We start from the raw sequence: 112,099 nt of genomic DNA on the forward strand, positions 1-112,099 counted from the left end.
GCTGTGCCATTTCGTACAGCAGCTGGCCTTCGCGGCTGGGCACCAGGCGCCGCCCACTGCGCTCGAACAACGGCACCCCCAGCTCGCGTTCCAGCGCCTGCAACTGCAGGCTGATCGCCGGCTGGCTGACGAAAAGTGCCTCAGCCGCCCGTGAGACCGAGCCCAGGCGCACGGTCTGGCAGAACGCGCGCAGCGGCTTCAGCCGGTCGGATTTGTAGGAAAAACGCGGACTTGGCGGGGGGCGTGTGGTCATCGCGTCACAAGTATTAGCACAATTTATGTAGAACATTGCAAAAACTGTTTTGCCAAATACTCGGACCCAGCGGCACCGTGGAGGCGTTCCCCCACCGCTGGAGTCTCCCCATGTCCGCCGTCGCTTCCGCTGTTCCCACCACCGCCGCCAGCAAGGCCACCCCCGGTATCGCCCTGGCGACCCGCGTGGCCGGCCAGGACACCCTGCTGCCGGCGCCGCTGCTGGCCCTGCTGGTGTCGCTGCACCGCGCGGTGGAACCGGGCCGGCAGGCACGGCTGCAGGCGCGCCGCGAGCGCCAGGCGTTCTTCGACCAGGGCGGCCTGCCGGACTTCCGCACGGACACCACCGCGATCCGCAGCGGCGACTGGCGCGTTGCGCCGCTGCCGGCCGCGCTGCAGGACCGCCGCGTCGAGATCACCGGCCCGACCGACCCCAAGATGGTCATCAACGCGCTGAACTCCGGCGCCAAGGTGTTCATGGCCGACTTCGAGGATTCGACCTCGCCGACCTGGCGCAACCTGCTGGCCGGGCAGCAGTCGCTGGCCGCCGCGGTGCGTGGCGATCTCGAATACACCGCACCCAATGGAAAGCACTACGCCCTGCGCCCGTACGACGAGCAGGCGGTGCTGATCGTGCGACCGCGTGGCTGGCACCTGGACGAGAAGCACGTGCGCATCGATGGCCAGTTCATCGCAGGCGGCTTGTTCGACGCGGCGGTGTTCGCCTTCCACAACGCCCGCACCCTGCAGGCGAAGGATCGTGGCCCGTACTTCTACCTGCCCAAGCTGCAGAGCATGGAAGAAGCGGCGCTGTGGGAGACCGCGCTGTCGCACATCGAAGGCATGCTCGGCCTGCCGCACGGCCAGATCAAGGTGACCGTGCTGATCGAAACGTTGCCGGCAGTGTTCGAGATGGACGAGATCCTGCATGCGCTGCGTGACCGCATCGTCGGCCTGAACTGCGGCCGCTGGGATTACATTTTCTCGTACCTGAAGACCTTCCGCCGCCACGCCGACCGCGTGCTGCCCGAGCGCGGCCAGGTGACCATGACCCAGCCGTTCCTGAAGGCGTATTCGGAGCTGCTGATCCAGACCTGCCATCGCCGCGGAGCGCATGCGATGGGCGGCATGGCCGCGCAGATTCCGATCAACAACGATGCCGCCGCCAACGAGCAGGCGATGGCCCGCGTGCGCGCCGACAAGCTGCGTGAAGTCAGCGCTGGCCACGACGGTACCTGGGTCGCGCACCCGGCGCTGATTCCGGTGGCGATGGCGATCTTCGACGAGCACATGCCCGGTGCGAACCAGCACAGCGTGCTGCGCCAGGATGTGCGCGTCGGCCGCGACGAACTGATTGCGCGGCCGCCGGGCACCATCACCCGCGCCGGTTTCGAAGGCAACGTGGAAGTCTGCGTGCGCTACCTGGCGGCGTGGCTGGATGGCAACGGCTGCGTGCCGATCCATCACCTGATGGAGGATGCGGCCACCGCCGAGATCAGCCGCAGCCAGCTGTGGCAGTGGCTGCATACGCCGGGCCAGCAGCTGGACGACGGCACCGCCATCGACCTGGCCCTGCTGGATACCACGCTGGCGCAGCTGCCCGCACGGCTGGGTGACACTGCCGCGCTGCCCGGTGGCGCGCGCATCGGCGAGGCCATCGCCCTGCTCGGCGAACTGAGCCGCAGCAATGAACTGACCGATTTCCTGACCTTGCCGGCCTACGCGCGCATCGACTGACCGACTGCCCGCAAACCCGCCGTTTCCCTCCCCGCTGCACGCACGAACCGAACTGGAGAAAGACATGAGCAAGCTGCCCACTGCCGAACAGATCCAGCACGACTGGGATACCAACCCGCGTTGGGAAGGCATCCAGCGCAACTACAGCGCCGCCGACGTGGTGCGCCTGCGCGGCACCGTCCACATCGAGCATTCGCTGGCCCGCCTGGGGGCGGAGAAGCTGTGGGCGTCACTGCATGAGCGCGAGTTCGTCAACGCGCTGGGTGCATTGACCGGCAACCAGGCCATGCAGCAGGTCAAGGCGGGCCTGAAGGCGATCTACCTGTCCGGCTGGCAGGTGGCGGCCGACGCCAACCTGGCCGGCCAGATGTATCCGGACCAGTCGCTGTACCCGGCCGATTCGGTGCCGGCGGTGGTCAAGCGCATCAACAACACGCTGCTGCGCGCCGACCAGCTGCACCACGCCGAAGGCAAGGACGAGATCGATTTCCTGCAGCCGATCGTCGCCGATGCGGAGGCCGGTTTCGGCGGCGTGCTCAATGCGTTCGAACTGATGAAGGCGATGATCGAAGCCGGTGCCGCTGGCGTGCACTTCGAAGACCAGCTGGCTTCGGTGAAGAAGTGTGGCCACATGGGTGGCAAGGTGCTGGTGCCGACCCGCGAGGCGATCGAGAAGCTCAACGCCGCGCGCCTGGCCGCCGACGTGCTGGGCGTGCCGACCCTGCTGGTGGCGCGTACCGATGCCGAAGCCGCGGATCTGCTGACCAGCGACATCGACGGCAATGACCGGCCGTTCACCACCGGCGAGCGCACTGTCGAGGGCTTCTACAAGACCCGCAATGGCCTGGACCAGGCGATCAGCCGTGGCCTGGCCTACGCGCCCTACGCCGACCTGGTGTGGTGCGAAACCGGCAAGCCGGACCTGGAATTCGCTCGGAAATTCGCCGAGGCGATCCATGCGAAGTTCCCGGGCAAGCTGCTGGCCTACAACTGCTCGCCCAGCTTCAACTGGAAGAAGAACCTGGACGACGCCACCATTGCCAAGTTCCAGCGCGAACTGGGCAGCTACGGCTACAAGTTCCAGTTCATCACGCTGGCCGGTTTCCACGCCTTGAACTACGGCATGTTCAACCTGGCCCACGGCTACGCACGCCGCCAGATGAGCGCGTTCGTGGAATTGCAGGAAGCCGAGTTCGAAGCGGCCGAGCGCGGCTTCACTGCAGTCAAGCACCAGCGCGAGGTCGGTACCGGCTACTTCGACGCCGTGACCCAGGCGATCCAGCAGGGCCAGTCGTCGACCACCGCGCTGACCGGCTCGACCGAGGAAGAGCAGTTCCACGGCGGCCGCAGCGAACGCGCGGCGTGATGCGGTAGTGCCGGCCAGCGGCCGGCACCACCGGGCCTCAGAGCGATCAGGGTGGCCAGGGAAGGGCCAGACAACGCCGGCCGGTCGGGGGACCTGCCGGCGTTGTTGTATCGATGCAAGGGTGCAGCGCGCGGGCAGCGTCAATCAGGCGCACCCCTGGTCCCGGCAACTTGGCCGGAACCCTGTGAAACCCGGCATCGGATTGATCCAGCAGGAGTTTTGCCCGGACACCGGTGACCAGAATGGGCCACCACCGATCTTCACATCAATCAAGATCGGTTGAAGGCTCAAAATGAGATAGGGCGCACACTTTAAAGCGGTGCTATGCTCCGCGGCTCACCAGGGGACGCTGGCGGCGGGTGCAGGGAATGACCGGCAGGGGTGCGGCCGAGAACAGTGATGTGACGACAGGTATCGCCCGGGTGGCGATGGCCGAGATCGTGCACGCTCTGTTGTCCGATGCCGAGGTGGCATTGTTCGCCAGATTCGCCCGCGCATGCAAGCTCCGTGCCGGGCAGTGGCTGTTCCAGCGCGGCCACCGCGGCGAGCGCATGTATGTGATCCTCGAAGGCCAGATCGAACTGGACTTCGGCGAGGACCTGGTGATCAAGACGCTCGGGCAGCACGAGTTCTTCGGCGAACTGGGCCTGCTGGTCGGCGATCACCTGCGCAGCGCCAGCGCGCGCGCGCTGGTCGACTGCGATGTGCTGGAGCTGGGCCCGGCCGATTTCCACCGGCTGGTCGAATCCGATCCCGGCCTGGTGGCCTACTTCCTGCGCCGCACGATCATGCGCGTGCTGACCAACGAACAGGCACTGATCAGACAGCTGCGCCGGCGCAACCACGATCTGGAAACCGCGCTGGACAACCTGTACATCACCACCCACCAGTTGACCCACACCCGCGAGCTGGTGCGTACCGATGAACTGACCGGGCTGCACAACCGCCGTGGCCTCACCCTGTACCTGCAGGAGTGCCGCGAACATGCCGAGGGACCGCCGCAGGCGCTGCTGCTGATCGACTGCGACCGCTTCAAGCAGATCAACGACCGCCACGGCCACCAGGCCGGCGACCGCGTGCTGCAGAGCATGGGCAACATCCTGCGCTCGATGGCCGGCGAGCAGGACCTGGCCTGCCGGCTCGGCGGCGATGAGTTCTGCCTGATCCTGCGCCGTGGCAACCACGAGATCGTGCAGCACGCTGCCGAGTTCATCCTCAGCGCGGTGCACGGCCTGCTCGAGCGCAGCCACGGCACGCCGCATGTAAGCCTGGTCAGCATCGGAGCCAGCCTGCTGGCCGCCGACGCGGACTGGAGCGAGTGGTATGCCAGCGCCGACCGGGCGCTGTACCAGGCCAAGCGTGACGGCGGCAACTGCCTGCGCTGGGTGGATGATCCGGACGACCAATAGGGAGATGCAGGCGATGAATGGCGACAACGGAACGTCAGCCCCGCATAGCCCACAGCTACGCGCCCTGCTGTTCACCGATCTGTGTGATTCGCTGCAGCTGGTCGAGCGGATCGGTGACGTGGCGGCGGCGAGCCTGTTCCAGGAGCACGACCGCCTGGTGCTGGTGCTGCAGCACCGCTGGAATGGCCAGCTGATCGATCGCTCCGACGGCCTGTTCATGCTGTTCGAGCGCACCATCGATGCACTGGGCTTCGCCCTGGACTACCAGCGTGAGCTGCACGCGCTGGGCCAGCAGCGCGCGATTGAGCTGCGCGCGCGCGCCGGCCTGCACGTGGGCGACGTGCTGACCTGGGACAACAGCCCCGAGGCGGTGCGCGCAGGCGCCAAGTCGATGGAAGTGGAGGGCCTGGCCAAGCCGATGGCGGCGCGCCTGATGATGCTGGCCCGCCCCGGCCAGATCCTGCTGTCGGCGGTAGCCGAATCACTGACCCGCCGTGCCACCGATGCACTGGGCGAGCGCGGCACGCGCCTGCTGTGGAAGTCGCACGGGCGCTGGCGCTTCAAGGGCGTGCCGGTAGTGCAGGAAGTGATCGAAGTGGGCGAGATCGGTTCGGCACCGTTGCGCATGCCGCGCGCCAATGCCAAGGCGCGCCGCGACCTGCCGCTGTGGCGGCAGCCGCTGGTGCTGGCCGCCGAAGGCCTGGTGCTGGCGGTGGCGATGCTCGGCGGCTGGCTGCTGCTGCGGCCGGAACCGGCGATTGCGTTCGCTGAGCGCGACTGGGTGGTGCTCGGCGATGTCGACAACCTCACCGGCGATCCGATCTTCGATGACTCGATGCGGCACGCGATCCGCATCGCGCTGGAGCAGTCGCGCTACGTGAACGTGCTGTCGGAGGGCAAGATCCGCGAAAGCCTGGAGATGGCGCGGCTCTCGGGCGATACCCGGTTGAACCGCGATACCGCCGTCGACGTGGCGGTGCGCGAAGGCGCGCGCGCCGTGCTGTTGCCGACCGTGCGGCAGAAGATCGGTGGCTATGAGCTGGCCATCGATGTTGCTGCGCCGGGCAGCGGGCAGGTGATCCAGACGTTCACTGCCACCGCGGATCGATCCGATCAGATGGTGTTCGCGGTGGACGATGTGGTCGGGCGCCTGCGGCGTGGACTGGGCGAGTCGGTGGCAAGCCTGGAACAGTCGTTGCCGTTGCCGCGGGCATCGACCCAGGACCTGCGCGCACTGCGTGCATTCGCCCTGGCCGAGAGTGCACTGGGCCAGCGTCGCTTCGAGGAGGCACGCAACCTCTACCAGGCTGCGATCGATATCGATCCTGGCTTTGCCCTGGCCTACATGGGCGTGGCCAAGCTGCATGCGCGCGTCGAGGAAGGGCGGCGTGCGCGCGAAGCCATGCAGCATGCGCTGGACCTGCAGGATCGCCTGCCACCACGCGAGCGGCTGTACCTGAAGGCCTGGATGGCCGAGCTGGAGCCGGGCGGCTGGGCGCTGGAGCAATGGCGCACGCTGGCCAAGGTCTACCCGGATTCGTTCGCGGGGCTGTCCAACACGTCCTGGTACCTGCTGCAGGCCAACCAGTTCAGCGAGGCCGAGCCCTATGCGCGAGCGGCCGCAGTGCCGCAGGACCCCTTGCGCCTGTATCCGCTGGTCCATCTGGTGCGGATACAGATTGCTGCCAACCAACCGCAGCGTGCCGCCGAAACGTTGGCCCAGGCGCAGATCCTGCGCGGCCGTGATGACGCCGATGAGACCGGCGTGGATGTGCTGGTGGCGCAGGGACAGTACGCCAAGGCAGCAAAGCTGTTGCCGCAGATCCACGCCAGCGATGCCCTGCAGCAGCGGATGAAGCTGCGTGCACAGCTGCTGCTGGCGGCCGCGCAGCGCGACTGCGCGGCGATGCAGCGGGCGATACGCGAAGATGCACCGGCGCCGACGCTGATCGACCTCCAGGTACAGCAGCGCCTGCAGCACGCCAGCGTGGCGGCTCTGTGCCCGAGTGCTGACGGTGCCGAGCTGCAGGCCATTGCGGCGCTGCTGCAGCCGATGCTGCAGGAGCGCGATGATCCCATGCTGCATGCCCGTGGCCTGCAGTGGCTGGCGCTGGTCCACCTGGCCCAGCGCCAGGGCCAGTTCGAACTGGCCAGGCGTTGGCTGGACGAGCAGCGGCCCCTGCTGGGCGGCCTGCGCAGCCCGGTCGCGGACCGCTGGTTGCGCATCGTAAGCGCCATGGATGAGCTGCAGATGCAGCGGCCCGAGGCTGCCCGTACCCTGATCGAGCCGATGCTCGATGGCAGCGAGCCGGTGCAGGCGCACGTCGTGCTGCTGCTCGCGCTGCGCGCGCAGGGCGATGAAGCCGCCGTGCGTCGTCAGCAGGCGTGGCTGGCCCAGCATCGCGGCCAGGCCATTGCCGAGGTCACTGCTCTGCAGGTGTGGCAACCGCTGAACGTGTATGACGTCGCCACGTGGGCTACGCCGGCCACGGCCGGCGCGCCCTGATGGCGGGTCAGCCGTCGATGCGCTCGCCGACCTTGCCGGCTTCGAAGCAGAACACCACGGTCATGGCCGCCACCGACCCGGATAGGTGGGCCTGCAGCCCGTCACGCACCTGGCTCAGTTCCTCGACCGAGGCCAGGGTGCCGATCTTCATGCAGTCGTTCTCGCCGATGGCAGCGTCCAGGCCGATCGAGGCCAGGGCCCTGGCCGGCGCAGCGGTGAAGTGGCTGCGGAATTCTTCGCTGCCGATCAGGTGGTCCAGCAGGGTGCTGGCGTCTGCGGCGGAAAGGCGGGGATGGGTGCTCATGGGGATCGTCCGTAGGTGGAGTTTCTCGTATCGGCCGCGACAGCCTGCCATTGAGGGCCGCGCGTTGCACGTCGCTAAAGTTGGCCGCGCTGCGGTCGTTGCTGCTATGCCGGTTGTGCGGCAGAAGGAAGGAAACCCATGCGCCTGCGCCGCTGCGCCAGCCTGATGTTCGAGCCCCGCGAGGCGGTCACCCTGGACCTGCGCGCGATGCTGGCCGGCCATGCCGAGATGGACAGCCAGATCAGCTGGGTGGCGCTGGCCGCCCATCTGGACCAGCCGCTGCCGGTGGATGCCGAGGAGCGCCAGCTGCTGGGCGAACTCAGCGCGCACCGCTGGAGCGAACCGCCCGCCGATGCCTCTCCGGCCATGCTGGCCCGCCTGGTCGAGCAGGGCCTGCTGCTGACCGACCCGCCGAGCGAGGCGGGGCACCAGATGCGCGACGAGGCGCTACGCCGCAGCCAGTGGTGGCCGCTGGCCGCGCTGGCCCATCGCCATGCGCGCTGGCAGGCCGTGGACAGCGTGGAGGACATGCGTCGGCAGGGGTTGGACACCGCTGCCGGCCTGCGCCAGCGCCTGGGGCCGCCACCGCCGGTGGTGCAGCCCATGCGGGGCGACTACCAGCCGCTGCCGCGCAGCGAAGAGGCCGCGTTCGATGCACTGCTGGCGCGTCGCACCACCTGCCGCAATTTCGACCCGGAACGCGCGCTGCCGCTGCCGCTGCTGGCCCAGGTGCTGCAGCGCACGCTGATGGCCCACGCGGTGCAGAAGGTCGAGCGCGATACCGAGTTCCTGAAGAAGAACGTGCCTTCCGGTGGCGGCCTGCATCCCACCGAGGGCTTCCTGCTGGTGCAGAACGTGGAAGGACTGGTACCGGGCCTGTACCACTACCACCCGGTGCAGCACGCGGTGCTGCCGCTGCCCTCGCCACCGTCGCAGGCACTGCCGGCGCTGGCGCGGCGGATGCTGTCCGGGCAGGCGTGGTTCGCCGATGCGCCGGCGCTGCTGGTGCTGGCGCCGCGCTATGACCGCTGCTTCTGGAAGTACCGCAACCACGCCAAGGCGCACCGTGCGGTGACGCTGGATGTCGGCCACATCTCGCAGCTGCTGTACCTGTGCGCGACCGAGCGCGGCCTGGCGGCCTTCGTCACCGCAGCCATCAACGACGCTGATGTCGATCGTGCCTTCGGATTCGATGGCATCGGCCAGAGCGCGATGGCCATCTGTGGCCTGGGCTGGCGCAGTGCCACGCTGGACACGGCCGAATTCGATCCCGCTGGTCGGGTGACGGTGGGCGACGACCGCTGAGCGGCCGCCGCCCCGGCGTTCACGCCGCTTCGAAGTCCACCAGCACCGCACCATCGCCGACCTGGTCACCGGCCTTGGCGCGGTAGCCCTTGACCGTGCCATCGGCCGGCGCCTGCAGGGTGTGCTCCATCTTCATTGCCTCCAGCACCACCAGCGGCGTACCGCGCTTGACCTCGGTGCCGGCCGCGACCAGCGTGGCCACGATCCTGCCCGGCATCGGCGCCAGCAGGCTGCCGGCGTCGGCCACGGCGTGGTCCGATTCACCCACCGGATCGTGCAGGGTGAAGCGGTGCTGGCCGTCGGCGCCGAACAGGTACAGCTGGTCACCGTCGCGCAGCAGCTGCAGCGACCAGCGGCGCTCGCCCAGCTGCACCGTCAGGCCGTGCACATCGGCCGTGCCGATCACCAGCATCGGTGCTGCGTCATCGCACTGCACGCGCCAGCCATCGGCCTGCGCCCATACCTTCAGCGTGTGCCTGCGTTCGCCCTGCTGCAGCGGCAACACGCGCGGCGCGGACGCGCCGAGCCGCCAGCCATCCTGTGCCTGCCACGGCGAATGCGGGTCGTGCGCATCGCTGCCGGCGTGCGCGGTGCTGGCCACAGCGGCCACCGCGGCCAGCAGCCACAGCGCGTCGTCGCTGTCGCCCACCGCACTCAACGCGGCCTGTTCGCGTTCGATCAGCGCGGTATCCAGCCTGGCATGCGCGAACGAATCGGTGTTCACCAGCCGGCGCAGGAAGCCGGCATTGGTGGTCACGCCCACCACCTGGCAGTCGGCCAGGGCCTGGCTCATGCGGCGCAGCGCGGCGTCGCGGTCCACGTCCCAGACGATCAGCTTGGCGATCATCGGATCGTAGTACGGCGTGATGCTGTCGCCTTCCTCGACGCCGGTATCCACGCGCACATGGGCCGACGGGATCGGCAGGCGCAGGCGGCGCAGGGTGCCGGTGGAGGGCAGGAAGCCACGGTCGGCATCTTCGGCGTACAGGCGCGCTTCGATGGCGTGACCGTGGATGGCCAGCTGGTCCTGGCGCAACGGCAGCGGCAGGCCCGAGGCCACGCGCAGCTGCCACTCCACCAGGTCGGTGCCGGTGATGTATTCGGTCACCGGGTGCTCGACCTGCAGGCGGGTATTCATTTCCATGAAGTAGAAATCGCCATCCGGGCCGGCGATGAACTCCACCGTGCCGGCACCGACGTAGCCCACCGCACGCGCGGCGTCGACCGCGGCCTTGCCCATCGCAGCACGACGTTCGGGACTCATGCCCGGTGCGGGTGCTTCTTCCAGTACCTTCTGGTGGCGGCGCTGCACCGAGCAGTCGCGCTCGAACAGATAGACCGCCTCACCGTGGCTGTCGCCGAACACCTGGATCTCGATATGGCGCGGGCGCTCGACGTACTTCTCGACCAGCACGTGGTCGTTGCCGAACGCCGAGGCCGCCTCGCGCTGGCAGCTGGCCAGCGCATCGACGAAGTCCTCGCTGCGCTCGACCTTGCGCATGCCCTTGCCACCGCCACCGGCGCTGGCCTTGATCAGCACCGGGTAGCCGATGCCATCGGCCTGCGCGCGCAGGAAGTCCGGCGCCTGCTGGTCACCGTGGTAGCCCGGCGTCAGCGGTACACCGGCCTTGGCCATCAGCGCCTTGGCCGCGCTCTTGTCGCCCATCGCGCGGATGGCGCTGGCCGGCGGCCCGATGAAGGTGATGCCGGCGGCGGCGCAGGCATCGGCGAAGTCGGCATTCTCGGACAGGAAGCCATACCCGGGGTGGATCGCCTGCGCGCCGGTCAGGCGTGCGGCGTCGAGCAGGGCATCGCCGCGCAGGTAGCTCTCACGCGCGGCGGCCGGGCCGATGTGGATGGCTTCGTCGGCCAGGCGCACGTGGCGTGCGTTGCGGTCGGCATCGGAATACACCGCCACGGTGGCGATGCCGAGGCGACGGCAGGTGGCGATGACGCGGCAGGCGATCTCGCCGCGGTTGGCGATCAGGACTTTGGTGAACATGGCAACAGGCTCGGTCATGGCACGGGTTACATGCGGAACACGCCGAAGCGCGTCTGCTGCGGGGCGGCGTTGAGGCTGGCCGACAGCGCCAGGGCCAGCACCCGGCGGGTGTCGGCCGGATCGATCACACCGTCATCCCACAGGCGCGCGCTGGCGTAGTACGGATGGCCCTGCTGTTCGAACTGCTCGCGGATCGGCGCCTTGAACGCATCCTCTTCCGCTGCCGGCCATTGGCCGCCCTTGGCTTCGATGCCATCGCGCTTGACCGTGGCCAGCACGCTGGCGGCCTGTTCGCCGCCCATCACGCCGATGCGTGCGTTCGGCCACATCCACAGGAAGTTCGGCGAGTAGGCGCGGCCGCACATGCCGTAGTTGCCGGCGCCGAACGAACCACCGATCACCACGGTGAACTTGGGCACCTTGGCGCAGGCCACCGCCATCACCAGCTTGGCCCCGTCCTTGGCGATGCCGCCCTGTTCGTACTTGCGGCCGACCATGAAGCCGGTGATGTTCTGCAGGAACACCAGCGGGATGTTGCGCTGGGTGCACAGCTCGATGAAGTGCGCGCCCTTCAGCGCCGACTCGGAGAACAGGATGCCGTTGTTGGCGATGATGCCGATCGGGTAGCCGTTCAGATGGGCGAAGCCGGTGACCAGGGTTGCGCCGTAGCGTGGCTTGAACTCATCGAAGCGCGAGCCATCGACCAGTCGCGCGATGACCTCGCGCACGTCGTAGGGCTTGCGCGTGTCGGCCGGGATCACGCCATACAGGTCGTGCGCCGGCAGCAGTGGTTCCTCGCTGGGCTGCACCGCCATCGCCGGTTCCGGCTTGCGCCAGTTCAGCTGGGCGATGATCGCGCGCACCCGTGCCAAGGCCTGCAGATCGTTGTCGGCCATGTGGTCGGCCACGCCGGAAATGCGCGTGTGCACATCGGCGCCGCCCAGTTCCTCGGCCGTCACCACTTCACCGGTCGCCGCCTTCACCAGCGGTGGGCCGCCGAGGAAGATGGTGCCCTGCTCGCGCACGATCACGGTCTCGTCGCTCATCGCCGGCACGTAGGCGCCACCGGCGGTGCAGCTGCCCATCACGCAGGCGATCTGCGGAATGCCCTGCGCCGACAGGTTGGCCTGGTTGTAGAAGATGCGGCCGAAATGGTCGCGGTCGGGGAAGACTTCGTCCTGCAGTGGCAGGAACGCGCCACCGGAATCGACCAGGTAAATGCACGGCAGGTGGTTCTGTTCGGCGATCTCCTGCGCGCGCAGGTGCTTCTTCACCGTCATCGGGTAGTAGGTGCCGCCCTTGACCGTGGCGTCGTTGGCCACGATCACGCATTCCACCCCGCTCACCCGGCCGATGCCGGCTACCACGCCGGCGGCGGGCACGGCGTCTTCATACATGCCATGCGCGGCCAGCGGCGCGATTTCCAGGAAGGCGCTGCCGGGGTCGAGCAGGGCGTCGATGCGGTCGCGCACCAGCAGCTTGCCGCGTGCGGTGTGCTTGGCACGCGCGGCGTCGCTGCCGCCCAGCGCGGTGCGGGCGAGGGTGGCATGCAGGTCATCGACCACGGCCTGCATCACCGCGCGGTTGCTTTCAAACGTTTCGCTGCCCGGTTGCAGCTGGCTGTTCAGGACGGTCATCGCGGTGGCCTTACAGGGTGCGCTGGAACAGTTCGCGGCCGATCAGCATGCGGCGGATCTCCGAGGTGCCGGCGCCGATTTCATACAGCTTGGCATCGCGCCACAAGCGGCCGGTCGGGTATTCGTTGATGTAGCCATTGCCACCGAGGATCTGGATCGCCTGGCCGGTCAGCCAGGTGGCCTTCTCGGCGGCGTACAGGATCGCACCCGCCGCGTCCTGGCGGGTGGTGCGGCCCTGGTCGCAGGCGCGCGCCACGGCATAGACATAGGCGCGGCACGCGCCCAGGCCCACGTACATGTCTGCGATCTTGGCCTGGATCAGCTGGAAGCTGCCGATCGGTTCGCCGAACTGGTGGCGCTCGTGCACATAGGGCATGACCACGTCCATGGCCGCGGCCATCAGGCCCAGCGGGCCACCGGACAGCACCACGCGTTCGTAGTCCAGGCCGGACATCAGCACGCGCACGCCACCGCCGACCTGGCCCAGCACGTTCTCTTCGGGAATCTCGCAGTCCTGGAACACCAGCTCGCAGGTGGGCGAAGAGCGCATGCCCAGCTTGTCCAGCTTCTGCGCAGTGGAGAAGCCCTTCATGCCCTTCTCGACCAGGAACGCGGTGATGCCCTTGGCACCCGCTTCCATGTCGGTCTTGGCGTAGACCACCAGCACGTCGGCGTCCGGGCCGTTGGTGATCCACATCTTGTTGCCGTTGAGTACGTAGCGGTCGCCGCGCTTGTCGGCGCGCAGCTTCATCGAGACCACGTCCGAACCGGCACCCGGTTCGCTCATCGCCAGCGCGCCGACCAGGCTGCCATTGCACAGGCCGGGCAGGAAGCGCTGCTTCTGTTCTTCGTTGCCGTTCTTGCGCAGCTGGTTCACGCACAGGTTGGAGTGCGCGCCATAGGACAGGCCGATGCCGCCGGAGGCACGCGAAATTTCTTCCATCGCCACCACGTGGGCCAGGTAGCCCATGCCGGTGCCGCCGTATGCTTCTTCCACGGTGAGGCCGAGCAGGCCCTGCTCGCCCAGCTTCGGCCACAGGGCCAGCGGGAACTGGTTGCTGGCATCGGCCTCGGCGGCCAGCGGGGCGACCTCGGCGGCGGCAAAATGGGCCACGCTCTGGCGCAGCAGGTCGATGTCTTCGCCAAGATCGAAGTTCAGGGATGGCACGTGCATTGTGGTGGCTCCACGGCGGGATGGCAGGAAATGGACGCACCCGGCGGGGGAGCGGGCGGCGGTGTACAGGACCGCCACCCGCACGGGCGATGGGCCCAGCGTAGCGGGGTTCGGGTAAGAAGTGAATACGAATTCAAAAATTGAAACTAGAATCAGAACATGGCCTATAAACGCTCTGCATTGATGGAAGAACGCCTGGCGGGCGCCCGTGAACGGATCCTGCTGGCCACCCGCGAGCTGGTCGCCACCGGCGGCTGGCGCAACGCCCCGGTGACCGCCGTGGCGACCCAGGCGGGGGTGTCCACCGGCCTGATCTATCGCCATTTCCCGTCCAAGGCCGAGCTGTTCGTGGAGGTGCTCAACGCCGCGGTGGCCCACGAGGTCGCGATCATGGAGCGCATCGCCAGCGGCCCGGAGGTGGCCAGCGAGCGCCTGCGGCTGGCGATCACCGCCTTTGTCCGCCGCGCCCTGGCCGGGCCGGGGCTGGCGCACGCCTTCATCGTTGAACCGGTCGATCCGGACGTGGAAGCCGAGCGCATGCGCGGTCGGCGCGCGTTCGGCGACGTATTCCTGCGGCTGGTGGAGGAGGGCGTGGCAGCCGGTGAACTGCCGGTGCAGGACGCGCATGTGGCCGCCGCCTGCCTGGTCGGTGCCTTCACCGAAGCGATGGTCGGCCCGACCGCGCCCAGCCGCGAAGCGCACCGCGACGAAGACGCGCTGGTGGATGCGATCTGCAGCTTCTGCCTGCGCGCGATCGGCGCCCCCGCAAAACGGTAGCGCCGGGCCATGCCCGGCGGCTGTTGCCATGCTCGACTGCTGTTGCCGCGCTTCGCGCTCGCCGGGCGTGGCCCGGCGCTACCCGCATGCGGCCGTGGCCGCATGCTGCGCCGCACCAGCAGTGACGCCTGTTGTCGCACGCAAGGCGCGTTCTATACTCGGTCCATCACGCAGTCGCTCAGCCGTGGTCCAACGACTATCAGCCAGGGGTAACGAAGAGTGCGGAATTACGATCTGGAGTTCCTGAAACGCTTCTCCATGGTGATCGCGCTGCTGGCGACCATCACCCTCGGCCTCATCCTCCTTGCCGCCTACATCCACACCCGGATTCCGCCCGAGGTGTCGCCGACCGCGGCCAAACGCACCGAACAGCGCATCTCGCCCACCGGCGCGGTCTATGCCGGCAGCACCGGCGCCGCCGCGCAGGCCGCCGCCAAGGCCGCCGCGCTGGCCAAGGCGGCCTCGCAGGTGGCTTACGGCGGCACCAAGGATGGCAAGGTGATCTTCGACAACCTGTGCACCGCCTGCCACACCACCGGCGTGGGCATGGCACCGACGCTGGACCATTCGCACTGGGACAAGCGCATCGCGCAGGGCAAGGACACCCTCTACAAGCACGCCATCGAGGGCTATACCGGCCCGGATGGCGGCATCATGCCGCCCAAGGGCGGCAACCCGGCCCTGACCGAAGAACAGATTCACGCCACCGTGGACTGGATGCTGGGTAACCTGAAATAGCCGAGCGTGCCGGCCGCTGGCCGGCAACCACGCATCGCACGAAGGTCATGGGGTTGCCGGCCAGCGGCCGGCACTACCCGGCTTTGCCCGCCGAGGCCTGATCACCCATATGCGCCCGCTGCGCAGGTGGGGTTTCGCATTTCAGGGTTAGTCTGTGCGCCCTCTTCCAAGGAATCGCCCGTCGATGCGCCGCCGCTCCCTCGCCCTTGCCCTGTCCCTGCTGCTGCCGGCCGGCGCTTTTGCCCAGGCCCTGCCACAGGCCGCACCGGTCGTGACCACCCCCGCCGCGCGCAGCAGCGCCACGGTGGTGCTGACCGCCGCGCCGGCCGACTGGCGCGCGCTGGATGGCCAGCGCGTGCGCATCGCGGCACCGCTGACCCTGGCCGGTACCGATGGCCTGGAGCGCTTCGGCCAGCTCACCGTGGCCTTCGATGGCCGCCTCTGGCAGCCGACCGAAGTGGCCGCGCCGGGTACCGCCGGCTACGAGCAGGTGATGGCAGACAACCAGCGCCGCCGCCTGCTGCTGGACGACGGCAGCGATGCCCGCGACCCGGCCAGCGTGGCCTACCTGCCGGGCAACCCGGTGCTGCGCACCGGCATGCAGCTGCGCAATGTGGAAGGTGTCGTGCACGTGGATGCACAGGGCCGTCCGCGCCTGCAGGTGGATGGCGCGTTGACCCTTCCCGAGCCGCAGCGCCCGGCGGTACCCCAGGTGCCCGGCAGCCTGCATATCGCTGCGTTCAACCTGGAGAATTTCTTCAATGGCGACGGTCAGGGCGGCGGCTTCCCGACCCTGCGCGGTGCGCGCACGCCGGATGAGCACAAGGCGCAGGTAGCCAAGCTGGTCACTACGGTCAATGCGCTGGGCGCTGATGTCGCCGCGCTGATGGAGCTGGAAAACGATGGCTATGGCCCGCAGTCGGCCATCGCCGAACTGGTCAGCGCCCTCAACGCCGGTCTTGCCGCCGACAAGCAGTGGGCCTTCGTCGATGCCGGCGAGGGGCCGGGCAGCAACCCGATCCGGGTTGGCATCATCTATCGCAGGAGCGCGTTCAAGCCGCTGGGCAAGCCGTTGACCAGAATCGACGGTCCGTTCGCCGAACACAGCCGCGCACCGCTGGCGCAGGCCTTCCAGGGCAAGGGCGCACCCTTCATGGTGGTCGCCAACCATTTCAAGTCCAAGGGCTGCCGTGATGCCAGCGGCGGCGATGCCGACCGCAACGATGGCCAGGGTTGCTGGAACGCCACCCGGGTGGAATCGGCAAAGCAGTTGAACCAGTGGGTGCAGGCCGAAGCTGGCCGCCTGAAGGTGAAGGACGTGGTGCTGCTGGGCGATTTCAACGCCTACGCGATGGAAGACCCGATCCGCACCCTGCATGACCTGGGCTGGCAGGACGCGTTCAAGGTCGCCAAGGTCGAGCATCCCTACAGCTACGTCTACAACGGCTATACCGGCCGCCTCGACCACGCGCTGCTCAGCCCGGGCATGGCCCAGCGCCTGCGCGGTGCCGCCGAATGGCACAGCAACGCCGACGAACAGGACGCCAGCGGCTACCAGGGCCGCAACGTGCAGGGCCCGTGGCGCAGCTCCGACCACGACCCGCTGCTGCTGGGCTTCGATAAATAACCCAGCGGTTGGGCATCCGCTTGGGTGTGGGCGCGTACATGGGGCGGCACTGATCCTGCTGTTGTTTTTGACCTTTCAGTCCGCCTTCAAGCGAGCCGAGCATCGCAGGTGAATCAGGGGCGAAGAGGCGCCGATGTCTGAGCGTAGCGAGTTCGGCGCCGTCCCCTGGTTCACCGAGAAGCGCAGGGTACCGGTGCACAGCACCGGCTCGCGGCTGGCGGCGCGTTTCTTTTGGTTACTTTTCTTTTCGCGCGAAAAGAAAAGTGACATCCCACCGTGGGCGCGGAAATGGCCCGCCGCAACCAATGCTCACCCCCAGGCGATCAAGCCGATCGCCAGCACCGCCAGCGCCAGCCCGGCGCGGTTCCACCGGGTGGTGGCCTCGCCGAAGGCGAACACGCCCACCAGCGCGCCCAGCACCACCACACCGATGTTCATGCCGGCGAACACGGTGGCCGGGCTGTCCGGCATTGCCTGGTGCGCATGCACATAGAACAGGATGTTGCCGCCATTGAGCAGGCCCAGCAGCGCGCCCGCGCCGAGGTTGCGCCATGCCAACCGGCTGCGGCCACTGACATGCCGCCACAGCTGCAACACCAGCATCAGCACGAAGGCCACGCTGAAGCTGGCCAGCACCGCCGCCATCGAGGGCGTGCCGGACAGCGCCACCTGCTTGAGCAGCACGTCGACCACCGCGAACCCGGCCCAGACGCCCAGCAGCCAGCCCCATCCACCCGGTGAGGACGCCACCGCCGGTCCGCGCGGGCGCAGGCTGATCGCCACCATCGCCAGCAGGCCCAGGCCGAGCCCGGCCAGCTTCCACAACGTGGCGGTCTGGCCGAAGAACAGGAACGCGGCGGCCAATGACAGCAGCAGCGACAAGCGCTGCGCCACGTCGCTGCGGACGATGCCGGCCACCGCCACCGCGCGGCCCAGCACCAGGAAGATCGACGGCAGCACCACCGCCAGCGCCAGCAAAGACAGCCACGGGGCATGCGGCGCGCGCAGCGCATCCAGCGGTGGCTGCAGCGCCACGGCGGTGAGCGTTGCCGCCACCAGATAGTTCCAGGTGACCATCTGCGCAACATCCAGCTGGCGGCGTCCGGCCACCTTCAACAACACCGAAACCAGCACACTGCAGATCACGGCCAGGGACAGGTAGAGCATGGGGCGGGCACAGGGCAGGGGCGGGGGACGGTATCATGGTGCCATGCACAAGCCTTCGTTCCCCGTCGCCCCCGGCGAAACCGCCTGCCTCGAACTGGACGGCCCGGCCGGTCCGCTGGAAGTGGTCGTCGACCTGCCCAAGGCCGATGTGCCGATGCAGCCGATCGTGGCCATCGTCTGCCATCCGCTGTCTACCGAGGGCGGCACCCTGCACAACAAGGTGGTCACCATGACCGCCACCACCCTGCGCGAGCTGGGCATCGCCACGGTGCGCTTCAATTTCCGCAGCGTGGGTGGTTCGGCCGGCACCTTCGATGGCGGCGTGGGAGAGCAGGACGACCTGAAGGCCGTCGCCGCCTGGGTGCGCAGCCAGCGGCCCGACGACCGCCTGTGGCTGGCCGGTTTCAGCTTCGGTTCGTTCGTTTCGTTGAAGGCCGCTGCTGCGCTGCAGCCGGAAGCGCTGATCTCGATCGCGCCGCCGGCCGGCCGCTGGGATTTCGATGGCATCGCGCCGCCGGCCCGCTGGCTGGTGATCCAGGGCGAGCAGGACGAGATCGTCGATCCGCAGGCCGTCTACCAGTGGCTGGACACGCTGGACGTCCCGCATGAGCTGGTGCGCATGCCCGAGACCAGCCACTTCTTCCACCGCAAGCTGATCGACCTGCGCGGCGCGCTGACCCACGGCGTGAAGCATTGGCTGGGCGCGGCGGCATGAGTGCAACCGAGTTGACCCCGTCGCAGCGGTACGCGGAAGGGGTTGCCCGTGGTGACTGGCAGAACGACCCGGCCCAGCACGCTGCGCTGGCCGAGCTGGACCGCATCCACCTGGGCCTGGTCGACAGCGCCGAAGACGGCTGGCTGGACCGCCTGTCCTCGTTCTGGAAGAAGCCCGAGCCGGTCAAGGGCCTGTACTTCTGGGGCGGCGTCGGCCGTGGCAAGACCTTCCTGGTCGACCTGTTCTACGACGGCCTGCCGATCAAGCAGAAGTACCGCACGCATTTCCACCGCTTCATGCGCAGCGTCCACGAGCGCCTGCGCGAGCACCAGGGGCAGAGCGACCCGCTGGCAAAGATCGCCCAGGAGTGGCGCAGCAATCTGCGGGTGCTGGTGCTGGACGAGTTCTTCGTCACCGACATCGGCGATGCGATGCTGCTGGCACGCCTGCTGGAACGTCTGTTCGCCGAAGGCGTGACCCTGGTCACCACCTCCAACACCGCGGTGGAGAACCTGTACCTCAACGGCTTGCAGCGCGAGAGCTTCCTACCGGCCATCGGCCTGCTGCAGCGCTTCTGCGTCGAGCTGTACGCCGAGGGCACCGAGGACTACCGGATGCGCGCGCTGACCCGCTCGCCGGTGTACCGCGCGCCGTTGGCCACCGACAGTGATGAGTGGCTGGCCACGCGCTGGAACGAACTGAGCGGCGGCCAGCCGGCCAAGCCCGGCAACATCGAGATCGAAGGCCGCAAGATCCCGGTGCGCGGCCGTGGCAAGAGCATCGCCTGGTTCGATTTCGCCGCGTTGTGCGAAGGCCCGCGTGGCCCTTCGGACTACATCGAGATCGCGCACGAGTTCAACACCGTGCTGCTGGGCGGTATTCCGGCCTTCGACCGTTTGAACGAAGATGCCGCGCGGCGCTTCGTCAACCTGATCGACGAACTGTACGACCGCCACGTCAACCTGGTCTGCACCGCCAGCACCTCGCCGATCGAGCTGTACACCGGCCAGCGCCTGCAGGGCGCGTTCGAGCGCACCGCCTCGCGCCTGATCGAGATGCAGAGCGCCGAGTACCTGGGCACCCCGCACCGGGCGTGAGGGCGGTTTCCTGTAGAGCCGAGCCCATGCTCGGCTGCTTCTGCAGGGTGCGCCGAAAGGCAGCCGAGCATAGGCTCGGCTCTACCTGACGTGCCAGGTCCGGAATGATTCAACTGCGCGCTGGGAAGTGCCTGTACAAGTAAAGGTGATTCGTGAGCCAGGAAATCAACAAGCACGTTGCGCGAGCCATCGTTGAGCTTGCCATCTTTCTCGAGTTTTCGGCGGATGATGTATTGGATCCAGATGCTGCCGTGCAGGGGCTCGAACGATTGGCTTCGACATTGCAAATGATGGACTTGGAGTCCAGATCATCTTTGTGCGTGCAGTTTGAAAGCATCGCAATGGAGTACTCAGGTGAGCAGGCCCGGTTTGCTGAAGGCTTGGGCGAAGCGCTGGGGTTGATCGAAGCGTAGTCTGCCCATGTGTAGAAGCCCCAGATTCTGCTGGCATCGGGTAGTCAGGAATTTCGTGTTCGCGCAGAACATGAGTAAGAGTCGCGTTCGAGCGCACCGCCTCGCGCCTGATCGAGATGCAGAGCGCCGAATACCTGGGTACCCCGCACCGGGCGTGAGCGCGGTTTCCTGTAGCCGAGCCAATGCTCGGCTGCTTCTGCAGGGTGCCCCGAAGGGCAGCCGAGCGTGGGCTCGGCTCTACAACAGCACAGCGCGGTTACCGGGTCGGCGCCACGGCGTTCCCGCGCGGCCGCTCATCCGGACCGGCCGACACATGCAGGCCCGAGCCATCGCCGCGCTCCACTCGCACACTCTCGCCGCGCTCCAGCAGCCGCAGCGGCTGTCCCTGGTAGCGCACTTCCAGCGCGTCGTGGGTGTCGGCCAGCGACTGCACCAGCGGGCAAAGCGCCATCGCCTTGGCTTCCAGCTGCTGGCTGCGTGCTTCCATGCGGCGGTCGACTTCGGCATCGAGGCGATCGGCGCGGCGCTCCATGGCCCCGGCGCGGCCGGTGAACACCTGCCACAGCACGCTGCGCGTCATCGACCCGGCCATCGTCTCGGCCATCTGGTCGATATGCGCGTCGAAGCCGTCGCCGAACGTCTGCTGCTCCCAGTAGCCTCGGCCCAGGCTGGCGTCGATCCAGGTCTGCATCTCGCCGCGCATCGCGCGCATCTGGCGGTTGCGGGCCTTGCCGGTGATGGCTTCGAAGGCAGCGTCCAGCGCATCGAAGGTGACCCCGGAGACTTCATGGGCCAGTGCGGTGGCCGCTGGCATCAGTTGGCGGGCACCGGCTTCCATCTGCCGCAGGCGTGCGGCGTCGGCGGCATTGACCGTCACCATTGCGCCATCCAGGCTCAGCTCACCGTCGTGGAACACCACTTCATGCGGCGCCTGCGGGCCATGCCGCAGCCAGATACCGCCGCTGTCCACCAGCACGTCGTAGTCGGTATGGATGCCGCACTGGTCCGAACGCAGGTCCGGCCCCTCGGCGGCCAGCGCCGGGGCGGTGGACAGCATGGCCAGCAGGGCCAGGGCGGGCAACCGCAGGTGCATCGGACCATCCTTTTCAAGGAAGCGAGCGGCCAGCATCCGTTGCCAGCGGGCGGGCGTCACCGGCCGGAAGTCACCCGTCCACCGGATTCCCACCGGCTGCCCACCACCTATCCACAGGGTTGTCCCTAGCCAGTTTCATCACTGTCATGTGAAGCTGTCATTGTTCCGTTTCTGCGGCGCGTTGTACCACCGCAATGTCGCTTTCGGGCTTGACTGCGCAGCCCGTTCCGGCAGGTCGGAAGCGTCTGATCCGGGCGCCGATGGCACGATCCTTGCGGCGCAAGGGATTGCCGAATTTCACTACATTTGGCGTTGACGGACCCCATTACCCCCACTATCTTGTGGCCGTCGGTCGCAGCAACCCCAATTCCAGGGGTTGCCCGGGGTACCCATCCGAGATCGTCAACGGTAGTGGCAGGCGCAGGGTCTCATCCCCTGCGACGCCGTCCTGCCAACCTGGGCTGTCATGTCCCGGGCTGCGTCACCCGATGCATCGAGCACCCCCAATCACGCCAAGAGGACACACGCCGTGAGCACCGAATCCAGCGCCACCATCGAGAAGGAAAGCGAATTCCTGTTGACGTCGCCGCCGACGGCCAACGCGATGAGTGTGACCAAGCGCAATGGGACCACCGAACTGGTGGACCTGAACAAGATCGTGCGTGCGGTGCAGCGTTCCTCCGAAGGCCTGCACGCCGTCGATCCGATGCGCGTGGCCACCCGTACCATTTCCGGCCTGTACAACGGCGCCACCACCCGCGAGCTGGATGAACTGTCCATCCGCACCGCCGCCCTGCTGATCGGTGAAGAGCCCGAGTACGGCCGCCTGGCTGCGCGCCTGCTGGCCAACTACATCGCCAAGGAAGTCTCGGGCCAGGAAATCTACGCCTTCTCGCAGTCGGTCAGCCGTGGCCATGAAGTCGGCCTGATCAACGACCGCCTGCTGAACTTCGTGCAGACCAATGCACGCAAGCTCAACGACGCCATCGACGGCGCGCTGGACCTGAACTTCGATTACTTCGGCCTGCGTACCCTGTACGACCGTTACCTGCTGCGCCACCCGCACACCCGCAAGGTGATCGAGACCCCGCAGCAGTTCTTCCTGCGCATCGCCAGCGCGCTGAGCGAGGACGTGTCCGAGACCCTGGCGCTGTACAAGCGCATGGGCAACCTGGACTACCTGCCGTCCAGCCCGACCCTGTTCAATTCCGGCACCACCCACGAGCAGCTGTCCTCGTGCTTCCTGCTGGACTCGCCGCAGGACTCGCTGGAGTCGATCTATTCCAAGTACGGCGACATCGCCCAGCTGTCGAAGTTCTCCGGCGGCATCGGCGTCAGCTACACCCGCGTGCGTTCGCGTGGTTCGCTAATCAAGTCGACCAACGGCCACTCCAACGGCATCGTGCCGTGGCTGAAGACCATGGATTCGTCGGTGGCCGCGGTGAACCAGGGCGGCAAGCGCAAGGGCGCGGCCTGCGTGTACCTGGAAACCTGGCACGCCGACATCGAGGACTTCCTCGAACTGCGCGACAACACCGGTGACGAAGCCCGCCGTGCGCACAACCTGAACCTGGCCAACTGGGTGCCGGACCTGTTCATGAAGCGCGTCGAAGCCGACCAGGAATGGTCGCTGTTCGATCCGCGCGTCGTGCCGGAGTTCACCGACCTGTTCGGCGAAGCCTTCGAGCAGGCCTACCTGCAGGCCGAAGCCCAGGGCAAGGCCAACCGCACCATCTCCGCGCGCAAGCTGTATGCCCGCATGATGCGTACGCTGGCCGAGACCGGCAACGGCTGGATGACCTTCAAGGACAAGTGCAACCGCGCCAGCAACCAGACCCTGCGCGCCGGCAACGTGATCCATCTGTCGAACCTGTGCACCGAAATCCTGGAAGTCACTTCCAACGATGAAACCGCGGTGTGCAACCTGGGTTCGATCAACCTGGGCAACCACTTCGACGAGCACAACGAGTTCGACTTCGAGAAGCTGGCTGAGACCGTGCGCCTGGCCGTGCGCCAGCTCGACCGTGTCATCGACCTGAACTTCTACCCGATCGAAACCGCCCGCCGCGCCAACCTGCGCTGGCGTCCGGTCGGCCTGGGCTGCATGGGCCTGCAGGACGTGTTCTTCCGCAAGCGCCTGCCGTTCGACAGCGCCGAAGCCCGCGCCCTGTCGAAGAAGATTGCCGAAGCGATCTACTTCCACGCGCTGGAAACCTCCTGCGAACTGGCCCAGGAACGCGGCAAGCACCCGTCGTTCAACGACACCCGCGCCGCCGGTGGCGAACTGCAGTTCGACGCCTGGAACGTGGTGCCGGAAGACGCCGAGCGCTGGGATGCCCTGCGTGCCCGCATCAAGGAACACGGCCTGCGCAACTCGCTGATGATCGCGATCGCGCCGACCGCGACCATCGCCTCGATCGCCGGCTGCTACGAGTGCGTCGAGCCGCAGGTGTCCAACCTGTTCAAGCGCGAGACCCTGTCCGGTGACTTCCTGCAGGTCAACCGCTACCTGGTCAACGAGCTGAAGAAGCTGGGCCTGTGGACGCCGGAAATGCGCGATGCCATCAAGCTGGCCGAAGGCTCCATCGCGGGCGTGGCACAGATTCCGGAAACGCTGCGCGAGGTCTACCGCACCGCGTGGGAGCTGCCGATGCGTTCGCTGATCGACATGGCCGCCGAGCGTGGCGCCTTCATCGACCAGTCGGCCTCGCTCAACCTGTTCATGGAAAGCCCGAACATCGGCGCGATGTCCTCCATGTACATGTACGCCTGGAAGCAGGGCATCAAGACCACCTACTACCTGCGTTCGCGCCCGGCCACCAAGATCGCCAAGACCACGGTCAGCGCTGCGGCCCCGGCCAAGGTGTTCAGCCCGGACGAAGCCATCGCCTGCTCGCTGGAAAACCCGGAAGCCTGCGAGGCCTGCCAGTAAGAGCGGCACCGCCGCGCGGTAGTGCCGGCCGCTGGCCGGCAACCCCGGCCAACGATCATCACCCACGGTAGCGCCGGGCCATGCCCGGCGGCTCACCCAGGAATTCAAGGAAACACCCATGGCCGACAAGCCCAAGCAGATGCTGCTCGATCCCGGTTTTGAACTGACCCTGCGCCCGATGCGCTACCCGCAGTTCTATGACATGTACCGGAATGCGATCAAGAACACCTGGACGGTGGAAGAGATCAACTTCCAGATCGACATCACCGACCTGCACAGCAAGATGTCGCCGGGTGAGCGTCACCTGATCCACCGCTTGGTCGCGTTCTTCGCCACCGGCGACTCGATCGTGTCCAACAACCTGGTGCTGAATCTGTACCAGCACTTGAATGCGCCCGAAGCGCGCATGTACCTGTCGCGCCAGCTGTATGAAGAAGCGCTGCACGTGCAGTTCTACCTGACCCTGCTCGACAACTACCTGCCGGATCCGGAAGAGCGCGTCAAAGCCTTCGCCGCGGTGGAGAACATCGACTCGATCAAGAAGAAGGCCGATTTCTGCTTCAAGTGGATCGACTCGATCCAGGACCTGAAGCGCATCGAGACCCGTGCCGAGCGCCGCCAGTTCCTGCTCAACCAGATCTGCTTCGCCGCCTGCATCGAAGGCCTGTTCTTCTTCGCCGCCTTCGCCTACGTGTACTACTTCCGTTCGCGCGGCCTGCTGCCGGGCCTGGCCTCGGGCACCAACTGGGTGTTCCGCGACGAGAGCGCGCACATGGAGTTCGCGTTCGAGTCGGTGCGCGTGGTGCGTGAGGAAGAGCCGGACCTGTTCGACGACGAGATGAAGCAGCAGGTCTACGACATGCTGGCCGAAGCCATCGAATGCGAAGTGCAGTTCGCCGAGGACGTGCTGTCCGGCGGCGTGGCTGGTATCTCGACCCGCGACATGCGCCAGTACCTGCAGCACTGCGCCGACCAGCACTTCGCCAAGCTGGGCATGGAAAAGAAGTACAACGTGCGCAACCCGCTGCCGTTCATGGAACTGCAGGACGTGCAGGAGCTGACCAACTTCTTCGAACGCCGCGTCTCGGCCTACCAGGTCGGCGTGCAGGGCGAAGTCGCCTTCGACATGAACTTCTGATCGAAGCGGTCAGATCTGTCGCAAGGAAGAACCCCGGCCAATGCCGGGGTTTTTCGTTTCTGCAGCGTCGAGCCATGCTCGGCTGCTCGACTCTACAAAGAGTGGTTACCGCCGCCCTTCCACCGCCATGCGCACTGCCAGCCCGGCCAGCACCGTGCCCATCAGCCAGCGCTGCACCACCTGCCAGGTCGGGCGCGCGGCCAGGAAGCCGGCGATGCTGCCAGCCATCACCGCGATCACCGCGTTGACGCTCACGCTGACCACGATCTGGGTGAAGCCGAGTACCAGCGACTGCATCAGCACGCTGCCATGGCCCTCCGGGTGCAGGAACTGCGGCAGCAGCGACAGGTACATCACCGCGATCTTCGGGTTCAGCAGGTTGGTCAGAAAACCCATCGCGAACAGTTTGCGTGGGCCATCCGGGGGCAGGTCGCGTACCGCGAACGGCGAGCGGCCACCGGGCTTGAGCGCCTGCCAGGCCAGGTACAGCAGGTACAGCGCGCCGCCGATGCGCAGCGCGTCGTAGGCGAACGGCACGGTCATCAGCAGGGCAGTGATGCCCAGTGCCGCGCACAGCATGTAGAACACGAAGCCCAGCGCCACCCCGCCCAGTGAGATCAGGCCGGCACGGCGGCCCTGGCAGATCGAGCGCGAGACCAGGTAGATCATGTTCGGCCCGGGCGTGAGCACCATGCCCAGCGAGATGAGGGCAAAGGCCAACAGGTCTGAGGTCGCGGGCATGGGCGGTCCTGGCAGGGGGCGTGGCGCAGTGTAGCGCCGCCTGCACGGGGCCTGGCTTAAAATTGCCGGACCCCACACCGAAGCCCCCCATGACCCCGATCCCCGAGACCGTGCCACCCACCGAAGTGCGCATGGCCGAAATCGTCTTCCCCAACCACACCAACCACCTGGGCACCCTGTTCGGTGGCCAGGCATTGGCATGGATGGACAAGGCCGCCTTCCTGGCCGCCGCCCGCTATTCGCGCCGCACCGTGGTGACCGCGCGCAGCGACCAGGTCGACTTCAAGCTGCCGATCCGCATCGGCCAGATGGTGGAAACCATCGGCCGCATCGTCGAAGTCGGCCGCAGCTCGATGAAGGTCGAGGTCGAACTGGTCGCCGAAGACCTGCACAGCGGCGAGCGCAAGCTGTGCACCCGCGGCCACTTCGTGATGATCGCGCTGGACGAGGAAGGCCACCCGATCGCGGTGCCGCCGCTGCCGGCTGCCTGAGCCCGTCGGCTGAACCGGCGCTTGCGGGGGCGCTTGCGCGCCCCCATCTGGCAGCCATGACCCCGCTGCTGACCGACTTCATCGACCGCGCCCAGCGCCTGTTCGTGCTGACCGGCGCGGGTTGCAGTACCGCCTCGGGCATTCCCGATTACCGCGATACCGACGGCCAGTGGAAACGCACGCCGCCGGTGACCTACCAGGCCTTCATGGGCGAGGCGGCCACCCGCCAGCGCTACTGGGCGCGCAGCCTGCTGGGCTGGCCGCGCTTCGGCCTGGCCCGGCCCAACGGTACCCACCAGGCCCTGGCCGCCCTGGAAAGCTGCGGCAAGCTACAGGTGCTGCTGACCCAGAATGTGGACGGCCTGCACCAGCGTGCCGGCAGCCACAACGTGATCGACCTGCATGGCCGCCTGGATCGGGTGCGCTGCATGGGCTGCGAGTGCCGCAGCGGCCGCGAGGAGTTCCAGCAGCGCCTGCTGGATGCCAACCCTGGCTGGGATGCATTGGAGGCCGGCATCGCCCCTGATGGCGATGCCGACCTGGAGACCGATTTCTCGAGCTTCGCGGTGCCTGATTGCGCCCGCTGCGGCGGCCTGTTGAAGCCGGACGTGGTGTTCTTCGGCGAAAACGTGCCGCGCGAACGCGTGGCGGCGGTGCACGATCACCTGCAGCAGGCCGACGCCGTGCTGGTGGTGGGCTCGTCGCTGATGGTCTATTCCGGCTTCCGCTTCGTGCAGGCCGCGGCCAGGGCAGGGTTGCCGGTGGCGGCACTGAACCGTGGCCGCACCCGCGCCGACGACCTGCTGCAGTTCAAGGACGAGCGCGATTGCGCTGAAGCGCTGGCGGAGTGGGCTTCGCGTTGAGCCGAGCGTGGGCTGCAGCAGGCCGCGCGAAACAGCGATCCATCCAGACGGTTGATCCGGGAGCCGCGCAGCGGTGCAATACGCACCCCCTACGTCGTTCATCACCGTCTTGAGCCAGCTGTTTTCGCCGATCTCGTTCGGCCCCCTGACCCTGTCCAACCGCATCGTCATCGCGCCGATGTGCCAGTACTCCGCCGAAGACGGCCGCGCCAGCGACTGGCACGCCATGCACCTGGGCAACCTGACGCAGTCCGGCGCCGGCCTGTTGATCCTGGAAGCCACCGCGGTCGAGCCGCGCGGCCGCATCAGCTGGGCCGACCTGGGCCTGTGGGATGACGGCACCGAGGCGGCGCTGGCGCAGGTGCTGGCCAGCGTCCGCCGCTGGTCGCCGATGCCGCTGGGCATCCAGCTGGGCCATGCCGGCCGCAAGGCCTCGGTGAACCGCCCATGGGACGGCGGTGGCCAGTTGCCGGCCGACGATGCGCGTGGCTGGGCCACCGTGGCACCGTCGCCGCTGCCGTTCCATGCCGCCGATCCGGCACCGCAGGCGCTGGACGAAGCCGGCATCGCCGAGGTCATCGCCGCCTTCGCCGCCAGTGCGGTGCGCGCCGAGCGCCTGGGCTTCGAGCTGATCGAGCTGCATGCCGCGCACGGTTACCTGCTGCACCAGTTCCTGTCGCCGCTGAGCAACCGCCGCACCGACGGCTATGGCGGGTCACTGCCGAACCGCCTGCGCCTGCTGGTGGAGGTGTTCGACGCGGTGCGTGCGGCGGTGTCCGACAAGGTCGCCGTGGGCGTGCGCATTTCTGCCAGTGACTGGGTTGAGGGTGGCTGGGACCTGGTGCAGAGCGAGGCGCTGGCGCAGGTGATGGACGCGCGCGGCTGCAACTTCCTGCACGTTTCCAGTGGTGGCCTGGACGAGCGCCAGAAGATCACCGTCGGCCCGGGTTACCAGGTGCCGTTCGCGGCAGCGATCAAGGCCAAGGTGCGCATGCCGGTGATCGCCGTGGGCATGATCACCGAACCGGAGCAGGCCGAATCGATCCTGCGCCATCGCCATGCCGATGCGGTGGCCCTGGCGCGCGGCATCCTCTACGACCCGCGCTGGCCGTGGCATGCCGCCGCCGCACTGCGCGACAGCGTGCAACCGGCGCCGCAGTACCTGCGCTGTGAGCCCCGCGATGCGCGCGGCGTGTTCAAGGTGCGTTGACGCAGCTTACGAGCGTAATGCCAAGGTCCAGACCGTCGGCGATCTGTACGACGGCGAGTTGCGGCATAACCTGTCGCAACGAACTAGGAATGATTGCGGATACTACTTTATGTGAATGACACCTCATTGCGCTGGGTGCGGACATTGCAACGTTGAGCTGCACACACGGGTGTGCAGCCAATGGAGAAACGCAATGAAACCCATGATGCTGGTGGTTCTGCTCTCGGCTGTCTCTCTGTCCGTATCAATGCCTGCCTCTGCAGGTGACAACGTGGCGAATGTCTCCGGGGCGGAGAATGTCTCGCTCATGCACGCCCCTGTGAACTCGCGGGCGCGGCTTGATCTTCACATGATCGAGCTCTCTCCCGAATCCCCACTGATGTTGCTTTCACCCCTTGCGCGCAAGCAGTTTGTCGATTCGCTGGTGTTTGGAGATCGGGGACTGGCCAGCTTCAGCTACGAGCCCATCGTCTCCGAACTGAGTGCAGGTGAAGCCTATCGGCTCCTGTCACTCTTCGGGGCACAGCGCGCAATTGTGCACATCCCGGGATTGCGGCAGGAGTCGGAAGCGGATCATGTGGTCGTGCAGTCGGCCAATCCAAACCCGGTATTCGAGGATTATCCGGGCTACGCCTGTTCAGGGCGTGCGACCTGTTCAACCTCCATGAGCAGCATCTGCATGTCGAGTTGCTGATCGCATGATTGGTCGCATGCTGCTTTGGTGTTTGCTGCTGCCCACAAGTACGTGGGCAGCAACTCCAGTAGACGCTCAACTGCGTGAAATGGACCGGGAGATGTTGGCCGCTGGCGTTTCAGACCGAGTCGAGAAGCTGGTGGATGCCTATTCGTCATGGGAGTCTTCCAGATCATCAGGGGATGGTTGCGGCAGTTTGAGCGATCTGGACCTTGAGGCCGCGTTCCGCGCCAGCTTCTACATCTCAATGTACGTTGGAGACGAGGAGTGGCTTGGCAAAGTCCGATGCATTCATGCAGAACTGGTGCGGAGAGGTACTGTCACAGAGACAACGCACAGGAAAATGCACGCGGTCCTCGTGCAGGTTCGACATTTTGCCGAGGCCAATGAGCTGCGTGAGATGGCGTCGTTGCGCGTCGATGAACTTCCCGGGATTGAGCGGAACACGCCTGGCCAGCAGGGCGTTCTCCACCCTCTTGCGGGTGGGAAGCTGGAATGGCGGCGATGGACGTACAGGGAGGGATTGGAGGTGGTCGCCTATGTCAGCCCGGCATGCGCTCCCTCGCGACGCGCGATGCACGTGATCATGAACGATCCAGAATGGACATGGATTCGATCCAGCGTGCGCTTTGTCGTGCGTCGATCTCCTGCATGGCCGCAGCCGGGTGTCGGCGAGTGGAACAGAAGCAATCCCTCTCATCCCATGTTGCTCCAGGCGGGGCCCGAGGGCTGGAAAGAACTGGATGTCCATGAAACTCCGGTATTCCATGTCTTAAGGAATGGGCTGCGCCTGCAGACCCTGACAGGATGGGCAGAGGCCAGTGCTGGCCTGATGAGACTGAAGGCGGACTTCTGACCGGGGGAAGAACCACTGCTCTTCCCGGTGTGTACCCCTATCGCGACCGATACCCGCCTGTCACACCCGCCAGGCCGGCGCCATGCCGGCCTGCAGGTGCTCGAACAGCGCGCGGATCTTGGCGGTGAAATCGCGGCGGTCGCTGACGCAGAAATAAACCTCCATCGGCTCCGGGCGCCAGGCCGTGTCGGCGCCGAACACCGCCCGCAGGCGACCATCGCGCAGGTAGGGCTCGGCCACGAACGCAGCCAGCCGGGTGATGCCGGCACCGGTCGCGGCCAGCGTTGCCAGTGCATCGATGTCATCGCAGACCATGCTCGGCGGCAGCGCAGCGTCCACGCGCTGGCCGTCCTTCAGCAGGCCCCAGCGCAGCGGCCGGCCATCGGTGGGGAAGCGGTGCAGCAGCCCGCGATGGCTGCCCAGTTCAGCGGGTTCCTGCGGCGTGCCATGGGCCTTCAGGTAGGCCGGCGAGGCGCAGAACACGAACGGTACGCGCGCCAGCTGCCGTGCGACCACACCGTCCTCCAGCTGCGCGCCGATGCGGATGCTGGCATCCACCGCCTCTGGACCATGCTGCACGGCGCGGTCGGTCAGGCGCAGCTCCAGCTGCAGTTGCGGGTAACGCTGCTGCAGCGAAGGCAGCAACGGCGCCAGCACGTGGCGGCCGAACGCGCTGCTGCTGGCGATGCGCAGCGGCCCAGCCGGTTCGATGTCACCGGCGGTGACCATCGCCTGCGCGCGCGCCAGGTCGGCTTCGATATGGCGCACCTGCGCCAGGTACAGCGCGCCGGCCTCGCTGAGCGCCAGCTGGCGCGTGCTGCGGTTCAGCAACCGTACGCCCAGATGCGCCTCCAGCCGGTTGATGTTCTGGCCGACGGCGGTGGCGCTGATGCCAAGGATGCGGGCCGCGGCGGCAATGCTGCCGGTCTCTGCGGTGCGGGTGAAGCTGCGGATCAGTTGCAACAGGTTCATGACCGACCAGCTTGCCATGGAGAAACCCAAGTATCGCTTGGGACTGAACCAAGCAGGTCGGTTGCATCGGTGACCATCGATCCATCAGGCAGGGCGCTGCCCTACACTCGGGCGATGCGCCCCGATTCCATTCTTACCCTGTCCTGCCCCGACCGCACCGGCATCGTCTACCGCGTGTCCGGCCTGCTGTTCGACCACGGCTGCAACATCCTCGACGCCCAGCAGTTCGGCGACGAGGAGAGTGGCCGTTTCTTCCTGCGCGTGCATTTCGACCGTGACGCCGGCCTCCCGCTGGAGACCGTGCATGCCGCGATGGCCACGCTGGCCGAAGGCTTCGGCATGGACTGGCAGCTGCATGATGGCCGGCGCCGCGCGCGGCTGCTGGTGCTGGTCAGCAAGCAGGGGCACTGCCTCAACGACCTGCTGTTCCGTGCCCACAGTGGGCAGCTGAAGGTCGACATTGCGGCGGTGGCGTCCAACCACGCCGACTTCGCGCCATTGGCCGCGTCCTACCAGGTGCCGTTCCATCACCTGCCGGTGACCGCCGATACGCGTGCGGTGCAGGAACAACAGATCATCGACCTGGTCGAGCGCGAACGCATCGACCTGGTGGTGCTGGCGCGCTACATGCAGATCCTGTCACCCACGTTGTGCCGCGCGCTGGCCGGCCGTGCGATCAACATCCACCACAGCTTCCTGCCCAGCTTCAAGGGCGCACAGCCGTACCACCAGGCGCACGCGCGCGGGGTCAAGATCATCGGTGCCACCGCGCACTACGTCACCGAGGATCTGGACGAAGGCCCGATCATCGAACAGGACGTGGCCCGCGTGGACCACGCGATGGCACCGCGCGAGCTGGTGCGGCTGGGCAGCGATACCGAATCGCTGGTGCTGGCACGCGCCGTGCGCCGCCATGTGGAGCACCGCATCCTGCTCAACGGGCACCGCACGGTGGTGTTCCGGTAATCGCCCATCCCGCGTCCGCCGGGCATGGCCCGGCGCTACCACGGGTGCCATCCGGTAGTGCCGGCCGCTGGCCGGCAACTGCAGAGATCCCGAGGTTGCCGGCCAGCGGCCGGCACTACCGAATCCTGATTTCATCCAATGAAAAGCCTCCGGTTCGGCCGTCCCGCGATCTGTAGGGGGGCGTAGTTTGGGGGCTGGATGAATCGATTGTGTTGTCGTGGGCAGGAGCGCGCAAGCGGCATAAGCGACGTGCGCGGTAGCGCCGGGCCATGCCCGGCGGTCACGCCTCAGGCGATCGCGATCCCCGCCTTGCCCAGCGCCTCGCGCACCATCGCGTCGTTGGCGTCGGTCACCGGCTTGGTCAGCTCCCACAGGAACTTCACCCGGAAGCCGGACTTCACTGCGTCCTGCGCGCTCCACAGCACGCAGTAATCGCGGGCCAGGCCGCATACGTGCACTTCGCGGATGCGGCGCTCGTGCAGCCAGCCGGCCAGGCCGGTGGCCGGGCGCTCGCCATCGGGGCCGTGGTTCTCGCGGAAAGCGCTGTACGAATCCACCTGTTGGCGCGTGCCCTTGCGCAGGATCAGGTCGGCCGTGGTCCAGTCCACGCCCGGGTGCAGGGCGGCACCGGCGCTGCCCTGCACGCAGTGGTCGGGCCACAGGGTCTGCGGCTGCGCGTGCAGCAGGATGGTCTCGAACGGACGCTGGCCCGGGTGCTGGCTGGCGAACGAGGCATGGTCCGCCGGGTGCCAGTCCTGGGTCGCCACCACCGTGCGGTAGCGGCGCTGCGCCAACAGTCCGGCAATGGGGGCCACCAGCGCATCGCCGTGGTCGCAGGCCAGGGCGCCCCCGGGCATGAAGTCCGGCTGCAGGTCGATCACCAGCAGGGCGACATCGGCGGGCAGGGCGGTCATGGCAGTTCCGGTACAACAGAAGGGGCGACCAGCGTGGCCGCCCCATGCGCACACGTCAATCGCCCTGCGGCGTCCCAGCGTCCTGTCCGTAGTACAGCAGGCCGATCCTGATGCGCTCGCGGCCGTTCTCGCGGCGGTGGCGGTTGGCATCGCGCAGCGAGTACACGCAGCCGCAGTATTCCTGCTGGTAGAACTGCTCGCGCTTGCTGATCTCGATCATGCGGCTGGCACCGCCGCCCTTGCGCCAGTTGTAGTCCCAGTACTGCAGGCCTTCATAGCGCGAGGCGGCACGGATGCCGCAGTCGTTGATCTGCGCCATGTTCTTCCAGCGCGAGATGCCCAGCGACGAACTGATGGTGTCGTAGCCGTGTTCGTGCGCGTACAGCGCGGTGCGTTCGAAACGCATGTCGAAGCACATCGTGCAGCGGATGCCGCGCTCGGGTTCGTTCTCCATGCCGCGTGCGCGGCTGAACCAGTTGTCGGTGTCGTAGTCGCAATCGATGAACGGAATGCCGTGCTGCTCGGCGAAGCGGATGTTCTCCTGCTTGCGCAGCTCGTACTCTTTCACCGGGTGGATGTTCGGGTTGTAGAAGAAGATCGCGTAGTCGATCCCGGAGGCGGTGATCGCTTCCATCACTTCGCCGGAACAGGGCGCGCAGCATGAATGCAGCAGCAGGCGCTTGCCGTCGGCGGGCAGGGTCAGGGTGGGGCGTTGGAACTCGGTCATCGTCGGGTGCGTCAGGGCGTGGAAGCGGGCTGGCCGGATACCGTGAACAGGACGCGCGCGGCCACACCGCCTGCGCGCGCAGGACGACGACGGCCCCGGCACCCTCCCCGCGGAGAGTCCAGGTCGAATCAGGGGACGGTCGTGTCCCCCGGCCGGGGCCGGTATTCGGGCTGATGGACACGGGCCGCAGCCCACCTACTACCCGCCGCTTCCCAGGCATGCGCCCAGTGCTGTTGGCAGGATTCGTTTCCATTCACCGCTACGGGGCAGCTCCGGAATGGGCGCGCGAAGCGCCTTCACCGGATTCCCGTTCAAATCCCTGCCCGCGCCGGAGCGATGGGAGGGATACCTTCGGCGTGTGCACGGTGGACCTGTTGGTGGCGCGGGTCAAGAGCGCAGGGGTCAGAGCCCGCTGCGCTGCAACCGGATCCGACCCTGGAAACGCCTTCAATGCCCCGCCGCCGCCCGGGCCCGGATGTCCTCCATCCGCTGGTCGTGCAGCAGGCGGCCGTTCTCCCACACGGTCACCATCGCGTCCTTGAAGCCGGTCGGCAGCGTTTCGTCACCGCTGGGAGGCAACGCCACCGTGTGCAGGCTGCCGTCATCCAGACGCCGCAGCAGGCGCATGCGGCCGCGCTTGCTGGTCTTGCCGGCGTCGGTGACCGGGTCCTTGTAGACGTCAATCCATTCGCCATCCACCCGTGCGGCCGAACACTTCAGCGCGAACTTCTGGGTATCGCGGTCCAGCCGCTGCAGCAGCGCACCGCCCATGCCGAAGGCCACGTTGTCGGCGGCGTAGCCGTCGTCGGTGATGCACTGCAGGATGGCGCGGATCGTGTCCGGATTGATGCCATCGCCCTGGATCACCCGCACGTGGTTGAGCACACGGTAGCCCTTGCCGTTGAGGCTGTGGCCGAAGGCTTCATCCAGCCGGCGCAGGCTTTCGGCCACCACCTCCACCGGGTCGCCCGAGTCGGGGCGGATGACCAGGGTGGCGCCCGAGGCGATCACCTCATCACGCAGCGTCGTGCCCCAGTGCTCGCTGATCGCGCGGTAGATGTCATAGCTGTCCGATACCACCGCCACGATCGCACCGGGCTTGCCGAACTGGCGCAGCATGTTGCGGTAGGCGTCCACCTCGCGCTCGCGGCCCCAGCTGGTGATGGTGCTGTGCTCGGCGGCGGGGATCGAATAACCGGCCATTGGCGCGTGATAGTGCGCGCGCGTCAGGCACAGGGCCGATACGGTATCGGTGCCGAGGAAGCTGACCAGATGCGCGGCACCGCCCAGCGCCGCCGATTCCAGGCTCGATACACCGCGGGCGCCGAAGTCGTGCAGCTTGAACGGCAGCTGCCCCTGCGGATCGTCGCTGGTCTGCTGCAGGAATGCGGCAATGGTCTGCCGTGCGTGCCAGCTGATGGTGGCCACGGTGACCGGGTACCACACGCGCAGCAGCAGGGTTTCCAGGTAGGACGGCACCCAGAACGCGGCCGGATCGGTCGATTCAATGGTCATCAGTGCCTGGTGGGTGGGCACCACGCTGCCCTCGGGCACGGCGCGGATGCGCACCGGCAGGTGGCCGCCAAGCCGGTCGACGATATCGCGCCAGCCGGCCTCGTTGAACGGCTCGCCATGGGCGGCGAATACCGCGGCAGCGTCGTCGATGTCGGCGTGGGAGACCGGCCGTGCCAGGGCGTCCTTGAGGATCGCCTGCAGGCCGAAGAACACCGTGCGATCGTGCAGGCCGCCACGTGATTCCACGTAGAAGAACGTGGCATCGGTACCCGGCGGGTACTGCAGCCAATGACTGGCCTTGTAGCTGTCGGTGTTGAGGAGAAGATTATCGAGGTAGTGCATGACGGAAGCTCCTTCGCGTCGAGTGACACCGGCGGTCTATCCGCCAGTGGGAAGGCCGGGCAGGTCAGCCGCGGCCGAGGAAATACTCCAGGATGTGCAGGTGGTCTTCGAACAGCTGCGGGCCCATGTCCAACGCTTCACTCACCGGTATCCAGCGCGCCTTGTCGGCGTCGTCGCCACCGCGCACCGGCGGCAGGTCACCGGCCGGAAACTCGAAGTGGAACCCGTGGGTGATGGTGCGACCACGCTGGCTGCGGTCGGGGTGGTCGAACACCTGCTGGCCCTTCAGCGACCCCTTCAACACCGGCAGCGGAATCTTCAGCCGGGTTTCTTCGCGCAGTTCGCGCAGGCAGCTGTCGAGCAGGCTCTGTTCCTGGCCGACGAAGCCGCCGGGCAGCGCCCACAGCCCCCTGCCGGGTTCCGAGCGACGTCGTACCAGCAGCACGTGGCCCGAATGCACCACCACCGCATCGGTGGTGACGAAGGTGGGCGCGTACGGCGCATCCTTCCAGGCGGCCTTGTACTGTTCGATGAAGCGGTACTCGGCCACCAGCTGGCCATAGGCAGGCGCGCTTTTGCGGAACGCTTCGAGCATGTCGTACACCGGCGCCGGCACATTGCCACGCAGCATCAGCAGCGCGCCGTGGAAGTCGACGTCGCCGGCCTCGAACAGGTAACGCCGCAGCTCGGTGGCCGACAGGGTGGCGGTGTGCTGCACGTCCACCAGCGGCCACTGCGGGAACTCGCGCAGGTAGTAGCTGGAGGCGTCCTTGTCCATGCCGATCAGGCCCACCCTGGCATCGGCGGCGGCACCGTCGTTGCGCAGGGCCTCGGCCACCTGGCGCTGCACGTTGGCGATCCACTGCGCTTCGTTGTACAGGTGGTCGCGAAGCGGGCGGATCAGCAGGCGGTCGGTGTGGCCATCGAGGGCGGCCTGGATCATCACGGCGCGTTCGGCCACGGTCCAGGGATTGCGCAGGCTGCGGGGGGTATCGGCAGAGCCGACCAGGAAGATCAGCTTGCGGGCCCGGCTCAGGGCCAGGCGGGCAACGGCGGCGTGGCCGTTGTGGAAGGGCTCGAATCGCCCGATGAAGACGAGATAGTCGAATTCCATGAGAATCCCTCATGTCGTTGTGGCAGCCGCGGGTCTGTCCCTTGGCTTGCTGCAGATGCTACGCCGATGGTGGGGCGGGTCAAGCCTGCAGGCATGCCTTCGGCTGAACATCGAAGATTCCTGCCGGGACCGCGCTGCTGTTCTCAGGCCCTGAGAAGCCTCTGCGCCATACTGGCACCCACGCGGCGGACGGCATGCTCGGGGGCAAGACAGTGGCGGACAAGTACTGCGATCTGGTCATGAAAGGCGGCATCACCAGCGGCATCGTGTACCCCAATGCGGTACTGGCGCTGGCGCGAGAGTATCGCTTCAAGAGCATCGGCGGCACCTCGGCTGGTGCCATCGCTGCGGCGGTGGCGGCTGCGGCGGCGTGCGGTGATCGCCGCCAGCAGGCGGGCGAACACCTGCCCGGCGATGCCGGCTACGGTGGGCTGTCGGCGGTGTCGGCGCAGCTGTCGCGGCGCGGCTTCATCTACAGCCTGTTCCAGCCGGCACGGGGGGCGCGCGCGGCCTACCGGTTGCTGGTGGTGCTGACCGGTAATGCCGGCCTGCCGCACAAACTGCTGTGCCTGGCCGTTGCGGTGTTCGAGATCGCACCGCTGGAAGTGCTGGTGTCGCTGGCGCTGCTGCTCGGCCTGGGCTGGTGGGGCGGTGGCTGGAGCGGCGTGGCCGCCACGCTGCTGCCATCACTGCTTTGCGCGTACGGTGCGGGTGTGGCCGGTGCCGCGCTGCGCGTAGCGCGGGTGGCGCGGCGCAACCTGCTGGGCCTGTGCAGCGGCCTCGGCCGCGATGCGCGCACGCCGGCGTTGACCGAGTGGCTGCATGAGTGCCTGCAGCAGTTGTCCGGCAAGCCGCTGGATGCACCGCTGACCTTCGCCGACCTGCACGATGCGCCGCGCTATGCCGGTGAACCGGACAGCCCGCATGCGATCAGCCTGCAGATGATCACCACCTGCGTGTCGCACAACGAGCCGCGCACGCTGCCGCTCGGCGGTGCGCAGTTCTGGTTCCTGCGCGAGGAGTTCGAGCAGCTGTTCCCCGCCAGCGTGGTGCAGTGGCTGGTGAAGCAGGCCGGCCCGCCGCTGGAGGTGGAAGGACGGCAGTACTACCACCTGCCACAGGGCCCGAAGCTGCCGGTGCTGGTGGCCACGCGCATGAGCCTGAGCTTCCCGCTGCTGATCAGCGCGGTGCCGCTGCATGAGCCCTCGCGCCGCGAACGCCGCTGCGAACCGACCGCGCCTGCGGCCGACCAGGAGCACAACGTGGCCGACAGCATGGAAGGGCTGACCAGTGCCGGGCAGACCTGCGGCCCGGTGATCACCGCGTTCCGCATCTGCTGGTTCTCCGATGGTGGCATCAGCAGCAACTTCCCGATCCACCTGTTCGACGCCGCCCTCCCGCGCTGGCCGACGTTCGCGATCAATCTGGTCTACCCGCAGCATGCCGAAGACGTGAGCCACGGCAGCGATGGGCGACAGGCGCTGGAACATGCCGTGTTCCTGCCCACCGAGAACCGCCACGGCTGGCAGCGCACCTACCAGTCGATTGCCACGCCGCTGGCCGCGGCGGAGCTGGGTCGTTTCCTGTTCGCGGTGGTGGCGACCATGCAGAACTGGCGCGACCTGCTGCAGGCGCGTGCGCCGGGCTACCGCGACCGCATCGTGCACGTCAGCCTGCAGGGCGACGAGGGCGGCATGAACCTGGACATGCCGCAGGAGGTGCTGACCCGCATCGCCGACAAGGGCAGCCTGGCCGGTGCGCGCTTCTGTTCGTTCTCGTTCGAGAACCACTACTGGATCCGCTGGCGCAACCTGGCCTCGGCCTACCAGCGCTACACGCTGGAAGTGGCGCGCACCGATGATTCGGCGCAGCAGGTGCTGGCCTACCGCGCAGCGTACTCGATGGTTGCCAGTGGCCAGCCGACGCCGCCGTCGTACAAGCTGGGTTCGGAAGACAAGCGTCTGGCCTCGCAGCAGCTGTGGGGCTTGATGGTCGAGCAGGGACGTACCTGGGAAGACCTCGGCCCGGACCTTACTGACGGCGCACCGCGTCCGTTGCCGCAGATGAAGGTCACGCCGATCTACTGACCCGGTAGTAGATCCACGCCATGCGTGGATGGAACCCCATCGAGATCGAATATTTCGAACATTCATCGAAGAGCATCCACGCATGGCGTGGATCTACCGTGTCGACCAAGGTCGACACCTACCAGGGCAATACGTCGTTCCGACAGATGGCATGAACCTGTCGAAGGCGGGGTGGTGTCGGATTGCGGGGTGTCCGCGGCATGGATGCCGCGGCCAAGCCCCCAGGGACGGGTTCACGGCGTCCCCGCAATCCGACACCGCCCCGCCATCCCACGGAATGCCAGCTGTTGCTGTTGCTGTTGCTGTTGCTTCGGCTTCGGCAGGCGCAGGGCGCAGCCCTGCCGAAGCCTCTACCGCCCCGGCAACTGCGCGAACGCACGCTGCATACAGTCCTCGCGCGGGCACACCCGGCACCCGGGGCCGATCGATACCGAATTGCCCGGGCTCTGCACATCCAGCCCCAGTGAATACACCAGCCGCTCGGCATGCTGCAGATCGCAGCCCAGCGCTACCGCGAAGGTCTTGCGTGGCTGGCCATGGCCGACCGGACCGCTGCTGACCTGCCGTGCCAGCCAGAAATGGCGGCGCCCATCGGGCATGCGCGCGGTCTGGGTGAGGATGCGGCCGGGCTGGTTGAACGCCTCGTAGACGATCCACAGCGGGCACGAACCGCCCACCTGTGAGAAATGGAAATCGGTGGCCGAATGGCGCTTGGACACATTGCCGGCGCGGTCCACGCGGATGAAGAAGAACGGCAGCCCGGGCGCGCTGCGCCGCGCCAGCGTGCTCAGCCGATGGCAGACCGCTTCGAAGCCGACGCCGAACTGATGCGCCAGCAGTTCGATGTCGTAACTGCTGGTTTCGGCCGCACGCAGGAAGCGCATGTACGGCATCACCAGCGCGCCGGCGAAATAGTTGGAAAGACCGATCCGCGCCTGCGCGATGCGCGCGTCATCGGTGAACCCGGCGCGCGCCACCACCGCATCGATCTGCGGCAGGTACCCGCGAAGGGCCAGTTCGGCCGCCATCTGGAACGCCTGCTGGCCGGGCTCCAGGTAATCGGGCAGCCACAGCCGCCGCGAACTGGCATCGTATTGCCGCTTCTCGCGCCCGGCCTGCAGTGCGGCCACTTCCACCAGCACGCCATGGCGGTCGGCCAGCAGCTGGCGCAGCCGCGGTGCCACATGCCCGGGCGACAACCCCCATTCGGCGAACAGCTTCTCGGCCAGCTCGTCCAGCTCGGGAATGTGGTTGTGCATGCGGTTGAAGAATTCGCGCACCTGGTCGCCGACCGGCAGGGTGCTGCCGGCGCCGGGCTCGCCCAGCTGGAATTCCAGTGCGGCGGCATGCTCGCGCAGCGCCAGGTGGCGGCGATGCAGGTCCAGCAGGGCGCGGCTGACCTGCGGCAGGTTGCCGGCCAGCGCGCGCAGTTCGGTCGCGCTGACCTCGGCCAGGCCCAGGTCGCGCAGGGTTTCACCCAACGCTTCCTGCAGCGCGGCGGGCTCATCGTCGTCGAACAGGGAGGAAACATCGCCCAACACCTCGCCCAGCTTCTTCTGCACGGCCGGCGTGAGCGGGCGCTTGTTGCGCTCGATCTGGTTCAGGTAGCTGGCCGACAGCCCCAGCGCCCGTGCCAAGTCGGCCTGGCTGTAGCCGCGCTGCTCGCGCAGCCGCAGCAGGCGCAGGCCAAGTTGTCGCTGGGGGGCTGAATAATTCACAGAATTAACATGAATCGTCTGGCGTGTTGGCCAGATTAAGCGGATTCAGCCCGGAAATCGAGGTTGGTGCTGTGAATAATGCCAAGCATCTTTCGCACCCTGTGGGATTGTCGTCATGACTGTTGCAGCGCCCCGTATCCGCATGCTGATCGATGGCCAGTTCGTTGAATCGGCCACCTCCCACTGGCAGGACGTGATCAATCCGGCCACCCAGGACGTGCTGGCCAAGGTGCCGTTCGCCACCACCGGCGAAGTGGACGCCGCTGTCGCCGCCGCCAAGGAAGCCTTCAAGACCTGGCGCAAGACCCCGATCGGCACCCGGGCGCGCATCTTCCTGAAGTACCAGCAGCTGATCCGCGAGAACATGAGCGAGCTGGCGCACATCCTCACCGCCGAACAGGGCAAGACCCTGCCGGACGCCGAAGGCGATGTATTCCGTGGCCTGGAAGTGGTCGAGCACGCCGCCGCCATCGGCAACCTGCAGCTGGGCGAGCTGGCCAACAACGTGGCCAATGGCGTGGACACCTACACGATCATGCAGCCGCTGGGCGTGTGCGCCGGCATCACCCCGTTCAACTTCCCGGCGATGATCCCGCTGTGGATGTTCCCGATGGCGATTGCAACGGGCAACACCTTCATCCTCAAGCCGTCCGAGCAGGACCCGATGGTCACCATGCGCCTGGTCGAACTGGCGTTGGAAGCCGGTATTCCGAAGGGCGTGCTGAACGTCGTCCACGGCGGCGAGGAAGTGGTCAACGCGATCTGCGACCACCCGGACATCAAGGCGGTGTCGTTCGTCGGTTCCACCCGCGTCGGCACCCACGTGTACAACCGTGCCTCGCTGGCCGGCAAGCGCGTGCAGTGCATGATGGGCGCCAAGAACCACGCCGTGGTGCTGCCGGACGCCAACAAGGAGCAGACCCTCAACGCGATGGTCGGTGCCGCCTTCGGTGCCGCGGGCCAGCGCTGCATGGCTGCCTCCACCCTGGTGCTGGTCGGTGAAGCACGCAACTGGGTGCAGGACCTGGTCACCAAGGCCAAGACCCTGAAGGTCAGCGGCGGCACCGTGGCCGGCACCGATGTGGGCCCGGTCATTTCCTGCAGCGCCCGCGAGCGCGTGGAAGGCCTGATCGCCTCGGGCGTGGAGCAGGGCGCCAAGCTGGTGCTCGATGGCCGCAAGCCGCAGGTCGATGGTTTCGAGAAGGGCAACTTCGTCGGCCCGACCATCTTTGCCGGTGTCACCACCGACATGCGCATCTACCAGGAAGAAATCTTCGGGCCGGTGCTGGTCATCCTCGAAGCAGAGACGCTGGAAGAAGCCATCGCGATGGTCAACAGCAACCCGAACGGCAACGGCACCGCACTGTTCACCCAGTCCGGCGCCGCCGCGCGCAAGTTCCAGGAAGACATCGACGTCGGCCAGGTCGGCATCAACGTGCCGATCCCGGTGCCGGTGCCGCTGTTCTCGTTCACCGGTTCGCGCGCCTCCAAGCTGGGCGATCTGGGCCCGTACGGCAAGCAGGTGGTGCTGTTCTACACCCAGACCAAGACGGTCACCGCGCGCTGGTTCGATGACGAGACGCTCAGCCATGGCGTCAACACCACGATCAGCCTGAAGTAACGGCAGGAGCAGCCATGAGCCACTCGATGACGACGGAACTGGAAGAAGCGCAGCAGGCGTACCGCGAGGCGGCGCGCGACTTCGCACAGGCCGAACTGGCGCCGCACGCCGCGCGATGGGATGCGGAGGGCATCTTTCCGCGCGAGGCGATCGCCAAGGCCGGTGAACTGGGCTTCTGCGGTCTGTACATGGACCCGGAAGTGGGCGGCAGCGGCCTGAGCCGACTGGACGCCGCCGTCGTCATCGAGGAGCTCGCCAGCGTCGATCCGTCGACGGCGGCGTACATCAGCATCCACAACATGGCCTCGTGGATGGTGTCCAAGTGGGGCCAGCCGGCACTGCGCGATGCGTGGGGCACCGACCTGTCTTCGGGCAGCAAGCTGGCTTCGTACTGCCTGACCGAACCGGGTGCAGGTTCCGATGCGGCCTCGCTGAAGACCACCGCCGTGCGCGACGGTGACTTCTATGTGCTGAACGGCTCGAAGGCCTTCATTTCCGGCGCCGGTGCCACCGAGCTGCTGGTGGTGATGGCGCGTACCGGTGGTGCCGGTGCCGGCGGTGTCAGCGCCATTGCGGTGCCGGCGGACCTGCCGGGCATCAGCTTCGGCCGCAAGGAAGAGAAGATGGGCTGGAACAGCCAGCCTACCCGTGGCATCACCTTCGAAAACGTCCGCGTGCCGGTCAGCCACCTTCTGGGAGAGGAAGGTGGCGGCTTCAAGCTGGCGATGAAGGGGCTGGACGGCGGCCGCATCAACATTGCCGCCTGCTCGCTGGGTGCGGCGCAGGGCGCGCTGGATGCCGCGCGCCGCTACATGGGCGAGCGCCGCCAGTTCGGCAAGGCGCTGGCCGAGTTCCAGGCACTGCAGTTCAAGCTGGCCGACATGGTCACCCAGCTGGTGGCTGCACGGCAGATGGTGCACACCGCGGCGCGCAAGCTCGATGCCGGTGCCAGCGATGCCAACGTGTGGTGCGCGATGGCCAAGCGCTTCGCCACCGATGCCGGTTTCAACGTCTGCAACGAAGCACTGCAGATCCACGGTGGCTACGGCTACATCCGCGAATACCCGATCGAGCGCCTGCTGCGTGACTGCCGCGTGCACCAGATCCTGGAAGGCACCAACGAGATCATGCGGGTGATCGTTGCCCGTCACCTGCTCAACACCGAAGAGGAACTGCGATGAAGGATTGGCGTACCCAGGAGCACGTGGGCCTGAAGGTGGAGGTGGATGGCCACACCGCCGTGGTCACCCTGAACAACCCGCCGGCGCATACCTGGACCGTGCACAGCCTGTCGGCGCTGCGCGACCTGGTGGGCGCGCTCAACGCAGACCGCGACATCTACGCGCTGGTGATCACCGGTGACGGCGAGAAATTCTTCTCCGCCGGTGCCGACCTCAACCAGTTCGCCTCCGGCGACAAGGCCGCTGCACGTGAAGCCGCGCGCCGCTTCGGTGAAGCCTTCGAGGCCCTGTCCGGTTTCCGTGGCGTGTCGATCGCCGCGATCAACGGCTATGCCATGGGCGGTGGCCTGGAATGCGCGCTGGCCTGTGACCTGCGCATCATCGAAGACCATGCCCAGGTCGCGTTGCCAGAGGCCACCGTCGGCCTGCTGCCGTGCGCCGGTGGTACCCAGAACCTGCCGCGCCTGGTCGGCGAGGGTTGGGCCAAGCGCATGATCCTGCTGGGCGAGCGCATCAATGCCGAGACCGCACTGCGCATTGGCCTGGCCGAAGAAAAGGTCGGCAAGGGCGAAGCCAAGGCGCTGGCACTGGAATGGGCGAAGAAGGCCGGCAAGCAGAGCCCGACCAGCATCGCCGCCTGCAAGACCCTGGTGCAGGCCACCCGCACCGGCACCCACGCCTCGGCGCTGGTGGCCGAGCGCGAAGCCTTCGTCGACCTGTTCGACACCGCCGACCAGGTCGAGGGCGTGACCGCCTTCCTGGAAAAGCGCGCCGCGCAGTGGAAGAACGCATGAGCACCGACACCGCTGCCGACGAAGCACCGGTGCTGTTCGAAGAGCGCGTGGCCGGCAACGGCACGCGCATCGGCATCGCCACGCTCAATGCGCCGCGTACGCTCAACGGTTTCTCGCTGCCGATGGCGCACCTGCTGCTGAAGCAGTTGAATGCCTGGGCCGACGACGATGGCATCGCCATGGTGGTGCTGCAGGGCGCCGGCGAAAAGGCGTTCTGCGCCGGCGGTGACCTGCACAGCCTGTACAAGAGCATGGTCGCCTTCCGCGAGGCCGGCCGCCGCGACATCCGCGAGAACGACTACGCGGCCGAGTTCTTCGACGTCGAGTACCGCGTCGATTACCTCATCCACACCTACGCCAAGCCCATCCTGTGCTGGGGCCACGGCATCGTGATGGGCGGCGGCATCGGCCTGATGTCCGGCGCCAGCCACCGCGTGGTCAGTGAGCGCTCCAAGCTGGCCTTCCCGGAAATCACCGTCGGCCTGTTCCCCGATGTGGGTGGCAGCTGGCTGTTGCCGCGTGTGCCGGGCAAGGGCGGCCTGTTCCTGGCGCTGACCGGCGCGCTGCTCAATCCGGGCGATGCAATCTACGCCGGCCTGGCCGACGTGCATGTGGCCGAAGAACGCCGCAGCGCGGTGTTCGATGCACTGCTGCAGGTGGCCTGGTCGGGCGATGCCGCGCACAACCACGAGCGGCTCAGCCATCTGCTGCAATCGCATGCCAGCGATGCCGCGACCGGTCCGTTGCTGGCCAACGCGGCGCAGGTCGATGCGCTGTGCGAAGGCGATGACCTTGAAGCGATCGTCGCGCGCATCGCCGGTCTGCAGACCGACGATGCTTGGTTGCAGGCGGCACAGAAGACTCTCGCCGCCGGTGCATCGGGTTCGGCACGGTTGTCGTACGAGCTGCAGCGCCGCAGTGCCGGCCAGGATCTGGCCGCGATCTATCGACTGGAGTACATCGTCGCCCTGCATTGCGCCGCCCACGGTGATTTCGCCGAAGGCATCCGCGCGTTGCTGATCGACAAGGACCGCAATCCGCAGTGGAACCCGGCCACCCTGGCCGAGGCCACCGGCGCGTGGGCCGACACCTTCTTCGCTTCCCCCTGGGCCGATGCCGCGCATCCGCTGGCCGACCTGGGCACTCCCCTTGTTGAAAGGAGCCTTGCATGAGCCACATTGCATTCATCGGGTTGGGCAACATGGGTGGCCCGATGGCCGCCAACCTGGTCAAGAACGGCCACAGCGTGCGCGTGTTCGATCTGGTTCCGGCCGCGGTGCAGGCTGCCGTCGATGCCGGTGCCAGCGCGGCCGCATCGGCGCGCGAAACCCTGGCCGATGCCGAGGTGGTGATCTCGATGCTGCCGGCCAGCCGCCACGTCGAAGGCGTGTACCTGGGCGACGACGGCATCCTCGCCGCGATCCCGACCGGTGCGCTGGTCATCGACTGCAGCACGATCGCCCCGGCCAGCGCCCGCAAGGTCTCTGAGGCCGCCGCCGCGCGTGGCCTGCAGATGATCGACGCGCCGGTATCCGGCGGTACCGCCGGCGCCCAGGCAGGCACCCTGACCTTCATCGTTGGTGGCGAGGAGGACGCGCTGGAGCGCGCTCGCCCGGTGCTGCAGGCAATGGGCAAGAACATCTTCCACGTGGGCGCCAGCGGTGCCGGCCAGGTGGCCAAGCTGTGCAACAACATGGCGCTGGGCGTGATCATGGCCGTCACCGGCGAAGCCATCGCACTCGGCGTGGCGCACGGGCTGGACCCGAAGGTGCTGTCGCAGATGATGGCGGTCAGCACCGGCCGCAGCTGGGCCACCGAAGTGTGCAACCCGTGGCCGGGCGTGCTGGAAAACGCCCCGGCTTCGCGCGGCTACAGCGGCGGTTTCGGCAGTGATCTGATGCTGAAGGACATGGGCCTGGCGGTGGAAGCGGCGATGAGTGTCGGCGCTTCGATTCCGCTGGGCGAAGTGGCCCGGAACCTGTACTCGATGAATCACCAGGCCGGCCGCGGCAAGCTGGATTTCTCCAGCGTCGTGCAGCTCATCACGAGCGAGAAGTGACCTGGTAGCGCCGGCCGCTGGCCGGCAACCTCATGCCCCCGTGCGGGACAACGAAGGTGGGATGGGCGGATGTTCGGTTTCGACCGGCATCCGCCCATTTTTTTCTGCAGTGGTAGTGCCGGCCGCTGGCCGGCATCACCGCATCAGGCAACGATCAGCGTCACGTCGATGTTGCCGCGGGTGGCATTCGAGTACGGGCACACGATGTGCGCCTTCTGCACCAGCTCTTCCACCTGCTCGCGCGGCACGCCCGGCACGTTGATGGTCAGCTCGGCTTCGATGCCGAAACCGGTCGGGATCTGGCCGATGCCGACCTTGCCGGTGACAGTGGTGTCGGCCGGCAGCGCGACCTTGGCCTGGCCGGCCACGAACTTCAGCGCACCCAGGAAGCAGGCCGAGTAGCCAGCGGCGAACAGCTGTTCCGGGTTGGTGCCCGGGCCGCCGGCGCCACCCAGCTCGCGCGGGGTCGACAGCTGGATATCCAGCACGTTGTCGGACGAGACGGAACGGCCTTCACGGCCGCCGGTAGAGGTGGCCTGGGCGGTATACAGAACCTTTTCGATGGACATCGTGATGCTCCTGGTCAGTGGGTGGGTATTGCGTTGGAGCCTACTTTGCCTGGTTTCTGCGTACGTTGGGTTGCAATGCGTCCGAAAAACTTGATTGATCGTCCTGCCAGCCTAGATCGTCCACTCACGGTCGGTGGTGAACATGATGGTCAGCCAGCGGTCCGGCGAGGCCTCGCCCAGCGCATCGCCGATCTCGTCGCGCAGCAGGTCCCATTCCACCAAGGGCCGCGGCGGGTCGTTTTCCGGCACCACGAAGAACAGCTCGATCTGCTCGCCACGCCCCACCTGCGCCACGTAGCTGCGATGCTCGACGAAGCCATGCTTGGCCACGATCGCGTGTGCCACCGTGTCCACATGCGCCTGCAGTTCCGGCGGGGTGACCAGCAGGATGCCGGCCAGCGCACGGCGCACGGTGCCCAGCGGGGCGATCATCACCAGCACGCAGACGAAGGCGAGGATCGCCGGGTCGATGTAGGGCCCGACCCAGGCCAGCGAGGTGCCGCGCACCAGCACACCGCCGAGGAAGGCCAGCAGGTAGCAGGCCGACATGCTGGCGGCGATCACCCAGTTCTTCGCGTCCAGCGCGATGAACTCCGAACCGATGCGGCGGTTGGCACGCAGCACGAACCAGGCCAGCGCACCTTCGCCGACGATCGACAACCCGGCGAAGGCGATGGCCGGACCGAGCGCGATGTGGCGGCCACCGGACATCAGTGCATCCACCGCATTGACCAGTGCATACAGCGCCGCGCCGATCATCAATGTGCCGCTCACCCCCAGCACGATCGGCTCCAGGTGCCAGAAGCCCATGGTGAAGCGCTGGTTGAGCCGCGACTGCAGCGCATCGCTGCTGGTGGATAGAGCGATCAGCCGCGCGACCAGCAATGACAGCCAGGTCATCACCACATCGATCAGGCCGTAGATGCCATCGAAGATGATCAGCGAGGAATTGGCCAGCAGGCCGAACACCACCGCTGCCGCGGCCAGCAGCAGTGAGCCTGCGATGGACAGGCGCAGCACGCCTTGTTCGGTACGCGCATCGAAGAAGCGTTCGGGGGTGGCAGGCATGCGGGAATCCAGCGGGAAATGGGCTGCGGGAGCAGCGCGTTGCCATTCTATCCAGCCTGCAGCATGCCGCCGTGACCGCAGCCGTACAGCGCCTGGGAAAGTCACCGGACTGGTAACCGTTTGCGGATTGACGGGTGCACACCCGAAGCGTATCGTTTGTACCACGATGACATAGAAGCCTCCGGTGATCCCGGGGGCTTCTTTCGTTTACGCCATCGCGCGCTGCGATGCCATCGCCACCGGCCCTGACGTTCCTGTCGCGACCGTTCTGTTTTCCGCCCCGATCCTGCTTTTCCCGCGCCGTCCTGCTGACCGCGTGGGGCGCCGCCGTGCGCGCAGGTCGGGGCACTCCACATCCATCAACGAAGGAGGATTCGATGCCCCTGCTGACCCTTGAGCAGTGCCGCGCGCACTGCCGTATCGACGGCGACTTTGACGACACCATCCTGGGTGACCTGCTGGCAGCAGCCAGCGACGCGGCCGCAGCCTACCTGGGCCGCGAACTGTACGCCGACCAGACCGGGCTGGACCAGGCACTGGACCAGCTGCCGCAGGACATGGCGGCGGCGGTGACCGGGCATGAAGCCGCGGTTGCCGCCGCCAATGCCGAGACCAATGCGGCCAAGGCCAAGGCCATGCGGGATGTGGCCGATCGCCGCCTGGCCGTGGCGACCGCGCGCAGTGCACGCCTGCTGCTGGGCATGCCCGCCAACGACAGCATCCGTGCAGCGGTGCGCCTGCTGCTGGGCCACCTGTACGCCCACCGCGAAGCCGTGGTTGTCTCTGCGCAGATGCTTGACGACCACGCAGGTACTGCCGCCATTGCAATGGAGCTGCCGTTCGGCGTGGCCGCACTGCTCGATCCGTACCGACCGGCCGCAACGCCATGAACGCCGGCCACTTCAATCGCCGCATCCGCATCGAGCGCCAGAACGGCCAGCTCGATGCCTGGGGGCAGCCGCTGGACGCGTGGCAGCCGGTGGCCGAACTGTGGGCCGCCATCACCGCCGATGCAGCCGACAGCATGCAGCGGCTGACGCTGGAAAGCCGCCTGCCGGCAACGATCCGGCGCCAGCGGTTCCATGTCCGTCTGGGGTCCGCACGACAGGCCGGTATCCACGTCGGCATGCGCATCGTGCATGACGGTCGCGTTTTCAACATCACCGGCGTTGCTCCCGACTTCAGCCGGCGCCAGAGCACGGTGCTGTTCACCGAACAGTCGTCAGGCACTGCCTGAGCGACGCCAACCAGGACACCGCGATGAGTTACGAAGCACAGCTGCACGCGCTGCTGGCCCCGCTGCTGCAGGGCCGGCTGTATCCCGACGTCCCACCGGAACCGGTCATCTACCCGTGTGCCGTCTACCAGCAGATGGGTGGACAGTCCGTGTGGTTCAACGAAGGTTCCACTCCCGAACAGAAGCACGCTCGCGTGCAGCTGACCGTCTGGGCAGACAGTCGTGCCCAGGCCAACACCCTGATCCGGGAGATTGAGGATCAGGTCTGCGCAGGACTGCCGACCGCCGAGTCGTTCGGCGCTGCAATCGGCGTGCACGAGCCGGCACTGCACAAGTACGGCGCGCGGCTCGATTTCGGCCTGTGGTACGTCGACCTGTAAACCGCATCACCCGCGCAACACCCCAGCCCGGCAACCGCCGGGCTTTTTTTTCATCCAACGAGGAAATACACCATGGCACTCAAGCTTCCCAAGGGCACCCAGTTCGGTTTCGCACCGGTCGTCTCCACCGCGATCGCCACCACCGCGATCTCCAAGGCTGCGCCGGCACTGGCCAGCGTTGCCGCCAACAGCGTCGACACCGGCGATGTGGTGGTCATCGAACTGCCGGGCTGGCCGGCCCTGAACAACCGCGCCACCCGCGCCGGTGCTGAAGCCACCGGCAGCGTTGAACTGCTGGGCATCGACACCACCGACACCGTGCTGTTCCCGGGCACCAGCGGCGCCGGCGTGCTGCGCAAGGCCGGCGCCTTCGTCGACCTGGACCAGCAGGGCGACCCGACCACCGCCGGTGGCGAGCAGCAGTACTGGAGCGGCACCCTGCTGGAGGACCCGACCGGCCGCCAGGTGCAGATGCCGACTTTCAAGAACGCCAAGACCATTACCCTGCCGCTGTTCTACGACCCGAAGAAGCCGTGGTATTCGGCGCTGAAGAACGTTGATGCCAAGGGCGAACCGGTGATCCTGCGGGCAAAGCTGGTCGGGGGCGACGTGCTGTACTGGTACGGCTACCTGAGCTACAACGGCGACCCGACCATGGCCGCCAACACCCCGATGGGCACCACCGCGACCTTCACTGCGCTGGCCGATTCCATCCTGGTCGAGGGCGCCTGATGTTCCAGGTAAAGGCGCCGGAAAGCTTCAAGAGCACCCTGACCATCGTCGGTCACGGTCGCGAGCAGAAGCTCAACCTGACCTACCGGCACCTGTCGGTAGCCGACTACGCCGGCCTGCTGGAGCGGTTGGCCGAGGAGGAGCTGAGCGTGGCCCAGGCGATCCTGGACATCGTGGTGGAGTGGGATGCCGATGTGGCGCTGGATACCGCCGGCGTCGAGCTGGCCCTGCAGCAGCAAGCCGGCCTGGATGGCGCCATCATCGGTGGCTACACCCAGGCGCTGCAGGTCGCGCGCAAGGGAAACTGATCGAGGCGGTGGGGGCCCTGTACTGGCGGGCCCCCACCGAGGCCGAGCTGCAGCAGCTCGGTCTGAAGGCACGGCATTTCCCGCCACCGCAGGTCACGCTGTGGCCGGAGTGCGTACTTCCCATCGAGGTTTTCTCACGGGTTTCCACCCAGTGGCGCGTTGGCGCAGGTGGCCCGATCGGGCTGGATTACAACGTGGTCTACCGGGAACTGGAGCGCGAAGCGCTCGCACCAGACAAACGCGATGAGGTGATGGCGGGAATCCGCATCATCGAGCGTGCGGCGCTGGACCACATGCAGCAGCACTAAGCCGCCATCGACACCGGTCGATGGCTCCATCATGGCTCCGCCACTGCGCGGGGCCTTTCTTCATGTCAGGAGAATTTCATGAGCGATTCAACGCTCAGTGACTCGGCTGCCGCTGTCAAAGTCAGCGCGATCGTGGCCTCCGCCGCTCAAGCGGCAACGCAGGGTGTGAGCCAGCTCGCCAATGCTGCACAGCAGCTGCCCGTCCAGCTCACCCAGGCCACTGTACTGCACCAGGCACTGAACACTGTCATGAGCAGCAGTGTTTCCATGATGAACACACTGGTGCAGCAACTGACCGCCACGGCAATGAAAGCGGCTGCCACGCAGGCAGCGATCGAGAGCCGACAGGAAAACCCTCTGGGCACCGGTGCGCTGGGTGTCGCACCGTTTGCTTCGATCAACGTACCCGACTTCGTTGAAAAGCAGCGGAAGTACGGTAGTGGAATGCTCAACGGCGTGCCCCTGCTTCCGCCCGAGAAGAAAGAAACAACTGAGAAAGAAGACAAGAAGACGGGCTTTGCCGGTGCAGGAAAAGGCGTGGAGGCCGCCTTTGACAGCTATCTCAGCAAGGCTGAAGACACTGCGACAACGACGAAGGCGGCCTTCGACAAGGCTTTCGCCGGCGCCGAAACAGCGCTCTACAAGTTCGTGACTACAGGAAAGTCCGGCTTTCGCGAGCTCACCAAGGCCATCATCGCCGATCTCGAACGCATCGCTCTTCAGCAGGCGATCGTATGGGGGGTGAAAACCATTGCCAGCTTCTTTGGTGGCGCCAGCGCAGCGCCCAGTTCCAGCTTCGCAAGCGGCTTCGGCAACAACACCGGCTGGCTGAGCAGCGGCAACATGACGCCCAATGCGCTTGGCGGCGTCTACGCATCGCCCAGCTTGTCGGCCTATTCCGGCGGCATCTACAACACCCCGCAGCTGTTCGCCTTCGCCAAGGGTGCCGGCGTATTCGGCGAAGCGGGACCGGAAGCGATCATGCCGCTGCAGCGCGGACCGGACGGCCGCCTGGGTGTGGCCGCGCACGGTGGCGGCGGTGGCGGCGGAGTGGGTGTAAGCATCCGCATCGACAACAACGGTGGCAAGGAAGTCACCACCAACGAAAGCATGCTGCAGCAGTTCGGCAACGAGATCGGCCAGTTCGTGGAACGCAAGTACCGCGAACTGCAGAGTCGTGACCTGAAGGCAGGTGGTGTGCTCAGCAGGAGTGCCATGTAATGACCGATACCTTCACCTGGCCGGCAACCAGCCAGAGCACCGGGACCACCACCGCCGCCGTGAAGCGCGCGAAGTTCGGTGATGGCTATGCGCAGGCCGCCGCTGATGGCCTGAACGCCACCTCGCGCAGTTACCAGCTGCAGTTCGTAGGCAACCGCAGGACGATCAACGAAATCGTTGCTTTCCTGGATGGTCATGCCGGCCGCAGCTTCCTGTGGAAGGGGCCACTGGGGCAGGGGCTGTACATGTGTGACTCCTACACCGACAGCCATCTCGGTGGACAGGTCTCGACCATCACCGCCACGTTCGAGCAGACCTTCCAGGCGTAGGCATGAGCATGGATCTTCAACGGATCGACCTGGATACCATCCAGCCCAACGGAAAGCGTGGAGAGACCCAACGGCCCGCCTTCACCAAGATCAACCAGAACTTTCAGGATGTTGCGTTGGCGCTGGAGGGAATCCCCGGTGCCATCGCAGACTCTGTCTCGGGAAAGAACCGCTTGATCAACGGGAATTTCGACTTCTGGCAGCGTGGGGACAACTTCACCGCTGCTGCGGCCTACTGTGCGGACAGATTCTTTGCACAGCAGGGAGGGATGGATGGCGCAGGCATATTCAAATCACCCGTTGCTCCGGGCGATGCGAACTTCCCGAAAAGCCTGTTCACGTTGGCCGCCAATTGCAACGGGAACCACAACGCTGCCGGACACCATTTCCTGTTCGAGCAGCGTGTGGAAAGTGTGCGGACCTTTGCCGCATCAGAGAGCACGCTATCCTTCCTGGTCTACAACGCAGGCACTGCAGGGAGAAAGATCGCAGTCGAATTCCTGCAGCGCTTCGGAACAGGCGGAAGCCCCACTGTCACGGGGATACAGCCGGAAGTGTTTACGCTCGCACAGGGCCTGAACCGGATCAGCAAGACCGTCAGTCTTCCTTCCATCTACGGTAAGACGCTTGGCAGTGGCGATGATTCGGTCATCTGTGCGGTATGGCTCTCGGCAGGCAGTGACTTCAATGCGCGCACAGGAGGGCTCGGCGCGCAGGCAGGCCAGTTGTACTTCGGCGAAATGCAGTGGGAAGCCGGCGCACGCGCGACCCGCTTCGAGTGGAGATCACCGGCCCACGAGCTTGCGCTGTGTCAGCGCTACTACCAGAAGTCCTTCCCTGTTACAGAAGTTCCCAACAGCAGGAGCAGCTCCGCCGTGCACCGGAACGCAGTGGCCTTCAACAGTGGCACCTGCCGCGTTGTCGCAGAGTTCAAAGGCACGATGCGCAGCACGCCACAGCTGCAGTTCCACGCAGGCGGGGAAGGTGGTGACATCGGATCGCCGAGCTTCTGGAGGTACTACGACGCCGCTGGCGGAACATGGCGCGCGGGAACCCTGACCAATGTAGTCATGGCAACGAGCCAGGCGTTCATGGCGGACGTGGGTGGAGCAGGTTTCCTGGTAAGCGGCTCTGTTCTGCTGGCAGGCCACTACACCGCCGATGCCGAACTCTGAGTGCATTCCTACATCTGCGGGACCGGTCGGGAAGCCGTGAGACCCGCCCGTTGACGGAATGAAAGTACTCGAACTCCGATCGGCCGCCCCCGATTCACCTCGTTCAAGGAGCCACTAATGGCAAGAAAGATCATCGACCTCGATTCCGTTCAACCGAACGGAAAGCGGGGTGAAACACAGCGCCCGGCGTTCACCAAGATCAACGAGAATTTCGCCGAGGTCTACGACGCCTTGACCGATGTCGCGAAGATTCCGGAGACCGTGGGGAATGCCATCACCGAGCGCGTTCCGGGAAGGAATCTGCTTATCAATGGTGGCCTTCAGTTCTGGCAACGTCGCACGTCCGGTCGCGTTGGCCAGGGATCAGGTACGCTGGGTGCGGAGACATTCTTCGCCGACCGCTTCACGAACTCGGCGCTGGTCTGCAACCACGATGTGCAGCGTGTAGCTTACGACGGGCAGGCTGGATTTCCGGAAGATACCCGGTCGATTCTGGTCTGCACCGTATCCGAGGCCATCGCCAGAAGTGGCGCCTGGATGGGGCAGAAGATCGAGGGCGTCCGCAGTGCAAGTGGAGACATCACGATCTCGGTGTGGGCGAACTCTGATGCGCCAGGTCGCAGTGTGGGCGTGCGTGTCATCCAGGATTTCGGGACAGGTGGCTCACCCTCGCCGCAGGTGACAGTGGAAGCCGGCGTGCTCAAGCTGGAGGCGACCGCCAAGCGCCACAGCATCACGGTGAAGCTGCCGAGTACCCGGGGCAAGGTGCTTGGCAGCAATGGCAACGACCATCTCTACGTGGTGTTCGACCTGTGCGGTACCGGCCAGGGGGGCGAGCTGGTGGCGCAGAACGGATCGTTCGGCTTCACACAGTTCCAGGTCGAAGCCGGGCGCGCAGCGACGCGCTTTGAGTGGCGACCGCCGGGCGTGGAACTGGCGTTGTGCCAGCGCTACTACGAGAAGAGCTACAACCTCGACATCGTGCCCAATACCGCGCACAACGAAGGGCGCGAAGCCTTCTCGATCAACTCACCGGGAGTGGCGCACTACCAGAGTGTGCGATTCCATGCACCGAAGCGTACCCATCCTTACGTGATGATCATCTCGGCCGACAACATCCAGCAGGACGGACATATCGCGGAAGACAACATCTCCCGCGTTCCCTGCCTGGTCAACTATGCCTCGCCTTCCGGCTACGAAGTGAGCTGGACCAACAATCCAGGTCGCTGGGGCGGGTGGTGGCATTGGTGGGCCGATGCCGAGCTGTGATGGCGCGTGCCCGGGACTTACAGGACGACAGCAATGACGAGAAAAATCATCGACCTCGATTCCGTTCAACCGAACGGAATGCGGGGTGAAACCCAGCGCCCGGCGTTCACCAAGATCAACGACAACTTCGCCGAAGTGTATGGGGCGCTGGATGGCGTGACCGCGATCGGGAAGCGTGTGGATTCACTGGAAAGCGCTTTGCAGAGCGTGGTTCCAGGCAGGAACCGCCTGATCAACGGCAACTTCGATTTCTGGCAGCGGGGCACCACCGGCACCACCCAGGGGGGAGAGATCTATGTAGCCGATCGCTGGACCGTGGCAGCGCTGGGCTGCACGCATACCGTCAATCGCGGCGGCAATCTGCCAGCTGGCGGTGCCGCTCCGGAATCGCGCCGTTTCCTCAACAGCGTTGTCTCCAAGACCAGTGCAGGTAGCAGCGCCTACGTCGCACAGAAGGTCGAGAGCGCGGCGACGCTGTCCGACGGCGACGTGACGGTTTCCGGCTTCGCCTATGGCCCGCCAGGAAAACGCATCGGCGTTCGTCTCATCCAGCACTTTGGCACCGGTGGTTCGCCGTCCGCCGCAGTCAGCGTGGAGCTGGGAACCGTAGCGGTCACCGCCACGTCCTGGACCTATTTCCAGCTCAGTGCGCGACTGCCATCGGTGAAGGGGAAGACGCTGGGCAGCAATGCCGACAGCGATTTCCTGTGGCTGGTGGTGGATCTGTGCGCGGATGCCTATGGCGGTGTCATCTCCGGGCAGAACGGAGAGTTCGGTATTGCGATGATGCAGCTGGAGCGCGGCAACCGGGCAACGGCATTCGACCTGCGCCCGCTGGCCCACGAGCTGCAGCTGTGCCAGCGCTACTACGAAAAGTCCTATGACAATGACGTCGTTCCTGGAACTCCGACCAACAGCGGTCGTTACAGTTGGGGCAACTCGGCTGCGAGCGGCGCAACCAGCTACCTGTCGGTGCCATTCAAGACGTGCAAGCGAGTGACGCCGGTGATTGTCGTCAGGCCCAACAACAATGTGGTCGAGCCCGGATATGTCAATCAGGACGACAGCAGCCGAACGCCCGCATCGGTTCCCACGATCGCGACGAACGTCTTCGAAGTGGCCTGGGGCAATTCTCCCGGGCGTTGGGGTGGCTGGTTCCACTGGACGGCGGATGCAGAGATTTACTGAGTATCAGGTATGGCGTTCCGCCGTCTTTTTCAGGCGTGGCAACGACCTGTCCCTGGGCTTTGCTGATTCGGAATGGAAGGCTAAATGAGCAGAAAGATAATCGACCTCGATACCGTTCAGGCGAACGGTAAGCGGGGTGAAACACAGCGCCCGGCATTCACCAAGATCAACGACAACTTCGCCGAAGTGTATGGCGGGTTGGATGCCGTGCAGACTGCGGTGGATGGGTTGGATGGCCGAATGACTGGCCGCAACTGCCTGATCAACGGCGACTTCCGCCTTTGGCAGCGTGGTGCAGTGTTTCCTGCATCCGTGGGCACTCGCTACATCGCTGACCGCTGGCAAGCCAATGCCACCGGCACCAAGCTGGCCGTCACACGCGAGGATGTGCCTGCAGGCGGCGGCCAGGGAGGGCGCCTGCTGGCCGGATCACGCCACCTGCTCCGGCTGGATGTGCAGAGCGTGGCCAGTGCCGGCAATATGGCACTGGTCCAACAGCGTATCGAGGACGTCCGGACCCTGGCCGGGCGCACTGTGACCATCAGCTTCAAGGCACGCGCCTCGGTGGATGACTTCCGCATCGGGGTGGAGCTGCAGCAGTCTTACGGAACGGGCGGGTCCACCGCGCGCGACAGCATCGGCGCCTCGGTCGTACTCGATACCCTGTGGCGATGGCACCAGGTCACCGTGGATGTTCCCGGCCTTGCCGGCAGGACGCTGGGCCCGGACAGCTACCTGCAACTGAGCTTCTGGCTGGATGCCGGTGCCGATTTCGGCGGGCGGGCGTTCGCCGCCGGGCAGAAGAGCGGCAGCGTGCAACTGGCCGAAGTGCAGATCGAAGAAGGCGACACCGCCACCGACTTCGATCGCCGGCCTGAAGCACTGGAGCTGTTGCTGTGCCAGCGCTACTACGAGACGTTGGATGTGAACCGGATCCTGGGCATCACCTACACCGCCAACGGTGACACGCGCGCGTGCATTCCGTTCAAGGTACGCAAGCGCGTGGCGCCCAGGGTCACCTCGCCCTCTGCCGCGCTCAACCTGGTCGGCTTCGGCTCCGAAGGTAGCCTCATCAACTTCAACGGTGGCGATCCGGGCTGGCAGTCCACCGTGGACGCGGCCGTGCTGTCCACGATGTCCAACAACATGCAGCAGTGGGGTGCGGTGGTGGTGTGGTCGACCACCTCACAGGTGCTGGTGCAGGCCGATGCGGAGCTCTGAGCCATGACAATCACGCCTCCGCAGGCGTCAAAGCACGCCTGCTTCACGACCACTACGTCGCTGCGCCCGGGCCACCACGTCATCGTACCGCGCGGCCAGGAGCGGTATCCCGTACCACCCCCTCTTCCCATTGCCGCACAGGAGCACACCCCATGATCACCGCCGATGCCCAGCAGCTTGAGCCGGGTGGCCGCATCACCGTCTACGAGCTCGACGCCAGCAGTTTCGGCGCCGACAAGCTGTTCTTCCACGCACACCTGCAGAGCGGCCTCGTCTGGTGGCAGGGCCAGGAATATGGCCCCTGGCCGATCGAGGCCAGCGGCTTCGAACGTACCAGCGACCAGCCACCGAATCCGCGCCTGCGCGTGAGCAACATCGATGGCCGCATCACCGCCATGTGCCTGTTGTTCGACGACCTGGTCGGGGCCCGCATCATCCGCCGGCAGACGCTGGCCAAGTACCTGGATGCCGCCAACTTCGAGGAAGGCAATCCCAGCGCGGATCCTGCCGAGCATTTCCCCGACGAAGTCTGGTTCATCGAGCGCAAGATCGGCGAAGACAAGCAGATGGTCGAGTTCGAGCTGACCACCGCGATCGATCTCAATGGCCAGCAGTTGCCGGGCAGGCAGATCATCGCCGGCATGTGTGGCTGGCTGGTGCGTGGCGGCTATCGCGGCGCGTACTGCGGCTACAACGGTCCGGCGGTGGCCGACAGCGACGACGTCGCTACCGACGACCCGGCACGTGATCAATGCGGTGGCCGGGTACGCAGCTGCAAGCTGCGCTTCGGCCAGGACAAGCCGCTGCCCTATGGCGGCTTCCCCGCCGCGGGTCTGTTGCGCTCCTGATCGATCCCTTCCCGATTCCACTTTCCAGGCCCGCCCGCGCGGGCCTTTTTCATGGGTGAAACATGCAACCGACAACCCTGCAGGCCATCCAGGCGCACGCCGTGGCCGAGTACCCGCGCGAATGCTGCGGGCTGATCGTGGCCGTTGAAGGCCACGAACGCTATCTTCCTTGCCGCAACGTGGCCGCCATGCCCAGCGAGCATTTCCGTCTGCCGGCCGAGGACTATGCCGTGGCCGAGGACAAGGGCGAGGTGCTGGCCCTGGTGCACAGCCACCCCGATGCCGCCGCGACGCCGTCCGACGCCGATCGGGTCATGTGCGAGCGCAGCGGGCTGACCTGGCACATCGTCAGCGTCGGCCAGGTAACCGGCGAGCCACCGCTGTGCGGTGATCTGCAGACCCTGCATCCCTCTGGCTACATGGCACCGTTGGTCGGTCGTCAGTTCGCCCATGGTGTGCTGGACTGCTACAGCCTGGTCCGCGATTTCCACGCACGCGAACTGGGCATCCGGCTGTCCGAGTACGAACGCCAGGATGACTGGTGGAGCCATGGCCAGGACCTGTACAGCCTTGAACGGCTGCACGCCGAGGGCTTCGACCTGATCGAGGGCGAACCGCAGCGGGGCGACATGATCCTGATGCAGATCCGCTCGCCGGTTACCAACCACGCAGGCATCTACCTCGGCGACGGGCAGATGCTGCATCACCTGCATGGCCGCCTGTCCGAGACCGTGCCCTACGGCGGCATGTGGGCCGAGCGCACCCGTTGCATCGTCCGCCATCGCGAGGTGCGCCATGACTGACCGTCTTCGTACGATCCGCCTGTACGGCAAGCTGGGTGCCCGCTTCGGGCGCAGGTTCCGGCTGGCGGTGAACAGCCCGGCCGAGGCCGTGCATGCGCTATGCACGATGCTGCCGGGGTTCCAGCAGTACCTGATGGGTGCCAAAGCCAAGGGCATGGAATTTGCCGTGTTCAATGGCCGGCAGAACCTGTCGCGGGATCAGCTGCACGATCCGCCAGGGCAGGATGACATCCGCATCGCGCCGGTGATGGTGGGTAGCAAGCGAGGAGGCGTGCTGCAGACGATCATGGGCGTTGTACTGATTGTCATCGGAGCGGTCATGAATGCGTACGCACCAGGGAGTGGCGCGGGAGTCATGACGTCGGGCATTGGCATGGTCGCTGGCGGGGTCGTGCAGATGCTCTCCCCCCAGCCAAAAGGCCTGGGCGCCAAAGACACACCCGAAAACGCGCCCAGCTACAGCATGAACGGCACCGTCAACACGCAGGCGCAGGGCAACCCCGTACCGGTCGCTTATGGCGGCCATGACAGCAAGGGCATGTTCATCGGCTCGGCCGTGATCAGCGGCGGCATCCTGGCGGAGGACCAGTTTTGAACCAGATCACTCATTCCACGCCGCGCACGCGCGGTGCAGCCGCGCCCGTACTGGTGGGCGCCAAGAAGGGCGCGAGCAACGCCCGAACCCCGGTCGAAACCGCCGACAGCCTGCACTCGATGGCGGTGGCCCGCATCATCGACCTCGCCAGCGAAGGCGAGATCCGCGGCCTGGTCGCCGGCAAGCAGTCGATCTACCTGGACCAGGTGCCGATCGAGAATCCGGACGGCACGCTGAACTTCTCCGGCGTGGACGTGCAGACGCGTTCCGGCACCCAGGACCAGGAGCACATCAGCGGCTTCCCGTCCATCGAGAACGAAGTCGGTGTCAATGTCGAGCTGCGCAGCGATGCGCCGGTGGTACGCACCGTATCCGGTGCCGACCTGTCGGCCGTCCGTATCCGCTTCGCGGTGCCGGCGTTGCAGAAAACCAACACCGAGAACGGTGACACCGAAGGCTACCGGATCATGTATGCGGTGGATCTTTCCACCGATGGTGGCCCGTTCAGCACGGTGCTGACCGATGCCTTCAGTGGCAAGACCACCAGCCAGTACGAGCGCAGCCGCCGCATCGATCTGCCTGCCGGCAGCCAGTGGCAGGTGCGCATCCGCCGGCTGACCGCCAACGCCAACAGCAGCACCATCGCCGATACCATCAACGTGCTGTCGATGACCGAGATCATCGATGCCAAGCTGCGCTATCCGAACTGTGCGCTGGCGGCGGTGCAGGTCGACGCCAGCCAATTCCAGAACATCCCCACCCGGTCCTACCAGCTGTGGGGGCGCATCGTGCGCATCCCCTCCAACTACGATCCGCTCAGCCGTCTCTACAGCGGCGTGTGGGACGGTACCTTCAAGAGCGGGTGGACCAACAACCCGGCCTGGGTGTTCTTCGACATCGTCACCAACGATCGCTTCGGCCTGGGTCATCGTGTTCCGCTGGACTGGGTGGACAAGTGGCGGCTGTACCAGATCGCGCGCTACTGCGATGAACTGGTCAGCGATGGCCAGGGCGGCAAGGAGCCGCGCTTCACCTGCAGCCTGTATCTGCAGACCCGCGCCGAGGCCTATCGCGTGCTGCAGGACATCGCCACCATGTTCCGCGGCATCAGCTTCTATGCGGCGGGGCAGGTGATGGCCTCGGCCGACATGCCCAAGGACCCGGTGCTGACCTACAGCCAGGCCAACGTCATCGAAGGCCGCTTCCACTATGCCGGCAGCAGCCGCACGGCGCGGCACACGGTGGCCCTGGTGTCGTGGATCGATCCGGATGACTTCGGCCGGCAGAAGGTCGAAGTGGTACAGCACCTGCCCGGCGTGGCCCGCTACGGCATCAACCAGACCGAAGTGACGGCGGTGGGCTGCCACTCGCGTTCGCAGGCGCAGCGCGTGGGCAACCACATTCTGCATACCGAGATGCTGGAAACGGAAACCATCAGCTTCTCGGTGGGCCTGGACGCGCTGGGCTGCATGCCTGGTGACGTGATCCAGGTGGCCGACCCGAACCGCGCCGGCCGCCGCAATGCGGGACGCATCCGCAGTGCGGGTACGCGCAGCCTGGTGCTGGATCGCGTGCCGGAACAGGTCGCTGCCGGTGACACCCTGCGCGCCACCCTGCCCAGCGGGCAGACCGAAGCACGCACGGTGCAGTCGGTGGACGGCGAGACAGTCACGGTCACCGCGCCGTGGTCGGCGGTGCCGGTGGCGCAGTCGGTCTGGGCGCTGGAATCGCCTGAGCTGGCCCTGCAGCACTATCGCGTGCTGTCGGTCAGCGAAGGCGAGGATCTGACCTATCAGATCACCGCGCTCAAGCACGTGCCGGGCAAGTACGCCGCCATCGACGACGGCACGCGCCTGGAGCAGCCGCCGATCAGCATCATTCCGCCCAGCGTGCAGCCGGCACCGGCCAACGTGCGGATGGCCTCGCATGTGGTGGTGGACCAGGGCATCGCCACCTCCGTGCTCACCATCGAGTGGGATGCCGCAGACAAGGCGATCGGCTATGACGTGGAATGGCGCCGTGGTGATCTCAACTGGGTCCGCGCCGGTCGCGTCGGGACGCAGAGCCTGGAGGTGCGGGGCGTTTACGCGGGCGAGTATCTGGCCCGGGTACGCGCGGTCAATGCGCTGGGCGCGGTATCGCAGCCGACGCTCAGTGTGCTCACCACCATTGAAGGCAAGACGACGCCGCCGCCGGCATTGACCTCGCTGACCGCGCGCAGCCGCGTGTTCGGCATCGAGCTGGCCTGGCAGTTCCCGGCAGGCGCCACGGATACCGAGCGCACGGAGCTCTGGTACAGCACCAGCCCGGATCGCTCGGCCGCCATCAAGCTCGGCGACTTCGCCTATCCACAGTCGCGGCACCAGATGAATGGTCTCGCAGCTGGCGCACGCTTCTGGTTCTGGGGGCGCCTGGTTGATCGCAGCGGCAACGTGGGTCCGTGGCATCCGGTGGAGGCGGGTGTTCTGGGCGAGTCCAGCAGCAACCCATCGGACTACGATGCCTATTTCGCCGGCCGCATCAACGAAAGCGCGCTGGGCCAACAGCTGAAGGGCAAGATCGAGCGCGTCACCGAAGTGCTGCCGCTGGTCTGGGATGCCGCGGCAACCTACACCCCGGGCCAGACCGTCATCCACGATGGCCGGATCTGGAGCTGGCAGGGCACTGCCGCAGGCAATGAAACGCCGCCGGGCAGCCACTGGAAGAACATCGGCGACGCCGTCGCCGAGGCGGGCGCCATCGTCGGCCGTGTTGATCAGCTGGAACTGGACGTTACCGACGTCGATGGCAAGGTGGCCGCGCAGGGGCAGAAGGTCGATGGCCTGTTCGCGCAGGTCAGCGACCACACCGCCGGTGAGGAGGACTACAACGTCGGCGAGAACGACGTCAGCGCCGGTGCCATCACCGTCTACAGCGTGATGGCCGAGAAGGACGCGGCACTGGCCAGGCGTGTGGACACGGTCGAAGCCTCCATCGAGGGTGTTCCAGGCAAGATCGAAGGGGTCAGTGCCGCGGTCCAGCAGGTCTCGCAGGCCGTGGTGAACCTGGATGGCAAGGTCAGCGCAACCTATACGGTCAAGGCGCAGATCAGCAGTGCCGGGCAGATCTACATGGCCGGCATGGGTCTGGGCGTGGAGCAGCAGCCGGATGGCAGCTACCAGAGCCAGATCCTGATGCAGGCCGATCGCTTCGCGCTGTTCAACACCAACAGTGGCCAAGTCAGCGCGCCCTTCGTGGTGCAGGGCGGGCAGACCTTCATCAGCCAGGCACTGATCGGCAACGGCTGGATCCAGAACGCGATGATCGGCGATGTGATCCAGTCCAACGCGGTCGGTGCCGGCGGGCAGCCTCGCTGGAGGCTCGACAAGAACGGCACGCTGACGATGAACGGCCCCGAGAACGGCGGCCGCCTGACCATCAATGACAGTGTCATCCACGTTTACGACAGCAACGGCCGCGTCCGCGTCCGCATGGGGATCTGGTAATGGCAACCGGTATGCAGATATTCGGCCCGGACGGGCAGATGTGGTTCGACACCAATGATCGTGCCGGCAAGGTGATGGGTGAGATGCACGTCAGCACCCGAGACAGCATCTATGTGGGCATGGCGGGCATGGGGCAGCCATTCGCGATCCTGCCAAGCACCTTATGGGACAGCTGGCAGGACATGAATGGGAACCAGTTCTCCGCGCCAAACATGGCATCCATGTCCTTCAACAAACCAGGCGCCGCCGAAGGCGACTACCTCACACTCAACTTCACGTTCATGACGACGACCAACCCCAACGCCTATGTCTTCTACGGGAGTTTCTGATGACCGTCGGCCTTGAAGTCACCAACGACAGCGGTATCCCCGTTCTGGTCAACGCACGCGCCCTTGCCTTCTTCGCGGCAGGCAAGGGGGTGGAGACCATCGGTAGCAACACTTCGCCGTTGGGCCAGAACGGTTCGGTCGGCCTGCCGGCGCAGAGCGTGCCCTACCTGGTGTTCATCCGCTGCAATGGCGGCTCCACGCGGATCTCCACCGGCACTGCAGGTTTCAGCTGGAACATGGCCCAGGGCACCACCAGTTTTGAATGGTGGGCATGGGGACATGCGGTTCCCAGCAACAACACCGGCATGCAGGTCTACAACGCCGACGGTTCGCTGCAGTGGGACATGAGCAGCCGTCCACTGCGCATGGCGGGCCTGGTCGATAAGACCGGTGCCCGGCCACCACTCCCCAGCGAGATGTCCAACGAGAACATCCTCACCGGTGACCTGATCAACGGCCCAGGCGAAAATCTTGCCTACCTGCTGTCAGACATCGGTCTCTGCCACGATGTCTACGCGATGCCCAGCGGCAACCCCACCATCCGTACCAACATGCGCTATGCGGCAGCCATCAGTACGCCGAATGCATCGCAGATGCGTGTCAACTTCACCCGGCAAGCTGCCAATCGCCAGCGTTCCCTCAGTGGAGCGTCCTACCAGACGTTCGCTTCGCGCCTGCCAAGCTTCGTCCTTGCGGCTTACACCTACTGAGTGGGGGTTGCCGGCCCGGGCGGCCATTTGAGCCGCCCGGGCCCTTCCCGTAGACTGCGCCCCTCCTACGCTCCTCGACGACGCACTGCAGTGATCACGCCACCCTGACCCTTGCCGCACATCGGCAGCCGGCCCGCCCGGCTCAGGAACCCGTGTCTTTCCACTGCAGCGCCATGCGGCCACGCCCGCGTGCGCGCGGAGTTTTCCCATGCAAACGTCCTACCCCCTGCGCCAGCAATGGCTCGGCAACATCCGTGGTGATCTGTTGTCCGGCATGGTCGTCGCCCTGGCCCTGATTCCCGAGGCCATCGCCTTCTCGCTCATCGCCGGCGTCGACCCCAAGGTCGGCCTGTATGCCGCGTTCTCCATTGCGGTGGTCACCGCCATCGCCGGTGGCCGCCCCGGCATGATCTCCGCCGCCACCGGCGCGATGGCACTGGTGATGGTCGACCTGGTCAAGGACCACGGCCTTCAGTACCTGTTCGCCGCCAGCATCCTGGCTGGCCTGCTGCAGGTGCTGGCCGGCGTGTTCAAGCTTGGCTCGCTGATGCGCTTCGTTTCGCGCTCGGTCATCACCGGCTTCGTCAACGCGTTGGCGATCCTGATCTTCCTGGCGCAGATGCCGGAACTGATCGGCCGTGGTCCCACGGTCTACGTGCTGTGTGCCGCCGCCCTGGCGATCATCTACCTGCTGCCGCGCCTCACCCGTGCGGTGCCGTCACCGCTGGTGGCGATCGTGGTGCTTACAGCCGTGGTGATCGGTTTCGATGTGGACGTGCGCAGTGTTGGCGACATGGGCCAGCTGCCCGACAGCCTGCCGCAGTTCCTCATCCCCGATGTGCCGCTCACCTGGGAGACCCTGCGCATCCTGCTGCCGGTGTCGGCCACGCTGGCCGTGGTCGGCCTGCTCGAATCGATGATGACCCTGCAGATCGTCGAGGACATCACCGAAACGCCCAGCGAGCGCAACCGCGAATGCGTCGGCCAGGGCGTGGCCAACACGGTCACCGGTTTTCTCGGCGGCATGGCCGGCTGCGCGATGATTGGGCAGTCGGTCATCAACGTGACGTCCGGTGGCCGCGGCCGCCTGTCCTGCCTGGTGGCGGGCGTGCTGCTGCTGGTGCTGGTGGTGTACGGCAGCGACCTGGTGCGGCAGATCCCGATGGCCGCGCTGGTGGCGGTGATGATCATGGTCAGCATCGGCACGTTCAGCTGGCGCTCGCTGCGCGACCTGCGCACGCACCCGCGCAGCTCTTCGGCCGTGATGCTGCTGACCGTGGTGGTCACCGTGGCCACCCACGACCTGGCCAAGGGCGTGCTCAGTGGCGTGCTGCTGTCGGCGCTGTTCTTCGCGCGCAAGGTCGGCCGCATGTTGGATGTGCAGCGCGAAGATGCCGGAGACACGCAGGCCTACCGCGTACGTGGGCAGGTGTTCTTTGCCTCGGCCGGCCAGCTGGGCGCCGCGTTCGACTACCAGCATGTGGCACCAAAGGTGCAGATCGACCTGCGTGACGCCCACCTGTGGGACCTCACTGCGGTGGCCGCGCTGGAACGCGCTCAGGAAAAGCTGGCCGCGCATGGGGCGGAGGTGACGGTGGTGGGCCTGAATGCGGCCAGCCGTACGTTGATCGAACAGGTGGGTGGGCGCGGCGGCGGGCACTGAGGTTCCAGCGTCCGCGTCTGAGACGGCGTGCACGCATTCTGAATCCAGTCAGGCAGTTGAAACCGGCGCTGTCGTAGCATTGCCCGCGTGATGGGGGTCGATGGACGGCCCCTCCCTGCCGGCACCCGCTGGCGGCACGCAAGGGAGAAACAGGCAATGCAGGCAATGGACGCGCTTGGGCGCAACGAGCGGGTCGGCGTCGGCCGTGGGTGTTGGAAGGTGCTGGCCCTGTGCCTGGCGCTCACCGCATGCCAGGCGCCTTCTTCCCAGGCATCGACCGAAACGGCGGCCCCCGCGTCGATTGCTGCGGCATCGCCGGCAGCCCCTTCCGGCCCGGCATCGGCAGATTCCCCCCACTACCCGGATGCGTCCTATACCGAGGGTCGCCTGCGCCCCGCCTATGGCTGGTGTGTGGATGGGGTGGAAGATGCCGGCAAGCTCCAGGCCTGCGGCAAGGACGAACTCGCCTACCAGGAAGCGCGCCTCGAAGCGGCGACCAGCAAGGCGCTGGCCGGGCTCGACGGCGCTGCCCGGACGGCATTCCAGGCCACCCAGGCGAGCTGGCGCAGCGATACAGACCGTTATTGCCGCGATGTCCCCAACGGCACCGTGCAGCAGCTGCAGGGCGCGCAGGAATGCCGCCTGTACCGTGTTGCCAACCGTGCCGACCAGCTGCTGGCGCAGAGCGCGCCGCCGGATACCTCGTATACCCAGGCAGCGCTGCGTCCGGAATACACCCGTTGCGTGCAGGACGCCCGCGGCATGGACGACCAGCTGGAAGCCTGCGATACGGCCGAGCTCGCCCACCACAAGGCGCTGCTGGAAGCACAGGTCGCGCGACTGATGGATGGTCCCGACGGCCCGGCCAAGGACCGCTGGATGGACGAGCAGGCCAACTGGGTTGCAGACACGGACAAACACTGCAGCCAGGTCACTGACAGCGTGGGCCCGGCGTTGGATGCACAGTCGTGCCTCATCAATCGTTACGCCAACCGTGCGGTGGAACTGCAGAAGGGCGTGTTGGCGCGATGATGAGCCTCGATGCCGGCATTGCAGGGGGCCTCGACGCCGATCCGAAAGCCCGTCTGCAGGCAGGGCAGCGGAATTGACTGCGGTCAAGCCTTCAAGATGTCCTTGAAACGGCAGTTTCGTTGAGATTCGTGAGCATTGGGCATCATGTGAGCGACCTCAACATACGAATTCGCGAACGCGATCGCGAGGACGTTGCGCCGTGCAGAATGCAGTTGGTACAAGGTGCACACATTCTGAATCCAGTCAGGCATCTGAAATCCACGCTGGCGTAGCATGCAATTCCCGATGGGGCCGATGGACGGCCCCGCGTTGACGGGCCCCGCGCCTGGATGCCAAGGAGATGCAAGCAATGCAGGGAACAAACCACCTTCCAGCGGCCCCCCGCGAAACGTTCGGCAGGGCCGGGGCCATCGCGCTTGCGCTGGCCCTGGGCCTCAGCCTGGCAGCATGCCAGGCCAAGAGCCCGGAGGCGGATACGGCAGTTGCCCCCGCGGCCGCCGCGCCTGACACTGCATCGCCGCCCGCCACCGCAGAGCCTGCACGCGCCGCACCTGCCACGACAGCGGCCGATGCTGATGACCAGGACATGCCGCCGCAGCGCCCGGATGATTCCTACAACAAGGCCGCGCTGCGGCCGCAGTACGCCACATGCGTGAAATCCAGCGGCGGCGAGACACCGGCACTGCAGGCGTGTGGTGATGACGAACTTGCCTGGCAGGAGCAGCGGCTCGAGCAGGCGTTCATGCGGATCGTCGACGGTCCCGACAGCAAGGACAAGGACAGGCTGATGGACGAGCAGGCCGCCTACATGTCCGATACCAATCGCTACTGCAGATGGAACCCTGCCGAAGACGGGCAGGGGCAGATGCTGGACGCGCAGTCCTGCCGGATCAATCGCACGGCCAACCGTGCCGACGTGCTGCAGGCACTGACCTCAAAGTAATTCCCCCGCGAAGGAGTGCAGGAAAATGGATGTTGTGACCCAGGCAAAGCAGGCAATGGACAACTGGCATCGCGGCCAGACGTCGGCGCATTTCGAAACCGGAGGTCGCGGCCCCGGCCACGTTTCCACCGGCAGGGGCGACCATGGCGGTGTGTCGTATGGCAGTTACCAGTACGCCACCAACGTTGGGGGCGTGGACGAATACATTGCCGCCTCGCGCTACGGCAATCGCTTCAACGGCCTGCAGGCAGGAACCCCGGCCTTCACCGAACGCTGGAAGGAAGTGGCGGACGCCGACCCGGCAGGGTTTGCCAGGGACCAGCACGACTTCATCCAGCACAAGTACTACGACGTGCAGATGGGCCGCCTGAAGGATGTGGGCATCGATCTCTCCAGCCGTGGTGCGGCCGTGCAGGATGCGCTGTGGAGTACCTCGGTGCAGTACCGCGGCATGACCCGGTCGGTGTTCCAGAAGGGCCTGCAGCAGGCCTATGGCGAAGACTTCAAGCTGACTGAACTGAGTGACGAGCAGATTGTCCGCGCGGTGCAGGACTACAAGCACGCCAATGTGCAGGTGCACTTCCAGAGCTCGCCCACCCTGTGGGATTCGCTGCGTGATCGTGCGCTCACCGAGAAGACCGCACTGGTCGGGCTGGCGCGCTACGACCAGGTCAACCACAACCCCGATGCTTACCGGGGCAAGGATTACCAGCAGGTGTTCGGTGAACCGGAGCCCGGCCAGCGTGGCCAGCGTGCGGCCGCATCGGCGATGGCCGACGGCGTGCTGGCACCCGGCGAGCGCGGTACCGAGGTCCAGGCCCTGCAGGCCAAACTGATCCAGGCCGGCCATACCGGCCGCAACGGGCAACCCCTGACGGCCGATAGCCACTACGGTGCCAATACCGAGCATGCGGTGCGCGAGTTCCAGCAGGCGCATGGGCTGACCGTCGATGGCAAGGCCGGCCGGCAGACCCTGCAGGCCCTGGATACGGCAGTGCGCGAGCACACGCCGGCGCAGCCTGTGGCACCGGCCACGCCTGCACCCGCACTCGCACTCGCACCCGCGACTGCGCGGGAACCCGATGCCGCCGCCGCGCCCGGTGGCCAGCGCATCGTCGTGGTCGAACCCTTTGGCAACGGCAGCAGCAACCGCACGCTTCGTCATGGCACCAGTGGCGAGGATGCCTATCGCGAACTGAAGATCCATCACCCCAACACCAATGCCGAAGCCGTGCGCACCGGCAATGCCGCCAAGGCTGACCGCCCGTCGGCCATGGTCGAGGGCGAGCTGGAAACGGTACGGACCCGCGGCGATCGCAACGGCATTCCGTTGGTGCACAAGGATCTGATCCTGAGCAATCCCCGCGGCGACCGTGAAGTGATGATTCCCAATCCCGTCGCGGGGTACGTGCAGGTCAACAACGACAAGTGGAACTCCATCAGCATCTGGAGCCATCCGGCCGGGCATCCGCAGCGTGAACTGGTCGGGCAGGTGCTGCACGGTGCGCGTGGAACCACCCCCTACAAGACCGGTGATTTCGTCGAGTACGGTGCGCCGTTGATCCGCCAGTCCGATGCCGGTACCCCGGGTGCCGTGCACGCGCATATCGAGCTCGAGCCCGATCAGTACCGCAGGTTCCTGGGTGACATGCTCAACGACCGCATCACCCTGGGCGGCAAGGTCCACGCGCAGGGCCCTGAAGCCGCGCAGGCCGCACGCAGCGCGCAGCAGGCGCCGATGGCCGATGGCGTGCTGAAGCAGGGCGAGCGGGGCGATGAGGTCAAGGCCTTGCAGGGCAAGCTGGCGGCGCTGGGCTATGCCGGGGCCGATGGCAAGCCGCTGCACGCCGATGGCGTGTATGGCAAGGACACCTTTGCGGCGGTCAAGCAGTTCCAGGCCAACAACGGCCTGGACGACGATGGCAAGGCAGGCCGCAAGACCCTGGCGCAGGTCGATGCCCCCAACGCGGTGAAGGCCGGTACCGCGCCGGCGGCACCGGCCCAGGCCGAACCTGCAGCGCCGGCCAGCATGCGCGACGCCGGGCATGCCGACAACGCGCGCTTCGGCCAGGCTTTGGACAGGCTGCAGGCGCTCGAACAGCAGCGCGCCCAGGCCGGCCTGAAGCCGCTGTTCGCCAACCCGCAGGAAGCCGAACGAGCGGCTGGCCAGCTGGCCTACGAAAGCAAGGTGTCCGGCATGCGCCAGATCGACCATGTCGTGGCCCGCCCCGACGGTACCGGCCTGTTCGCGGTGCAGGGCGAGCTGGGCGATCCGGCGGCGCAGCGGACCTTCGTCGACCGCCACCAGGCGGTATCGCACTCGGTCGAGGCCAGCAGCCGGCAGAGTGAAGCGCTGGACAGCCAGTTCAACCAGCGTGCGCAGGAACAGCAGCAGGAACAGGTGCGCAACCGCGGGTTGTAAGCCACGCGGCATCCCGGGGCCGGTCGACCGGCCCCGGAGCGACCCGCCGCCATTCAGCCGTCCGGTGTAAACTATTGATCTCACTGGCAATGCCAGTCTCCACGATCAACACCCCGATGACGTCCGCCACCGCCCGTTACGCCGATTCCCTGCGCCTGTCCGTCGCTCCGATGATGGACTGGACCGACCGCCATTGCCGCTTGTTCCATCGCGTGCTGGCGCCGGGTGTGCGCCTGTACACGGAAATGGTGCACGCCAACGCGGTCATCCACGGTGATCGCGAGCGCCTGCTCGGCTTCGACCGCAGCGAGCACCCGCTGGCGCTGCAGCTGGGTGGCAGCGATCCGGCACTGCTGGCGCAGGCTGCGCGCATCGCCGCCGAGTGGGGCTACGACGAGGTCAACCTCAACTGCGGCTGCCCGTCCGACCGCGTGCAGGCCGGGCGCTTCGGCGCCTGCCTGATGCGTGAGCCGATGCTGGTGGCCGAGTGCGTGGCGGCAATGGTCGATGCCGTCGAGATCCCGGTGACGGTGAAGTGCCGCCTGGGCGTGGACGAGGACAATGACTACGACGTGTTCGCCGCCTTCGTCGACCGCCAGGTCGCCGCAGGTGCCGCAATGGTGGTGGTGCACGCGCGCAACGCGTGGCTGAAGGGCCTGTCGCCGAAGGAGAACCGCGAGGTTCCGCCGCTGAAGTACGACTGGGCCTACCGCCTGAAGCAGGAGCGCCCGTCGCTGCCGGTGGTGCTCAATGGTGGCCTGGCCAGCCTTGAGGCGGTGCAGGCGCAGGCCGCGCACGTCGATGGCGTGATGCTGGGCCGTGCGGCCTACCACGACCCCTACCTGCTGCATCAGCTGGAGGCGTTGCAGACCGGCGCTCCGCTGCAGGCCCGCGGCGACCTGCTGCGCGCGCTGCGCCCCTACGTGGAAGCGCGCCTGGGCGAAGGCCTGGCGCTGAAGCACATCACCCGCCACCTGCTGGGCCTGTTCCATGGCCAGCCCGGTGGCCGCGCATTCCGCCAGGTGCTGAGCGAGGGCGCACACCGCCCGGGCGCCGATTGGAGCCTGGTCGAGAAGGCACTGGCCGTGACCGAACGCGACGCTGATCGCGTCGCAGCGTGACCGTCGTCACATTCCTGACTTGACAAGGCGCGGCGATTCGTCCCGAATGTTCACCTAGCTGAACATCGCGGGGTCGCGGCCGGAAAAGTTCAGACCGGATTCACTGCCCCAAACCAAGAATTTGCAAAGGATTTGTAAAGCGCCGGGCCCGAAACCCGGCATCCGGATTTACGACTTTTGAACGAATCGCCGTGCTCGGCTAGGATCGCATCGATGTCTTCCGCTTCCCTCCATTGCCGCATTGCCCTGGCCACCTGCGTTGTGCTGGCGGCTGCGCCGCTGTCGTCGGCGCTGGCACAGCAGCCGCCGCGCGGTGAGCAGGGGCGTGCGGAGATGATGGAGCGGGGCGAGCGCGGCAACCGTGGCGACGAGCGTTCGCTGTCCGATGCCGTGCGCCGCGTGCAGCGCACCACCGGTGGCCACATCCTCGGTGCCGAGCGCGTGCCGTTCGATGGTCGTGATATCAACCGGGTGAAGTACATGGACGACCGGGGCCGGGTCCGCTATATGGACGACCCCGCCCCGTCGCGTTCACAGCCGCGCACGCCGCGGTCGGATATGTCATCACTACGCGGCGATAACCCCTGAACAGGGATAGTTGTCGCTATCAACCCGTACCCCACAGGCCTCCGGGCCACACCCAGGACACTAGGGAGAGTTCATGCGTATCCTTCTGGTCGAAGACGAAGCCCCGCTGCGTGAGACCCTGGCAGCCCGGCTCAAGCGCGAAGGCTTTGCCGTCGATGCTGCGCAGGACGGCGAGGAAGGCCTCTACATGGGGCGCGAAGTTCCGTTCGATGTCGGCATCATCGACCTCGGCCTGCCCAAGATGTCGGGCATGGAGCTGATCAAGGCCCTGCGTGATGAAGGCAAGAAGTTCCCGGTGCTGATCCTGACCGCGCGTTCGAGCTGGCAGGACAAGGTCGAGGGCCTGAAGCAGGGTGCCGACGATTACCTGGTCAAGCCGTTCCACGTCGAAGAGCTGCTGGCCCGCGTCAACGCGCTGCTGCGCCGCGCCGCCGGCTGGAGCAAGCCGACCCTGGAATGCGGCCCGGTCGCCCTGGACCTCGCCGCCCAGACCGTCAGCGTGGCCGGCAGCAATGTCGACCTGACCAGCTACGAGTACAAGGTGCTGGAGTACCTGATGATGCATGCCGGTGAACTGGTCTCCAAGGCCGACCTCACCGAGCACATCTACCAGCAGGACTTCGACCGCGACTCGAACGTGCTGGAAGTGTTCATCGGCCGCCTGCGCAAGAAGCTGGACCCGGATGGCGAACTGAAGCCGATCGAGACCGTGCGCGGTCGCGGCTACCGTTTCGCGATCCCGCGCAACGAGGGCTGAGCCGGCTCACCCTGGCGATAACACGATGTCCGGCCGTCTGTGGTTCTTCCGACGCTGGCGGCCGCGCTCACTGCAGGCGCGCCAGATGCTCGCCGCGTCCGTGGGCCTGGTCGCGTTCCTGGCCCTGGCCGGTTACGCGCTCGACGCCGCCTTCGCCGATACGGCGAAGGCGAACCTGCGTGAGCGCCTGAAGAACTACGCCACGTCCTACGCGGCCGGCATCGACTTCACCCGCGACCGCTCGCTGTACATCCGCGAGCAGCCGCCGGATTCGCGCTTCGATGTGCCCGGCAGCGGCCTGTACCTGCAGGTGGTGATGCCGCACGGCAAGGGCAATTCGATGTCTGCCGAAGGCCCGATGCTGCCCACCGTGGGCGGCGGCCTGCTGGCACCGCGCCAGGAAGTGTTCGAAGGCCCGCTGCCGATGATCCAGATCGATGGCAGCCAGGGCTCGGTCTACCGCTATGGCCTGGGCCTGGTGTGGGGCGCCGACGCCGACCCTGCCACCGAGTTCCCGTACACCATCTATGTGATGGAAGACTCGCGCGCGCTGGGTGCACAGCTGCGCGTATTCCGTGGCCGCGTCTGGTTCTACCTGGGCGGCATCGGCCTGATCCTGCTGCTGCTGCAGACCGTCATCCTGCAGTGGAGCCTGCGCCCGCTGCGCCGCGTGATCACCGAGCTGACCAAGGTGCAGCGCGGCGAGACCGAGCGCATGAGCGAGCGCCACCCGCGCGAGCTGGAACCGCTGACCGACAGCATCAACGCCTTCATCGAAAGCGAGCGCGAGAACCTCGAGCGCCAGCGCAACACCCTGGCCGACCTGGCGCATAGCCTGAAGACGCCGATCGCGGTGCTGCGCACGCAGATGGACAGCGGCGCCGGCGACAACGCGCTGCGCGAGGAACTGGACGTGCAGCTGCAGCGCATGAACAACCTGGTCTCGTACCAGCTGGCACGCGCGGCCTCGTCCGGCCACAAACTGTTCTCCGCGCCGCTGCCGATCGAGTCCAATGCCGAGGAAATCGTGCGTGGCCTGGAAAAGGTCTACGCCTCCAAGGGCGTGCTGTGCGAATTCGACATCGACCCGGCGGCGCGCTTCCACGGCGAACCGGGCGACCTGCAGGAACTGCTCGGCAACCTGCTGGAGAACGCCTTCAAGTGGGCCAACCGCCGCGTGCTGCTGACCGCGCAGCCGCTGCCGGCCCCGAACGCGCGCCGCGCCGGCCTGCTGCTGGCGGTCGACGACGATGGCCCGGGCATTGCCCCGGACGACATCGGCAAGGTGCTGCAGCGCGGCGTGCGTGGCGACGAGCGCGTGCAGGGCCACGGCATCGGCCTGTCGATCGTGCAGGACCTGATCAAGGATTACCGCGGCGAACTGACTGTGGGCCGTTCGGCCGAACTGGGCGGCGCCCGCTTCGAAGTGCGCCTGCCGCCGGGGCCGTAAATCGCGCGCGTTCCCGTCCGCCTGGCATCGCCTCGCGCAACAACGCGCGGGTATTCCGGTAGTGCCGGCCGCTGGCCGGCAACCTCATGATCTTCGGTGGCAGTGTCAGGCTGCCGGCCAGCGGCCGGCACTACCGCAATGCGATCTTCGGCGGCTCGCCGTAGAACCGTCGCAGCTGCGCGGCCACCTCCGGCAACGCCTGCTGCAGCATATCCGGCGCCGAGAAGTGGTACTCGCTGGACACCGCGAAGAACTCTTCCGGCGCCTCGGCCGCATACGGATCGATCAGCGTCTCTTCGCCCGCATCCACCTGCGCACAGAAGGCATCGTAGGCGCGCTGGAAAATGCCCGCCCATTCGCGCTGCCATTCGCGCGGCAGCGGCGGGGTGCCGTCCATCGCGCCATCCAGCGCATCCAGCTTGTGCACCATCTCGTGCACCGCCACGCAGTAACCCTCGTGGGGGGCGGCCAGGTCGGCCTGCACATCGGCCCAGGACAGGATCAACGGACCGCTGTCCCACGACTCGCCGATCAGCTCGTCATCCCACTCGTGCAGCACGCCGGCCGCATCCATGTGGCTGCGGTGCACGCGGAACGCATCGGGGTAGACGATCAGCTGCGACCAGCCTTCCAGCCCCACCTCGCCGAACGCCAGCAGCGGCAGGCAGCACAGCGCGGCCAGCAGCACGCCGTCGCCGGCCTGCAGCTGCAGCTCGCCGATCGGGGTGATGGTCTTCTCGTGCAGGAAGCGCGTGGCCAGTACGCGCAGGCGTGCGCGGCGTTCGTCGTCCAGGCCATGCAGCCAGGCCGCGCGGCGGCAGGCGTCTTCCCAAAGTGCATCGTCGATCGGCCGCGGCGCGGGCCGCAGCCACTGCAGCAACGACTTGATCAGCGGAACATTCCCGGCAGGTAGCTGTGCCACTTCGGCGCACGGATGCGTTGCAGCACGTCATCGTCGCTGCCACCGCCGCCGGTGCTGGTGGCACTGCTGGCGGCCGGGCGCACCGCCGCCGGCTTGGTGGTGGCGGCCGAGGCGGTCGCGGTCGGCGCGCGCTGCGAGGCGGCATCACCGTTGGACGACACGCAGGCGCCGCGGCTGTCGTCCAGCGCTGCTGTGGCAGACGCCGCGAAGGGCATCATCAGCAGGATCAGGCAATGGGCATAACGGCGCATTGACGACATCCACGTTAAGGGAGGGTGAGTTCCCGATTCTAGCCCGAACCCGGCGCCCCGTTGGAAGCCCCCGCGGAACCCAGCGTGGCGGGCGTCGCTGGCGGCTTTCCCGCATAATTCCTTCCTGACTTCGTGGAAGCTGCCGTGGACGATCGCCAATTGCTGGCCAAACTCGCTGCCGGTCGCCTGTCCGGCGACGCCCTGGCCCGTGAGCTGGGCCAGACCCGGGCGGCGATTTGGAAGCGTATTCAAGGGCTTAGGGCCGCCGGTGTGGACGTCGAGGGCCGCGCCGGCGAAGGCTATGGCCTGACCCGCCCGGTCGATCTGCTGGACCCGGACGCGATCCGCGCCGGCCTGCCGGCCGGGGTTCTGCCGCTGCTGCACGACCTGCAGGTGGCCTGGACGGTGGATTCGACCAACGCCGAATTGCTGCGGTGCAGCGCGCCCCAGCGCGGGGTCAGCGTCCTGCTGGCCGAACGCCAGACCGGTGGCCGTGGCCGTCGTGGCCGTACCTGGGCCTCGCCGCTGGCCGCGCATATCTACCTGTCGGTGCTGCGCCTGTACTCCGGTGGCCTCGGCCGCCTGGCCGGGCTGAGCCTGGTGGCCGGCATCGCCGTGGCCGAGGCGCTGCACGACCTGGGCTACACCCAGGCGCAGCTGAAGTGGCCGAACGACCTGATTGTCGATGGCAAGCGCAAGCTGGTCGGCCTGCTCGCAGAAGGCGGTGGCGAATACGCCGGCCCGGCGCGCGCGGTGATCGGCATCGGCATCAACACGCACATGCCGCCGTCGTTCGCCGAGCAGATCACCCAGCCGTGGGTGGACCTGGACACGCTGGCCGGCAAGCCCGTGGACCGCAACGTGGTCGTTGCGGCCGTGCTGACGCGGCTGCTGCCGGCGCTGGAAGAATTCGATCGCGAAGGCCTCGCTCCATTCCTGCCGCGCTACGCCGCCTTCGACATGCTGGCCGGCCGCGAAGTACGCGTGGAACTGGACGGGCAGTGGCAGCACGGAACCGCGCTTGGCCTGGCCGATGACGGCGCATTGCGCGTGCGCATCGATGGCCAGGAACGCCTGCTGCACGCCGGCGAAGTCAGCGTGAGGGCAGCATGAGCGATTGGTTGTTCGACCTGGGCAACTCGCGCTTCAAGTTCGCGCCGTTGCAGGGAGATCGTGCCGGTGACGTGCAGGCCTGGGCGCATGGCGCCGAAGGCATGGCGGGGCAGCCGCCGCACAGCCTGCCCAGCGGCACCACCGCGTTCGTGGCCAGCGTGGCCGCACCGTCGCTGACCAGCGCCATGCTGGACCAGCTGCAGCGCCGCTTCGAGAACGTGCATGTCGTGCGCACCAGCGCCGAATGCGCGGGCGTGCGCATTGCCTATGCCAAGCCGGAAAAGTTCGGCGTCGACCGCTTCCTGGCCCTGCTGGCTGCGGCCAAGGCGCAGCGCCCGGTGCTGGTGGTCGGCGTGGGCACCGCACTGACGATTGACCTGCTCGACGCCGATGGCCAGCACCACGGGGGCCGCATTTCCGCATCGCCCACCACCATGCGCGAAGCGCTGCACGCGCGTGCGGTGCAGCTGCCGGCGACCGGCGGCGACTACAGCGAGTTCGCCAACGACACCGCCGACGCGCTGGCCTCTGGCTGCGACGGCGCGGCCGTGGCGCTGATCGAACGCAGCGCGCAGCAGGCGCACACGCTGCTGGGCGTGGCACCGTCGCTGCTGGTGCATGGTGGCGGCGCACCGGCGCTGATGCCGCTGCTGCCCGGCGCCGATTACCACCCATCACTGGTGCTGGATGGCCTCGCCCGCTGGGCGGTGCACCAGCCCGCAGGCTAGTATCCGCGCATGCTGACCCGTGCCCTGATCGTCGTACTGGCCATTCTCAATCTTGGCGTCGCCTGCTGGTGGCTGCTGCGCGATGCACCGCAACCGCCCGCGCCGCCGCCGCAACCGGCCGGTGTGGCCGAGCTGCGCTGGGTGCCCGGTGGTGTGGATGCCAATGCCGCAGCCGAAGCGACGGCCGCTGCCCCGACCGCACCGCTGGTGGAGCGCGAACCGGTGGAGAAGACGGCTGTGGCTGCTACGTCTGCACCAGCTACGCCGGCCCAGCCGGAGGTCGCCAAGCCGCAGGTGGCTGAGGCTACGCCGGTTGCGGCCGCTGCCAAGCCGGTAACACCGCCTGCACCGGCCCCGGTGCCGGAAAAACCCGTAACCCCGCCCGTGGCTGCCGAGCCGCCGCGCTGCATCGCGCTAGGCCCGTTCGCCGACCGCGCCGCCGCGAGCAGCGCGCAAGGCAAGGCCGGCAACGTCATCAGTCAGGTGCGCCTGCGCGAACAGCCCGCTGCCAGCGGCAGCGCACGTTTCCGGGTGATGCTGCCGGCCGCCGCCAGCCGCGAAGAAGCCCAGGCCACGGTGAAGCGCATCGTCGCCGCCGGCCTGAGCGACTACTACATCATCAGCCAGGGCGAGGAAGCCAACGCCGTGGCGCTGGGCCAGTACCGCAACCGCGAAGGCGCCGAGCGGCGCATGGCGGCGGTGCAGGCCGCCGGCTTCCAGCCGCGCCTGGTCGCCAGCGGCGACGCCGGCCAGTGGTGGCTGGAAGGGCAGCTGGCGGCGGGCACGCAGCCAGCCCAGGCCCAGCAGCGCAGCGGGGCGGCACAGAGCCGGTCGCTGGAATGCACGCGGTTGCGCTAGAATCCCCGGACCGCGGCGCTGCCGCCGGTGCACCACCCATGCCGCTTTAGCTCAGTTGGTAGAGCAACTGTCTTGTAAACAGTAGGTCATCCGTTCGATTCGGATAAGCGGCACCACTCGGGAAGCGCTGAAACGCCTTAAAAACAGGGCTTTCAATGAAAAGGCCAGCGCGGTGCGCTGGCCTTTTCTGTGTCTGCCGGGAAAATTGCCGGAAAATCAGCGAACCTTCTGGGGGTGTCACTGCCCCTTCATTCTTCCGGGCGTGGATCCGGCTGCTGGCCTGCGGCAAAGAGACTGAGAAGTCGCAAGGCGCGCGCATCCCCAGCGGCAACCTCCACCGAGGTCAGTCCTAAATTGCCAATCTCCCGTGCAGCTTTGTAATCACCAAGTAGATAGGCAATTCGAAGAAAGGCGATGCCTTCGACCAGGTTTGGCTGACTCTTCTCAAGATACGAGTCTGACATTGCATAGAATGCGTAAGTATTTCCAGACATCGTCTGATCTCGAAGAATTGCCTGCCCTTCGAAGAAATTTCTCTCCAGAGATATCTTCTTTCCGAGTACAACTGCTGCGGTCGGGTTTCCTGCTTTGTATTCGTGTTCCAGTTCGGATAGCGACATCGCGCCAAGGCGATCTATTTCTATCTGAGTCGGATATTTATGCTTTACCATCCATGCTGCTTCAGCCTCTGACTTCGCCTCCAGCGGCCCAGTTGTGAAGCAATCTTTCCTGCATATGTACGCCGAAAGGTCTTCCTTCGCCGGCGATATGGCTGGGCGCGGTGAAGTGGGGGGCGTTCTGATCTCCAGGCTTTCCTCTGTCGCCGATCTGGTTGCAACTGTGGAATCGGGGGAGGCTGTCTGCTCGGTATCCTTGGAGCATCCGCCGAGCAAGGTGGCCAGTAGCAATCCCGAGTAGAATATTTTCGATTTCATCAGTTCGCTCCGCAGCCGTTCGCTTGCAAGGCAACCCACCACGAGGAGCAGCTTGCTCCCTTAGTGATAGCCCGCCACTTTGCACCAATGGAGTTATTTGCCTCTGTCAGTTCTACCACCCCGTAGGGAATGTAGGCCTCGAGCGGAATTCCACTGCTTTTCGTGAAGTCAATAAACCACTGCACGAAGTTTAAGTGGTCACCTGCTTCAGCATCAAAGGCCTTCATGGCTTCAAAGCAGTAGAGCTCAGCCTTTGTGGGGGTTATGCCTACGCGATATGAATTAGAAGCATTGCTCTGCTCTTGGCATGAGAGTGCGAGTTCTCCTCTAAATCTAGTGTTTGCAATAGTCAGGCTGACTCCGTCTGCAATGTCGCGCGTGTGTTCCGATAGCGCGTTATACATTCGCTGTCTGGCGCTATCCGAGGCAGTGATGTTGATGTCCTGCCAAGAGGCAATGCCCTTCGCGAATGAGTTCACCATCCTCATCGACGATAGGGACAGGAGGCCGCCTGGCAGTCCGGACGTTGGGAGCTCATCTTCCCCGTAGTATGGACCGGATGGCTTGGGGATCGGGTTCGGACAGTCGTCTGGCCGTGAGCCAATTATGATGGCGCACATTCCGCCTCCCGAGTCATTTCCATTTCCACCTCCACCGCCCCCGTTCCCTCCGCCGCCGCCTCCCACGCCTCCTCCGTCCACCCAATCGCATATTTCGACGTCGGGTTCTTGATGCATATCGCCTCCGCCCACAGAGACGCCGCCTGACTGTATTCGGCAAATCCACTCAGCTTTTGCGCCGAATGGGAGAAGTAGGGTCATAGGTAAAAATAAATGCAGAAAGCTCCATTTCATGGGGTATTTCCTTCTAAAGAGACAGAAAGAGGAATTCCGTTTGTTTGTTAGCCTTACGCGAGCAGATCGCCAAGCCAGCAATGTCGACGATGCATTTGCCGAGCTCGGCCTTCACCACGATAGGCGTATCCAGAGAAATCATAGTCGACACTCTGCTGTCAATACTTCAAGCCAAAGTGGCGAGAAGCGCCGACGCTCTTCAATCAGACCACTCGCAGGATTGCTATTTGCCGCTAGCGTCTTTGGAGCTACAAGGGTCGCAGCAGCGCGATATCGAGAAGGCTGGGGAAGTCGCGGGTGCCCTGTGAGCATCGAGCTGGCTGTAGGGAACGACTCAAAACCGAAGTACTGGGGCTGTCCCATCATGGCCATCAAGAAGAAAGTCGAACTTGCAGCATTTGATGCGGCCGAGCACCTTCGGAAGCGATAGGAGATGGTGGCCTATCGCGACGCCTGAATCGCTGAAGGTGACGGCGATTCGGCGTTCATCAGCAAGGCGTCGGCGATATCGCCTGCGCTCAAGGGATGAGCATGGTCGCGCGTGAGGCGGGCCTGACGCAGGAGAGCCTTTATCGTGTTCTGTCCGGCAAGCGGAGCCCCGATTTTGCGATCATTCTGAAGGTGACCCGTGCACCGGGTGTGCGCCTGCATGCCAGTGCCGCATGAGCGCGCGTACTGACGTTGACGTGCCGAAACAGCAGCATTGACACCAACCCCATTTCGCCGCGAGCTCTAGCGTGCACATTGAGTGGGCATCGTTGAGCCTTGATTGCCGCTCTCTTCGCTGCACGGCTGCATGCCCAGCGCGGATTTTCGTGAGAGCGGAAGCTGTCCACGAAACGTCGTTGCATGCTCGATGGAAGAGACAGCAGCGGATGAGGAATGTTGCAAATTGCCCTCTCGTTTCTGATTCTCTGTTGATCTTCCGATCGGAGATAGCTAGCGTCACATTGTTGTTGGCAGACGCCAACTCGCTCTGCACAACATCGAGATGCTGTGCCGCATAGGAGCGGGTCTTCGGAAATGCGAAGGGTGGATGTTGAAGCAATTAAATGCGCAGCGAAATAGAATCAATCATGGAAGAAGGTACGGTATCCACTACGGAATGGCTGATGAAGAGATGGCCGCATGACCCATGCTCCAGCGCATAGCCAGATTCTGGCCCATAGGATTCTCTCTGGTGGCTCTGGTATTACTTGGGGCAAGGGTCACGCAAGCCATCGACGCGACCTCACAATACGCGGCGATGGCGATCCTGTTGTTCACCGGTGTGGTGATTCGAAAGCAGGCGTCCGGGCTGTCCTTCGCCCGCTTTGCTCTGCGCTGGTTGGCTGACAGCCGCCGGCTGATACTCGCCTTGGCGCGGCTCGAATGGGCGGTGCATTGCTCGATCCTTGGGAAGTTCGCATGGATGAGATCGCCCGTCGATGGCGATGATCAGGTGTTTGGCTTCACTAAGGCCGTGGACTAGCACGGGGCATTCGTTCTGATGATCCTCCTGGCGCTGCTGGAGGTACCCATTGCTCACCTGCTAGTGCACTGCTTTATCGAGGATGACAGGCGCTTGTTGCTACATGTCGTCCTTGCGTATCTCACCCTCTATGGAATGATCTGGATTGTCTCGGATCGGCGCGCTGTCGGACGTTCTTCCCATCGACTGTCAAGCAGGAGACTGCGGGTGCAGATGGGGTGGAGATCCAGTATGGACATTCGCGTACAGAATATCCGTGATGTATCGCTGCTGCAGTCGAATCTGCGGGCATGGGCGAGATCAAGGATGCTCGATCCCCGCGATCTGGCGGTGGTCTCTCCGTTGGACGCACCCAACATCATGCTGGAGTTGGAGAGTCGGGATACTTACCTGAGTCTGCTTTCCTTCAAGCCGATTCCTCGTTATCTGGCCCTGTTCGTTAACGAGCCGCAGCAGCTGAAATCCGCGGTAGAGAACGCAATGAGCGCGATGCAACTTCAGTAGGTCCTCCCTCCAGGATTGGAGACGGAAAGTTGCGATGAGACGCTTGAGTGCCAGTGCAGGGACTCACTCCACTCGCACCTGCAACGCCACATACTCCGCCAGCCCCCGGCAGGCCAGCATCAGCCCTTCGCGCGTGCCATCGCCGATGTCGTCTTTCTCTTCCCCGTCCACGCGCACACGCTCGGCGGCGTGGTACAGCTCCAGCAGCGACACCAGGCCCACCGCGGCGCGATCCCGGCGAGCGGCGGCCACGGCCTGGCCGGGTGTGCTGGCCGGCCCTTGCCACGGCTGTCCGTCGGCGGCATCACCGGCGCGGATGCGCTGCAGGCAGCCGGGAAGATTGATCGGCGCGGGTGCCTCGTTCGCAGCGGCAAAAGCGGCTTCCAACGGCTGCGCCAGTTCGGGCGGCAGGCGCAGGGCGGCCTCGCCCAGGGTGGCTGTCAGGTACGGGTGATGGGTCTTGGACATGCGGGCATCCTCGTGCGGAACAGAGGTGCCACCGGAGAAGGGTGGCGGGCGATACGTGGTTTCCAATCCCGGGACTGAATGAGCCGGTGGGCACGAGGCCCCCACGCACCGCCCGCCGTCGATCGGCGAACGGATTGCCAGCCGGCGCCGCTCTTGAGAAGACGGCGCCGGCTGGCAAGCGTATACAGCTTTCAGTCTTCGGGTTGGAAATCCCGGCCACCCCGCTGAAGGTGGCAATTCATCATGCGCACGCGAAATCACCGCCTGCCAGTCGTTTGTTTCGATGACATCGGGTGATCTGAGAGGAAAAATGAATTATCGCCTTTGGCCCGTTTCGAGCATCGCAATGCCAGAGGCGACATATCGCGCAGTGCCGCGATCCTCGGCAATCAGGGCCGCGGCCTCGTGGTGACAGGGCTCACTTCGGCGTGCGAAGTAAAGCTGACTTAACAGGCTCGGCAAGGCGCCAACGCCACATTATCAGACCTGAGAGCCACAGCGCGCGCCGTGCGGATCTTGATATTCCTCACGGAAAGCCCGCCACGCCCTGTCGCATACTGCCGCCACAGGCCCACCCCGGGCCCCTTCGGGATCCGATCATGCGTCGCCACGCCCTACCGCTCACCGCCGCACTGTTGTCCAGCGTCTTCGTGGCCCCGGCCATGGCCGCGGTGCCGTTCTTCAACGCCAGCTGCCCGGGCGGCATCGACGTGCACGCCGACGAAGGCGGCCCGGTCTACGTGCAGGGCCGCGAGGCCACGCTGAAACGCTTCAACGACCGCTATTTCGAAGCACGCGATGCCAACAGTGGCATCACATTGTCGGTCAGCAGCAGCGACGACGGCACGCCGCAGATCAGCTACACCGGCCGTGGCGGCGCCAATGGCATCTGCCAGGTCAGTGCCAGCGGAACGCCCGCGCGGGAAGAGCATCGCGACCGCCGTCGCCACGATGACGACAACGATGCGGCGCTGCCGCGCGAGGTGACCTGCGAATCCACCGACCAGCAGCAGGTGTCGTGCGACATGGATACGCGCGGCAACGTGGAGGTGGTGCGCCAGCTGAGCCACACCCGCTGCGAAGAGGGCAGGAACTGGGGCCTGTCGCGGCACTCGGTATGGGTGAACGGCGGTTGCCGCGCGGTGTTCCGCAACGTGTCCAAGGTGACGTACAGCGCACCGGCGGGTGATACCGCACTGGGCTCCTGCAATATGCGCAAGGGCGCGCAGGGCACGTTGGTGACCCAGATGCCGGTGGGCAACGATTACCAGGAACTGATCATCGATTATCCCGACGGCCGCTTCCTGTGCATGATGCGCAACAACGGCCAGGTGCAGAGCCTGACGCCGGTTCGCCGCCGCGGCGGTTGAAATGCCGCGGGGACGAATCCGCCGTCGGCCGCGTGTTCGAAGGGGGCAATGCGGCGCGCGTTGCCCCTGTTTCGTTACTGCTGGTTTACCGGGTCATTGCCCTTCTTGTAGGTGTACCCGGTGACTTCCCAGCCGCCGCCATGGCCGGATGAGGGTTCTACCCAGGTGAATTCCCACGTCTGCAGGGAGCCATCGGGAAGCAGGTTCTCCACCCGGTAGATCTCACCGGGAATGCCCTGCTCCGGCAGCTTGCCGGGAATCGATTCATCCGAGCGTGCAGACGCGCGCCCTACGGAGAACGCACGCCGTTCCACCTGTACGTTGCCGTAGCCCTGTGGGGCGAACGACGGCTTTACCCGTTGCGCCACCCAGTCCAGCACCTGGCGTGCGCCCGCTGTCTGCATCGCATAGGCATCGGAGGTCACCGTATGCGTGATGCGTTGCGAGGAGGCACTGGCAGCGGTGGGAAACAGTCCGCCCAGGGCAATTGCCAGTACCGCAAATCCATTCAGTACATGTTTCATGCGCGTCGATTTCCTTTATCGGGGAATTGAAGAGGCACCGTTGGGGGTGCCGATGCAGGGTGCAAGCAATGGCGGCCGTGGATAAGAGGCGATACCGACCTGGATGTGAGGCGCGTCAAGGAAGGCCGGATTCCTTACGAACAAGTGCCGGGATGCCTGACCAGGAACGCCGGCGTGGCCCCGGTGATCTGGATCACCGCCTGCTGCACCGCCGCGAGTGGTGTCACACAGCTCTGGCTAGACTGTGCTTCTTTTCCGCGCAGGAGGCACCCATGGCCCATCTCATCTCCGTATCCCTGATTGGCGTTCCCACCGATGTCGGTGCGGGCCATCGCGGTGCACGGCTGGGGCCGGAGGCGCTGCGTGTGGCGGGCCTGCCGGAGGCGCTGGAAGCGCGTGGTGTGGACGTTCGTGACGTGGGCAATCTGGATGGCCCGCGCAACCCGTGGACCGCGCCGGTGGAAGGCTACCGCCATCTGGATGAAGTGGTGGCGTGGAACCATGCACTGATGGAAGCCAGCTACGCCGAACTGCAGGCTGGCCGCATGCCGATCATGCTCGGCGGCGACCACTGCCTGGGCATCGGTTCGATCACCGCCGTCGCGCGCTGGTGCCGCGAGCAGGGCAAGACCCTGCGCGTGCTGTGGCTGGATGCGCATTCGGATTTCAACACCAGTGATGTGACCCCGTCGGGCAACATCCACGGCATGCCGGTGGCCTGCCTGTGCGGCCTCGGCCCGGACGCGCTGACCCGCCTGGGTGGCACCGTACCGGCGATCACCCCGGCACAGATGCACCAGATCGGCATCCGTTCGGTGGACCCGGAAGAGAAGCGCCTGATCAAGACCCACAAGGTGGATGTCTACGACATGCGCTACATCGACGAGAACGGCATGAAGCGCGCGGTGGAAGCGGCGCTGGCCGGCATCGACGAGAACACCCACCTGCATGTCAGCTTCGATGTGGACTTCCTCGACCCGAGCATCGCCCCAGGCGTGGGCACCACCGTGCCAGGCGGGGTGAACTACCGCGAGGCGCAGCTGGTGATGGAGATGATCGCCGACACCGGGCGCATGGGGTCGCTGGATATCGTCGAGCTCAACCCTTTGTTGGACAAGCAGAATGCCACCGCCGAACTGGCCGTGGACCTGGTCGAAAGCCTGTTCGGCAAGTCCACGCTGATGCGCGACTGAGCGCCGGGCCTGAACGGATCGTCGATCCGTTCACACCCGCTCCACGCCCCTGCCGCCAGATTGCACTTCACGCGGCGGCGGTGGGCGTTGGCCTTCTCCCGCCGAGCAAAAGAATCCCATCCGCGAATGAAGCGGTGTAGCGGCGAACCCAAGGAGAAGCCCATGAAGCGCGTAGTTGCCCTGATGCTGTTGTCGATGTTCTCGGTGGCCCTGCTGGCCGGTTGCAACACCGTTGCCGGTGCCGGCAAGGACGTGCAGAAGGCCGGTGAAAAGGTTGAGGACGCCGCCAAGGGCAAGTGAGCCCGGCGCGGATTGGAAAGCGAAAAAGGCCGGGAATCTTCCCGGCCTTTTTCGTGCGCGCTGTTCGCCGCATGGCTGTCGAAGCGGAGTGAACCATTCAAGCAGGTGAGCATGTATTTCATTGCCGGTTGACCGGTACTCAACAGCCGCTGCGCGAAGCTGGAGCCACGGTAAGAACGCCGTTGCAACCAAGGACTCCCAGCAATGAACAAAGACATCATTTCCGGCAAGTGGTCGCAGCTGAAGGGCAAGGCCCAGGCCAAGTGGGGCGATCTGACCAACGACGACTTCGATGTGGCCGAAGGCAATGCCGAGTATCTGGCTGGCCGCCTGCAGGAACGTTATGGCTGGGCCAAGGACCGCGCCGAGAAGGAGGTCCGGGATTTTGAAGACAGCGTGCGCAAGGACTATCCGGACTACAAGTAAGCACCACGGTTTGCCCCACAACACGACGCCCGCACCGTGAGGTTGCGGGTGTCGTGCTGTCTGGACGGGACGATCAGCGCGCCGGCGGGTCCGGCACGTAGCGGTTGGGGAACGCCTGCGGTTCACGCGGCAGGCGCGAGGGCGAATCCACCAGGATGCCGCGCGCACGCAGGTTGCGCGCGCTGTCGTAGCGCAGCTGCAGGACCTGTGCGGGGCTGCGGCTGGCGCGTTCGAAGTCGGTGTCGCGCACCGAGGACTGCTCGCGCGCACCATGGCCGGTACCCAGCGCCGGCGCCTGCGACTTGCTGGCGTAGCCCTCGATGCGGCTGGCGCTGGCATCGGCCGCTGCTTCCGCCGCCGGGGCCGGCAGCGGCAGGCCACGGCGCAGGATCGGCTCGGGGCGCCAGCGGCGCGCTTCCTCGAACACGGCCACGCCCACCACGCCGATGTTGTCCGGGCGGCCGGTGCGGTTGGCATAGCTGCCGCTGGGGCTGCTGAACACGAACTGCGCAACTTCATCCTGGCTCTTGCGCCAGCCGGTTATGTCGGCGCGCTGGCCGGGGTTGAGCACGTAGCCGGTCTGCGAGGGATCGGCATCTTCGCCGGAGATGGCGTTGACGCCGTCCACCGACAGCACCACCAGCACCCGGCGCGGGCTGTCGTTGTACAGGCGCACGGCATAGCGGTGGCCGCGCTCGCCGGCCACCCAGCGCTGGCCTTCGGCCGGGTAGCTGCGCAGTTCGGTACCGCGGTCGCGGTCGACCAGGGCCATGCGCACGGGGCCGCCCTCGTACACCGGCGGCGGCATGGGAGCCGGGCGGAAGCCGGCCAGGGGCAGGATCAGCAGCAGGGGCAGCAGGCGTTTCATCGGGCGTCTCCAGCGGGGTTGCGTGAATGAACGCACCGCAGGCCCTGACGGGGTTGGTGGCGTGCAAGGTAAACTGGCCCCGTTCATCGAAGGTTACCCCACGCAGTCATGACGACCCGAGTCCTTACCGGCATCACCCCCTCCGGCACGCCCCACCTGGGCAACTACGTTGGCGCCATCCGTCCGGCCATCGCGGCCAGCCGCGCGCCGGGGATCGAGAGCTTCTTCTTCCTGGCCGACCTGCACAGCCTGATCAAGTCGCAGGACCCGCAGCGCACCCAGCGCGCGACCCTGGAGATCGCGGCCAGCTGGCTGGCCTGCGGCCTGGACCCGGAACACGTGTGGTTCTACCGCCAGAGCGACATCCGCGAGACCACCGAGCTGATGTGGTTCCTGACCGCCATCGCCAGCAAGGGCATCCTCAACCGTGCGCACGCCTACAAGGCCGCGGTGGACAAGAACCGCGAGGAAGGCGTGGACGAGGACGCAGGCGTCAGCGCCGGCCTGTTCATGTACCCGGTGCTGATGGCGGCCGACATCCTGATCTTCAAGGCCAACCAGGTTCCGGTGGGTCGTGACCAGATCCAGCACATCGAGATGGCGCGTGATTTCGCCCAGCGCTTCAACCACGTGTACGGCAAGGAGTACTTCCCGCTGCCGGACGTGGTGATTGACGAGCAGGTGGCAACGCTGGCGGGCCTCGATGGCCGCAAGATGAGCAAGAGCTACCACAACACCATTCCGCTGTTCGTGCCGCGCGAGGAGCTGAAGAAGCTGGTGTTCTCGATCCTGACCGACTCGCGCGCACCGGGTGAGCCGAAGGACACCGAGGGCTCGGCGCTGTTCCAGATGTACCAGGCGTTCGCCACGCCGGAACAGACGGCGGAGTTCGCCAAGGCATTCGCCGCCGGCATCAGCTGGGGCGATGCCAAGCAGCAGCTGTTCGAGCGCATCGACAGCGAGCTGTCGCCGCTGCGCGAACGCTACAACGCGCTGATGGCCGAGCCGGAGAAGATCGAAGCGCTGCTCAAGCGCCGTGGCCAGCAGCTGCGCGAGCAGCTGGCGGCACCGCTGCTGGACGAGCTGCGCCATGCCGTGGGCCTGCGCGACCTGTCCACTGCGGGCGACATCGCCAGCGAGGATGCCGGCGTGGCCCGCGTGGCACCGCCGCTGTTCAAGCAGTACCGCGAGAAGGATGGCCGTTTCTACTTCAAGCTGACCGCCGGTGATGGCACGCTGCTGATCCAGAGCGAAGGCTTTGATTCGCCGCGCGATGCGGGCCAGCTGATCGCGGTGATCAAGCAGGCCGAGCAGGGCGACCAGCTGCAGAGCGAGCTGTTCAAGCTGGACGCCGAGGTGGACGCCGTGCTGGCCGCCCTGGCCGTGCTGCGCGAAGCGGCCTGATCTGCTCGCCCTTGTAGAGCCGAGCCCACGCTCGGCTGCATGGAAAAGCAGCCGAGCATGGGCTCGGCTCTACACGCCACACCACCCATGGCATGATGTCCGCGCGCCTCCGGCGCGATGACATGGAGTCTGCGATGGCCTGGTTGTCGCTGCTGCTGTTCCTGCCCTGGTTCCTGCTGCTGGGCAGCCTGTACTGGCTGTTTCCGCGCCAGCCGCGCACCGCGCGGCGGCGCCTGTTCGATGGCACCACCCTGGTACTGGCGTTCGCGCTGAGCATCGTGTCGATGCTGTGGGGCTACCGCATCGGCGTGGTGCAGCCCGGCGCCGGCCCGATCTGGCCGCAGGTGCTGGCGGTGCTGTACGCCTACGGCGCGTTCCTGGCGGTGCTGGTGCTGGCGTTGCTGCTGCGGCCGCGGTTCGCATTGCGCTCCGTCTGATCGGTAGTGCCGGCCGCTGGCCGGCACTACCCGACCAAAGCCGCATCGAACGCGGGCCGCCTGCGCCCCTACCATGGGGGTCCGTTCCCGATCCTGCCAGGTGCGTGCCGATGACCGCCGACCCCAGCATCCACACCATCGATACCGGCTTCCAGCGCCCGGATTTCGACGCGGCCTACCTGATCGTTGAAAACGGCCGCGCCGCGTTCGTCGACTGCGGCACCGGCCTGTCGGTGCCGGCGATGCTGCAGTCACTGGCCGACGCCGGCCTGGGCGTGGAGGCGGTGGACTGGCTGCTGCTCACCCACGTGCATCTGGATCATGCGGGCGGTGCAGGCCTGCTGATGCAGCAGTTGCCGAATGCGAAGGCGGTGCTGCATCCGCGCGGTGCGCCGCACATGATCGACCCGACCCGGCTGATCGCCGGTGCGACGGCGGTGTATGGCGCCGAAGAGATCGCGCGCAGCTATGGCCGCATCGAACCGATTCCCGAACAGCGTGTGGTGGTGGCCGAAGACGGCCACCGCATCGATCTGGTCGGTCGCGAGCTGGTGCTGCTGCACACGCCGGGCCATGCGCTGCACCACTACTGCGTGTGGGATGCGCGTAGCCGCAGCTGGTTCACCGGCGATACGTTCGGCATCTCCTACCGCGAGCTGGACAGCGCGCAGGGCGCTTTCATCTTCCCGACCTCATCGCCGGTGCAGTTCGATCCGGAGGCGATGAAGGCCTCGATCCGGCGCATGCTCGATTACGCGCCACAGGCGATGTACCTGACCCACTATGGGCGCGTGCAACAGGTGGAGAAGCTGGCCAGCGACCTGTTCGAGCAGATCGATGCGATGGCCGCCATCGGCCGCCAGTGCGATGGCCGACCGGACCGCCACCGCTGCCTGCTGGCCGCGCTGCAGGCGCTGTACCTGGAACGCGCGCAGCAGCACGGCTGTGCACTGGACCAGGCGGCGGTGACCGATGTGCTGGCGATGGACATCGAGCTCAACGCGCAGGGCCTGGCCTGCTGGCTGGACCGCATCCGCCAGTAGATCCGCGCCATGCGTGGATGACGCAGGCCCAAGCCGCGCCGTGATGTCACGACCACGTTACACTCTGGTGACTTCCAAGCTAGCCGTGGTACTGCCGTGAATCCGATGCGCGTGTTGCTGCTGTCGTCCTGCCTGTTCGTCGGCGGCCTGGCCCATGCGGCCAACGACCTGCCGGGCGGCGGCATCGATCCGCAGGCACTGTCGCGCCACGTGCGCGTGCTGGCGTCGGATGAATTCGAGGGCCGCGCGCCGGCCACCCAGGGCGAAGAGCGCACGGTGCAGTACCTGATCGAGCAGTTCCGCAGCTATGGCCTGCAGCCGGGCGGCGTGGACGGCAGCTGGGTGCAGCCGGTGCCGCTGGTGCGCGCACAGCTGGATGGCGCGGCCAAGGCCAGCCTGTCGCTGAAGCAGGGCAAGCGTGCGCTGGCCAATGGCGTGGACGTGACCCTGCAGAGCCTGCAGCCGCGCAAGCGCGTGCAGATCAAGGACGCGCCGCTGGTGTTCGTCGGCTACGGCATCGACGCACCGGAGCGCCACTGGAATGACTACAAGGACGTGGACCTGCACGGCAAGATCGCCGTCGTGCTGATCAATGACGCCGATTTCGAAGCCGATGCGCCGGGCGCGTTCGACGGCAAGGCGGTGACCTACTACGGCCGCTGGACCTACAAGTTCGAGGAAGCCGCACGCCGTGGCGCCGAGGGCGTGCTGATCGTGCACGAGACCGCACCGGCCGCCTATGGCTGGGCCACGGTGAAGAGCTCGGGCACCTCGCCGCTGTTCGACATCGAGCGCGGCCAGGCCGAGGCGATGGCGCAGCACACGCCGCTGCGTGGCTGGATGCAGCGCGAGCTGGCCGAGGCGATCTTCGCCGATGCCGGCCTCGACTTCGATGCCGAGAAGCGCAAGGCGATGCGCGCCGACTTCCGCCCGGTGGCGCTGGACAACGCGAAGCTGAGCGTGGATTTCGCGCTCAAGCGCGAGCAGGTGGTGACCCGCAACGTGGTGGCCAAGCTGCCCGGTGGTGAACACGCCGACGAGGCGGTGATCTTCTCCGCGCACTGGGATGCGTTCGGCATCGGCCAGGCCGACGCCAAGGGTGACCGCATCCGCCGTGGCGCGATCGACAACGCCACCGGCGTGGCCACGGTGCTGGAACTGGGGCGCGTATTCGCCGCCGGCCCGCAGCCGCAGCGCACGCTGTACTTCGTGGCACTGACCGCCGAAGAGAAGGGCCTGCTGGGTGCCAGCTACTACGCCGCACATCCGCTGGCGCCGCTGGACAAGACCGCCGCGGTGCTGAACATCGAGATGTTCAGCCCGGATGGCCCGACCCGCGACATCGCGTCGTGGGGCAAGGGCCGGGTGTCGCTGGAAGGCGACCTGGAACGCGTGGCCAAGGCCCGTGGCCGCAGCTACAGCCCGGACCCGAACCTGGAAGCTGGCTTCTTCTACCGCGCCGACCACTTCGCCTTCGCCCGCCTGGGCGTGCCGGCGATCACCATCGGCCCGGGCCTGGACAAGCTGGACGGTGGGGTTGAAGCCGGCCGCGCGCTGCGCGAGAAGTACTTCGCCGACTGCTACCACCAGGCCTGCGATGCGTGGACGCCGAGCTGGGACCCGAGTGGCCACGCCGCCGATACCCTGCTGGTCTATGACCTGGGCGCCGAGCTGGCCAACAGCCGCCGTTGGCCGACGTGGGAAAAGGAATCGGAGTTCCGCGGCGCGCGCGACAAGAGCGAAGCGGCCCGCCGCTGAGGTCGTGCCGGCCGCTGGCCGGCAATTCCCTGCGCTTTCCGGAGGTTCATGAGGTTGCCGGCCAGCGGTCGGCACTACCGAAAGAAGGTGGCGTTTCCGGCCAGCGGCCGGCACGACCGGGTGTTCGTCAGCGCCGGCGCAGCAGCTTCCATGCGCCCCAGCCACTGGCGGCGAGCGCTGCCAGATAGCACGCCACCATCGTGCGCAGTCCCACCGGCGGACCTGCATTGATGCCGCGATGCAGGCGCAGCTGCAGCGAGCTGTGGCCGCTGCCCAGGTCCACCGCCAGCTGCAGCGCCAGCGCGACGCAGAACACCAGCAGGGCAATCCCGAACCCGATGCGCGGCCACGCGGCCTGCGCGCTGGGGCGGCGCAGCAGCCAGGCCAGTGCCGTGGCTGCGGACAGCGTCGCCGCGATCCACATCAATGGCGTGGCGGGGGACGCTGCGGCCACCGGCAGTGCACCGGTGGCCGCGATCATGGCGACGCGCTTACTTGCGGGTGCCGTCGAGCCAGTTCGGGCCCTTGTTGGTGAGGAAGAACACATAGACCACCAACGATACCGCGATCGTCGCGGTCACGTAGATGGCGAACCAGTCGACGTGGCCGGTCTTCAGCGCGCCCTGGTACAACAGCGGGGCGGTGCCGCCGAACAGCGAGTTGGCCAGCGCATAGCCCAGGCCCACGCCCAGTGCACGCACGTGGGTGGGGAACAGTTCGGCCTTCACCACCGCGTTGATGGAGGTGTAACCGGTGAGGATGACGAACGCCATGGCCAGGGTCAGGAAGGCCAGGGTGGCGTCATGCTGGTGCGGCAGCTGGGTGATCAGGTACCAGCTGTACAGCACGCCGCCGACGCCGAAGAACACCAGCAGGGTCTTGCGGCCGATGATGTCCGACAGCCAGCCGCCGACCGGCTGCAGCACCATCAGGAAGGCCAGCACGCCCAGGTTGATCAGGGTGCCGGTCATCGGGTCGTTGCCGGCGAAGGCGCTCTGGATCATCTTCGGGCCGTTCACCGAGTAGGTGTAGAAGGCCACGGTGCCGCCAGCGGTGATCAGGAAGCACAGCAGCAGCGGCCGCCACTGGTGCACGAACAGTTCGTACATCGAACCGGACTTCTGCGCCTTGCCCTCGCGCGCGGCCTCGATCGACGACTCCGACAGCGATTCGTCCATGCCCCGGCGCAGCCAGAACACCACCACTGCGGCGATGCCGCCGATGCCGAAGGCGATGCGCCAGCCCCACTCGGAGATTTCCGGCTTGCCCCAGAAGGTCAGCATCACCAGCAGGGTCAGCTGGGCCAGTACATGGCCGCCCACCAGGGTGACGTAGTGGAAGGACGACAGGAAGCCGCGACGGCCGGGAATGGCGGCCTCGGACATGTAGGTGGCGCTGGCGCCGTACTCGCCGCCGGTGGCGAAGCCCTGCAGCAGGCGTGCGAACAGCAGGATGACCGCGGCCCAGATGCCGATGCTGGCGGCGGTGGGGGTGATGGCGATGAGGAACGAGCACAGCGCCATCAGCGTGACCGAGACGGTCAGCGCCAGGCGGCGGCCGTGGCGGTCGGCGAAGCGGCCGAAGAACCAGGCGCCGATCGGGCGCATCAGGAAGGTCGCCGCGAAGATCGCCCACACGTACATCGTGGAGTTCTTGTCGTCGGGCGAGAAGAACTGCGATTCGAAGTACACGGCGAACACCGAGTACACGTAGACGTCGTACCACTCCACCAGGTTGCCGGCGGAGCCTTTGAGGGTATTGGAGATCGACCGCCGCAGGGCGGCGCGGTCGTTCGCGGGGACAGCAGGTTGGGACGTGGTGCTCATCTGGGTGGGAATCCTCGATGCGGCGCGTCCGTGCGCAGGGAAAACGGCGCCCGGCCTTGGGGCGGCGCGGCCGGGCAGCCCTCTTGGTACTGCATCGACCGTCAACACGGGGTAGCAGACCAGAGCAGGGTGCATGGATGGATGACAGCGTGCCACCGTATGGGGTCCCGGACCATACTCAAAACGTCCTAGAATCCGCCTTCCCCCGGCTCCCTGGTGTGTCATGTCGGCTCCCCCCTCTTCGTCTGCGGCTGCCCCCCGGGGTGGCCTTGTCGCGCTGGCACTGCTGCTGGTCTACGTGGTCTGGGGTTCGACCTACCTGGGCATCGCCAAGGCCCTGCACGGCGGCGCACTGCCGCTGACGATGGTCTCCGGCAGCCGCTTCATCATTGCCGGCGGCCTGATGTTCCTGGCGCTGCGCCTGTTCTGGAAGCTGCCGAACCCGACCCTGCGGCAATGGCGCAACCTGGTCATCATGGGCGTGACCATGCTGGTGCTGGGCAACGGCATGGTGGTGCTGGCCGAGCGCGAGGTGTCCTCGGGCCTGGCCGCCACGGCGGTGGCCTCGGTGCCGCTGTGGATGGCGCTGTTCTCGGCGCTGCGCGGCCAGCATGCCAGCCGCGGTGAGTGGCTGGGCATCGCCATCGGCTTCCTCGGCGTGGTCTGGCTCAATGCCGGCAGCAGCCTGACCGCCTCGCCGACCGGGCTGGTGCTGCTGCTGATCGCGCCGATCGGCTGGGCCTTCGGTTCGGTGTGGGCACGCGGGCTGGACCTGCCGGGCCCGTTCATGACCGCGGCCGGGCAGATGGTCTGCGGCGGTGTGCTGCTGGTGCTGATCGGCCTGGCGGTGGGCGAGCGCCCGACAACGCTGCCCGATACCGGTGGCCTGCTGGCGATGGCCTACCTGTGCGTGTTCGGCTCCATCGTCGCCTTCACCGCCTACGTGTGGCTGCTGCAGAACGTGCGCCCGGCGCTCGCGGGCAGCTACGCGTACGTCAATCCGGTGATCGCGGTGCTGCTGGGCGCACTGCTCAACGGTGAACGCTTCGGCTGGCGCGACCTGCTGGCGATGGCGGTGATTCTTCTGGGTGTGGTGGTGCTGACGATGGCAAGGACGAGAAAGAAATGAGCATGGACGAGAAAGAACAACGCCGGGGCCTGCTGGTCACCGCGTCCACCTTCGTGATCTGGGGCCTGGTGCCGGTGTACTGGCACCTGCTCAATGAGGTGCCGTCGTTCCAGATCATCGCGCACCGCATCATCTGGAGCACCGTGCTGGTGCTGGGCTGGCTGCTGATCAGCTCGCGCCTGGGCTGGTGGCAGAAGATCGCCGCGCAGCCGCGCGCACTGCCGATCCTGCTGGTGTCGAGCCTGACCATCGCCTTCAACTGGGGCCTGTACATCTGGGCGGTCAACGCCGGCCATGTCATCGAGACCAGCCTGGGCTACTTCATCAACCCGCTGGTGAACGTGCTGCTGGGTGTGCTGGTGCTGAAGGAACGCCTGCGCCGGCTGCAGTGGGTGGCGGTGGCGATGGCGGCGGTGGGCGTGGCCTGGCTGACCATCGACGCCGGCACGCCGCCGTGGATCGCGCTGGGCCTGGCCTGTTCGTTCGGCCTGTACGGCCTGCTGCGCAAGCTGGTTTCGGTCGACCCGGTGGCCGGCCTGGGCGTGGAAAGCCTGTACCTGTTCCTGCCGGCGCTGGCCTTCGCGATCTGGGCGGAAAACGGCCATGGCGGTGCGTTCTTCCATGGCTGGGGCTGGCGCAACGACCTGCTGCTGATCTTCGGCGGCGCAGTGACCGCCGTGCCGCTGATCGGCTTCGCCTACGGTGTGAAGCGCATTCCGCTGTCGCTGGTCGGCATCCTGCAGTACATCGCGCCGAGCCTGCAGCTGCTGCTGGGTGTGTTCTTCTTCCATGAAGCGTTCGACACCGCCAAGGCGATCGGCTTTGCCGCGATCTGGGCCGGCCTGGTGCTGTTCGTCGGCGACAACATCCGCACGATGCGCGCCGCGAGGCGCTGACCGGATCCGACCCCGCTTCCTGGAAAAAAGAACGGCGCCCCGAGGGGCGCCGTTCTGCTTCCATCCACGGCCAGGAGAGAGGGATGGCCGTGGTGGGAACGCGGTTGCAGGCTTAGAAGCGCTGCTGGTACTTCATGTACATGAAGCGGCCGATGTCGAAGCCACCGTAGTAGGTGAAGCTGCTGTTCGGCTGGCTGTACATGATCGGACCCTGGTGGTTGAACACGTTGTTCACGCCCAGCGACACGGTGCCATCCCACGGCAGGCTGTAACGCACCTGCAGGTCGTGGAAGGTGTTGGAGCCCACCTTGTTGGTCGGCGACGCGCTGGTGTACGACGAGCTGAAGCCCGGCATGTTGCACTCGTCCATGTACGAGCACTTCTCCTTCATGCTGGAGTAGTAGCGTGCGGTCCAGCCGATGCCGAGGTCGCCGTACTGCCAATCCAGGTTGAAGGTGGAGCGCACGCGGAAGTCACCCGCCCAACCGGTACGCTGTTCCACCGGGGTGGTGGCGGCGCTGTCGTTGCGCTGCTCCAGGTAGTCGGTGTAGGTGGTGTTCCAGTTGACGGCGAACTTGCCGAACGCGGTGTCCGGCAGGCGGTAGCGCACGTTGATGTCATAGCCGGCGGTTTCGCGGTAGCCCGCGTTGACCAGCGAGCGGTCCAGCGCGTTGACCTGGCCGTTGCTGCCACGGGTGAAGCGGCCGCAGGCGGCATCCGAACCCTGCACGTAGCACTGTTCCAGGATGTTGGTGGCCGACTCACCGACGATGGCGTTGTCGATGCGGATCTTCCACCAGTCCAGGCTGACGTCCAGGCCCTGCACGAAGTCCGGGCTGTAGACCAGGCCCACGGTCCAGGTCTTGGCGGTTTCCGGCTTCAGGTCCGGGTTGGAACCCGAGCTGAAATCGGTGGTGGCCTGCTGGCCGGGCCTGGTGGCCACGCTGCCATCGCTGTTGAGCTGGCGGAAGTTGGCCGGCACCTTCAGCGCCTGGCAACGGGCAGCAACGGCCGGGCTGCTGGCGGCGGTACCGAAGGAGGTATCGCACGGGTCGGTGAACGAGTCGCGGCTGCTGACGGTGCCGCCGTAAAGGTCATCTACGGTTGGCGCACGGAAGCCGGTGCCGTAGGTGGCGCGCAACAGCAGGCTGTCGATCGGCTTCCACTTCAGGCCGAACTTGCTGTTGGTGGTGGAACCGAAGTTGTTGTAGTCCGAGTAGCGACCGGCCACGTCCAGCGACAGTTCGCGGGCGAACGGCAGGTCGGCCAGCAGCGGCACCTGCAGCTCCAGGTAGACCTCGTTGAGCGAGTAGTTGCCGCGGGTCGGCTGGCCGCTGGTGCCGGCGATCTCGCCCTTCTGCACCATCACGTCCGGCGTGTAGCTGGCTTCTTCGCTGCGGTGCTCGAAGCCCATCGCGGCCAGGATGTCGCCGGCCGGCAGGGTGAACAGCGAACCGGAGATGTTGCCGCTGGCGACCTTGGTGGTGCTCTGCATCTTGTCGACGAAGCGGGTGAACAGGTAGTCCTGCACGTCCTGGTTGCTCAGCGAGCCCGGGCCGGTGTAACCCATCGGGGCAGCCGGGTTCCACGGCACGCAGCCGGCGATCACCGCGCCCGGCGCACCGCAGCGGGCCACGCTGCCGTCCATGAAGGACGGGCCGACGGCCAGGTTGACGTGCGGCTGGTACATGCTGCCGGTACCGATGCGCTCGCCTTCGTTGCGGTTGTACATGTAGTTGACGTTCCAGTCCCAGTACCGCGAACCGGTTTCGAAGCTGCCTTCCAGGCCGATGCTGGCGCGCTTGGTTTCCAGGTTGTTCTCGGTGCCGCGCGGTAGTTCCTCGGTGCGGTGCGCGAACAGCGCGTCCTGGCCCCACAGGTTGAACGCGCTGTCCTTGGACAGGGCGGCACGGCTGCCATTGCGGGCCTGTGCGGCGCTGACCGAGTACGGGTAACCGGCCAGGTGCTTGGTCGATTCGCGCTTGCTGTACAGCGCGTCGGCGACGATGCGCAGGTTGTCGGTGATCGAGAAGCCACCGTTGGCGAACACCGAGGTACGCTCCAGGCCGGTCAGCAGGCTCATGTTCGACTTGGTGTTGGCACCATCGGCCGGGTCCGGCGCATGGAAGTTGCCGGCCCTGCTCGGGTCGCCGCCCGGGCCCACGGTCAGGTTCTTGCCGCCGACGGTGACGTAGCCCCACGGGGTGTTGCCGTTGAGGCCATCGTTCGGGTGGCGCGGACCGTTGGTGTAACGGCTGAACTCGCGGTCCTTGCCCAGCACTTCGTCTTCCTTGGTGCGCTCGGCGCCCACGCTGAACCAGCCGCGCTCGAAGGTCTTGCCGAAGGTCGCGCTGTAGGCGCGCTTCTGGCCGTCACCCTGGCCGTACTGGCCGACATAGACGCTGGCTTCGCCACCATCGAAATTCTTGCGGGTGATGATGTTGACCACACCGGCGATGGCATCGGAGCCGTACAGCGCGGAGGCGCCGTCGGTCAGCACTTCCACACGCTCGACGATGGACGACGGGATCGAGGCCAGGTCGGAGTAACCGCCGGCGCTGACGCCCATGCGGCGGCCGTCGATCAGCACCAGGCTGCGTTCCGGGCCCAGGTTGCGCAGGCTGACGTACATGCCGCCGAAATCGCGCGAAGAGGTCAGCGACGAGGCGCGGCTCATGCTCGGCGCACCGGCGGCAGGAATGTCCTGCAGGATGTCGGCGACGTTGACGTAGCCCTTCTTCTCGATCTCGGCGCGGTTGAGCGCGACCACCGGTTGTGCGGTTTCGACACTGGCCTGGCGGATGCGCGAGCCGGTGATTTCGATGCGGTCGAGGTTGGTCGGGGTATCGCCGGCGCTCTGTGCGAAGGCGGGGGTGGTGCAGCTGGCGGCCAGCGCGATGACGATCGCGTTGCGCAGCGGATTGGTTTTCAGGGACATCCGTGAAATCTCGTGTTTCAGTAAAAACAAGCGCCCGTTCTATGGGCGCGTGGGGTGCTGCAAACCAACGTGGGGGGCGCGATTCTAGAATGTTTCCATTCGTAACTGTTTGTCTCGGTGCCGCTGGAAGTGCGCGAAAATGAATCGCAACCAACAATCCACAGCTGCGCTGTGCGCAGCGTCACGCGCGCTGCGTTTGCGATGGGCAGAGGCATCGATAGCGGCACAAACCCGGCATGCTTGAGCGGTTGCGACAACACGTCGCAGTGCGCGGCCATGCGCAGGTGCATCTTCAGTTGTGATGCGCCTGCGTGCATGAAATGCTCTTCGCGATTTCGTCGAAGGCAGGAGATGAAGGAATGATCCAGCTCGAAGAAGCACGCCGCCGCGTGGAGGCTGCACTTGCCAGCGACGATGAGCCGGTTGCCATCACGCACGAGCATGAAGTGGTCGAAGGCTGGCTGTTCGGTTTCCAGTCGCTGCGCTACCTGCAATCCGGCGAGATCTCGGATGCGCTGGCCGGCAATGGACCGATCTTCGTCGACCGGCATACGGGCGAGCAGCACGCGTTGGGCACTGCGTGCGCGCCGGAGGAGGCGCTTCGCCAGCATCTGGCCCAGCGGCGCCCGCCATCCGATGCTGCAGCGGTGGATTCCTGAGTCCAGGAACGAAAAAGGGACGAAGCCTTCGCTCCGTCCCCCTGCGTGATGCGCAGTCTGTCGCTGCGTGATGCTCAGGTTTCGCGCAGCGCCGTGGTGATCGGCAAACGTGCTGCGCGCAGTGCCGGGAACAGGCCGCCGACCAGGCCGATGCCCAATGCCCATTTCAGGCCGGTCCACAGCAGTTCCGGCGATACGTGGAACTTGAACACCACTGCGCTGAAGTTACTGCCGATGGTGGACACGCTGTAGCCATTGAACAGCAGCCACGCCACAGCGCAACCGAGCAGGCCGCCGAGCAGGGCCAGCAGCATCGTCTCCAGCATCACCGCCGTCACCACCGGCAGTCCGCGGAAGCCGATCGCGCGCATGGTGGCGATTTCGCGCGCGCGCGTGGCCACTGCCGCGTACATGGTGTTGAGTGCGCCGAACACCGCACCCACCGCCATGATGGTGCCGATCACCTTGCCGAGGATGTCGATCAGCTTGGTCAGCCCGCCGCCCTGCTTGCTGTAGTAGACGCGGGTGGTTTCCACGTCCAGCTTCAGGCGCGGGTCGGCGGCGACGGCCGTCTTGAACTGCTCGAAGCCGGCCTTGCCCTCGGTGCGCACGCTGATCGACTGCCAGGCACTGCGCTGGTAGGTGGTGGCCAGCGTATCGGCGTCGGTCCACAGTTCTGAATCATGCGCGTCACCGGTGGCGAACACACCCACCACGGTCCAGGTCTGGTTGCCCAGGGTCAGCGTCTTGCCGACCTCCATGTCGCGGAACTGGCCCTTGGCGCCCTGGCCAACCACGATCTCGCGCAGGCCGGTGGCGAACTTGCGGCCCTCAACGATCTTGACCTTGTCATGCACCGCCCACGCCTGCGGGCCCACGCCGCGGAACTGCGCGTTGACGTCGGTGCCATCGGACTTGGACACCAGGTTGACCACCTGCGACAGCTCCGGCGAGAGCAGCGGCCGGCCCTGCGCATCGCGGCTGATGCCGGGCAGGGTGGACAGCATCGGTACCTGCTCGCGGGTGATCACCGAGTTGGTCTCGGCCTGCGAGCCACCGCGCAGCACGATAGCGGTGGTGTCATCGCCGGTGTTGTTGAGCGTGGCCTGGAAGCCTTCGCCCATCGCCAGCATCGCCACCAGCACGCCGACCACGCCGGCGATGCCGACCACGATCACCGAGGACGCGCCCCAGCGCTGCGGCAGGCTGGCCACGCCGATGCGGGTGGCGGCCAGCGCCAGTCGCCCACCGCGGGTCAGCAGCAGCCACAGTGCCACCAGCACGGCCACGGCCAGCACGCCGATCCACGGCAGGCTGATCCACAGCACCAGGCCGATCACCAGCAGCAGGACCGTCACGCCGTTGCCCAGCCACTTCTTGAGTTTGCTCTTGAACATGTCTGTGTTCTCCTCAGCGGCCGGCCAGTGCGTCGACGATCTTCAGGCGCTTGGCACGCAGCGCCGGCAACAGGCCGACGATGATGCCGATCACCACGATCAGGCCCAGCCCCATCAGCCAGGTCGGCGTCGGCACGTGCGGCGGCAGCATGCCCATGCTCTTCGGCCCGATCGCCGGCAGGATCAGGGCGGCCAGGCCCATGCCGATCAGGCCGCCCAGGCCGATCAGCAGCACCGACTCCACCATCACCAGGGTCAGCACGGTGCTGTCCTTGAAGCCCAGCGTCTTCAACGTGGCCAGTTCGGGCACGCGCTCGCGCACGGCCTGCGCCATGGTGTTGCCGGTCAACAGCAGCAGGGTGAAGAACACCGCGCCCATGATCGAGGTGACGATCATGCCGATATCCGCGAACTGCTTGACGAAGGCCTGCTGGAACGCCGATTCGGTCTGGGTCTTGGTCTCGTGGTCGGAGTTGGCCGAAATCGCGTCGATCGCCTGCGCCACCCGCGAGGAGTGGTCCGGGTTGTCCAGCGTCACCGTGTACCAGCTCACCTGGTTCTTGATGTAGTCGTTGGATTCATCGAAGTACTTCCAGTTCATCATCAACTGGCGTTCTTCGTTGGCGGCCAGCGCACGGTCCTTGGAGCGGTAGATGCCCTTGAGCACCAACGGCCAGTCGTTGCTGCCGCCACGCGGGAAGATCGTTGCCTGCAGCGGGATGGTGTCGCCGATCTTCCAGCCGAACTGCTTGGCCAGGGTTTCGCCGACGATGGCACCGGTGCGGGTCTGCTTCCAGTCTTCCAGCTGTGCCGGGTCGATCTGCAGCTCGCGGTAGACATCGAAGTAGTTGGGTGACACCGAGAAGTTCGGGAAGAAGTTCTTCGGGTCCTGGTAGATGCCGCCGAACCACATGCCATAGGCCACGTCGCGCACGCCGGCAACCTGCCGCACCTGCGCCTCCAGGCGGATCGGCAGCGACTGGGTGATCGACAGCCGCGAAGCCACGACCAGCCGGTTGGCGCCTTCCACGCTGCCGCCGGAGGTGAATGCCACGCGCACCGAATCGAGCATGCCGAACAGCAGGAACGCGGCCACCACGGAGAGCAGGGTCAACAACGTGCGGGTACGGCTGCGGAACAGCTGCGCCCACACCAACGAGAAGTATTTCATCGCCGTGGCCTCCGTCAGTGGGCCAGCGGCGCTTCGGCCAGCTCGCCCTTGTCCAGGTGCACTGTGTGCGTGGCGTACTCGGCGGCCTTCGGGTCATGGGTGACCATGATGATGGTCTTGCCGTGTTCGCGGTTGAGCTGCTGCAGCAGGCCAAGGATCTCCTCGGCCGATTGGCGGTCAAGATCGCCGGTAGGTTCGTCGCAGATCAGGAAGGTCGGGTCGGAGACGATCGCGCGGGCGATCGCCACCCGCTGCTGCTGGCCGCCGGACAGTTCATTCGGGCGGTGGCTGCGGCGGTCGGCCAGGCCGACCAGGGTCAGCGCGATCTCCGCATTGCGGCGGCGCTGCGCGGCATTGAGGTGGGTCAGCAGCAACGGCAGTTCCACGTTCTTCTGCGCGGTCAGCATCGGCATCAGGTTGTAGAACTGGAACACGAAGCCGACGTGGTGGCTGCGCCAGGTCGACAGCTGGCCGCCGCTCATCTGGTCGATGCGCTCGCCTTCGATGCTGATCTCGCCGCCGCTGGGATTGTCCAGGCCACCGATCAGGTTGAGCAGGGTGGTCTTGCCCGAGCCGGACGGGCCCATCAGTGCGACGAAGTCGCCGCTGGCGATGTCCAGGTCGATGCCGTGCAGCACCTGCACTTTCTCGGGGCCACGCTGGTAGGTCTTGGTGATGTTGCGCAGTGAAACCAGGGTCGACATGGGTGGTTCTCCACGGAAGGCGGGAAACGGGGAAGCGCACCCGCGATGGCCGCAGGCGTGCGTCAAGCGGTGTTGCCGGCGGCGCCCGCAGGCGCCAGGCCGTTACTGGGCTTGTTTCTGTTGCACCTTGGCGCCATCGCGCAGGGTGTCCGGCGGGTTCACCACCACCGATTCACCTGCGTTCACGCCCTTGAGGATCTGGCGGTCCTTGCCCATCGCCTGGCCGGCCTCGACCGTGCGCTGCTGCACGCGGCTCTCGTCACCCAGCACAAAGGCCACCGAGGCGCCCTCGCGCTGCACCACGGCGCCCGCCGGCACGCGCACGCCCTGCGGCTTGGCGGCCGCCTGCGGCTGCGCCTGTTCCAGGAAGCTGACCCGCACGCCCATCTCCGGCACGATGCGCGGGTCTTTCACCTTCAGTGCCACGCGCACCTTCACCGTGGCCTTGCCGCGGTCGGCGGTGGGGATGATGGCGATCACCTCGCCGGGAATCTTCCATTCCGGATAGGCGTTGAGCGTGGCTTCCACCGGCATCTTCGGCTGCACGCGGCCGATGAAGGCCTCGCCGACCTCGACTTCGATCTCCAGCGAGTCCATGTCGACGATGGTGCCGATGCCGGTACGGGTGAAACCGCCGCCGGCCGACAGCGGCGAGACGATTTCACCCGGTTGCGCTGCCTTGGCGGTGACCACGCCGGAGAACGGCGCGCGCACGATGTTGTTGTCCACGCCCAGGTCGGCGATGGCCAGCTGGTCGTTGGCAACCTTGACGTTGCGCTGTGCGGTGTCCAGCTGTGCACGCAGGCTGTCGCGCTGGGCCACGGCCTGGTCGTACTGCGAGCGCGACACCAGCTGCTGCCCGACCAGTGCCTGCAGGCGGCTGGCTTCGGCGGCAGCCTGCTTCTGCTGTGCTTCCAGCCCGGCGACCTGGCTGCGCGCGGCCTGCAGCTGCGAGGCATACAGGCTGCGCTGGGCATCGGCATCGATCGGGTCCAGCGTGGCCATGATCTGGCCCTGCTCCACGCGCATGCCTTCCTCGATCATGACCTCGCGCACCTTGCCGGTGATCTTGGCCGAGACCGTGGCCATGCGCCGGGCGACCACGTAGCCGCTGGCGTCGAGCACCGAACTGCTGGCGCTGCCCTGCTGGATGGCCACGGCGGGGGCGGTTTCCACGTCCACCGCCGGCGCGCGGCCGAACAGGGCGAAGGCCGCAGCGGCCAGCAGCAACACGACCACGATGATCGCGATCCATAGCCAGCGGCGGCCACCGCCACTGCCACCGGAGGCGGGCGGCGGCGATTTGCGGTCGATACGGAGTTCCTTCAACAGCTCGGCAGAAGCGTTCATTCGTTCCATCACAGGCGTTCGGGCGGGTGTGGCCGGAAGAGCGGACGGCGGCGGTTCCGGCGGTGGAGCGTGCGGCACAGCATGAAGGCAGGCACAGCGATGACGGCAGTGACAGCTGTCACCCGATGACACTGACGGCGGCAACTGCGAAATGTGACCACGGCGGCACAGGATGGCAACGTTCCCGCTACCGGTACCGCCCATGGATCCGATCGCCCCGTCGCTGGCCCGCCTGCAGCAGGTGCAGGTGCGCTACCGCGACCATACCGCCCTGCATGGCATCGACCTGCAGGTCCGCGCTGGCCAGGTGCTGGCATTGCTGGGCCGCAACGGTGCCGGCAAGAGTACCGCGATCAGCGTGCTGTTGGGCCTGCGCCGTGCCGACGCCGGCCAGGTCGAACTGCTCGGCGGCGACCCGCAGCAGCGCGCCAGCCGTACCGGCCTGGGCGTGATGCTGCAGAGCACCAGCCTGCCGCCGATGCTGCAGGTGGACGAACTGGTGGCGCAGGCCAGCGCCTGCTATCCCGACCCGATGCCGTTGCAGGAGGTGCTGCAGCGCGCTGGCCTGCAGGCGCTGGCGCGCCGTCGCTATGGCCGGCTGTCCGGCGGCCAGCAGCGTGCGGTGCAATTCGCCATCGCCCTGTGTGGCCGCCCACGCGTACTGTTCCTGGATGAGCCCACCACCGGCCTGGACATCCAGGCGCGGCAGGCGATGTGGCAGGCGATCCGGCAGTTGGTGGCCGAAGGCTGCGGTGTGCTGCTGACCACCCATTACCTGGAGGAGGCCGAAGCATTGGCGCAGCAGGTGGTGGTGCTGGAGCAGGGGCGGGTGCTGGCCGATGCCCCGCTGAGCGAGCTGCGCCTGGCCGACCGGCCGCGCCGGATTCGTTGCCGCAGTGTGCTGTCCGCCGACGACGTGCAGCAGTGGCCGGGTGTAAAGGAGGTGCAGCGCGACGGCGAATACCTGCAGCTGCTGGCGAGCCCGGCCGAGCCGGTGGTGGCCCGCCTGCTGGCCGCCGATGCGCAGCTGCGCGAACTGGAAGTACAGGGCGCAGCGCTGGCCGACGCCTTCCTCGACATGACCCGGGAGGCCGCATGAACACGCTGATCCGCACCGCCGGGCAACCGCTGCCTGTGTGGCGGCAGGTACTGCGCCCCTACCGTGCCGAACTGCTGGCCGAATTGCGCCGGGCCTGGCGCACGCCGGCGTTCGCGGTGCCCTCGCTGCTGTTCCCGGTGTTGTTCTACCTGCTGTTCGGCGTACTGCTGGGGCGCGGTCACGCGCCGCTGTACCTGCTGGCCACCTACTGTGTGTTCGGTGCGATGGCGCCGGCACTGTTTGGCTTCGGCGTGCAGCTGGCGCTGGACCGCGAAGGCGGCCTGCTGACCCTCAAGCGCGCGCTGCCGATGCCGGCCGCAGCACCGCTGCTGGCACGGCTGGCCATGGCGGTGATGTTCGCGCTGCTTGTGGCATCGTTGCTGATCGGCGTGGCGCGCGTGTTCGGTGGCGTGCAGCTGCACGCGCTGCAGGTGCTGCAGCTGCTGGCGGTGGCAGGATTGGCGGCGCTGCCGCTGGGGGCGATCGGCCTGCTGATCGGCAGCCATGTCACTGCCAGTGCGGCGCCAGCGATGGTCAACCTGGTCTACCTGCCGCTGGCCCTGCTGTCGGGCCTGTGGCTGCCGCTGTCGGCGCTGCCCACGGTGTTCTCGACGATGGCACCGCTGTGGCCGACCTGGCATCTGGCACAGCTGGCACTGCCGGTGGTCGGGCTGCCATCCATCGGCAGTCTCGCCGGTCACCTGCTGGTGCTGCTGGCGGTCACGGTGGTGGCGCTGCTGTTGGCACGGCGCCGCCTGCGCCGGATCGGCTGAACTGGCATGATCGGCAGCGATCGTCCCCGCCTGGATCCTCCCGTGCCACCGAGCTGGCTTGCCTCCCTGCTGCGCCCCGCGCCGGATTCGGCAGTGGCCGAGCTGCTGCGACGTGGCAAATCGCCCTGGAGCAGTGCGATCCACCTGCTGTGGTCGGTATGGATCTTCCTCACCCCGGTGCTGGGGAACGGCTTCACCCTGCGCTGGCTGTTGCTGACCCTGGTCAGCTATCCGCTGTTCCTGCTGTTCTACGCCAAGGTGATGCTGGCGCCACGGCACCATGCATGGCGCTATGCGCTGGGCATGATCGTGATGGCCCTGGTACTGCTGCCGTGGTATCCCTCGGGACTGAGCTATTTCGTGTTCGGCTGCGTGATGATCCGCATGAGCAGCCGCGGCGGCTGGTGGCGGTACCTGCTGCAGCTCACCGGGCTGAACCTTCTGTTCTGCAGCACCGCGCTGTACTTCGGTTACCCGTGGCAGGCCATGGTGTGGATGCCGGCGGTCTCGTTCATCGTCGGGCTGGTGGTGAACGTGGAGGCCCTGAGCCAGCAGCGCGACGTTGCACTGCAGCTGTCCCAGGACGAGGTGCGGCGGCTGGCGACCACCGCCGAGCGCGAGCGTATCGGCCGTGACCTGCACGACCTGCTGGGCCATACCCTGTCGCTGATCACGCTCAAACTGGAACTGGCGCGCAAGCTGCACGACCGCGGTGATGCGCGCGCGCGGCAGGAGATCGGCGAGGCCGAGGACATCGCCCGTGAAGCGCTGGCACAGGTGCGCAGTGCGGTGACCGGCATCCGCGCCAGCGACCTCGCTGGCGAGCTGGCATCGGCACGCCTGCTGCTGGAATGCCAGCAGGTACATCTGCAGTACACGGCGCCACCTGCCATGCCGGTGGACGTGGAACGTGGCCTGGCGCTGGTGCTGCGCGAGGCGGCAACCAACATCGTGCGCCACGCGCAGGCGACCCGGGTACAGGTGGATTTCATGCTTGAGGAACGACAGTTGGCGATGCAGATACGCGATGACGGCCGTGGCGGCGTGCAGGCCGAGGGCAATGGACTGTGCGGCATGCGTGAGCGGGCCGCAGCACTGGGTGGCCAGCTGACGCTGCAGTCGCCGCGCGGGGCGGGCACCGTGCTGACGGTGCGCGTGCCGTTGATGGCCGCGACCACGCCGCTGTCGTCCACGTCGTTGGCGCAGGACGGTGCCGCATGATCCGCATCCTGCTGGCCGAGGACCAGGCGATGGTACGCGGCGCACTGTCGGCGCTGCTGGGCCTGGAGCCGGATATCGAAGTGCTGGGCAGCGCCGCCGATGGCGAAACCGCGTGGCGGATGCTGCAGCAGCTGCAACCGGACATCCTGGTCACCGACATCGAGATGCCCGGCTTGTCCGGTCTGGAACTGGCGCAGCGCATCGCCCGCCACGAACTGCCGATCAAGGTGGTGATCGTGACCACCTTCGCCCGTGCCGGTTTCCTGCGCCGTGCGCTGGAAGCGGGCGTGCTGGGCTACCTGCTGAAGGACGCACCGGCTGAGAACCTGGCCGACGCCCTGCGCAAGGTGAAGCAGGGCATCCGCGCGATCGACCCGCAGCTGGCGCTGGATGCGTGGTCGCAGGCCGATCCGCTCACCGACCGCGAACGCCGCGTGCTGCGACTGGCGGGCGAGGGCCGCACCGCCAGCGAGATCGCCGAGCAGCTGGGGTTGTCGCACGGTACGGTGCGCAATTACCTGTCCGAATGCATCGGCAAGCTGGGCGTGGCCAATCGCATCGAGGCGTACCGGCTGGCGCGGCAGAAGGGATGGCTGTAGGGGCGTGCCCCAACGCATCGGTAGCGCCGGGCCATGCCCGGCGGATCATTTTCACGACCGCGGAGGGGTGTCACTTTCTTTGCGCGTGCACCACGCTGCAGGAGCAGCGTGGAACGGCGTAGCCGGCCCGTAGGGTGGCGCACATGGATGTGCGCCATCAAGAAAGTAGCCAAAGAAACGCTCCGCCGGCCGCGAGCCGGTGCGCTTCGCACGCCGGTGCCCTGCGCTCCTCGGTCCGTCGAGGGACGGTGCGGGAACTCGCTGCGCTCAGACACCCGCACCTCTTCGCCCTCGCCGGACCTGCGGTGCTCGGCTCGCTTGAAGGCGGACTGGAAGGTCAAGGTCAAGGTCAAGGTCAACGGCAACGGCAACGGCAACCACGCATAGCGTGGTTCTACTGGGTGCAGCTGTGGCATTTGACCTTGGGCCCGCCATGAGCGAGCCGAGCATCGCAGGGGAATCAGGGGTGAAGAGGCGCCGGTGTTTGAGCGCAGCGAGTTCGGCGCCGTCCCCTGATTCCCCGAGAAGCGCAGGGCACCGGTGCGTAGCACCGGCTCGCGCTCTGGCGGCGTGTTTCTTTGGTTACTTTCTTTGCACGAGCAAAGAAAGTGACACCCCTCCGCGGGCGCGGAAACGATCCGCCGGGAACTCCCGGCGAACCCGCTCAATCCTTCCCGCGCGCCATCGCCTGGAACACCCCATCACGCCGCACCCACAGGTGGAACAGCGCCGCACCCACATGCATCAGTACCGTGGCGAACAACACATACGCCAGCAGGCTGTGCGCGTTACGCAACGCGGCGTACAGCGCCGGGGTATGCGGCACGATCGGCGGCAGGTGCAGGCCGCCCCACAGCACGATCGGATAACCGCCAGCCGACAGCATCGCCCAGCCGATCAGCGGCATTGCCAGCATCAGTGCGTACAGCATCCAGTGCGAGGCCTTGGCCGCCATCACCTGCCACACCGGAAGATCCGCCGGCAGTGGCGGCGGGCGATGGCGCAGCCGGTTGTACAGGCGCAATAGCACCAGTACGCCGAGGGCGATGCCCAGTGGGCGGTGCAGGTCGATCAGCATCGGCCGCAGGTGCAGCGAGGCGACCATGGTCACGCCGATGACCAGCATGGCGATGATCATCAGCGCCATGGACCAGTGCAGCACGCGCGCGAGCAGGTTGAAGTGGCCGTTGCCGGTGCTCATCGTGCGGCCTCCTTCGGTTGCTCGACGTTGCCGGTGGCGCGCTCGCGTTCGCGGCGGTTGAAGGACTGCGAGTACACGGCGGAGCGGGCCGCCAGGATCGGATCGTCACTGCCACGCACGCCACTGGGCAGGATCAGCGGATCGAAATTGATCTGCCCGCACGCGCCCTGTTCCTGCGACTGCATGCGGTCCAGGCTGAGTACGCCGGCCACCACCTGATCACGCGACTCGGGCCACGGCACCGACGGATCATCGATGGCATCGCCGGGCTCGGCGGTGGTCACGACCAGGTTCCAGCGCACCGGGCCGCTGGCCAGGCGCTGCTGCAGTTCCTGGCTGAGGAAATCGACGCTGGCCTGCTTGCGGGTTTCCGCATCCATCTCCACCACCGGCGCCTGCGGTTGCCAGCGCCAGCGCACCGCGCGTTTCTGCCCCTGCGCGTTGGTGAACCAGAAGCTGTTGACGCTGTTGAAGGTGGTGTCGGCCCAACTGCTGGTCCACGGCGCCGTCTTGGCCCACTGCTGGAAGGCCTGTGCACTGGGGTACTTGGCCAGCACCGCGGCCATCTTCTGCGGGTCGGGCTTGCCGGTAGCCGGGTCGGGAATGGAGGCGCGCGTCTGCTCGTAGAACGCCTCGGCGTTGGGCACGGCGAAGAACGGGAAGCTGTTCATCGCCATGCGCCATTCCTGGCCATCATCGCTGACCATCTGCACTGCGAGGCTGCGTACGCGCGCGGTGTTGTCGGCGCCGTACGGGTCGCCGCCGCCGATCGACAGGCGGCCCATCACCGGCACGCGGCGTTGCGAGAACACCCGTGCACTGGACAGGGTGGGGGCCTGCGCGCTGGGTTCGAACCAGCCGCTCACGCAGATGCCCTTGCTGTGCGCGCGGCGGAAGCCGGGATGGGCCGGTCCGGTGGCCTCGATGGTGTCGGTGAAGCGCTGTGCGGTGAGGCGGTCGCCAATCCAGCCGGCCAGCCAGGCAAAGGCCAGCGCGACAGCACCCAGGATGAGCGCGATCAGTGCGATCCAGAGCAGCGGCGAATGCCTGCGCGGAGCGCCCGCTGCCTGGCCGGCGCGGGTGTAGCGGAAGAGCGACATGGTCGGGTTCCTGCCTTCACGGAGCGTGTGGGTGGTCGACCCACACATCCTCGCAGAACCCGGCCGGGGCCGAAATTCAATTTTTCGTCAGATTTGCCGGGGACGGCGTGCCGACCATCGGTCGGCACCCACCCGATCAGCTGTAGCGCTGCTTCAGCATCGCCCACGCCGAACGCAGTGCCAGCGCTTCGCCACCGGCCGGACGGCCCGGGCGTTCGCCATCATTCCAGGCGTACACGTCCAGGTGCGCCCAGCGCTGGCCGTCTTCCAGGAAACGCTCGAGGTACAGCGCGGCGGTCACCGAGCCGGCCATGCGCGAACCGGCGTTGGCGAGGTCGGCGATGCCGCTGCTCAGGTAACGCAGGTAGGGGCGCCACAACGGCATGCGCCAGACCGGGTCGCGGGTCGCGTCGCCGGCCTGCAGCCACTGCTGGGCCACGCTGTCGTCATTGCTGAAGAGCGCCGGCAGGTCCGGGCCCAGTGCGATGCGTGCGGCACCGGTAAGGGTGGCGAAGTCCAGCACCAGGTCCGGCTTCTGCTCACCGGCGAAGGTCAGCGCATCGCACAGGATCACGCGGCCTTCGGCATCGGTGTTGTCGATCTCCACGCTCAGGCCCTTGCGGGTGGCGATCACTTCGCCCGGGCGGAAGGCATCCGGACCGATCGCGTTTTCCACCGCCGGCACCAGCAGGGTCAGGCGCACCGGCAGCCCGCGTGCCATCACCAGGCCGGCCAGCGCCAGTGCATGCGCGGCGCCGCCCATGTCCTTCTTCATGTTGCGCATGCCGTCGGCCGGCTTGATGTCCAGGCCGCCGGTATCGAAGCACACGCCCTTGCCGACCAGCACCAGTGCCGGATCGGTGTCCTTGCCCCAGCGCAGCACCACCAGACGCGGCGCGCGGTGCGATGCACGGCCCACGGCGTGGATGGCCGGGAAGTTCTGCTTCAGCAGCTCATCGCCGGTGATCGCTTCGACCTGCGCGCCATGCGCATCGGCCAGGGCGCGTGCGGCGTCTTCCAGCTGCTGCGGGCCCATGTCTTCGGTCGGCGTGTTGACCCAGTCGCGCACGCGCAGGCTGGCGGCGATCAGATCGGCCACTTCGCCGGTCGGCTCAGCCACCAGGCGCGCAGGTGCGCGGTTGCGCTTGCGGTAGCGGTCGAAGCGGTAGCTGCCCAGGCCCCAGCCCAGCTGCAGCAGGGCCAGTTCAGCGGCCGGCAGTTCGCTGGCCAGCTGCCACACGCTGCCCTCCGGCAGGGCGTGCGGGGCATGCGCATAGCTGTAGGCATCACCACGATCACCCACACCCATCACCGCACCGACCAGGCCATCGGTGCCGGGCAGCAGGGCCACGCTGTGTGCGCCGGCGGTGAAACCCTGCGATGCCAGCCAGGCCTGGGTGGCGGCTGGCTGGCCGTCCTTCCAGGCGGCGAACTGCTCGCGGTCCAGCACGTACAGCGGTAGCGCTGCGGCGGTGTCGGTGGTGAAACCAGTGATCTCGCTCATGCGTCAGGTACTCCGGGATGCGGCGGCGTCGAGGTTGGCGTCCAACCAGTCGGCCAGGCCGGTAAGGGTGTCGAACTGCAGGTCCGGCTGCAGCTGCGGATGGGTCCAGGTGGCTGCTTCGCGGTTGATCCAGCACCCGCGCAGGCCGGCGGCGATCGCCCCGGCCACGTCCATCTCGGCATGGTCGCCGACATGCAGTACCTGTGCCGGTGCCACACCCAGGCGGGCGCAGGCGGCGTGGAAGATGCTCGCCTCGGGCTTGGCTGCGCCGTGCTCGCGCGCGCCCAGCTGGAAGGCGAAATGATGGGCCAGGCCGATCCGCTCCAGATCGGCGTTGCCATTGCTCAGCGCTGCCACCGGCACCCGCGCGGCAATCCGCGCCAACGCATCGATCGCATCGGGGTAGCACTCGACCTGGTTGCGTGCGGCGAAGAACACGTCATACGCCGGTTCCAGCAGATCGAGGCTGGCGCCGCTGCTGTGCAGGGCTTCGTGCAGGGTCAGCCGGCGCAGCGCGCTCAGGTCGTGGTGGAGGTGCGGATGGGCGTGGTACAGGCGCTCGCGCAGTTCGCGCATCACCGCCACCGGATACATCGCAGCGGTGGCGGGGCTGTGTTCACGCATCCACTCGTGCAGGACCAGGTCGATGCGGGCGCCGATCGGAGCGAACGGCCACAGCGTGTCGTCAAGGTCGAGAGTGATGGCTTGGACGGGGAAATTCACCCCGCCATTCTACGCCTGCCCGCGCGGGCTTTCATTCCAGCAGCCGGGCCCAGCCCTGCATGCCGTCCAGTCGCGCCAGCACCAGCTTGATGCAGACCAGCAGCGGCACTGCCAGCAGCAGGCCGATCATGCCCCAGGCCCAGCCGAACACCATCAGCGCCAGGATCAGCACCAGCGGCGACAGCTTCATGCGCCGGCCCAGTACGATCGGGGTCACCATCTGCCCTTCCAGGGTGTGCAGGGCCAGATAGGCCGCGGCTGGCAGCAGGGCCTGCAGCGGGTCGCGGAATTCCACGAAGCCCATCAGCAGCATCAGCGCCACGCCGATCAACGGACCCACATACGGAGCAAAATTCAGCAGTGCGGCCACCGTGCCC

Annotated in this window: 107 protein-coding genes, 1 tRNA gene and 1 riboswitch (2 of these 109 only partly in view); of the genes, 73 read left to right on the plus strand and 35 right to left on the minus strand. The window is 66.5% G+C overall.

Going from position 1 to position 112,099, the window contains the following annotated elements; genetic code table 11:
* A protein-coding gene (locus CCR98_RS01000) for a LysR family transcriptional regulator (protein WP_012509737.1) crosses the window boundary here: on the minus strand, positions 1-253 show its beginning. Its footprint begins 716 nt before the window's first position; the window shows 253 of its 969 coding nt (coding positions 1-253); the start codon lies at positions 251-253; its stop codon lies off the left edge, out of view.
* Positions 254-363: 110 nt separating this feature from the next.
* On the opposite strand from CCR98_RS01000, the gene aceB reads away from it, so the two are divergent.
* The 4 genes from aceB (at position 364) to CCR98_RS01020 (ending at position 7,270) form a co-directional block, all read left to right on the plus strand.
* Positions 364-1,989 (plus strand): malate synthase A, encoded by a 1,626-nt coding sequence (gene aceB / locus CCR98_RS01005; protein WP_087921172.1) that lies wholly within the window; start codon positions 364-366, stop codon positions 1,987-1,989.
* Positions 1,990-2,053: 64 nt separating this feature from the next.
* Entirely contained in the window at positions 2,054-3,355 is a 1,302-nt protein-coding gene (gene aceA, locus CCR98_RS01010) for an isocitrate lyase (RefSeq protein WP_087921173.1), read from the plus strand.
* Between the two features lie 368 nt (positions 3,356-3,723).
* Positions 3,724-4,764, plus strand: a complete 1,041-nt coding sequence (locus tag CCR98_RS01015; protein WP_087921174.1) for a GGDEF domain-containing protein — start codon at positions 3,724-3,726, stop codon at positions 4,762-4,764.
* A gap of 4 nt (positions 4,765-4,768) precedes the next feature.
* A complete protein-coding gene (locus CCR98_RS01020; RefSeq protein WP_087921175.1) occupies positions 4,769-7,270 on the plus strand; it encodes a putative peptide modification system cyclase in 2,502 nt (833 codons plus the stop codon).
* A gap of 7 nt (positions 7,271-7,277) precedes the next feature.
* On the opposite strand, the gene CCR98_RS01025 is transcribed toward CCR98_RS01020, so the two are convergent.
* On the minus strand, positions 7,278-7,574 hold the full coding sequence (locus CCR98_RS01025; protein ID WP_087921176.1) for an NHLP-related RiPP peptide: 297 nt from the start codon (positions 7,572-7,574) through the stop codon (positions 7,278-7,280).
* 138 nt (positions 7,575-7,712) lie between these two features.
* Between CCR98_RS01025 and CCR98_RS01030 the strand changes: the two genes are divergently transcribed.
* Positions 7,713-8,879, plus strand: coding sequence for a putative peptide maturation dehydrogenase (locus CCR98_RS01030; RefSeq protein WP_087921177.1), 1,167 nt, complete (start codon positions 7,713-7,715; stop codon positions 8,877-8,879).
* Positions 8,880-8,898: 19 nt separating this feature from the next.
* On the opposite strand, the gene CCR98_RS01035 is transcribed toward CCR98_RS01030, so the two are convergent.
* From CCR98_RS01035 to CCR98_RS01045, 3 genes are read right to left on the minus strand one after another with little or no spacing between them, the layout of a single operon-like run.
* Positions 8,899-10,881, minus strand: coding sequence for an acetyl/propionyl/methylcrotonyl-CoA carboxylase subunit alpha (locus CCR98_RS01035; RefSeq protein ID WP_087924117.1), 1,983 nt, complete (start codon positions 10,879-10,881; stop codon positions 8,899-8,901).
* Between the two features lie 26 nt (positions 10,882-10,907).
* Positions 10,908-12,518, minus strand: a complete 1,611-nt coding sequence (locus CCR98_RS01040) for a carboxyl transferase domain-containing protein (protein WP_087921178.1) — start codon at positions 12,516-12,518, stop codon at positions 10,908-10,910.
* Between the two features lie 10 nt (positions 12,519-12,528).
* Positions 12,529-13,692 (minus strand): isovaleryl-CoA dehydrogenase, encoded by a 1,164-nt coding sequence (locus CCR98_RS01045; RefSeq protein WP_014035590.1) that lies wholly within the window; start codon positions 13,690-13,692, stop codon positions 12,529-12,531.
* 159 nt (positions 13,693-13,851) lie between these two features.
* Between CCR98_RS01045 and CCR98_RS01050 the strand changes: the two genes are divergently transcribed.
* From CCR98_RS01050 to CCR98_RS01060, 3 genes are all read left to right on the plus strand, one after another.
* A complete protein-coding gene (locus CCR98_RS01050; protein WP_087921179.1) occupies positions 13,852-14,469 on the plus strand; it encodes a TetR/AcrR family transcriptional regulator in 618 nt (205 codons plus the stop codon).
* A gap of 219 nt (positions 14,470-14,688) precedes the next feature.
* Positions 14,689-15,207: a c-type cytochrome gene (locus CCR98_RS01055; RefSeq protein ID WP_005407662.1), complete on the plus strand. Its 519-nt coding sequence runs from the start codon at positions 14,689-14,691 to the stop codon at positions 15,205-15,207.
* 184 nt (positions 15,208-15,391) lie between these two features.
* Positions 15,392-16,834: an ExeM/NucH family extracellular endonuclease gene (locus tag CCR98_RS01060; protein WP_087921180.1), complete on the plus strand. Its 1,443-nt coding sequence runs from the start codon at positions 15,392-15,394 to the stop codon at positions 16,832-16,834.
* Positions 16,835-17,143: 309 nt separating this feature from the next.
* Here the strand turns inward: CCR98_RS01060 and CCR98_RS01065 are convergent, their stop codons facing one another.
* Positions 17,144-18,001, minus strand: coding sequence for a hypothetical protein (locus CCR98_RS01065; protein ID WP_087921181.1), 858 nt, complete (start codon positions 17,999-18,001; stop codon positions 17,144-17,146).
* Between the two features lie 43 nt (positions 18,002-18,044).
* Here CCR98_RS01065 and CCR98_RS01070 point away from each other — a divergent pair, with 43 nt between their 5' ends.
* From CCR98_RS01070 to CCR98_RS01080, 3 genes are all read left to right on the plus strand, one after another.
* A complete protein-coding gene (locus CCR98_RS01070) occupies positions 18,045-18,716 on the plus strand; it encodes a CocE/NonD family hydrolase (RefSeq protein WP_087921182.1) in 672 nt (223 codons plus the stop codon).
* Positions 18,713-19,813, plus strand: a complete 1,101-nt coding sequence (gene zapE / locus CCR98_RS01075; RefSeq protein WP_087921183.1) for a cell division protein ZapE — start codon at positions 18,713-18,715, stop codon at positions 19,811-19,813. Before CCR98_RS01070 ends, zapE begins: the two co-directional genes overlap by 4 nt.
* Before the next feature lie 152 nt (positions 19,814-19,965).
* Entirely contained in the window at positions 19,966-20,226 is a 261-nt protein-coding gene (locus CCR98_RS01080; RefSeq protein ID WP_087921184.1) for a hypothetical protein, read from the plus strand.
* A 256-nt stretch (positions 20,227-20,482) separates the two neighbouring features.
* Here the strand turns inward: CCR98_RS01080 and CCR98_RS01085 are convergent, their stop codons facing one another.
* Positions 20,483-21,319: a DUF2884 family protein gene (locus CCR98_RS01085; protein ID WP_087924118.1), complete on the minus strand. Its 837-nt coding sequence runs from the start codon at positions 21,317-21,319 to the stop codon at positions 20,483-20,485.
* A gap of 529 nt (positions 21,320-21,848) precedes the next feature.
* On the opposite strand from CCR98_RS01085, the gene CCR98_RS01090 reads away from it, so the two are divergent.
* Both CCR98_RS01090 and CCR98_RS01095 read left to right on the plus strand, forming a co-directional pair.
* On the plus strand, positions 21,849-24,251 hold the full coding sequence (locus CCR98_RS01090; RefSeq protein ID WP_075675636.1) for a ribonucleoside-diphosphate reductase subunit alpha: 2,403 nt from the start codon (positions 21,849-21,851) through the stop codon (positions 24,249-24,251).
* Positions 24,252-24,369: 118 nt separating this feature from the next.
* Positions 24,370-25,389, plus strand: coding sequence for a ribonucleotide-diphosphate reductase subunit beta (locus tag CCR98_RS01095; RefSeq protein WP_008264781.1), 1,020 nt, complete (start codon positions 24,370-24,372; stop codon positions 25,387-25,389).
* A gap of 105 nt (positions 25,390-25,494) precedes the next feature.
* Here CCR98_RS01095 and CCR98_RS01100 read toward each other — a convergent pair whose 3' ends face one another.
* A complete protein-coding gene (locus CCR98_RS01100; RefSeq protein ID WP_087921185.1) occupies positions 25,495-26,130 on the minus strand; it encodes a LysE family translocator in 636 nt (211 codons plus the stop codon).
* Positions 26,131-26,219: 89 nt separating this feature from the next.
* On the opposite strand from CCR98_RS01100, the gene CCR98_RS01105 reads away from it, so the two are divergent.
* The 5 genes from CCR98_RS01105 (at position 26,220) to CCR98_RS01125 (ending at position 30,244) form a co-directional block, all read left to right on the plus strand.
* A complete protein-coding gene (locus tag CCR98_RS01105; RefSeq protein WP_004153688.1) occupies positions 26,220-26,621 on the plus strand; it encodes an acyl-CoA thioesterase in 402 nt (133 codons plus the stop codon).
* A 56-nt stretch (positions 26,622-26,677) separates the two neighbouring features.
* Positions 26,678-27,484 carry an NAD-dependent protein deacetylase gene (locus CCR98_RS01110; RefSeq protein ID WP_087921186.1) on the plus strand — a complete coding sequence of 269 codons (807 nt, stop codon included), beginning with the start codon at positions 26,678-26,680 and terminating at the stop codon, positions 27,482-27,484.
* Between the two features lie 109 nt (positions 27,485-27,593).
* Positions 27,594-28,694: an NADH:flavin oxidoreductase/NADH oxidase gene (locus CCR98_RS01115; protein ID WP_087921187.1), complete on the plus strand. Its 1,101-nt coding sequence runs from the start codon at positions 27,594-27,596 to the stop codon at positions 28,692-28,694.
* A gap of 193 nt (positions 28,695-28,887) precedes the next feature.
* On the plus strand, positions 28,888-29,388 hold the full coding sequence (locus tag CCR98_RS01120; RefSeq protein ID WP_087921188.1) for a hypothetical protein: 501 nt from the start codon (positions 28,888-28,890) through the stop codon (positions 29,386-29,388).
* Between the two features lie 100 nt (positions 29,389-29,488).
* Positions 29,489-30,244 carry a hypothetical protein gene (locus CCR98_RS01125; RefSeq protein ID WP_157721481.1) on the plus strand — a complete coding sequence of 252 codons (756 nt, stop codon included), beginning with the start codon at positions 29,489-29,491 and terminating at the stop codon, positions 30,242-30,244.
* Positions 30,245-30,304: 60 nt separating this feature from the next.
* Here the strand turns inward: CCR98_RS01125 and CCR98_RS01130 are convergent, their stop codons facing one another.
* Entirely contained in the window at positions 30,305-31,216 is a 912-nt protein-coding gene (locus CCR98_RS01130; RefSeq protein ID WP_087921190.1) for a LysR family transcriptional regulator, read from the minus strand.
* 114 nt (positions 31,217-31,330) lie between these two features.
* Here CCR98_RS01130 and purU point away from each other — a divergent pair, with 114 nt between their 5' ends.
* Positions 31,331-32,182 (plus strand): formyltetrahydrofolate deformylase, encoded by an 852-nt coding sequence (gene purU / locus CCR98_RS01135; RefSeq protein ID WP_005411937.1) that lies wholly within the window; start codon positions 31,331-31,333, stop codon positions 32,180-32,182.
* 287 nt (positions 32,183-32,469) lie between these two features.
* Here purU and pncA read toward each other — a convergent pair whose 3' ends face one another.
* From pncA to CCR98_RS01155, 4 genes are all read right to left on the minus strand, one after another.
* The gene (gene pncA, locus CCR98_RS01140; protein WP_087921191.1) at positions 32,470-33,096 is read right to left on the minus strand and encodes a bifunctional nicotinamidase/pyrazinamidase; all 627 of its coding nucleotides are present in this window, start codon (positions 33,094-33,096) and stop codon (positions 32,470-32,472) included.
* 55 nt (positions 33,097-33,151) lie between these two features.
* Positions 33,152-33,823, minus strand: a complete 672-nt coding sequence (locus CCR98_RS01145; RefSeq protein ID WP_049415804.1) for an epoxyqueuosine reductase QueH — start codon at positions 33,821-33,823, stop codon at positions 33,152-33,154.
* A gap of 156 nt (positions 33,824-33,979) precedes the next feature.
* Positions 33,980-34,173, minus strand: a riboswitch (cobalamin riboswitch).
* A gap of 97 nt (positions 34,174-34,270) precedes the next feature.
* Positions 34,271-35,680 carry a nicotinate phosphoribosyltransferase gene (locus tag CCR98_RS01150; protein ID WP_087921192.1) on the minus strand — a complete coding sequence of 470 codons (1,410 nt, stop codon included), beginning with the start codon at positions 35,678-35,680 and terminating at the stop codon, positions 34,271-34,273.
* Positions 35,681-35,744: 64 nt separating this feature from the next.
* The gene (locus tag CCR98_RS01155; RefSeq protein WP_087921193.1) at positions 35,745-36,800 is read right to left on the minus strand and encodes a bifunctional nicotinamide-nucleotide adenylyltransferase/Nudix hydroxylase; all 1,056 of its coding nucleotides are present in this window, start codon (positions 36,798-36,800) and stop codon (positions 35,745-35,747) included.
* A gap of 188 nt (positions 36,801-36,988) precedes the next feature.
* Here CCR98_RS01155 and CCR98_RS01160 point away from each other — a divergent pair, with 188 nt between their 5' ends.
* Complete coding sequence (locus tag CCR98_RS01160; RefSeq protein WP_087921194.1) at positions 36,989-38,881, plus strand: patatin-like phospholipase family protein; 1,893 nt, start codon at positions 36,989-36,991, stop codon at positions 38,879-38,881.
* 350 nt (positions 38,882-39,231) lie between these two features.
* Here CCR98_RS01160 and CCR98_RS01165 read toward each other — a convergent pair whose 3' ends face one another.
* Positions 39,232-40,599 (minus strand): short-chain fatty acyl-CoA regulator family protein, encoded by a 1,368-nt coding sequence (locus tag CCR98_RS01165; protein WP_087921195.1) that lies wholly within the window; start codon positions 40,597-40,599, stop codon positions 39,232-39,234.
* A 115-nt stretch (positions 40,600-40,714) separates the two neighbouring features.
* Here CCR98_RS01165 and CCR98_RS01170 point away from each other — a divergent pair, with 115 nt between their 5' ends.
* The 5 genes from CCR98_RS01170 to mmsB are packed head-to-tail and all read left to right on the plus strand — an operon-like array spanning position 40,715 to position 46,254.
* Positions 40,715-42,220, plus strand: a complete 1,506-nt coding sequence (locus tag CCR98_RS01170; protein ID WP_049399840.1) for a CoA-acylating methylmalonate-semialdehyde dehydrogenase — start codon at positions 40,715-40,717, stop codon at positions 42,218-42,220.
* 14 nt (positions 42,221-42,234) lie between these two features.
* Positions 42,235-43,401, plus strand: coding sequence for an acyl-CoA dehydrogenase family protein (locus tag CCR98_RS01175; RefSeq protein ID WP_087921196.1), 1,167 nt, complete (start codon positions 42,235-42,237; stop codon positions 43,399-43,401).
* Positions 43,398-44,195: an enoyl-CoA hydratase gene (locus CCR98_RS01180; RefSeq protein WP_087921197.1), complete on the plus strand. Its 798-nt coding sequence runs from the start codon at positions 43,398-43,400 to the stop codon at positions 44,193-44,195. The genes CCR98_RS01175 and CCR98_RS01180 overlap by 4 nt, the downstream gene beginning before the upstream one ends.
* Positions 44,192-45,367 (plus strand): enoyl-CoA hydratase/isomerase family protein, encoded by a 1,176-nt coding sequence (locus CCR98_RS01185; protein WP_087921198.1) that lies wholly within the window; start codon positions 44,192-44,194, stop codon positions 45,365-45,367. The genes CCR98_RS01180 and CCR98_RS01185 overlap by 4 nt, the downstream gene beginning before the upstream one ends.
* Positions 45,364-46,254, plus strand: a complete 891-nt coding sequence (gene mmsB, locus CCR98_RS01190) for a 3-hydroxyisobutyrate dehydrogenase (RefSeq protein ID WP_087921199.1) — start codon at positions 45,364-45,366, stop codon at positions 46,252-46,254. Before CCR98_RS01185 ends, mmsB begins: the two co-directional genes overlap by 4 nt.
* A 143-nt stretch (positions 46,255-46,397) precedes the next feature.
* On the opposite strand, the gene CCR98_RS01195 is transcribed toward mmsB, so the two are convergent.
* Together CCR98_RS01195 and CCR98_RS01200 are read right to left on the minus strand one after the other, a co-directional pair.
* Positions 46,398-46,823, minus strand: coding sequence for an organic hydroperoxide resistance protein (locus CCR98_RS01195; protein ID WP_004153735.1), 426 nt, complete (start codon positions 46,821-46,823; stop codon positions 46,398-46,400).
* A 111-nt stretch (positions 46,824-46,934) separates the two neighbouring features.
* A complete protein-coding gene (locus tag CCR98_RS01200) occupies positions 46,935-47,891 on the minus strand; it encodes a cation transporter (RefSeq protein ID WP_087921200.1) in 957 nt (318 codons plus the stop codon).
* A gap of 377 nt (positions 47,892-48,268) precedes the next feature.
* Between CCR98_RS01200 and CCR98_RS01205 the strand changes: the two genes are divergently transcribed.
* From CCR98_RS01205 to CCR98_RS01330, 26 genes are all read left to right on the plus strand, one after another.
* Positions 48,269-48,781, plus strand: a complete 513-nt coding sequence (locus CCR98_RS01205; RefSeq protein WP_087921201.1) for a head-tail connector protein — start codon at positions 48,269-48,271, stop codon at positions 48,779-48,781.
* Positions 48,778-49,128 carry a head-tail adaptor protein gene (locus CCR98_RS01210; protein ID WP_087921202.1) on the plus strand — a complete coding sequence of 117 codons (351 nt, stop codon included), beginning with the start codon at positions 48,778-48,780 and terminating at the stop codon, positions 49,126-49,128. The genes CCR98_RS01205 and CCR98_RS01210 overlap by 4 nt, the downstream gene beginning before the upstream one ends.
* Positions 49,129-49,151: 23 nt before the next feature.
* Positions 49,152-49,508, plus strand: coding sequence for a DUF3168 domain-containing protein (locus tag CCR98_RS01215; protein WP_087921203.1), 357 nt, complete (start codon positions 49,152-49,154; stop codon positions 49,506-49,508).
* Between the two features lie 72 nt (positions 49,509-49,580).
* Entirely contained in the window at positions 49,581-50,240 is a 660-nt protein-coding gene (locus CCR98_RS01220) for a phage tail protein (protein WP_087921204.1), read from the plus strand.
* Positions 50,240-50,548, plus strand: coding sequence for a phage tail assembly chaperone (locus CCR98_RS01225; RefSeq protein WP_087921205.1), 309 nt, complete (start codon positions 50,240-50,242; stop codon positions 50,546-50,548). Before CCR98_RS01220 ends, CCR98_RS01225 begins: the two co-directional genes overlap by 1 nt.
* A gap of 8 nt (positions 50,549-50,556) precedes the next feature.
* Positions 50,557-50,856: a DUF1799 domain-containing protein gene (locus tag CCR98_RS01230; RefSeq protein WP_087921206.1), complete on the plus strand. Its 300-nt coding sequence runs from the start codon at positions 50,557-50,559 to the stop codon at positions 50,854-50,856.
* Positions 50,857-50,934: 78 nt separating this feature from the next.
* Positions 50,935-52,077: a phage tail tape measure protein gene (locus tag CCR98_RS01235; RefSeq protein WP_087921207.1), complete on the plus strand. Its 1,143-nt coding sequence runs from the start codon at positions 50,935-50,937 to the stop codon at positions 52,075-52,077.
* On the plus strand, positions 52,077-52,406 hold the full coding sequence (locus CCR98_RS01240; protein ID WP_087921208.1) for a phage tail protein: 330 nt from the start codon (positions 52,077-52,079) through the stop codon (positions 52,404-52,406). The genes CCR98_RS01235 and CCR98_RS01240 overlap by 1 nt, the downstream gene beginning before the upstream one ends.
* Before the next feature lie 2 nt (positions 52,407-52,408).
* Positions 52,409-53,581 carry a hypothetical protein gene (locus CCR98_RS01245; RefSeq protein ID WP_087921209.1) on the plus strand — a complete coding sequence of 391 codons (1,173 nt, stop codon included), beginning with the start codon at positions 52,409-52,411 and terminating at the stop codon, positions 53,579-53,581.
* A 117-nt stretch (positions 53,582-53,698) separates the two neighbouring features.
* Entirely contained in the window at positions 53,699-54,850 is a 1,152-nt protein-coding gene (locus CCR98_RS01250; protein WP_087921210.1) for a hypothetical protein, read from the plus strand.
* Positions 54,851-54,883: 33 nt separating this feature from the next.
* Complete coding sequence (locus CCR98_RS01255; protein WP_157721482.1) at positions 54,884-56,038, plus strand: hypothetical protein; 1,155 nt, start codon at positions 54,884-54,886, stop codon at positions 56,036-56,038.
* Positions 56,039-56,122: 84 nt separating this feature from the next.
* A complete protein-coding gene (locus CCR98_RS01260; RefSeq protein WP_087921212.1) occupies positions 56,123-57,259 on the plus strand; it encodes a hypothetical protein in 1,137 nt (378 codons plus the stop codon).
* Positions 57,260-57,411: 152 nt separating this feature from the next.
* Positions 57,412-58,107 (plus strand): phage minor tail protein L, encoded by a 696-nt coding sequence (locus tag CCR98_RS01265; protein ID WP_087921213.1) that lies wholly within the window; start codon positions 57,412-57,414, stop codon positions 58,105-58,107.
* Positions 58,108-58,169: 62 nt separating this feature from the next.
* Positions 58,170-58,910 (plus strand): C40 family peptidase, encoded by a 741-nt coding sequence (locus tag CCR98_RS01270; RefSeq protein ID WP_087921214.1) that lies wholly within the window; start codon positions 58,170-58,172, stop codon positions 58,908-58,910.
* The gene (locus CCR98_RS01275) at positions 58,903-59,505 is read left to right on the plus strand and encodes a tail assembly protein (protein WP_087921215.1); all 603 of its coding nucleotides are present in this window, start codon (positions 58,903-58,905) and stop codon (positions 59,503-59,505) included. The genes CCR98_RS01270 and CCR98_RS01275 overlap by 8 nt, the downstream gene beginning before the upstream one ends.
* A complete protein-coding gene (locus tag CCR98_RS01280) occupies positions 59,502-62,990 on the plus strand; it encodes a host specificity protein J (protein WP_087921216.1) in 3,489 nt (1,162 codons plus the stop codon). Before CCR98_RS01275 ends, CCR98_RS01280 begins: the two co-directional genes overlap by 4 nt.
* Entirely contained in the window at positions 62,990-63,319 is a 330-nt protein-coding gene (locus tag CCR98_RS01285) for a hypothetical protein (RefSeq protein ID WP_087921217.1), read from the plus strand. The genes CCR98_RS01280 and CCR98_RS01285 overlap by 1 nt, the downstream gene beginning before the upstream one ends.
* A complete protein-coding gene (locus CCR98_RS01290) occupies positions 63,319-64,029 on the plus strand; it encodes a hypothetical protein (protein ID WP_087921218.1) in 711 nt (236 codons plus the stop codon). Before CCR98_RS01285 ends, CCR98_RS01290 begins: the two co-directional genes overlap by 1 nt.
* Before the next feature lie 208 nt (positions 64,030-64,237).
* Entirely contained in the window at positions 64,238-65,692 is a 1,455-nt protein-coding gene (locus tag CCR98_RS01295; protein WP_087921219.1) for a SulP family inorganic anion transporter, read from the plus strand.
* Between the two features lie 156 nt (positions 65,693-65,848).
* Positions 65,849-66,724: a lysozyme inhibitor LprI family protein gene (locus tag CCR98_RS01300; RefSeq protein ID WP_157721483.1), complete on the plus strand. Its 876-nt coding sequence runs from the start codon at positions 65,849-65,851 to the stop codon at positions 66,722-66,724.
* 340 nt (positions 66,725-67,064) lie between these two features.
* The gene (locus CCR98_RS01305) at positions 67,065-67,667 is read left to right on the plus strand and encodes a lysozyme inhibitor LprI family protein (RefSeq protein WP_232463073.1); all 603 of its coding nucleotides are present in this window, start codon (positions 67,065-67,067) and stop codon (positions 67,665-67,667) included.
* Positions 67,668-67,692: 25 nt separating this feature from the next.
* Positions 67,693-70,089: a peptidoglycan-binding protein gene (locus CCR98_RS01310; protein ID WP_087921222.1), complete on the plus strand. Its 2,397-nt coding sequence runs from the start codon at positions 67,693-67,695 to the stop codon at positions 70,087-70,089.
* 89 nt (positions 70,090-70,178) lie between these two features.
* Positions 70,179-71,210, plus strand: a complete 1,032-nt coding sequence (gene dusA / locus CCR98_RS01315; RefSeq protein ID WP_087921223.1) for a tRNA dihydrouridine(20/20a) synthase DusA — start codon at positions 70,179-70,181, stop codon at positions 71,208-71,210.
* Positions 71,211-71,423: 213 nt separating this feature from the next.
* Positions 71,424-71,798, plus strand: coding sequence for a hypothetical protein (locus tag CCR98_RS01320; RefSeq protein WP_014035643.1), 375 nt, complete (start codon positions 71,424-71,426; stop codon positions 71,796-71,798).
* Between the two features lie 73 nt (positions 71,799-71,871).
* The gene (locus CCR98_RS01325) at positions 71,872-72,555 is read left to right on the plus strand and encodes a response regulator transcription factor (protein WP_004136763.1); all 684 of its coding nucleotides are present in this window, start codon (positions 71,872-71,874) and stop codon (positions 72,553-72,555) included.
* 25 nt (positions 72,556-72,580) lie between these two features.
* Positions 72,581-74,005, plus strand: a complete 1,425-nt coding sequence (locus CCR98_RS01330) for a sensor histidine kinase (RefSeq protein ID WP_014035644.1) — start codon at positions 72,581-72,583, stop codon at positions 74,003-74,005.
* A gap of 130 nt (positions 74,006-74,135) precedes the next feature.
* On the opposite strand, the gene CCR98_RS01335 is transcribed toward CCR98_RS01330, so the two are convergent.
* Positions 74,136-74,927: a M90 family metallopeptidase gene (locus CCR98_RS01335; protein ID WP_198361048.1), complete on the minus strand. Its 792-nt coding sequence runs from the start codon at positions 74,925-74,927 to the stop codon at positions 74,136-74,138.
* Positions 74,894-75,178: a hypothetical protein gene (locus CCR98_RS01340; RefSeq protein WP_014035646.1), complete on the minus strand. Its 285-nt coding sequence runs from the start codon at positions 75,176-75,178 to the stop codon at positions 74,894-74,896. Before CCR98_RS01340 ends, CCR98_RS01335 begins: the two co-directional genes overlap by 34 nt.
* A gap of 144 nt (positions 75,179-75,322) precedes the next feature.
* Between CCR98_RS01340 and birA the strand changes: the two genes are divergently transcribed.
* From birA to CCR98_RS01360, 4 genes are all read left to right on the plus strand, one after another.
* Positions 75,323-76,291, plus strand: coding sequence for a bifunctional biotin--[acetyl-CoA-carboxylase] ligase/biotin operon repressor BirA (gene birA, locus CCR98_RS01345; protein ID WP_087921225.1), 969 nt, complete (start codon positions 75,323-75,325; stop codon positions 76,289-76,291).
* The gene (locus CCR98_RS01350) at positions 76,288-77,019 is read left to right on the plus strand and encodes a type III pantothenate kinase (RefSeq protein WP_057500029.1); all 732 of its coding nucleotides are present in this window, start codon (positions 76,288-76,290) and stop codon (positions 77,017-77,019) included. The genes birA and CCR98_RS01350 overlap by 4 nt, the downstream gene beginning before the upstream one ends.
* A 9-nt stretch (positions 77,020-77,028) precedes the next feature.
* Positions 77,029-77,877, plus strand: a complete 849-nt coding sequence (locus CCR98_RS01355; protein ID WP_087921226.1) for an SPOR domain-containing protein — start codon at positions 77,029-77,031, stop codon at positions 77,875-77,877.
* Between the two features lie 40 nt (positions 77,878-77,917).
* Positions 77,918-77,993 (plus strand) — tRNA-Thr (locus CCR98_RS01360).
* 132 nt (positions 77,994-78,125) lie between these two features.
* On the opposite strand, the gene CCR98_RS20990 is transcribed toward CCR98_RS01360, so the two are convergent.
* Positions 78,126-78,812, minus strand: coding sequence for a hypothetical protein (locus CCR98_RS20990; RefSeq protein ID WP_157721484.1), 687 nt, complete (start codon positions 78,810-78,812; stop codon positions 78,126-78,128).
* Positions 78,812-79,666 carry a hypothetical protein gene (locus CCR98_RS20995; RefSeq protein ID WP_157721485.1) on the minus strand — a complete coding sequence of 285 codons (855 nt, stop codon included), beginning with the start codon at positions 79,664-79,666 and terminating at the stop codon, positions 78,812-78,814. The genes CCR98_RS20990 and CCR98_RS20995 overlap by 1 nt, the downstream gene beginning before the upstream one ends.
* 531 nt (positions 79,667-80,197) lie before the next feature.
* Between CCR98_RS20995 and CCR98_RS21255 the strand changes: the two genes are divergently transcribed.
* The 3 genes from CCR98_RS21255 (at position 80,198) to CCR98_RS21000 (ending at position 81,641) form a co-directional block, all read left to right on the plus strand.
* Positions 80,198-80,332 (plus strand): helix-turn-helix domain-containing protein, encoded by a 135-nt coding sequence (locus tag CCR98_RS21255; RefSeq protein ID WP_232463074.1) that lies wholly within the window; start codon positions 80,198-80,200, stop codon positions 80,330-80,332.
* Positions 80,333-80,846: 514 nt separating this feature from the next.
* Positions 80,847-81,137 carry a hypothetical protein gene (locus tag CCR98_RS01370; RefSeq protein ID WP_157721486.1) on the plus strand — a complete coding sequence of 97 codons (291 nt, stop codon included), beginning with the start codon at positions 80,847-80,849 and terminating at the stop codon, positions 81,135-81,137.
* 231 nt (positions 81,138-81,368) lie between these two features.
* On the plus strand, positions 81,369-81,641 hold the full coding sequence (locus CCR98_RS21000; protein WP_157721487.1) for a hypothetical protein: 273 nt from the start codon (positions 81,369-81,371) through the stop codon (positions 81,639-81,641).
* A gap of 63 nt (positions 81,642-81,704) precedes the next feature.
* Here the strand turns inward: CCR98_RS21000 and CCR98_RS01380 are convergent, their stop codons facing one another.
* Positions 81,705-82,109, minus strand: coding sequence for a hypothetical protein (locus tag CCR98_RS01380; RefSeq protein WP_087921229.1), 405 nt, complete (start codon positions 82,107-82,109; stop codon positions 81,705-81,707).
* Between the two features lie 599 nt (positions 82,110-82,708).
* Here CCR98_RS01380 and CCR98_RS01385 point away from each other — a divergent pair.
* Positions 82,709-83,479: a DUF3011 domain-containing protein gene (locus CCR98_RS01385; protein ID WP_087921230.1), complete on the plus strand. Its 771-nt coding sequence runs from the start codon at positions 82,709-82,711 to the stop codon at positions 83,477-83,479.
* Positions 83,480-83,553: 74 nt separating this feature from the next.
* Here the strand turns inward: CCR98_RS01385 and CCR98_RS01390 are convergent, their stop codons facing one another.
* Positions 83,554-84,003: a hypothetical protein gene (locus CCR98_RS01390; RefSeq protein ID WP_087921231.1), complete on the minus strand. Its 450-nt coding sequence runs from the start codon at positions 84,001-84,003 to the stop codon at positions 83,554-83,556.
* A gap of 272 nt (positions 84,004-84,275) precedes the next feature.
* On the opposite strand from CCR98_RS01390, the gene rocF reads away from it, so the two are divergent.
* From rocF to CCR98_RS01405, 3 genes are all read left to right on the plus strand, one after another.
* Positions 84,276-85,196, plus strand: a complete 921-nt coding sequence (rocF, locus tag CCR98_RS01395) for an arginase (RefSeq protein ID WP_087921232.1) — start codon at positions 84,276-84,278, stop codon at positions 85,194-85,196.
* Positions 85,197-85,358: 162 nt separating this feature from the next.
* Positions 85,359-85,496, plus strand: coding sequence for an entericidin A/B family lipoprotein (locus CCR98_RS01400; protein WP_014035659.1), 138 nt, complete (start codon positions 85,359-85,361; stop codon positions 85,494-85,496).
* Between the two features lie 204 nt (positions 85,497-85,700).
* Positions 85,701-85,922: a CsbD family protein gene (locus CCR98_RS01405; protein ID WP_019661831.1), complete on the plus strand. Its 222-nt coding sequence runs from the start codon at positions 85,701-85,703 to the stop codon at positions 85,920-85,922.
* 73 nt (positions 85,923-85,995) lie between these two features.
* Here the strand turns inward: CCR98_RS01405 and CCR98_RS01410 are convergent, their stop codons facing one another.
* Positions 85,996-86,790, minus strand: a complete 795-nt coding sequence (locus CCR98_RS01410; RefSeq protein ID WP_087921233.1) for a hypothetical protein — start codon at positions 86,788-86,790, stop codon at positions 85,996-85,998.
* Positions 86,791-86,898: 108 nt separating this feature from the next.
* On the opposite strand from CCR98_RS01410, the gene CCR98_RS01415 reads away from it, so the two are divergent.
* The 4 genes from CCR98_RS01415 (at position 86,899) to CCR98_RS01430 (ending at position 91,432) form a co-directional block, all read left to right on the plus strand.
* The gene (locus CCR98_RS01415) at positions 86,899-88,194 is read left to right on the plus strand and encodes a tryptophan--tRNA ligase (protein ID WP_087921234.1); all 1,296 of its coding nucleotides are present in this window, start codon (positions 86,899-86,901) and stop codon (positions 88,192-88,194) included.
* A 134-nt stretch (positions 88,195-88,328) separates the two neighbouring features.
* The gene (locus CCR98_RS01420; RefSeq protein ID WP_087921235.1) at positions 88,329-88,631 is read left to right on the plus strand and encodes a hypothetical protein; all 303 of its coding nucleotides are present in this window, start codon (positions 88,329-88,331) and stop codon (positions 88,629-88,631) included.
* Positions 88,632-88,741: 110 nt separating this feature from the next.
* On the plus strand, positions 88,742-89,674 hold the full coding sequence (locus CCR98_RS01425) for an MBL fold metallo-hydrolase (protein WP_087921236.1): 933 nt from the start codon (positions 88,742-88,744) through the stop codon (positions 89,672-89,674).
* 105 nt (positions 89,675-89,779) lie between these two features.
* A complete protein-coding gene (locus tag CCR98_RS01430; RefSeq protein WP_087921237.1) occupies positions 89,780-91,432 on the plus strand; it encodes a M28 family metallopeptidase in 1,653 nt (550 codons plus the stop codon).
* Between the two features lie 127 nt (positions 91,433-91,559).
* Here CCR98_RS01430 and CCR98_RS01435 read toward each other — a convergent pair whose 3' ends face one another.
* Entirely contained in the window at positions 91,560-91,913 is a 354-nt protein-coding gene (locus CCR98_RS01435) for a hypothetical protein (RefSeq protein WP_232463075.1), read from the minus strand.
* A gap of 10 nt (positions 91,914-91,923) precedes the next feature.
* Positions 91,924-93,258: an MFS transporter gene (locus tag CCR98_RS01440; RefSeq protein ID WP_087921238.1), complete on the minus strand. Its 1,335-nt coding sequence runs from the start codon at positions 93,256-93,258 to the stop codon at positions 91,924-91,926.
* A gap of 223 nt (positions 93,259-93,481) precedes the next feature.
* Between CCR98_RS01440 and yedA the strand changes: the two genes are divergently transcribed.
* Positions 93,482-94,387: a drug/metabolite exporter YedA gene (yedA, locus tag CCR98_RS01445; RefSeq protein ID WP_014035666.1), complete on the plus strand. Its 906-nt coding sequence runs from the start codon at positions 93,482-93,484 to the stop codon at positions 94,385-94,387.
* A complete protein-coding gene (gene rarD / locus CCR98_RS01450) occupies positions 94,384-95,283 on the plus strand; it encodes an EamA family transporter RarD (RefSeq protein ID WP_087921239.1) in 900 nt (299 codons plus the stop codon). Before yedA ends, rarD begins: the two co-directional genes overlap by 4 nt.
* Positions 95,284-95,395: 112 nt before the next feature.
* On the opposite strand, the gene CCR98_RS01455 is transcribed toward rarD, so the two are convergent.
* Positions 95,396-98,221, minus strand: coding sequence for a TonB-dependent receptor (locus CCR98_RS01455; RefSeq protein WP_087921240.1), 2,826 nt, complete (start codon positions 98,219-98,221; stop codon positions 95,396-95,398).
* A 359-nt stretch (positions 98,222-98,580) separates the two neighbouring features.
* On the opposite strand from CCR98_RS01455, the gene CCR98_RS01460 reads away from it, so the two are divergent.
* Positions 98,581-98,880, plus strand: a complete 300-nt coding sequence (locus CCR98_RS01460; RefSeq protein WP_087921241.1) for a YrhB domain-containing protein — start codon at positions 98,581-98,583, stop codon at positions 98,878-98,880.
* Positions 98,881-98,954: 74 nt separating this feature from the next.
* Here the strand turns inward: CCR98_RS01460 and CCR98_RS01465 are convergent, their stop codons facing one another.
* The 4 genes from CCR98_RS01465 to CCR98_RS01480 form a co-directional block, all read right to left on the minus strand.
* Positions 98,955-100,277 (minus strand): ABC transporter permease, encoded by a 1,323-nt coding sequence (locus tag CCR98_RS01465; protein WP_087921242.1) that lies wholly within the window; start codon positions 100,275-100,277, stop codon positions 98,955-98,957.
* Positions 100,278-100,290: 13 nt separating this feature from the next.
* On the minus strand, positions 100,291-101,448 hold the full coding sequence (locus CCR98_RS01470; RefSeq protein ID WP_014035671.1) for an ABC transporter permease: 1,158 nt from the start codon (positions 101,446-101,448) through the stop codon (positions 100,291-100,293).
* Positions 101,449-101,462: 14 nt separating this feature from the next.
* Positions 101,463-102,152 carry an ABC transporter ATP-binding protein gene (locus tag CCR98_RS01475; RefSeq protein WP_087921243.1) on the minus strand — a complete coding sequence of 230 codons (690 nt, stop codon included), beginning with the start codon at positions 102,150-102,152 and terminating at the stop codon, positions 101,463-101,465.
* Positions 102,153-102,254: 102 nt separating this feature from the next.
* A complete protein-coding gene (locus CCR98_RS01480) occupies positions 102,255-103,502 on the minus strand; it encodes an efflux RND transporter periplasmic adaptor subunit (protein ID WP_087921244.1) in 1,248 nt (415 codons plus the stop codon).
* A 202-nt stretch (positions 103,503-103,704) separates the two neighbouring features.
* On the opposite strand from CCR98_RS01480, the gene CCR98_RS01485 reads away from it, so the two are divergent.
* The 4 genes from CCR98_RS01485 to CCR98_RS01500 are packed head-to-tail and all read left to right on the plus strand — an operon-like array spanning position 103,705 to position 107,194.
* Positions 103,705-104,601 (plus strand): ABC transporter ATP-binding protein, encoded by an 897-nt coding sequence (locus CCR98_RS01485; protein WP_087921245.1) that lies wholly within the window; start codon positions 103,705-103,707, stop codon positions 104,599-104,601.
* The gene (locus CCR98_RS01490; RefSeq protein WP_087921246.1) at positions 104,598-105,374 is read left to right on the plus strand and encodes an ABC transporter permease; all 777 of its coding nucleotides are present in this window, start codon (positions 104,598-104,600) and stop codon (positions 105,372-105,374) included. Before CCR98_RS01485 ends, CCR98_RS01490 begins: the two co-directional genes overlap by 4 nt.
* A gap of 6 nt (positions 105,375-105,380) precedes the next feature.
* A complete protein-coding gene (locus CCR98_RS01495; RefSeq protein WP_087921247.1) occupies positions 105,381-106,595 on the plus strand; it encodes a sensor histidine kinase in 1,215 nt (404 codons plus the stop codon).
* Positions 106,592-107,194, plus strand: coding sequence for a response regulator transcription factor (locus tag CCR98_RS01500; RefSeq protein WP_014645643.1), 603 nt, complete (start codon positions 106,592-106,594; stop codon positions 107,192-107,194). The genes CCR98_RS01495 and CCR98_RS01500 overlap by 4 nt, the downstream gene beginning before the upstream one ends.
* 664 nt (positions 107,195-107,858) lie before the next feature.
* On the opposite strand, the gene CCR98_RS01505 is transcribed toward CCR98_RS01500, so the two are convergent.
* From CCR98_RS01505 to CCR98_RS01525, 5 genes are all read right to left on the minus strand, one after another.
* Positions 107,859-108,395 carry a cytochrome b gene (locus CCR98_RS01505; RefSeq protein WP_087921248.1) on the minus strand — a complete coding sequence of 179 codons (537 nt, stop codon included), beginning with the start codon at positions 108,393-108,395 and terminating at the stop codon, positions 107,859-107,861.
* Entirely contained in the window at positions 108,392-109,495 is a 1,104-nt protein-coding gene (locus CCR98_RS01510; RefSeq protein WP_087921249.1) for a catalase family peroxidase, read from the minus strand. Before CCR98_RS01510 ends, CCR98_RS01505 begins: the two co-directional genes overlap by 4 nt.
* Positions 109,496-109,631: 136 nt before the next feature.
* On the minus strand, positions 109,632-110,999 hold the full coding sequence (locus CCR98_RS01515; RefSeq protein ID WP_087921250.1) for a M17 family metallopeptidase: 1,368 nt from the start codon (positions 110,997-110,999) through the stop codon (positions 109,632-109,634).
* A gap of 3 nt (positions 111,000-111,002) precedes the next feature.
* Positions 111,003-111,722 (minus strand): HAD-IA family hydrolase, encoded by a 720-nt coding sequence (locus tag CCR98_RS01520; protein WP_087921251.1) that lies wholly within the window; start codon positions 111,720-111,722, stop codon positions 111,003-111,005.
* Between the two features lie 31 nt (positions 111,723-111,753).
* A protein-coding gene (locus tag CCR98_RS01525) for an AI-2E family transporter (RefSeq protein ID WP_087921252.1) crosses the window boundary here: on the minus strand, positions 111,754-112,099 show its end. 764 nt of this gene lie beyond the right edge of the window; only the last 346 of its 1,110 coding nucleotides appear in the window; its start codon lies beyond the right edge, outside the window; the stop codon is at positions 111,754-111,756.

It is taken from the genome of Stenotrophomonas sp. WZN-1 (genome assembly GCF_002192255.1).
GTDB lineage: Bacteria > Pseudomonadota > Gammaproteobacteria > Xanthomonadales > Xanthomonadaceae > Stenotrophomonas.

Bases quoted from the DNA above. Each gene is read 5' to 3' on its own strand.
- CCR98_RS01025 (WP_087921176.1), bottom strand. From the start codon at position 7,574: ATGAGCACCCATCCCCGCCTTTCCGCCGCAGACGCCAGCACCCTGCTG.
- CCR98_RS01300 (WP_157721483.1), top strand. From the start codon at position 65,849: ATGCAGGCAATGGACGCGCTTGGGCGCAACGAGCGGGTCGGCGTCGGC.
- CCR98_RS01465 (WP_087921242.1), bottom strand. From the start codon at position 100,277: ATGTTCAAGAGCAAACTCAAGAAGTGGCTGGGCAACGGCGTGACGGTC.
- CCR98_RS01295 (WP_087921219.1), top strand. From the start codon at position 64,238: ATGCAAACGTCCTACCCCCTGCGCCAGCAATGGCTCGGCAACATCCGT.
- CCR98_RS01085 (WP_087924118.1), bottom strand. From the start codon at position 21,319: ATGCACCTGCGGTTGCCCGCCCTGGCCCTGCTGGCCATGCTGTCCACC.
- CCR98_RS01330 (WP_014035644.1), top strand. From the start codon at position 72,581: ATGTCCGGCCGTCTGTGGTTCTTCCGACGCTGGCGGCCGCGCTCACTG.
- CCR98_RS01475 (WP_087921243.1), bottom strand. From the start codon at position 102,152: ATGTCGACCCTGGTTTCACTGCGCAACATCACCAAGACCTACCAGCGT.
- CCR98_RS01290 (WP_087921218.1), top strand. From the start codon at position 63,319: ATGACCGTCGGCCTTGAAGTCACCAACGACAGCGGTATCCCCGTTCTG.
- CCR98_RS01145 (WP_049415804.1), bottom strand. From the start codon at position 33,823: ATGACCGAGTTCCAACGCCCCACCCTGACCCTGCCCGCCGACGGCAAG.
- CCR98_RS01245 (WP_087921209.1), top strand. From the start codon at position 52,409: ATGAGCATGGATCTTCAACGGATCGACCTGGATACCATCCAGCCCAAC.
- CCR98_RS01515 (WP_087921250.1), bottom strand. From the start codon at position 110,999: ATGAGCGAGATCACTGGTTTCACCACCGACACCGCCGCAGCGCTACCG.
- CCR98_RS01320 (WP_014035643.1), top strand. From the start codon at position 71,424: ATGTCTTCCGCTTCCCTCCATTGCCGCATTGCCCTGGCCACCTGCGTT.
- CCR98_RS01100 (WP_087921185.1), bottom strand. From the start codon at position 26,130: ATGCCCGCGACCTCAGACCTGTTGGCCTTTGCCCTCATCTCGCTGGGC.
- CCR98_RS01170 (WP_049399840.1), top strand. From the start codon at position 40,715: ATGACTGTTGCAGCGCCCCGTATCCGCATGCTGATCGATGGCCAGTTC.
- CCR98_RS01180 (WP_087921197.1), top strand. From the start codon at position 43,398: ATGAAGGATTGGCGTACCCAGGAGCACGTGGGCCTGAAGGTGGAGGTG.
- zapE (WP_087921183.1), top strand. From the start codon at position 18,713: ATGAGTGCAACCGAGTTGACCCCGTCGCAGCGGTACGCGGAAGGGGTT.
- CCR98_RS01390 (WP_087921231.1), bottom strand. From the start codon at position 84,003: ATGAAACATGTACTGAATGGATTTGCGGTACTGGCAATTGCCCTGGGC.
- CCR98_RS01105 (WP_004153688.1), top strand. From the start codon at position 26,220: ATGACCCCGATCCCCGAGACCGTGCCACCCACCGAAGTGCGCATGGCC.
- CCR98_RS01045 (WP_014035590.1), bottom strand. From the start codon at position 13,692: ATGCACGTGCCATCCCTGAACTTCGATCTTGGCGAAGACATCGACCTG.
- CCR98_RS01270 (WP_087921214.1), top strand. From the start codon at position 58,170: ATGCAACCGACAACCCTGCAGGCCATCCAGGCGCACGCCGTGGCCGAG.
- CCR98_RS01200 (WP_087921200.1), bottom strand. From the start codon at position 47,891: ATGCCTGCCACCCCCGAACGCTTCTTCGATGCGCGTACCGAACAAGGC.
- CCR98_RS01430 (WP_087921237.1), top strand. From the start codon at position 89,780: ATGCGCGTGTTGCTGCTGTCGTCCTGCCTGTTCGTCGGCGGCCTGGCC.
- CCR98_RS01040 (WP_087921178.1), bottom strand. From the start codon at position 12,518: ATGACCGTCCTGAACAGCCAGCTGCAACCGGGCAGCGAAACGTTTGAA.
- CCR98_RS01355 (WP_087921226.1), top strand. From the start codon at position 77,029: ATGCTGACCCGTGCCCTGATCGTCGTACTGGCCATTCTCAATCTTGGC.
- CCR98_RS01185 (WP_087921198.1), top strand. From the start codon at position 44,192: ATGAGCACCGACACCGCTGCCGACGAAGCACCGGTGCTGTTCGAAGAG.
- CCR98_RS01235 (WP_087921207.1), top strand. From the start codon at position 50,935: ATGAGCGATTCAACGCTCAGTGACTCGGCTGCCGCTGTCAAAGTCAGC.
- CCR98_RS01215 (WP_087921203.1), top strand. From the start codon at position 49,152: ATGAGTTACGAAGCACAGCTGCACGCGCTGCTGGCCCCGCTGCTGCAG.
- CCR98_RS01205 (WP_087921201.1), top strand. From the start codon at position 48,269: ATGCCCCTGCTGACCCTTGAGCAGTGCCGCGCGCACTGCCGTATCGAC.
- CCR98_RS01350 (WP_057500029.1), top strand. From the start codon at position 76,288: ATGAGCGATTGGTTGTTCGACCTGGGCAACTCGCGCTTCAAGTTCGCG.
- CCR98_RS01340 (WP_014035646.1), bottom strand. From the start codon at position 75,178: ATGCGCCGTTATGCCCATTGCCTGATCCTGCTGATGATGCCCTTCGCG.
- CCR98_RS01015 (WP_087921174.1), top strand. From the start codon at position 3,724: ATGACCGGCAGGGGTGCGGCCGAGAACAGTGATGTGACGACAGGTATC.
- CCR98_RS01070 (WP_087921182.1), top strand. From the start codon at position 18,045: ATGCACAAGCCTTCGTTCCCCGTCGCCCCCGGCGAAACCGCCTGCCTC.
- CCR98_RS01130 (WP_087921190.1), bottom strand. From the start codon at position 31,216: ATGAACCTGTTGCAACTGATCCGCAGCTTCACCCGCACCGCAGAGACC.
- CCR98_RS01470 (WP_014035671.1), bottom strand. From the start codon at position 101,448: ATGAAATACTTCTCGTTGGTGTGGGCGCAGCTGTTCCGCAGCCGTACC.
- CCR98_RS01385 (WP_087921230.1), top strand. From the start codon at position 82,709: ATGCGTCGCCACGCCCTACCGCTCACCGCCGCACTGTTGTCCAGCGTC.
- CCR98_RS01275 (WP_087921215.1), top strand. From the start codon at position 58,903: ATGACTGACCGTCTTCGTACGATCCGCCTGTACGGCAAGCTGGGTGCC.
- CCR98_RS01310 (WP_087921222.1), top strand. From the start codon at position 67,693: ATGGATGTTGTGACCCAGGCAAAGCAGGCAATGGACAACTGGCATCGC.
- CCR98_RS01225 (WP_087921205.1), top strand. From the start codon at position 50,240: ATGTTCCAGGTAAAGGCGCCGGAAAGCTTCAAGAGCACCCTGACCATC.
- CCR98_RS01305 (WP_232463073.1), top strand. From the start codon at position 67,065: ATGCAAGCAATGCAGGGAACAAACCACCTTCCAGCGGCCCCCCGCGAA.
- CCR98_RS01285 (WP_087921217.1), top strand. From the start codon at position 62,990: ATGGCAACCGGTATGCAGATATTCGGCCCGGACGGGCAGATGTGGTTC.
- CCR98_RS01240 (WP_087921208.1), top strand. From the start codon at position 52,077: ATGACCGATACCTTCACCTGGCCGGCAACCAGCCAGAGCACCGGGACC.
- CCR98_RS01415 (WP_087921234.1), top strand. From the start codon at position 86,899: ATGACGACCCGAGTCCTTACCGGCATCACCCCCTCCGGCACGCCCCAC.
- rocF (WP_087921232.1), top strand. From the start codon at position 84,276: ATGGCCCATCTCATCTCCGTATCCCTGATTGGCGTTCCCACCGATGTC.
- yedA (WP_014035666.1), top strand. From the start codon at position 93,482: ATGTCGGCTCCCCCCTCTTCGTCTGCGGCTGCCCCCCGGGGTGGCCTT.
- CCR98_RS01490 (WP_087921246.1), top strand. From the start codon at position 104,598: ATGAACACGCTGATCCGCACCGCCGGGCAACCGCTGCCTGTGTGGCGG.
- CCR98_RS01455 (WP_087921240.1), bottom strand. From the start codon at position 98,221: ATGTCCCTGAAAACCAATCCGCTGCGCAACGCGATCGTCATCGCGCTG.
- CCR98_RS01210 (WP_087921202.1), top strand. From the start codon at position 48,778: ATGAACGCCGGCCACTTCAATCGCCGCATCCGCATCGAGCGCCAGAAC.
- CCR98_RS01035 (WP_087924117.1), bottom strand. From the start codon at position 10,881: ATGTTCACCAAAGTCCTGATCGCCAACCGCGGCGAGATCGCCTGCCGC.
- mmsB (WP_087921199.1), top strand. From the start codon at position 45,364: ATGAGCCACATTGCATTCATCGGGTTGGGCAACATGGGTGGCCCGATG.
- CCR98_RS21000 (WP_157721487.1), top strand. From the start codon at position 81,369: ATGGACATTCGCGTACAGAATATCCGTGATGTATCGCTGCTGCAGTCG.
- CCR98_RS01120 (WP_087921188.1), top strand. From the start codon at position 28,888: ATGAAACCCATGATGCTGGTGGTTCTGCTCTCGGCTGTCTCTCTGTCC.
- CCR98_RS01405 (WP_019661831.1), top strand. From the start codon at position 85,701: ATGAACAAAGACATCATTTCCGGCAAGTGGTCGCAGCTGAAGGGCAAG.
- CCR98_RS01125 (WP_157721481.1), top strand. From the start codon at position 29,489: ATGTTGGCCGCTGGCGTTTCAGACCGAGTCGAGAAGCTGGTGGATGCC.
- CCR98_RS01160 (WP_087921194.1), top strand. From the start codon at position 36,989: ATGCTCGGGGGCAAGACAGTGGCGGACAAGTACTGCGATCTGGTCATG.
- CCR98_RS20995 (WP_157721485.1), bottom strand. From the start codon at position 79,666: ATGAAATGGAGCTTTCTGCATTTATTTTTACCTATGACCCTACTTCTC.
- CCR98_RS01255 (WP_157721482.1), top strand. From the start codon at position 54,884: ATGACGAGAAAAATCATCGACCTCGATTCCGTTCAACCGAACGGAATG.
- aceA (WP_087921173.1), top strand. From the start codon at position 2,054: ATGAGCAAGCTGCCCACTGCCGAACAGATCCAGCACGACTGGGATACC.
- CCR98_RS01065 (WP_087921181.1), bottom strand. From the start codon at position 18,001: ATGCTCTACCTGTCCCTGGCCGTGATCTGCAGTGTGCTGGTTTCGGTG.
- aceB (WP_087921172.1), top strand. From the start codon at position 364: ATGTCCGCCGTCGCTTCCGCTGTTCCCACCACCGCCGCCAGCAAGGCC.
- CCR98_RS01020 (WP_087921175.1), top strand. From the start codon at position 4,769: ATGCAGGCGATGAATGGCGACAACGGAACGTCAGCCCCGCATAGCCCA.
- CCR98_RS01325 (WP_004136763.1), top strand. From the start codon at position 71,872: ATGCGTATCCTTCTGGTCGAAGACGAAGCCCCGCTGCGTGAGACCCTG.
- CCR98_RS01380 (WP_087921229.1), bottom strand. From the start codon at position 82,109: ATGTCCAAGACCCATCACCCGTACCTGACAGCCACCCTGGGCGAGGCC.
- CCR98_RS01260 (WP_087921212.1), top strand. From the start codon at position 56,123: ATGAGCAGAAAGATAATCGACCTCGATACCGTTCAGGCGAACGGTAAG.
- CCR98_RS01265 (WP_087921213.1), top strand. From the start codon at position 57,412: ATGATCACCGCCGATGCCCAGCAGCTTGAGCCGGGTGGCCGCATCACC.
- CCR98_RS20990 (WP_157721484.1), bottom strand. From the start codon at position 78,812: ATGAAATCGAAAATATTCTACTCGGGATTGCTACTGGCCACCTTGCTC.
- CCR98_RS01440 (WP_087921238.1), bottom strand. From the start codon at position 93,258: ATGAGCACCACGTCCCAACCTGCTGTCCCCGCGAACGACCGCGCCGCC.
- rarD (WP_087921239.1), top strand. From the start codon at position 94,384: ATGAGCATGGACGAGAAAGAACAACGCCGGGGCCTGCTGGTCACCGCG.
- CCR98_RS01510 (WP_087921249.1), bottom strand. From the start codon at position 109,495: ATGTCGCTCTTCCGCTACACCCGCGCCGGCCAGGCAGCGGGCGCTCCG.
- CCR98_RS01060 (WP_087921180.1), top strand. From the start codon at position 15,392: ATGCGCCGCCGCTCCCTCGCCCTTGCCCTGTCCCTGCTGCTGCCGGCC.
- CCR98_RS01095 (WP_008264781.1), top strand. From the start codon at position 24,370: ATGGCCGACAAGCCCAAGCAGATGCTGCTCGATCCCGGTTTTGAACTG.
- purU (WP_005411937.1), top strand. From the start codon at position 31,331: ATGCGCCCCGATTCCATTCTTACCCTGTCCTGCCCCGACCGCACCGGC.
- CCR98_RS21255 (WP_232463074.1), top strand. From the start codon at position 80,198: ATGGTCGCGCGTGAGGCGGGCCTGACGCAGGAGAGCCTTTATCGTGTT.
- CCR98_RS01050 (WP_087921179.1), top strand. From the start codon at position 13,852: ATGGCCTATAAACGCTCTGCATTGATGGAAGAACGCCTGGCGGGCGCC.
- CCR98_RS01485 (WP_087921245.1), top strand. From the start codon at position 103,705: ATGGATCCGATCGCCCCGTCGCTGGCCCGCCTGCAGCAGGTGCAGGTG.
- CCR98_RS01220 (WP_087921204.1), top strand. From the start codon at position 49,581: ATGGCACTCAAGCTTCCCAAGGGCACCCAGTTCGGTTTCGCACCGGTC.
- CCR98_RS01505 (WP_087921248.1), bottom strand. From the start codon at position 108,395: ATGAGCACCGGCAACGGCCACTTCAACCTGCTCGCGCGCGTGCTGCAC.
- CCR98_RS01030 (WP_087921177.1), top strand. From the start codon at position 7,713: ATGCGCCTGCGCCGCTGCGCCAGCCTGATGTTCGAGCCCCGCGAGGCG.
- CCR98_RS01500 (WP_014645643.1), top strand. From the start codon at position 106,592: ATGATCCGCATCCTGCTGGCCGAGGACCAGGCGATGGTACGCGGCGCA.
- CCR98_RS01195 (WP_004153735.1), bottom strand. From the start codon at position 46,823: ATGTCCATCGAAAAGGTTCTGTATACCGCCCAGGCCACCTCTACCGGC.
- CCR98_RS01435 (WP_232463075.1), bottom strand. From the start codon at position 91,913: ATGATCGCGGCCACCGGTGCACTGCCGGTGGCCGCAGCGTCCCCCGCC.
- CCR98_RS01400 (WP_014035659.1), top strand. From the start codon at position 85,359: ATGAAGCGCGTAGTTGCCCTGATGCTGTTGTCGATGTTCTCGGTGGCC.
- CCR98_RS01480 (WP_087921244.1), bottom strand. From the start codon at position 103,502: ATGAACGCTTCTGCCGAGCTGTTGAAGGAACTCCGTATCGACCGCAAA.
- CCR98_RS01150 (WP_087921192.1), bottom strand. From the start codon at position 35,680: ATGCACTACCTCGATAATCTTCTCCTCAACACCGACAGCTACAAGGCC.
- CCR98_RS01460 (WP_087921241.1), top strand. From the start codon at position 98,581: ATGATCCAGCTCGAAGAAGCACGCCGCCGCGTGGAGGCTGCACTTGCC.
- CCR98_RS01425 (WP_087921236.1), top strand. From the start codon at position 88,742: ATGACCGCCGACCCCAGCATCCACACCATCGATACCGGCTTCCAGCGC.
- CCR98_RS01410 (WP_087921233.1), bottom strand. From the start codon at position 86,790: ATGAAACGCCTGCTGCCCCTGCTGCTGATCCTGCCCCTGGCCGGCTTC.
- CCR98_RS01420 (WP_087921235.1), top strand. From the start codon at position 88,329: ATGGCCTGGTTGTCGCTGCTGCTGTTCCTGCCCTGGTTCCTGCTGCTG.
- CCR98_RS01175 (WP_087921196.1), top strand. From the start codon at position 42,235: ATGAGCCACTCGATGACGACGGAACTGGAAGAAGCGCAGCAGGCGTAC.
- CCR98_RS01495 (WP_087921247.1), top strand. From the start codon at position 105,381: ATGATCGGCAGCGATCGTCCCCGCCTGGATCCTCCCGTGCCACCGAGC.
- dusA (WP_087921223.1), top strand. From the start codon at position 70,179: ATGCCAGTCTCCACGATCAACACCCCGATGACGTCCGCCACCGCCCGT.
- CCR98_RS01110 (WP_087921186.1), top strand. From the start codon at position 26,678: ATGACCCCGCTGCTGACCGACTTCATCGACCGCGCCCAGCGCCTGTTC.
- pncA (WP_087921191.1), bottom strand. From the start codon at position 33,096: ATGACCGCCCTGCCCGCCGATGTCGCCCTGCTGGTGATCGACCTGCAG.
- CCR98_RS01250 (WP_087921210.1), top strand. From the start codon at position 53,699: ATGGCAAGAAAGATCATCGACCTCGATTCCGTTCAACCGAACGGAAAG.